This is a genomic window from Vulcaniibacterium gelatinicum, from assembly GCF_008033445.1.
In the GTDB taxonomy this organism is placed as follows: Bacteria; Pseudomonadota; Gammaproteobacteria; order Xanthomonadales; family Xanthomonadaceae; genus Vulcaniibacterium_B; species Vulcaniibacterium_B gelatinicum.
This window is the reverse complement of record NZ_VNKO01000010.1, coordinates 1-97967: the sequence shown is the minus strand read 5'-3', so window position 1 is coordinate 97967 and position 97967 is coordinate 1. Positions and strand designations below refer to the sequence as shown.

At 71.0% G+C, this 97967-nt stretch carries 83 protein-coding genes, 1 tRNA gene, 1 pseudogene and 1 CRISPR repeat array; of the genes and pseudogenes, 45 read left to right on the top strand and 40 right to left on the bottom strand.

Annotation, left to right across the window (positions count from 1 at the left end; genetic code table 11):
• Window positions 1-103: 103 nt before the first annotated feature.
• From FPV26_RS07780 to FPV26_RS07770, 3 genes are read right to left on the bottom strand one after another with little or no spacing between them, the layout of a single operon-like run.
• Window positions 104-718 (bottom strand): lysozyme family protein, encoded by a 615-nt coding sequence (locus FPV26_RS07780; RefSeq protein ID WP_181952591.1) that lies wholly within the window; start codon window positions 716-718, stop codon window positions 104-106.
• Window positions 719-754: 36 nt separating this feature from the next.
• Window positions 755-1576, bottom strand: a complete 822-nt coding sequence (locus tag FPV26_RS07775) for a hypothetical protein (RefSeq protein ID WP_147653313.1) — start codon at window positions 1574-1576, stop codon at window positions 755-757.
• Window positions 1577-1613: 37 nt separating this feature from the next.
• Entirely contained in the window at window positions 1614-2420 is an 807-nt protein-coding gene (locus FPV26_RS07770) for a lysozyme inhibitor LprI family protein (RefSeq protein ID WP_181952590.1), read from the bottom strand.
• 103 nt (window positions 2421-2523) lie between these two features.
• Between FPV26_RS07770 and FPV26_RS07765 the strand changes: the two genes are divergently transcribed.
• Window positions 2524-3570, top strand: a complete 1047-nt coding sequence (locus FPV26_RS07765; RefSeq protein WP_147653311.1) for a class 1 fructose-bisphosphatase — start codon at window positions 2524-2526, stop codon at window positions 3568-3570.
• 2 nt (window positions 3571-3572) lie between these two features.
• Window positions 3573-4274: a 2OG-Fe(II) oxygenase gene (locus tag FPV26_RS07760; protein WP_147653310.1), complete on the top strand. Its 702-nt coding sequence runs from the start codon at window positions 3573-3575 to the stop codon at window positions 4272-4274.
• A 199-nt stretch (window positions 4275-4473) separates the two neighbouring features.
• Here the strand turns inward: FPV26_RS07760 and FPV26_RS07755 are convergent, their stop codons facing one another.
• Entirely contained in the window at window positions 4474-4908 is a 435-nt protein-coding gene (locus FPV26_RS07755; protein ID WP_147653309.1) for a response regulator, read from the bottom strand.
• Window positions 4895-5692 (bottom strand): sensor histidine kinase, encoded by a 798-nt coding sequence (locus tag FPV26_RS07750; protein ID WP_181952589.1) that lies wholly within the window; start codon window positions 5690-5692, stop codon window positions 4895-4897. Before FPV26_RS07750 ends, FPV26_RS07755 begins: the two co-directional genes overlap by 14 nt.
• A gap of 97 nt (window positions 5693-5789) precedes the next feature.
• On the opposite strand from FPV26_RS07750, the gene FPV26_RS07745 reads away from it, so the two are divergent.
• Window positions 5790-7595, top strand: coding sequence for an SLC13 family permease (locus FPV26_RS07745; RefSeq protein ID WP_147653307.1), 1806 nt, complete (start codon window positions 5790-5792; stop codon window positions 7593-7595).
• A gap of 9 nt (window positions 7596-7604) precedes the next feature.
• Here the strand turns inward: FPV26_RS07745 and FPV26_RS07740 are convergent, their stop codons facing one another.
• Window positions 7605-8711: a PA0069 family radical SAM protein gene (locus tag FPV26_RS07740; RefSeq protein WP_246109240.1), complete on the bottom strand. Its 1107-nt coding sequence runs from the start codon at window positions 8709-8711 to the stop codon at window positions 7605-7607.
• Between the two features lie 52 nt (window positions 8712-8763).
• Between FPV26_RS07740 and cls the strand changes: the two genes are divergently transcribed.
• The 3 genes from cls (at window position 8764) to FPV26_RS07725 (ending at window position 11364) form a co-directional block, all read left to right on the top strand.
• Window positions 8764-10200, top strand: coding sequence for a cardiolipin synthase (gene cls, locus FPV26_RS07735; RefSeq protein WP_147653305.1), 1437 nt, complete (start codon window positions 8764-8766; stop codon window positions 10198-10200).
• Between the two features lie 102 nt (window positions 10201-10302).
• The gene (locus FPV26_RS07730; protein WP_147653304.1) at window positions 10303-10572 is read left to right on the top strand and encodes a hypothetical protein; all 270 of its coding nucleotides are present in this window, start codon (window positions 10303-10305) and stop codon (window positions 10570-10572) included.
• Between the two features lie 33 nt (window positions 10573-10605).
• The gene (locus tag FPV26_RS07725) at window positions 10606-11364 is read left to right on the top strand and encodes a pyridoxine 5'-phosphate synthase (RefSeq protein ID WP_147653303.1); all 759 of its coding nucleotides are present in this window, start codon (window positions 10606-10608) and stop codon (window positions 11362-11364) included.
• A 111-nt stretch (window positions 11365-11475) separates the two neighbouring features.
• On the opposite strand, the gene FPV26_RS07720 is transcribed toward FPV26_RS07725, so the two are convergent.
• The 10 genes from FPV26_RS07720 to dnaA all read right to left on the bottom strand — a co-directional run bounded on the left by FPV26_RS07720 (window position 11476) and on the right by dnaA (window position 23726).
• Entirely contained in the window at window positions 11476-11889 is a 414-nt protein-coding gene (locus FPV26_RS07720) for an ExbD/TolR family protein (protein WP_147653301.1), read from the bottom strand.
• A gap of 15 nt (window positions 11890-11904) precedes the next feature.
• Entirely contained in the window at window positions 11905-12333 is a 429-nt protein-coding gene (locus FPV26_RS07715) for an ExbD/TolR family protein (RefSeq protein WP_147653299.1), read from the bottom strand.
• A 30-nt stretch (window positions 12334-12363) separates the two neighbouring features.
• Window positions 12364-13134 (bottom strand): MotA/TolQ/ExbB proton channel family protein, encoded by a 771-nt coding sequence (locus tag FPV26_RS07710; RefSeq protein WP_147653297.1) that lies wholly within the window; start codon window positions 13132-13134, stop codon window positions 12364-12366.
• Window positions 13135-13198: 64 nt separating this feature from the next.
• Window positions 13199-13870: an energy transducer TonB gene (locus FPV26_RS07705; protein WP_147653295.1), complete on the bottom strand. Its 672-nt coding sequence runs from the start codon at window positions 13868-13870 to the stop codon at window positions 13199-13201.
• A 136-nt stretch (window positions 13871-14006) separates the two neighbouring features.
• Window positions 14007-15212 (bottom strand): tetratricopeptide repeat protein, encoded by a 1206-nt coding sequence (locus FPV26_RS07700; RefSeq protein WP_147653293.1) that lies wholly within the window; start codon window positions 15210-15212, stop codon window positions 14007-14009.
• Between the two features lie 122 nt (window positions 15213-15334).
• Window positions 15335-16138: a M48 family metallopeptidase gene (locus FPV26_RS07695; protein WP_425473076.1), complete on the bottom strand. Its 804-nt coding sequence runs from the start codon at window positions 16136-16138 to the stop codon at window positions 15335-15337.
• 109 nt (window positions 16139-16247) lie between these two features.
• Window positions 16248-18707 carry a DNA topoisomerase (ATP-hydrolyzing) subunit B gene (gene gyrB / locus FPV26_RS07690; protein WP_147653290.1) on the bottom strand — a complete coding sequence of 820 codons (2460 nt, stop codon included), beginning with the start codon at window positions 18705-18707 and terminating at the stop codon, window positions 16248-16250.
• Window positions 18708-19641: 934 nt separating this feature from the next.
• The gene (recF, locus tag FPV26_RS07685; protein WP_147653289.1) at window positions 19642-20748 is read right to left on the bottom strand and encodes a DNA replication/repair protein RecF; all 1107 of its coding nucleotides are present in this window, start codon (window positions 20746-20748) and stop codon (window positions 19642-19644) included.
• Between the two features lie 275 nt (window positions 20749-21023).
• Window positions 21024-22124 carry a DNA polymerase III subunit beta gene (gene dnaN, locus FPV26_RS07680; protein ID WP_147653288.1) on the bottom strand — a complete coding sequence of 367 codons (1101 nt, stop codon included), beginning with the start codon at window positions 22122-22124 and terminating at the stop codon, window positions 21024-21026.
• 270 nt (window positions 22125-22394) lie between these two features.
• Window positions 22395-23726 (bottom strand): chromosomal replication initiator protein DnaA, encoded by a 1332-nt coding sequence (gene dnaA, locus FPV26_RS07675; protein ID WP_147653287.1) that lies wholly within the window; start codon window positions 23724-23726, stop codon window positions 22395-22397.
• A gap of 200 nt (window positions 23727-23926) precedes the next feature.
• Here dnaA and rpmH point away from each other — a divergent pair, with 200 nt between their 5' ends.
• The 5 genes from rpmH to FPV26_RS07650 all read left to right on the top strand — a co-directional run bounded on the left by rpmH (window position 23927) and on the right by FPV26_RS07650 (window position 28745).
• Entirely contained in the window at window positions 23927-24067 is a 141-nt protein-coding gene (gene rpmH / locus FPV26_RS07670; RefSeq protein ID WP_147653286.1) for a 50S ribosomal protein L34, read from the top strand.
• Window positions 24068-24107: 40 nt separating this feature from the next.
• Window positions 24108-24512, top strand: coding sequence for a ribonuclease P protein component (rnpA, locus tag FPV26_RS07665; RefSeq protein ID WP_147653285.1), 405 nt, complete (start codon window positions 24108-24110; stop codon window positions 24510-24512).
• A gap of 37 nt (window positions 24513-24549) precedes the next feature.
• Window positions 24550-26217: a membrane protein insertase YidC gene (gene yidC, locus FPV26_RS07660; RefSeq protein WP_147653284.1), complete on the top strand. Its 1668-nt coding sequence runs from the start codon at window positions 24550-24552 to the stop codon at window positions 26215-26217.
• A 43-nt stretch (window positions 26218-26260) separates the two neighbouring features.
• On the top strand, window positions 26261-27604 hold the full coding sequence (mnmE, locus tag FPV26_RS07655) for a tRNA uridine-5-carboxymethylaminomethyl(34) synthesis GTPase MnmE (protein WP_147653283.1): 1344 nt from the start codon (window positions 26261-26263) through the stop codon (window positions 27602-27604).
• A gap of 109 nt (window positions 27605-27713) precedes the next feature.
• Window positions 27714-28745, top strand: a complete 1032-nt coding sequence (locus FPV26_RS07650) for an energy transducer TonB (RefSeq protein ID WP_147653282.1) — start codon at window positions 27714-27716, stop codon at window positions 28743-28745.
• A 75-nt stretch (window positions 28746-28820) separates the two neighbouring features.
• Here FPV26_RS07650 and FPV26_RS07645 read toward each other — a convergent pair whose 3' ends face one another.
• The 4 genes from FPV26_RS07645 to FPV26_RS07630 all read right to left on the bottom strand — a co-directional run bounded on the left by FPV26_RS07645 (window position 28821) and on the right by FPV26_RS07630 (window position 33096).
• Window positions 28821-30002 (bottom strand): ABC transporter permease, encoded by a 1182-nt coding sequence (locus FPV26_RS07645; RefSeq protein WP_147653281.1) that lies wholly within the window; start codon window positions 30000-30002, stop codon window positions 28821-28823.
• A complete protein-coding gene (locus tag FPV26_RS07640; RefSeq protein WP_147653280.1) occupies window positions 29999-30745 on the bottom strand; it encodes an ABC transporter ATP-binding protein in 747 nt (248 codons plus the stop codon). Before FPV26_RS07640 ends, FPV26_RS07645 begins: the two co-directional genes overlap by 4 nt.
• Window position 30746: 1 nt before the next feature.
• Window positions 30747-32231: an alpha/beta hydrolase gene (locus tag FPV26_RS07635; protein WP_147653279.1), complete on the bottom strand. Its 1485-nt coding sequence runs from the start codon at window positions 32229-32231 to the stop codon at window positions 30747-30749.
• 103 nt (window positions 32232-32334) lie between these two features.
• Window positions 32335-33096 (bottom strand): FAD-binding oxidoreductase, encoded by a 762-nt coding sequence (locus FPV26_RS07630; RefSeq protein WP_147653278.1) that lies wholly within the window; start codon window positions 33094-33096, stop codon window positions 32335-32337.
• Window positions 33097-33188: 92 nt separating this feature from the next.
• On the opposite strand from FPV26_RS07630, the gene FPV26_RS07625 reads away from it, so the two are divergent.
• Window positions 33189-34172 (top strand): ABC transporter ATP-binding protein, encoded by a 984-nt coding sequence (locus tag FPV26_RS07625; protein ID WP_147653277.1) that lies wholly within the window; start codon window positions 33189-33191, stop codon window positions 34170-34172.
• Window positions 34169-34966: an ABC transporter permease gene (locus FPV26_RS07620; RefSeq protein ID WP_147653275.1), complete on the top strand. Its 798-nt coding sequence runs from the start codon at window positions 34169-34171 to the stop codon at window positions 34964-34966. The genes FPV26_RS07625 and FPV26_RS07620 overlap by 4 nt, the downstream gene beginning before the upstream one ends.
• Before the next feature lie 15 nt (window positions 34967-34981).
• On the opposite strand, the gene FPV26_RS07615 is transcribed toward FPV26_RS07620, so the two are convergent.
• Window positions 34982-35788 (bottom strand): TatD family hydrolase, encoded by an 807-nt coding sequence (locus FPV26_RS07615; RefSeq protein ID WP_147653273.1) that lies wholly within the window; start codon window positions 35786-35788, stop codon window positions 34982-34984.
• Window positions 35789-36185: 397 nt separating this feature from the next.
• Here FPV26_RS07615 and hrpB point away from each other — a divergent pair, with 397 nt between their 5' ends.
• A complete protein-coding gene (hrpB, locus tag FPV26_RS07610; protein WP_147653272.1) occupies window positions 36186-38690 on the top strand; it encodes an ATP-dependent helicase HrpB in 2505 nt (834 codons plus the stop codon).
• A gap of 75 nt (window positions 38691-38765) precedes the next feature.
• Window positions 38766-39179: a hypothetical protein gene (locus FPV26_RS07605; RefSeq protein ID WP_147653270.1), complete on the top strand. Its 414-nt coding sequence runs from the start codon at window positions 38766-38768 to the stop codon at window positions 39177-39179.
• Window positions 39180-39188: 9 nt separating this feature from the next.
• Here FPV26_RS07605 and FPV26_RS07600 read toward each other — a convergent pair whose 3' ends face one another.
• From FPV26_RS07600 to FPV26_RS07590, 3 genes are all read right to left on the bottom strand, one after another.
• Entirely contained in the window at window positions 39189-40286 is a 1098-nt protein-coding gene (locus FPV26_RS07600) for a hybrid sensor histidine kinase/response regulator (RefSeq protein ID WP_147653269.1), read from the bottom strand.
• 86 nt (window positions 40287-40372) lie between these two features.
• Window positions 40373-40909, bottom strand: coding sequence for a pseudouridine synthase (locus FPV26_RS07595; RefSeq protein WP_147653267.1), 537 nt, complete (start codon window positions 40907-40909; stop codon window positions 40373-40375).
• 13 nt (window positions 40910-40922) lie between these two features.
• A complete protein-coding gene (locus FPV26_RS07590; protein ID WP_147653266.1) occupies window positions 40923-41783 on the bottom strand; it encodes a class I SAM-dependent methyltransferase in 861 nt (286 codons plus the stop codon).
• Window positions 41784-42003: 220 nt separating this feature from the next.
• Here FPV26_RS07590 and FPV26_RS07585 point away from each other — a divergent pair, with 220 nt between their 5' ends.
• Complete coding sequence (locus FPV26_RS07585) at window positions 42004-42216, top strand: hypothetical protein (RefSeq protein ID WP_147653264.1); 213 nt, start codon at window positions 42004-42006, stop codon at window positions 42214-42216.
• A gap of 48 nt (window positions 42217-42264) precedes the next feature.
• On the opposite strand, the gene FPV26_RS07580 is transcribed toward FPV26_RS07585, so the two are convergent.
• A complete protein-coding gene (locus tag FPV26_RS07580) occupies window positions 42265-44490 on the bottom strand; it encodes an NADP-dependent isocitrate dehydrogenase (RefSeq protein ID WP_147653262.1) in 2226 nt (741 codons plus the stop codon).
• Between the two features lie 87 nt (window positions 44491-44577).
• On the opposite strand from FPV26_RS07580, the gene FPV26_RS07575 reads away from it, so the two are divergent.
• The 7 genes from FPV26_RS07575 to csb2 all read left to right on the top strand — a co-directional run bounded on the left by FPV26_RS07575 (window position 44578) and on the right by csb2 (window position 55332).
• Complete coding sequence (locus FPV26_RS07575) at window positions 44578-45642, top strand: ERCC4 domain-containing protein (protein ID WP_147653261.1); 1065 nt, start codon at window positions 44578-44580, stop codon at window positions 45640-45642.
• 33 nt (window positions 45643-45675) lie between these two features.
• Window positions 45676-47121 carry an SEC-C metal-binding domain-containing protein gene (locus FPV26_RS07570; protein ID WP_147653260.1) on the top strand — a complete coding sequence of 482 codons (1446 nt, stop codon included), beginning with the start codon at window positions 45676-45678 and terminating at the stop codon, window positions 47119-47121.
• A gap of 165 nt (window positions 47122-47286) precedes the next feature.
• Entirely contained in the window at window positions 47287-49872 is a 2586-nt protein-coding gene (gene cas3g / locus FPV26_RS07565; RefSeq protein WP_147653258.1) for a type I-G CRISPR-associated helicase/endonuclease Cas3g, read from the top strand.
• A complete protein-coding gene (locus tag FPV26_RS07560; RefSeq protein ID WP_147653256.1) occupies window positions 49869-50378 on the top strand; it encodes a hypothetical protein in 510 nt (169 codons plus the stop codon). Before cas3g ends, FPV26_RS07560 begins: the two co-directional genes overlap by 4 nt.
• Window positions 50375-52759 carry a type I-G CRISPR-associated protein Cas8g1/Csx17 gene (gene cas8g1 / locus FPV26_RS07555; RefSeq protein WP_147653255.1) on the top strand — a complete coding sequence of 795 codons (2385 nt, stop codon included), beginning with the start codon at window positions 50375-50377 and terminating at the stop codon, window positions 52757-52759. Before FPV26_RS07560 ends, cas8g1 begins: the two co-directional genes overlap by 4 nt.
• Before the next feature lie 12 nt (window positions 52760-52771).
• Window positions 52772-53779, top strand: coding sequence for a type I-G CRISPR-associated RAMP protein Csb1/Cas7g (gene cas7g / locus FPV26_RS07550; RefSeq protein WP_147653254.1), 1008 nt, complete (start codon window positions 52772-52774; stop codon window positions 53777-53779).
• Window positions 53780-53784: 5 nt separating this feature from the next.
• The gene (gene csb2, locus FPV26_RS07545; protein WP_147653253.1) at window positions 53785-55332 is read left to right on the top strand and encodes a type I-G CRISPR-associated protein Csb2; all 1548 of its coding nucleotides are present in this window, start codon (window positions 53785-53787) and stop codon (window positions 55330-55332) included.
• 36 nt (window positions 55333-55368) lie between these two features.
• On the opposite strand, the gene FPV26_RS07540 is transcribed toward csb2, so the two are convergent.
• Window positions 55369-55737, bottom strand: a complete 369-nt coding sequence (locus FPV26_RS07540; RefSeq protein ID WP_147653251.1) for a PIN domain-containing protein — start codon at window positions 55735-55737, stop codon at window positions 55369-55371.
• Between the two features lie 6 nt (window positions 55738-55743).
• Complete coding sequence (locus tag FPV26_RS07535) at window positions 55744-55983, bottom strand: ribbon-helix-helix protein, CopG family (protein WP_147653250.1); 240 nt, start codon at window positions 55981-55983, stop codon at window positions 55744-55746.
• 120 nt (window positions 55984-56103) lie between these two features.
• Between FPV26_RS07535 and FPV26_RS07530 the strand changes: the two genes are divergently transcribed.
• From FPV26_RS07530 to FPV26_RS07510, 5 genes are all read left to right on the top strand, one after another.
• On the top strand, window positions 56104-56382 hold the full coding sequence (locus tag FPV26_RS07530) for a type II toxin-antitoxin system Phd/YefM family antitoxin (protein ID WP_147653249.1): 279 nt from the start codon (window positions 56104-56106) through the stop codon (window positions 56380-56382).
• Entirely contained in the window at window positions 56379-56765 is a 387-nt protein-coding gene (locus FPV26_RS07525; protein WP_147653248.1) for a type II toxin-antitoxin system VapC family toxin, read from the top strand. The genes FPV26_RS07530 and FPV26_RS07525 overlap by 4 nt, the downstream gene beginning before the upstream one ends.
• 77 nt (window positions 56766-56842) lie before the next feature.
• Window positions 56843-58564 carry a CRISPR-associated endonuclease Cas4g/Cas1g gene (cas4g/cas1g, locus tag FPV26_RS07520; protein WP_147653247.1) on the top strand — a complete coding sequence of 574 codons (1722 nt, stop codon included), beginning with the start codon at window positions 56843-56845 and terminating at the stop codon, window positions 58562-58564.
• Window positions 58565-58589: 25 nt separating this feature from the next.
• Window positions 58590-58880 (top strand): CRISPR-associated endonuclease Cas2, encoded by a 291-nt coding sequence (cas2, locus tag FPV26_RS07515; RefSeq protein ID WP_147653246.1) that lies wholly within the window; start codon window positions 58590-58592, stop codon window positions 58878-58880.
• Between the two features lie 235 nt (window positions 58881-59115).
• Window positions 59116-65538: a CRISPR direct-repeat array (repeat unit 36 nt; unit sequence GTGATCCGCGGCGTGATGCCGCGGCCTCATTGAAGC).
• 391 nt (window positions 65539-65929) lie between these two features.
• Window positions 65930-67720 (top strand): ADP-ribosyltransferase-containing protein, encoded by a 1791-nt coding sequence (locus FPV26_RS07510; protein WP_281282844.1) that lies wholly within the window; start codon window positions 65930-65932, stop codon window positions 67718-67720.
• A 673-nt stretch (window positions 67721-68393) separates the two neighbouring features.
• On the opposite strand, the gene FPV26_RS12920 is transcribed toward FPV26_RS07510, so the two are convergent.
• From FPV26_RS12920 to FPV26_RS07495, 4 genes are all read right to left on the bottom strand, one after another.
• Window positions 68394-68525: a hypothetical protein gene (locus tag FPV26_RS12920; protein ID WP_281282843.1), complete on the bottom strand. Its 132-nt coding sequence runs from the start codon at window positions 68523-68525 to the stop codon at window positions 68394-68396.
• A 21-nt stretch (window positions 68526-68546) separates the two neighbouring features.
• Window positions 68547-69038: a hypothetical protein gene (locus FPV26_RS07505; RefSeq protein ID WP_147653244.1), complete on the bottom strand. Its 492-nt coding sequence runs from the start codon at window positions 69036-69038 to the stop codon at window positions 68547-68549.
• A 101-nt stretch (window positions 69039-69139) separates the two neighbouring features.
• Window positions 69140-69949: an NADPH-dependent 7-cyano-7-deazaguanine reductase QueF gene (gene queF, locus FPV26_RS07500; protein WP_147653243.1), complete on the bottom strand. Its 810-nt coding sequence runs from the start codon at window positions 69947-69949 to the stop codon at window positions 69140-69142.
• Window positions 69950-69998: 49 nt separating this feature from the next.
• A complete protein-coding gene (locus tag FPV26_RS07495; RefSeq protein ID WP_147653242.1) occupies window positions 69999-71312 on the bottom strand; it encodes an amidohydrolase in 1314 nt (437 codons plus the stop codon).
• A 132-nt stretch (window positions 71313-71444) separates the two neighbouring features.
• Here FPV26_RS07495 and FPV26_RS07490 point away from each other — a divergent pair, with 132 nt between their 5' ends.
• Window positions 71445-72791 carry an APC family permease gene (locus tag FPV26_RS07490; protein ID WP_181952588.1) on the top strand — a complete coding sequence of 449 codons (1347 nt, stop codon included), beginning with the start codon at window positions 71445-71447 and terminating at the stop codon, window positions 72789-72791.
• Between the two features lie 15 nt (window positions 72792-72806).
• On the opposite strand, the gene zapE is transcribed toward FPV26_RS07490, so the two are convergent.
• Complete coding sequence (zapE, locus tag FPV26_RS07485; RefSeq protein WP_147653239.1) at window positions 72807-73904, bottom strand: cell division protein ZapE; 1098 nt, start codon at window positions 73902-73904, stop codon at window positions 72807-72809.
• A 204-nt stretch (window positions 73905-74108) separates the two neighbouring features.
• On the opposite strand from zapE, the gene FPV26_RS07480 reads away from it, so the two are divergent.
• From FPV26_RS07480 to FPV26_RS07455, 6 genes are read left to right on the top strand one after another with little or no spacing between them, the layout of a single operon-like run.
• Entirely contained in the window at window positions 74109-74711 is a 603-nt protein-coding gene (locus tag FPV26_RS07480) for a GspH/FimT family pseudopilin (RefSeq protein ID WP_147653237.1), read from the top strand.
• Window positions 74708-75166 carry a type IV pilus modification protein PilV gene (gene pilV / locus FPV26_RS07475; protein ID WP_147653234.1) on the top strand — a complete coding sequence of 153 codons (459 nt, stop codon included), beginning with the start codon at window positions 74708-74710 and terminating at the stop codon, window positions 75164-75166. The genes FPV26_RS07480 and pilV overlap by 4 nt, the downstream gene beginning before the upstream one ends.
• A complete protein-coding gene (locus tag FPV26_RS07470) occupies window positions 75163-76203 on the top strand; it encodes a prepilin-type N-terminal cleavage/methylation domain-containing protein (RefSeq protein ID WP_147653232.1) in 1041 nt (346 codons plus the stop codon). The genes pilV and FPV26_RS07470 overlap by 4 nt, the downstream gene beginning before the upstream one ends.
• Window positions 76204-76223: 20 nt before the next feature.
• Window positions 76224-76769, top strand: a complete 546-nt coding sequence (locus FPV26_RS07465) for a pilus assembly PilX family protein (RefSeq protein WP_246109239.1) — start codon at window positions 76224-76226, stop codon at window positions 76767-76769.
• Window positions 76770-76787: 18 nt separating this feature from the next.
• A complete protein-coding gene (locus FPV26_RS07460; protein ID WP_246109238.1) occupies window positions 76788-80099 on the top strand; it encodes a pilus assembly protein in 3312 nt (1103 codons plus the stop codon).
• 2 nt (window positions 80100-80101) lie between these two features.
• A complete protein-coding gene (locus FPV26_RS07455) occupies window positions 80102-80518 on the top strand; it encodes a type IV pilin protein (RefSeq protein WP_147653229.1) in 417 nt (138 codons plus the stop codon).
• Window positions 80519-80530: 12 nt separating this feature from the next.
• Here FPV26_RS07455 and FPV26_RS07450 read toward each other — a convergent pair whose 3' ends face one another.
• The 3 genes from FPV26_RS07450 to FPV26_RS07440 form a co-directional block, all read right to left on the bottom strand.
• A complete protein-coding gene (locus FPV26_RS07450; RefSeq protein ID WP_147653228.1) occupies window positions 80531-81214 on the bottom strand; it encodes an alpha/beta hydrolase in 684 nt (227 codons plus the stop codon).
• A 117-nt stretch (window positions 81215-81331) separates the two neighbouring features.
• Complete coding sequence (locus FPV26_RS07445) at window positions 81332-81847, bottom strand: c-type cytochrome (RefSeq protein WP_147653227.1); 516 nt, start codon at window positions 81845-81847, stop codon at window positions 81332-81334.
• Window positions 81848-81947: 100 nt separating this feature from the next.
• Window positions 81948-82024: transfer RNA gene (locus tag FPV26_RS07440), tRNA-Arg, on the bottom strand.
• A gap of 105 nt (window positions 82025-82129) precedes the next feature.
• On the opposite strand from FPV26_RS07440, the gene ubiA reads away from it, so the two are divergent.
• Window positions 82130-83044, top strand: coding sequence for a 4-hydroxybenzoate octaprenyltransferase (gene ubiA / locus FPV26_RS07435; RefSeq protein ID WP_147653226.1), 915 nt, complete (start codon window positions 82130-82132; stop codon window positions 83042-83044).
• 4 nt (window positions 83045-83048) lie between these two features.
• Entirely contained in the window at window positions 83049-84491 is a 1443-nt protein-coding gene (locus FPV26_RS07430) for a short-chain fatty acid transporter (RefSeq protein WP_147653225.1), read from the top strand.
• Here the strand turns inward: FPV26_RS07430 and FPV26_RS07425 are convergent.
• Window positions 84488-85243 carry a ComF family protein gene (locus FPV26_RS07425; protein WP_147653224.1) on the bottom strand — a complete coding sequence of 252 codons (756 nt, stop codon included), beginning with the start codon at window positions 85241-85243 and terminating at the stop codon, window positions 84488-84490. The two genes, FPV26_RS07430 and FPV26_RS07425, sit on opposite strands and share 4 nt — an antisense overlap.
• 49 nt (window positions 85244-85292) lie before the next feature.
• On the opposite strand from FPV26_RS07425, the gene bioB reads away from it, so the two are divergent.
• From bioB to bioC, 4 genes are read left to right on the top strand one after another with little or no spacing between them, the layout of a single operon-like run.
• Complete coding sequence (bioB, locus tag FPV26_RS07420) at window positions 85293-86321, top strand: biotin synthase BioB (protein WP_147653223.1); 1029 nt, start codon at window positions 85293-85295, stop codon at window positions 86319-86321.
• A complete protein-coding gene (gene bioF / locus FPV26_RS07415) occupies window positions 86318-87526 on the top strand; it encodes an 8-amino-7-oxononanoate synthase (protein ID WP_425473075.1) in 1209 nt (402 codons plus the stop codon). The genes bioB and bioF overlap by 4 nt, the downstream gene beginning before the upstream one ends.
• Window positions 87527-87531: 5 nt before the next feature.
• On the top strand, window positions 87532-88302 hold the full coding sequence (gene bioH / locus FPV26_RS07410) for a pimeloyl-ACP methyl ester esterase BioH (protein ID WP_147653315.1): 771 nt from the start codon (window positions 87532-87534) through the stop codon (window positions 88300-88302).
• Window positions 88299-89207 carry a malonyl-ACP O-methyltransferase BioC gene (gene bioC / locus FPV26_RS07405; protein ID WP_147653221.1) on the top strand — a complete coding sequence of 303 codons (909 nt, stop codon included), beginning with the start codon at window positions 88299-88301 and terminating at the stop codon, window positions 89205-89207. The genes bioH and bioC overlap by 4 nt, the downstream gene beginning before the upstream one ends.
• Here the strand turns inward: bioC and FPV26_RS07400 are convergent.
• From FPV26_RS07400 to FPV26_RS07385, 4 genes are all read right to left on the bottom strand, one after another.
• The gene (locus FPV26_RS07400; protein ID WP_147653220.1) at window positions 89161-90684 is read right to left on the bottom strand and encodes an ArnT family glycosyltransferase; all 1524 of its coding nucleotides are present in this window, start codon (window positions 90682-90684) and stop codon (window positions 89161-89163) included. The genes bioC and FPV26_RS07400 overlap by 47 nt on opposite strands.
• A gap of 75 nt (window positions 90685-90759) precedes the next feature.
• Window positions 90760-91185, bottom strand: coding sequence for a nuclear transport factor 2 family protein (locus tag FPV26_RS07395; RefSeq protein WP_147653219.1), 426 nt, complete (start codon window positions 91183-91185; stop codon window positions 90760-90762).
• Between the two features lie 3 nt (window positions 91186-91188).
• Window positions 91189-92172 carry a pyridoxal-phosphate dependent enzyme gene (locus tag FPV26_RS07390; protein WP_147653218.1) on the bottom strand — a complete coding sequence of 328 codons (984 nt, stop codon included), beginning with the start codon at window positions 92170-92172 and terminating at the stop codon, window positions 91189-91191.
• Window positions 92173-92182: 10 nt separating this feature from the next.
• The gene (locus FPV26_RS07385; RefSeq protein ID WP_147653217.1) at window positions 92183-93112 is read right to left on the bottom strand and encodes a DMT family transporter; all 930 of its coding nucleotides are present in this window, start codon (window positions 93110-93112) and stop codon (window positions 92183-92185) included.
• A gap of 145 nt (window positions 93113-93257) precedes the next feature.
• On the opposite strand from FPV26_RS07385, the gene FPV26_RS07380 reads away from it, so the two are divergent.
• The 4 genes and pseudogenes from FPV26_RS07380 to FPV26_RS12750 form a co-directional block, all read left to right on the top strand.
• Window positions 93258-93899, top strand: coding sequence for a hypothetical protein (locus tag FPV26_RS07380; protein ID WP_147653216.1), 642 nt, complete (start codon window positions 93258-93260; stop codon window positions 93897-93899).
• Between the two features lie 418 nt (window positions 93900-94317).
• Window positions 94318-96207, top strand: a complete 1890-nt coding sequence (mnmG, locus tag FPV26_RS07375) for a tRNA uridine-5-carboxymethylaminomethyl(34) synthesis enzyme MnmG (RefSeq protein ID WP_147653215.1) — start codon at window positions 94318-94320, stop codon at window positions 96205-96207.
• A 32-nt stretch (window positions 96208-96239) separates the two neighbouring features.
• Complete coding sequence (locus FPV26_RS07370; protein WP_147653214.1) at window positions 96240-97490, top strand: sialidase family protein; 1251 nt, start codon at window positions 96240-96242, stop codon at window positions 97488-97490.
• A gap of 281 nt (window positions 97491-97771) precedes the next feature.
• A pseudogene (locus FPV26_RS12750) lies at window positions 97772-97967 on the top strand (IS30 family transposase); the annotation flags it as partial.

Genomic DNA, 97967 nt, shown 5'->3' with positions numbered 1-97967 from the left:
GATCTCCCGCCGGGTACGCTTGCGCTTGCCCATGCCCTCGGCGTCACCGAACGTCAGCTGCATCGATCGTCACCCCAATCGCGGTGCGCTATTGTCGCCGAGATCATGGGAGTTGTTCAGACCTTCCATAGACATCCGCGACCGTCCGGGTGCCGTCTCCGTACAGCGCCGGGTTGTTGCGGATCACCACCGGCGACAGCACGGTCCCAACGCGAGATTCCGGAGCGTTGCGCAAGGCGAGCAACAATCGTGACGCGTCGCGGACTCCGAGGTTGTGGAACGCATAGGCGTCGGCGTCCGGATCGGAACCTCCGAGACGCGCGCCGCGCTCGACATTCTCCCGTGTGAACTCCGCCAGCATCAGCGCCTGCAGACGCAGGTTCTGCCGGAACTCGGGCGAGTTCGCATCCTCCCTCGTGAGCGAGGATGCGCCCGGAACTCCATGCTTCCGCCCATGGCGGCGAAGCATGTCGTGCCAGGTTCCGTCCAGGAACTGCCCCAACCCATGCGCCGAGGAAATCGCCATCGCGCCATCGAACTGGCGCACCGTATTGCGGCGACCATCCCGCGCGACTGGCCTTGCTTCGGGATCGAACCCCGATTCGAAACCGGCGATCTTGACCAGAATGCCGATATCGATACCTACCTCGACAGAGGCTTGAAGCAAAGCTTCTTGTGATTGTTCCCAATGTTGTCGTCGGGTAGCCTGCATTGTCACGGCGCTCTCCTTGCGCACACGCCCCTTCGTTCGGAATCACCAGCCTGCGGGGAGGAGGTACGTCGCCTTCTCGGGGTCGTATTGAATCCGCTTGCTCTCCGTGGCGCCTCCGTCCATTTTTTTTGTCACGAGCAGCGGGTACCACGCCTGTCCATGGGTGGCGATCGGCTGCCATTCGTAACGCGCGTCCTGCGCCTCCTCGGTGATCTCCGGAATGCCGCTGACATCCTGAAACTTCCCATCGAGGGGCGCTACGATGTGGTGCCAGCTCACGACGATGCCTTGCCAGACGCCACCCGTCGTGAACGTCCAGGCATGCCGCTCCTCACCGATTTTCACCAGCCGGGCCTGCTCGCATCCGCACGCGCCGAAGCTGCCGAACGGCAACGCCGGCGATTGCGCCACGTACCGCCACGGAGAGGCGCTCAGGTCCAGCAGAAAGGCCCCCATCAGGCCAGGCTCCGCCCTTCCGGCAGAAACCGAACCCTCACCGGTCCAGTCCATTTCGCTGACGGCCAGCACATGCAGCATCCGCTTGCCGCCCACCAGCACCGGCTCCACCGCGCGCAGCTTCATGCAGTAGGGGCCGCCGAGATCGGCCTCCGTCGCAGGGGTGTACTGCCAGCACTGATGGCGGGTGTCGAACCTTGCCCCGTAGTGCTCGCGCATCACCTGCTCGGCGACCGTGGCAGGCGCGACGGAAGTCGGAACCGGAACGGCACGCGCAGCCTCCCGCCGTCCGCCCGCATCTTCGCCGGTGGCTGCTTGGCAGCCCATGGCCAGCAAGATCGTGGCCAGCAAACCAATACTGCCTTGCCGTCGCGTGCCAGCACTTCCCAGATTACGGTTTGTCGTCATCGTCTTTGCCTCCTCCTTGACCATGGCGCAAAGCGCGTCATTCGCCGGCGAGCAATCGCCAGCATCCTTCCACGTGCCTGAAGCGATAGGTTCCGATCTCCCCCGATCTGCTCACGATCTGGTCGTCCGCATCAAATTTCGCGCGCTGGAAGCGCACCTGAAACTCGTCTCCCTGTGGCGGGAGGATGCGCAGGTCCAGCGTTTGGTAACCACTCTGGTCCTCAATGCCAGGTGTGAGGTAGACCCAACGGTTGTCAACGATGCCGACCCTGAATGCATCACCATCGCCATCGGTGCGAGAACGCCCCGATGCGCGCTGGCGCAACGTGTGGCTGCGCCGCAATGCGTCGTCCTCGGCGAAACGCTCAAAAAACGCCGCATAGGCCACCTTTTCGCACGGCACCTGCCCCTGTACCGGATCCACGAGATCCTTCAGTCCACGCTCGAGCTCGGCAGCCCTGGCCGCGATCATCTCCAGCGCACAATCGTTGGCGGCAAGACGCTGCGCCTGCCCCTCTTCCTCCGCATTCCAGCGACAGCGGGCTTCTTTTTCTGCCCGCCACGCGTCCTGCTCGGCGGCGAGCCGTGCGCGGGCTCGTTCCGACAACCGCGTCTCCAGCGCGCGGTACGCTGCGTCCAGCCGCTGCTGCTGATGGATGAATTCGGCCTCGATGCACGCCTGCATCGCCCAGGTCGCCCCGGCCGCTTCGTCCAGACAAACCGAGTATTCGGCCCGGAGCGGACTCCCGGCGGCAGCGCTCTGGGCTGGTTCTGCCGGATCGGCCTGCCGGCCCCCGGAGGCAAGCAACCCCCCGGTCACGAAAAACAACGGAAGAATCCGCATTGCCGCCACGCTCCCTGTGGATGGATGTCCGGCCGCCCCCGCCCCCCGCCGGGCCCGCCCGTGCGCGACAATAGCGCCTTCGTCCCAACCCGCGCCATCGGCCATGTCCCACCCTGCCGCGCCCCCCGTGTCCCTGACCCGCCATCTGCTCGAGGCGCAGCGCGCCGGGCAGGTGAGCGCCGACCTGCGCCTGCTGATCGAGGTGGTCGCGCGGGCCTGCAAGCAGATCTCGATCGCGGTGGGCAAGGGCGCGCTGGGCGGGGTGCTCGGCGACGCCGGCACCGGCAACGTGCAGGGCGAGGCACAGAAGAAGCTCGACGTGCTCAGCAACGAGATCCTGCTCGAGGCCAATGCCTGGGGCGGGCATCTGGCCGGGCTGGCCTCGGAGGAGATGGACCACAGCCAACCGATCCCGGACGTGTATCCGCGCGGCAACTACCTGCTGCTGTTCGATCCGCTCGACGGCAGCTCCAACATCGACGTCAACGTCTCGGTCGGCACCATCTTCTCGGTGCTGCGCTGCCCGGACGGGGTGACCGAACCGCGCGACGAGCATTTCCTGCAGCCGGGCACGGCGCAGGTGGCGGCGGGCTATTGCGTGTACGGGCCGAGCACGATGCTGGTGCTGACCATCGGCCACGGCACGCACGCCTTCACGCTCGACCGCGAGGTCGGCAGCTTCATGCTCACCCGGCGCGACATCCGCATTCCGGAGGAGACCAGGGAATTCGCGGTCAACATGTCCAACCAGCGTTTCTGGGAGCCGCCGATGCAGCGCTACGTCGCCGACCTGCTGGCCGGGGCGGAGGGACCGCGCGGCAAGGACTTCAACATGCGCTGGGTGGCCTCGATGGTGGCCGACGTGCACCGGATCCTGACCCGCGGCGGCATCTTCAGCTATCCGCTCGACGCCAAGTGCGCAGCCAAGGGCGGGCGGCTGCGACTGATGTACGAGGCCAACCCGATGGCGCTGCTGGTCGAGCAGGCCGGCGGCGCGGCCAGCACCGGCCGGCAGCGGCTGCTCGAGGTGCCACCGACGCAGCTGCACCAGCGGGTGCCGGTGTTCCTGGGGTCCCGGCGCGAGGTGGAGGCCGCGGTGCGCTACCACCTCGAGCACGACGCGGCGCAGCCGCAGCCGCAGGTGGCCTGAGCATGATCCCCGGCGCCGACGGCGATTTCATCGAGGTCTATCCGGCGGCGCTGGATGCCGACACCTGCGCGGCGATCGTGCAGCGGTTCGAGGCCAGCGGCCAGGCCCAGCCAGGGCTGGTCGGCGGCGGCTTGTTCCCGGAGCTGAAGAACAGCCGCGACATCAGCATCACCGGCCGGCCGGAGTGGCAGGACGTGGAGACGCGGCTGAACCAGGTGGTGTTCGGCGGGCTGCTGCGCTACCTGCGGCGCTATCCGTTCGCGCTGATCGCGCCGTTGATGCTGCAGCGGGGGGCGGAGAAGCCGAAGCGGATCACGCTCGACGATTTCGCCACGATGGACGACGGCGAGCTCGGGCAGCTGGCGATGACGGTGTTCCGTCCGGGGCGGATCAACCTGCAGCGTTACCGCGCCGGCGAGGGCGGCTATCCGTACTGGCACTGCGAGCTGTATCCGAAGGACGCCAGCGCGGAGACGCTGTACCGGCACCTGCTGTGGACGATCTACCTCAACGACGAGTTCACCGAGGGCGAGACCGAGTTCGCGCACCAGCGGCGCAAGATCGTGCCGCGCACCGGTTCGCTGCTGATCGCCCCGACCGCCTTCACCCACACCCACCGCGGCAACCGTCCGCAGGGCGGCGACAAGTACATCGCCACCAGCTGGGTGCTGTTCCAGCGCGCGGAAGTGCTGTTCCCGAAGTGACGCGCCGCTGAGCGTGCGTGTCTTTGTCGCTTCTGGCGGGGGCGCCGGTGCGCTCGGTGTGCGTTTCATCGCTCCGACACCTCGGGGGACTGGGTGTCAAAGCTACGTGCGCGCCATACGCCGTTGCCTTCCCCGCAAGCGCCCGAATGCCACGCGAGGGTTCGGTGCGCGGGACGACCATCCCGTCCGCTTGCTGAGCTCACGCACAACTGCGATTGAGCACCAGCCAGTACAGCCCGAGCTGCCGCACCGCCGCCGTGAACTGGGCGAAATCCACCGGCTTCTGGATGTAGCTGTTGATCCCGTGCGCATACCCGGCGGCGAGATCGCTCGGTTCCGCGCTGGTGGTCAGCGCCACCACCGGCAACGTGCGCGTGCGCGGATCGGCGCGCAACGCCTGCACCACCTCCAGCCCCCCGAGCTTGGGCAGATGCAGATCCAGCAGCACCAGCGCCGGCAACTGCGCCGGATCGCGCCCCGCATGCGCCCCGCGCGCGAACAGCCAGTCCAGCGCCTCGGCCCCGTCGCGCACCACCGCCAGCTGGTGATCGATGTTCGCCTCCGCGAACGCGAGCCGGGTCAGCTCGATGTCGTCGGGGTTGTCCTCGACCAGCAGGATCTCAGCCCGGGACATCGGCCTCGGCCTCCGCCGCAGGCAGATCGAACGCGATCTCCGTCCCGCCGCCCTCGCGCAGGCGCGCCCGGATCCGGCCCCCATGGCGCTCCACGATGCAGCGCGCGATCGCCAGCCCCAGCCCCGCCCCGCCCCCCTGCTCGGGCGTGTGCAGCCGCTGGAACGGCAGGAACAGGCGCTCGGCGTAGGTTGGATCGTAGCCAACACCACGGTCGCGCACCCACAACTGCCAGCGCGCGCCGTCGCGCATGCCACCGACCTCGATCTCCACCGCCTCACTCCCGCGCGAGAACTTCCACGCATTGCCGAGCAGGCGCTCGAGCAGCACCTTCAGCAGGCGCTCGTCGCCCTCGACGCGCAACCCGGGCATCACCCGGATGTTGCCGGCGCGCGCCGGCTCGGCGTCCTGCAGTTCCGCGCCCGCCCATTCGGCCAGCAGGCTGAAGTCCACCGGCGCCGGCCGCAGTTCGGCGCGCTGCGCGCGCGAGAACTCGAGCAGGCCGTCGATCAGCTGCGCCATGCGCGCGCCCGCGGCGCGGATCCGCGCCAGCTGCTCGCGCCCCTCCGCATCCAGCCGTTCGGCCTGGCGCTGCTCCAGCACCCGGGCGAAACCGTCGATCGCGCGCAACGGCGCGCGCAGGTCGTGCGAGACGCCGAAGGCGAACAGTTCGAGCTGGCGGTTGAGTTCGGCCAGCGCGGCCTCGCACTCCGCCAGCCGCCGCTCCAGGTCCTGGCGCAGGCGCACGTCGTCGGCGGCATCAGGCTGGGGCGAGAGCACGAGCACGGCGGTCCGGGTGATGCTGAAGGCTTGGCGAGTGTACGTGACGGTATTGTGTAGGCGCCGTGGACGGCGGCCGCCCGGCCCGCCGGAGAATGGACCGATGCACAGCGCGCAACTGCTGTTCCTGGCGATCCTGGCCGGTGGCCTGTACCTGTTCATCAGCGAACGCCTGCGGGTGGACGTCACGGCCATGCTGATCCTGCTGGCGCTGGTGCTCACCGGCGTGCTCACGCCGCAGCAGGCGCTGTCCGGCTTCGCCAGCGAGCCGGCGATCATCGTCGCGGCGGTGTTCGTGCTCTCCGGCGGCCTGGCCGCCACCGGGGTCACCGAGCGCCTCGGCCAGTGGGTGGGGCGCGCCGCGGGGCACAGTGAATGGCGCGCGATCGCGGTGCTGATGCCGGCGGTCGCGGCCATGGCCGCATTCACCCATCACGTGATGGTCACGGCGATGATGCTGCCGATCCTGCTGCGCCATGCGCGCGAGCGGAAGCTGCCGGCCTCGCGCCTGCTGATGCCGATGTCGCTGGCGGCCTCGCTCGGCACCACCCTGACCCTGGTCAGCGCCCCGGCGTTCCTGCTCGCCGACGACATGATCGAGCGCAGCTACGGCGCCGGCGGCCTGGACATCTTCTCGATCACCCCGATCGGGCTGGCCCTGGTCGTGGTCGGCACCGGGTACATGCTGCTCGCGCGCTGGTTGCTGCCGCGGCGCAGCGGCTTCCACGGCGAGGACGGCTACCTGCGCCTGGACCGCTACCGCACCGAGCTGCTGGTGGTGGAAGGCTCGCGCTGGGCGACGCGGCCGCTGGCCGAACTGCAGAAGGCCTATGCCGGCCGCCTGCGCGTGCACGGCTGGCTGCGCGACGGCCGCGCGCGCGAGGACCTCACCGACGCCAGCCCGCTGCTGACCGGCGACGTGCTGCTGGTCGAGGCCGCGGCCGACGAGCTGATGTCGCTGCACGACGACCCCGGCCTGGACCTCAACGCGATCGCGCGCTTCGCCGACCGCATCAGCGGCGAGGGCGAGGAGGCGCTGGTGCAGGCGGTGGTCGCGCCCGGCTCGGAGTTCATCGGCCGCAGCCTGCGCGAGCTGAACTTCGCGCGCGTGTTCCACACCGTGATCGCCGGGCTGTGGCGGCGCGACGGCAGCCTGCCGCCGCGCCTGGCCGACGCGCGCCTGCGCGAGGGCGACCTGCTGGTGCTGTGGGGCCGGCCCTCGCGCTTTGCCGAGCTGGCCGCGCACCACGGCTTCCTGATGCTGGTGCCGTTCGCCGGCGAGGCCAAGCGCCGCGCGCGCGCGCCGCTGGCGCTGACCATCCTCGCGCTCACCGTCCTGGTCGCAGCCGGCGAATGGCTGCCGGCGCCGCTGGCATTCCTGCTCGGCGCGGTGGCGATGGTGGTCACCCGCTGCGTGGACGTGGAGCAGGCCTACCGCAGCATCGACGTGCGCATCTTCGTGATGATCGCGGGCGTGATCCCGCTCGGCATCGCGATGGAACGCACCGGCACCGCCGACCTGCTGTCGAACGGCCTGCTGCACGTGGTCGCCGACTGGCCGGTGCTGGCGGTGCTGCTGGTGCTGTTCGGCGTGGCCGCGCTGCTCACCCAGGTGATGTCGGACGCGGCGACCACGGTGCTGCTCGGGCCGATCGCGCTGGCGCTGGCGCAGTCGCTGGGCCAGCCGGTGACGCCGTTCGTGGTGGTGACCGCGCTCGGCGCGGTGGTGGCGTTCCTGACCCCGATCGGCCACCACGGCAACCTGCTGATCCTGGGCCCGGGCCAGTACCGTTTCGCCGACTTCCTGCGCATCGGCCTGCCGCTCACGGTGCTGATCGCGCTCACCAGCGCGTGGATGGCGCAGTGGCTGTGGCTCGGCGGTCCGCTGTGGCCGGCGTGGCCGGGCTGACCTGCGGGCTCAGAACAGCTCGCCCTGCGGCGAGGGCGGGCGCGGCGGCACGAACCGGGTCCCGTCCAGCGGCGGCAGCGCGCCGTAGCCCAGGCGCGCGCGGGCCTTGCGGAAGCGCTGCTCGAGCAGGTCGGCGAACGGCCCCTGCCCGCGCATGCGCGTGCCGAACACGCTGTCGTAGTCCTGGCCGCCGCGCATCTGCCGGATCAGGCTCATCACGTGCGCGGCGCGCTCGGGGTAGTGCAGGCGCAGCCAGTCGCGCCACAGCGTCTTCAGCTCGTGCGGCAGGCGCAGCAGCACGTAGCCGGCCGCGCGCGCGCCGTGTTCGCGCGCGGCCTCCAGGATCGCCTCGAGCTCGCGGTCGTTGAGCATCGGGATCACCGGCGCCACCAGCACCCCGACCGGCACCCCGGCCTCGGCCAGCGCGCGCATCGCCCGCAGCCGCCCGTGCGGCGCGGTCGCGCGCGGTTCCATGCGCGCGGCCAGGCGGTTGTCGAGCGTGGTCACCGAGAAGTACACGTGCACCAGCGCCTCGCGCGCCATCGCCGCGAGCAGGTCGAGGTCGCGCTCGATCAACCCGCCCTTGGTGACGATGCCGACCGGATGCCGGCATTCGGCCAGCACCTCGAGCAGCGCGCGGGTGATGCGGTAGCGGCGCTCGATCGGCTGGTAGGCGTCGGTGTTGATGCCGAGCGCGATCGGCGTGGGCACGTGCCCGGGCCGGGCGAGTTCGGCGCGCAGGCGCTCGGCAGCGTTGGCCTTGGCGTAGAGCCGGGTCTCGAAGTCGAGCCCGGGCGAGAGGTCGAGATAGGCGTGCGAGGGCCGGGCGAAGCAGTACGCGCAGCCGTGCTCGCAGCCGCGGTAGGGGTTGACCGACTGCGAGAAACCGACGTCGGGCGAGTCGTTGCGGCTGAGGATCGAGCGCGCGCGTTCCTCGGTCACCTGCGTGTCCGGGTGCGACGGCGGCGCGGCCTCGCCGGGCACGGGCGCGGCGTCCCAGGCCGAACCCCAGCCGTCGTCCACGCCCGTGCGCACGGTCTTCTCGTAGCGGCCGCGGACATTGCCGGCGGCGCCCCGGCCCTTGATCGGCGCCTGCGGAGTACGGGGATCGTCCACGCCGCTTAGGGTACGCTCGCGTGGTCTCATCCGCCGCGACCGCATCCCGCACATGCTCGATCCGCTGCACGCCCTGTGGGACACGCTGCTGGCGCATCCGCAGCTGCGCCTGTTCCTGCTGCTGGGCTGGCTGCTGTACCTGGTCTGGCTCGGCGGCTGGATCGTGCTGCAGAAGCGCGAGCCGGTGGCGACGCTGAGCTGGCTGCTGAGCCTGGCCGCCCTGCCCTATGTCGGCTTCGTCATCTACTACTTCCTCGGCCCGCAGCGGATCCGCCGCCAGCGCCTGCGCCGCACCCGCGCACGCGCCGGCCTGCCGCCGCCGCCGGAGAATCTGGCGCCAAGCCCGGAGGCGATCGAGCTGGCGCGCCTGGCCCAGGCCACCACCGGGCTGCCGCCAACCACCGCGACCGGGGTGCGCCTGCTGGTGGACGGCGCGGCCAAGTACGAGGCCCTGCTCGCCGCGGTCGCGCAGGCGCGCGCCCACGTGCACCTGGAGTACTACATCTTCCAGCCCGACCGCACCGGCACCGCGCTGCGCGACGCGCTGATCGAGCGCGCCCGTGCCGGGGTGCAGGTGCGGCTGCTGCTGGATGCGGTCGGCTCCGGACAGACGCCCGCGCGCTTCCTGCGGCCGCTGCTCGAGGCGGGCGGCGAGGTGGCCTGGTTCCATCCGATGAAGCTGCGCCGGTTCTGGCGCCGGCCGTGGCTGAACCTGCGCACCCACCGCAAGATCGTGGTGATCGACGGCGAAGTCGCGTTCACCGGCGGCATCAACATCACCGACGAGGAGGACGAGCGGCTGCGGCCCGACGCCTACCGCGACCTGCACCTGCGCCTGACCGGCGATGTGGTGCATGCGCTGCAGCTGGTGTTCGTCGAGGACTGGGCCTACGCCACCGGCCGGCCGCCGCTGCTGCTGCCGCACCCGCCGCCGCGGCCGGGCCCGGTCGCGGCGCAGGTGCTGGTGTCGGGGCCGGACTCGCCCTGGGAGCCGATCCACCGCCTGCACGTCGGCGCGATCCACGCCGCACGCCGGCGGGTGTGGCTGGTCACGCCCTATTTCGTGCCCGGCGAAGCGGCGATGATGGCCCTGACCTCGGCCGCGCTGGGTGGCCTGGACGTGCGCCTGCTGGTGCCGCGGCGCTGCGACAGCCTGCTGGTCACCTACGCCGCGCGCTCGTATTTCGACGACCTGCTGGCCGCGGGGGTGAAGGTGTACGAGTACGGGCCGCGCCTGCTGCACACCAAGGCGCTGCTGTGCGACGACGACCTGGCGATCGTCGGCAGCGCCAACTTCGACCACCGCAGCTTCCGCCTCAACTTCGAGGTCTCGGTGCTGTTCCACGACCACGGCGTGGCCGGCGCGCTGGCGCGCCTGATCGAGGGCGAGTTCCGCCACGCCCCGCGCGTGCGCGAGGACCGGCCCCGGCCGCTGTGGACGGTGCGCCTGCCGGAGGCGCTGGCGCGGCTGGTCTCGCCGGTGCTGTGACCGCGCGTCGCGGCCGCGCGCGCAGGGCGCGCCCGGCTGCTGCGCGGGCCGGCTTTCGGCGTACACTCGCGCCCGAAACCGCCTTCTTGCGGGAGAGGCACGATGCATTGGCTGCTGCTGTTGCTGGGGATCGGCGCGCTCGCCGTCGCACTCAAGACCGCCTCGGTCGCCCTGATGGCCGTGTGCCTGCTCGCGGCGCTGGTGCTGTTCGTGCTGTGGGCGCTGGGCTGGTACTCGGCGCGGATGAGCGCGCGCAGCCGCGACGCCACCGCGATGATCGACCCGGCCGAGCTGCGCCGCCTGCGCGAGCAGGCCGAGGCGCGCAAGCTCGCCGCAGCGCAGACGCCTCCGGAAGGACCACCGCAGGGCTGAACGCCGGCGCGGCACGCGCCCTACAATCGGCGCATGACCGCGCTCAGCGTCAACCTCAACAAGGTCGCGGTGCTGCGCAACTCGCGCGGCGGCCGCGAGCCCGACGTGCTGCGCGCGGCGCGCACCTGCCTGGCCGCCGGCGCGCACGGCCTGACCGTGCACCCGCGCCCGGACGCGCGCCACATCCGCGCCGACGACGTCCTCGCCCTGGCCGCGCTGACCCGGCAGGCCGGGGTCGAGTTCAACCTCGAGGGCAACCCGTTCGCGCCGCCGCGGCCGGGCTACCCGGGCTTCCTCGCCCTGTGCGCGCAGGCGCGGCCGGCGCAGGCCACCCTGGTGCCCGACAGCGACGCCCAGCTCACCTCCGACCACGGCTTCGACTTCAGCGGCGAGCTCGGCCCGTTGCGCGAGCACATCGCCGCGCTCAAGGCGCTCGGCTGCCGGGTCAGCCTGTTCGTGGATGCCGGCGCGCCACAGCTGGAGCGCGCGGCCGCGCTCGGCGCCGACCGGATCGAGATCTACACCGGCCCCTATGCCGAGGCCTTCGCCGCCGGCACCCCGGCGGCGGAGCTGGCGCGCTGCGCGGAGACCGCGCGCCGGGCGCAGGCCGTGGGCCTGGGCGTCAATGCCGGCCACGACCTCAACCAGGCCAACCTCGGCCCGTTCCTGCATGCCGTGCCGGGCGTGCTCGAGGTCTCGATCGGCCACGCCCTGATCGGCGAGGCCCTGTACGCCGGCCTCGCCGCCACGGTGGCGGCCTACCGCCGGATCGTGGAGGCCGCGCCTGCCTGAATCGCACGCTGCGGGGCCAGGACCATCTCCCGGCCGCGGGTGAAGCACAAAAAAACGCCGCCCGGGCGGGCGGCGTCCACAAATCGGTAAGCGGTGTGCGTTGCGGCTCGGTTATTCCTGGACGAAGCCGATCTTGACCATGCCCGCGTTCTTGGCCGAGGCCAGCACCTTGGCCAGCACCCCGTAGTCGGCGTTCGGGTCGGTGTCGATCTCGAGCGTGGGCTGGTTGGTCGGGTCGCGCTGCACCTCCGCCTCCATCAGCCCGCGCAGCGCGGCGATCGGCTGCGCGGCCTCGTTCCAGTACACCTGGCCCGAGGCGTCGATGCGCAGCCGGATCGGCTCCGGCGGCTCCTTGGTCTGCGGCGGCGGGTTGAGCGACTTCTGCGGCAGGTCGATCTCGATCGGGTACGACAGGGTCGGCGCGGTCACCATGAAGATGATCAGCAGCACCAGCATCACGTCCACCAGGGGCGTGACGTTGATGTCGGCCATCGGGCCCGCGCTGGACTTGGAAGCGAATGCCATGCTCGTGTGCTCCGGTCAGTTGCCGCGTTCTTTCTCGGCCACGAAGCCGACCTTGCGCATGCCCTGCTGCTGGGCGATCTTCACCACGTCCTGCACGACCCGGTACTTCGTGGTGCGGTCGCCGCGGACGTTGACCTGCGGCTGCGGGGTCTTCTGCGCCTCGGTCGAGAGCCGGCTCTCGAGCACCTCGCGGGTGATCGGCTGGTCATTCCAGAACAGCTTGCCGTCCTCGGTGACCGCAATCGTGATCGGCGGCACCGTGATCTTCTTGTCCAGGTCGAGCTGGTCGAGATTGGCCTGCGGCAGTTCCACCTTGACCTTGTGCGACATCAAGGGCGCCGTGATCATGAAGATGATGAGCAGCACCAGCATCACGTCCACCAGGGGCGTGACGTTGATTTCGGCCATCGGGCCGCCGCTCTCGGTGCCAGTACTGAAGGCCATGGCGGAACTCCGTGGTGCGGTTCGGGCGGCTTAGCGCTTGGCCGGCATTTCGCCGACGCGCGAGCCGGTGGCGAAGAAGTCGTGCAGGTCGTGCGCGAAGGTGTCGAACTTGTTGTTGGTGACGCGGTTCAGGCGCACGAAGAAGTTGTACGCAAGCACCGCCGGGATGGCGACGAACAGACCGACCGCGGTCATGATCAACGCCTCGCCCACCGGGCCGGCGACGGCGTCGATCGAGGCCTGGCCGGTGGCGCCGATCTTGATCAGCGCGCCGTAGATGCCCCACACGGTGCCGAGCAGACCGACGAAGGGAGCGGTCGAACCGACGGTGGCGAGCACGGTCAAGCCGTTCTCCAGGCGCGAGCTCTCACGGGTCACGGCCTGGCGCAGGGCGCGGTCCACGAATTCGGAGCGGTTCAGCGACTCGACCAGGCGCGAGCCCTCGTGGCGCTGGTGGTGGGCGGCGGCCTGGGCGGCATCGAGCGCGATCTTGGAGAACGGCTCGGACTTGGGCTGCTCCTCCATGAAGCGGATCGCGTCCTGCGCGTTCGGGGTTTCCCAGAAGGTGTTGATCACGCGGTCGGCGCTCGAGCGCAGGCGCACGTTTTTGATGAAGTTGATGACGATCCAGTACCAGGACATCGCCGACATGATGATCAGGGTCGCGGCGACGGTCAGCTGGACGATGTATTCGCCGGGGTTGCCCAGCATTTCCTGGGCGAGGTGATCGACGCCCATCTGCTTCAGGGCATCGGCGCTGCCTCCGGTCGCAGCAGCAGCGGTGAGAAGTTCCTGCAACATGACGCTTACCTTTGGATGTCGTGGAAGGAGAGTGGTGTAACGGACTGCAAGGACCCCGGCGGCGTCAGCCGTTCGGGTTGAACTCGACGGGCACCCGGACGCGGCTGGCGACGGGCACCCCGTTGCGGATCTCGGGGTTGAACCGCCACTTGCGCGCGGCCTCGACCGCGGCGCGGTCGAGATTCCGGTTGCGGCTGGATCGCTCGACCTGGATGTCGAGCACGTTGCCCTGGGCGTCGATGCTGATCACCAGGATCACCGTACCCCCGATCCCGTTCCGCAGTTCCTGCGGCGGGTACTTCGGCGGGTTCATGCGCCGCGAGGACGGATCCACGCTGGAACCGATGTCGGCGATCGCGGCCGGGGGGGCCGGCGGGGCCGGCGGCGGGGCCGGCGTGTCCACCGGGGACGGCTCGTCGAACACCACCGGCGGCTCGTCCGGCGGCGGCGGCACCGGCGTCGGCCGCGGTGGAGAGAGCTGCTTGGGGGGCGTCAGCGGCTTGGGCGGCTCCGGCGGCGGCGGCGGCGGCGGCGGCGGCGGCGGCGGCGGCTTGATGAAGTTGACGAGGGTGACCTCTTCATCCTCGACCGCGGTGCTCGGCGGCGCCACCGGCATCAGCAGCAGCATCATCGCGGCGACGTGGAACGCGATCACGAAGGAGAAACCGGTGATGCGCGGCCAGCTCAGACCTTCGCGCTCGGTCGGGTTGTCGGTGCTAGGCACGTGTTGCGTCATGCGCTGCGGCTCAGGTGGGGGGCGGCGCGCCACGGCGCGCCGGAAATGCGGGGACCCGGCCGCGGGAAACGGCCACGGGAACCTCCAAGCTTATACCAGTCCGGCAGGCGTGTTCCAAGAACGCCTGCACGGTTTTTCACTTGCCACCCGGGAGGGCCAGGATCTTGCGGGCGTCCTCGGGCTTCTTCAGCCCTTTCGCCAGGGCCTGTTGCGCGGCCTGCTTGGCCTCCGGGATGCGGTCTTCTTGCCACAGTAGGCGAGCGAGGTTGAGCCAAGTCTCGCCGTCGTCGTCGAGCGGCGCAGCCTTGCGGTAGGCCTCGATCGCCGGCCCCGGCTGATCGGAGAAGTAGTACGCCTGGGCCAGCGCCAGGTAGACCTTGAACTCGGGCTTGAGGATGCCCTTGTCCAGGCCCTCGTTGATCACCGCGATCGCTTCGCGCTCCTTGCCGTCCATGTTGAGGTAGGTGGCATAGAGCTGCTCGTAGTCCCTGTGCTCGCTGAACTTGCCGGCGGCGCGCAGCCGCTCCAGCACCGCAGCGGCCTTGTCGAGCATGTCGCCCTGCAGGTAAGCCGCGGCGAGATTGAGCTGCGCTCGCTTGTCGTCCGGATTCCTGGCTGCGATCCGCTCCGCGATCTGCGCCGCTTCGGCCGGGCGCTCGAGCTCGAAGTAGCTCGCCATCAGCAGTTGCTGGACATCGTTGCGCTCGGGCAGCGCCGCCGCAGCCTGCTCCAGCAGCTTCACCGCATCCTGGTAGCGTTCGAGGCGGTACAGGAGGTTGCCCTTGAGCGCCAGGTGCTCCGGCTTCTGGGTGCGGGTCTCGCTGAGGAAGCGGTCGAGCGTGGCCAGGGACTCGGCGTAGGCGTCGTCCTCCATCTGCAGCTGCGCCAGCATCAACATGCTGTCGTAGTGCGTGTTGTTGTCGAGCGCATCGAGCTCGAGCGCCTGCTGCAGGAAGCGCTTGGCGCTGGCGTAATCGTCGGACTGATAGGCCGAGTGCGCGGCCAGCTGGGCGGCGACGGCGCGGTCGTAGGGCGTGGCGTCGGCCATCGCCAGCACTGCCTCGGCCTCGGCGCGGGCCTCGGCGAACTTGTCGTCCCGCTGCAGATCCAGCGCCTTTTGCAGCTTGGAAGCCGCCTTGCGCGACACCTTGGCACTGCGCTCGGAGCGCGTGGCGTCCGGGTATTTGATCTCTGCCGGCTTCTGCGCTGCCTGGCGCGCGGCGCGCGTTTTGCCGCCGGGTTCGCGGGGGATTTGCGCCTGGGCGCTGTGCACCCCGAGCCCCGCAAGCACGGCGGCAGCAAGGACGGAGGCGGCGAGGCGACGCAAAGCGGGGAGGGACATGATCCAGACCTCGAAACGCTGCCGGGCCAGCGCGTACGGAAACGAACCCGGGGGGCGGCCACGCTATCAGAAAACCCCCGCCGCTGGCATGTCCCCGCGGCCCGGATGCGGGGTTCGTTAAGTCAGTCGCACTGCGGCCGGCGGCCGCTGGCGCGGGCCTGCTCGAACACCGGCACCAGACCGGCCGCGCGCCGTTCCAGCTCGCCCAGGCGGGCGCGCGGGTCGGGGTGGGTGGAGAGCCATTCGGGCGGGCGGGCGCCGCCGGCGGCGAGCATGTTCTGCCACAGGGTCACCGCCTGGCGCGGGTCGAATCCGGCCCGGGCCATCAGCTCCTGGCCGACGATGTCGGCCTCGGTCTCCTGCACCCGCGAGTTGGGCAGCAGGAAGCCGGCCTGGGCGGCCAGGCTGCCGCCCTGCACCACCGCGTTCGCCGCACCTTGGCCGTAGCGCGAACCGGCGAGCAGGCCGAGGACCTGCAGCACGCCCTGGGCGCCGAGCTGGCGGGTGACGCGTTCGTCGTGATGGCGCGAGACGACATGGCCGATCTCGTGCGCGAGCACCGCGGCGAGCTGGTCCTGGGAGCGGGCGACGCGGAAGATCCCGGTGTTCACGCCGATCTTGCCGCCGGGCAGGGCGAAGGCGTTGGGGCTGGGGTCCTCGAACAGCGTGCTCTCCCACGGCCCGCGCCAGGCCGGCGGGAGCTCGCGCACCAGCGCGTCCACCACGCAGCGCATGCTCGCGGTGCGGCGGGCATCGGTGCTGTGCGGCTTCTGCGCCCGGAGCTGGGCATAGGCCTGGGCGCCGAGCTGGTCCAGCTGCTCCTGCGGCACCGCGCCGACCACCTGCCGGCGCCCGGTGGGCGAGGTGGTGGTGGCGCAGGCGGCCACCAGACCGGCCAGCAGGAACGCGAGCAGCAGCGACGGCAGCGCGGAACGGGGCATCGGCACCTCGGCGGGCGGAAGCGTTGCGTCGGGTTGTAGCCGCGCCGGGCTGAACCGGGCGTCAAACCCCGCGCAGGCCGGCGCGGACGCGGCCTCAGACGTCGAGGTTGGCCACCTTGAGCGCGTTCTCCTCGATGAACTCGCGCCGCGGCTCGACCACGTCGCCCATCAGGGTCGAGAAGATCTGGTCGGCGGCGACCGCGTCCTCGATCCGCACCTGCAGCAGGCGCCGGGTTTCCGGGTTCACCGTGGTTTCCCACAGCTGCTCCGGGTTCATCTCGCCCAGGCCCTTGAAGCGCTGGATCTGGCGGCCCCGCTTGGCCTCCTCCAGCAGCCAGGCCTGGGCCTCGGCGAAGCTCGCCACCGGCTGGCTGCGGTTGCCGCGCTCGACCCGGGCGCCCTCGCGAACCAGGCCGTGCAGCAGCGCCGCGGCCTCGCGCACCGCGCGCAGCTCGCCGCTCTCGAACGCGGCCAGCGGCAGCACCTGCACCGTCTCCTCGCCCATGTGGCGGCGGCGCACGATCAGCGCCGGCGGGCGGCCCTCGCCGCCGGCCTGGGCCTCGAGCGCGTAGCGCGGCTGGCCGAGGCCGCCGCGGTTCAGGCGCGCCTCGAGCGCGGCCAGCTCGTGGCGCTCGTCGGTGTTGCGCGCGAGCGAGGCGGCATCGAGCGGGGTGAAGTCGATCAGCGCCTCCAGCACCTGCGGGTCGTAGCGGTGCGCGGTGCGCTCGATGGTCTCCTTGGCCGCCGCCCAGGCCAGCAGCAGCTTCTCCAGCGCCGCGCCGGTGATCGGCGGTTCGTCCGCGGCCGGCACCAGGCTCGCGCCCTCGACCGCGTTGCCGGCCAGGTACGCATCCAGCGCCGCGTCGTCCTTGAGGTAGATCTCGTTCTTGCCCTGCTTGACCTTGTACAGCGGCGGCAGGCCGATGTAGACGTGGCCGCGCTCGATCAGCTCCGGCATCTGCCGGTAGAAGAAGGTCAGCAGCAGGGTGCGGATGTGGGAGCCGTCCACGTCCGCGTCGGTCATGATGATGATGCGGTGGTAGCGCAGCTTGTCCGGGTTGTACTCGTCCTTGCCGATGCCGGTGCCGAGCGCGGTGATCAGGGTGCCGACTTCCGCGGACGAGAGCATGCGGTCGAAGCGCGCGCGCTCGACGTTGAGGATCTTGCCGCGCAGCGGCAGCACCGCCTGGTTGCGGCGGTTGCGGCCCTGCTTGGCGCTGCCGCCGGCCGAGTCGCCCTCGACGATGAACAGTTCCGACAGCGCCGGGTCCTTCTCCTGGCAGTCGGCGAGCTTGCCGGGGAGCCCGGCGATGTCGAGCGCGCCCTTGCGCCGGGTCAGCTCGCGCGCCTTGCGCGCGGCCTCCCTCGCGCGCGCGGCCTCGACCACCTTCTCGGCGATCGCGCGCGCCTCCGCCGGATGCTCCTGCAGGAACTCCTCGAGCCTGGCGCCGAACACGCTCTCGACCACCGGCTTGACTTCCGAGCTGACCAGTTTCTCCTTGGTCTGCGAGGAGAAGCTCGGGTCGGGCACCTTGACCGAGAGCACCGCGATCAGGCCTTCGCGCATGTCGTCGCCGGACAGGGCGACCTTGGCGTTCTTGGCCAGCCCGTTCTGCTCGATGTAGTTCGACAGGGTGCGGGTGAGCGCGGCGCGGAACCCGGCGAGGTGGGTGCCGCCGTCCTTCTGCGGGATGTTGTTGGTGAAGCAGAACATCGTTTCCTGGTAGGCGTCGGTCCACTGCAGGGCGACGTCCACGGTGATGCCGTTCTGCTCGCCGCTGACCGCGATCACGTTCGGGTGCAGCGGGGTCTTCAGTTGCGCCAGGTGCTCGACGAAGGAGCGGATGCCGCCCTGGTACTGGAACACGTCGCTGCGGCCCTCTCCGCGCTCGTCGGTGAGGGTGATGCGCACGCCCGAGTTGAGGAACGACAGTTCGCGCAGGCGCTTGGCGAGGATGTCGTAGTGGAACTCGGTGTCGGTGAAGATCTGCGCCGAGGGCAGAAAGCGCAGGGTGGTGCCGCGGCGCGTGGAGGGTTCGCCCTGGCGCAGCGGGTACAGCGGTTCGCCGAGGGCGTATTCCTGCTGCCAGTGGTAGCCATCGCGCCAGATGTCGAGCCAGAGGTGTTCGGACAGGGCGTTGACCACCGACACGCCGACGCCGTGCAGGCCGCCGGAGACCTTGTAGGCGTTGTCGTCGAACTTGCCGCCGGCGTGGAGGACGGTGAGGATCACCTCGGCGGCGGAGCGGCCTTCCTCCTTGTGGATGTCCACCGGGATGCCGCGGCCGTTGTCGGAGACGGACACCGAGCCGTCGTCGTGGATGGTGACCTGGATGTCGTTGGCGAAGCCGGCGAGGGCTTCGTCGATCGAGTTGTCCACGACCTCGAACACCATGTGGTGCAGGCCGGTGCCGTCGTGCACGTCGCCGATGTACATGCCCGGCCGTTTGCGCACGGCCTCCAGGCCGCGCAGGACGGTGATCTTGCTGGAGTCGTAGGTCTGGGCCGGCGCCGGTTCGGCGGGGGTGGGCGAGGCGTGCTCGTGTTGCGACATGCGGGCTCCCGCGACGACACCGCCGGTGGGCGGTGCATCAGGACACATTAGCTATGGGTGCGGAGAGTATACCCGAGGGGGCGGGGGAAGGTCGGGGGGCAGGGGCACGTGGGCCGGGCGCGGGCGATGCCGCAGCGGGAGCGGAGTCCGCTGGGGTACTCTTGTAACTTATTGATTTTAAACGCTTATTTCGGCGACATGCAGGTTGGATCCCGCCTGCACGATTGGCAACGTGAGGCACGCGTGCAGGCGCGTGTGCCGCCGGCTTCGTGTCCGGTGAGAGGCCAGCGCGCACTTGTGCATCAGCGGCTTCGCGCGGGGGCGCCGGTCTGCCTGGGGTGGGGTTCGCCGCGTGGGCTCCGCGTCCGGCTCCGACACGCGGCCGCGCGCCATCCTTGGCGCGCTCGAACTCCACCCCAGGCAGACCGACGCCTCGGGGATCTGTGTGTCATAGCTTCGATGCCGTCGTCCCGGCGCAAGCCGGGACCCATGTGGATGTTGCTTTCGACTCAAGCGCCCAGAGGCCCCCCGAGGGTCTGGTGTGCGGGGGGGTCGCGTCAAGCCGCCATGGGTGAGCACAGGCTGCTCGTGCGGCACTGCCGCGCGGCTTGGGCGAACGCCCGGCGCGCTGCGCCGGGCCGGGAGAGCCGCGCAGCGGTGTCCCTGACCAAGCGCGAAGAACCCCCCCCCGCGCACCGGACCCGGGACGACCATACCTTCCGCGATCAACCCGGATCCGGGCCGACCAAACTTCCCGCAACTCGTACAGGAGCTGACCAAGCTTCTGCGATCGAGAACACGTGCCCCCGCCTTTGCCGCCTAACCCCCGGATGGGGATCCAGGCCTGGTTTTCTGCTGTTATGCGCGGGCTCAAGGACCTGTGGCGTCTTGGCCCCAGGGGCCGGAACGGGATAACCCGCCATCCGCCCTGCGCTCAGCCGGCGACCACCCGCCCCTGTTCCACGTGGAACCTGGCCGTGGGGGTGCCCAGGGCGGCCCAGCCGGGGGGGGGCTCGGTGCCGGTCACGATCACCTGGGCGCCGCTGGCGATGAGCCACGCCAGCACGCCCGCCTGGTGGCGGCGGTCGAGCTCGGAGGCGAGGTCGTCGAGCAGGATCACCGGCCAGTCGCCGCGCAGGCCGGCGTGGCATTCGGCCTGCGCCAGCAGCAGCGACAGGGCGGTGAGCTTGGCCTGGCCGCGGGACAGGCCTTCACGGCCAGGCAGGCCGGTGTAGCGGATCTGCCAGTCGGCCCGGTGCGGGCCGACACTGGTGTGGCCCAGGGCCAGGTCGCGCTCGCGCGCCAGCAGGAGCGCGTCGGCCAGCGGCAGCTCCTCGCGGCGCCAGCCGGGCTGGAACTCGAGCCGGGCCTCGCCCCCGGCCGGCAGCAGGAGCGCCGCCATCTGCGCCAGATGCGGGGCCAGCTGCTCCAGGTAGCGCTCTCGGGCCCGGGTCAGGGCCTCCCCAGTCGTGGCCAGTTCATGTTCCCACGCCTCCAGCTCGGCCGGCTCCGCCCGCCCTTTCAGCAACTGGTTGCGCTGCTTCAGGGCCCGCGCGCAACGCCGCCACAGGCCCAGGAAGTCCGGTTCCACGTGGAACAACCCCCAATCGAGCAGGCGGCGGCGTGGTTCGCTGCCGCCGTTGACCAGGGCGTGGCTGCCGGGTTCGAAGGTGACCACCGCCAAGGCGGCGCAGAGTTCGCCCAGGTGGCCCACGTCCCGGCCGTCGAGGCGCGCAGTCCAACTGCCGCCGGCATGGCGCAGACCGGCGCGGTGCGTCCGCGGGGGCAAGCTCGGCGCAGTCTGCGCGGCCCCGTCCTGCCATTCGACATAGAGCTCCAGCGCCGGGCTCCCGGCCCGGATCAACCCGTCCCGAACCCGCCCCCGGAAGCTGCGCCCGTAAGCCAGCAGATGCAGGGCCTCGAGCAGGCTGGTCTTGCCCGTGCCATTGTCGCCGGTGATCAGGTTCAAGCCCGGGTGCGGCGCCAGGCTGGCCGCCTCGAACCGGCGCAGGTGGTGAAGGTCGAGGCGGGTGACGTGCATGGGCGGGATTTAGCCACGAATCGCCGGGGAGCGGAACCGGGATCCTGTCCGAGAGGAGGGGTTGCCGGCATGATCCCTGCCATTGGCGCGCCGATCGGTACCAATCCTGCACTTTTCGCGCAATGAATGGTCGCCCCGGAGCGCGGCCCGCCCTGTCCCGCCTGCCGCCCGGCGCGGGGCAGGCCTTCCCTGTCTGGGCAGGAACCGCTGGGCTGCAAAACAGAACGCCCGGGGGAAACCCGGGCGTTCCACGTGGAACCTCACGGCGGGCCCGCTCAGAGCCGCAGCGGCATCACTACATGCCGGCAACGCTCGCTGCTCGCCTCGCGCACCAGCGCCGAGGAATTGGCGTCGCGCAACTGCAGGACCACCTGCTCCTCGCGCAGGGCGGTGAGCGCGTCGAGCAGGTAGTTGACGTTGAAGCCGATCGCCAGGCCGTCCACGCGGGTCTCGGCCTCGACTTCCTCCTGCGCCTCTTCCTGTTCGGGATTGTGGGCGCTGATCCGCAACTGGCCCGGGGAGACCTCGATCCGCACGCCGCGGTACTTCTCGTTGGACAGGATCGCCGCGCGCTGCAGCGCGGCGCGCAGCGTCTCGCGCCCGATCCGCACCTCGCGCTCGGCGCCGATCGGGATCACCGCTTCGTAGTCCGGGAAGCGGCCGTCGATCAACTTCGAGGTGAAGGTGACATCGTCGCGCTTGACCCGGATGTGGCTGCGCCCGACCTCGAGCTCCAAGATCCGGTCGCCGCCCTCGAGCAGGCGCTGCAGTTCCTGCACGCCCTTGCGCGGGACGATGATCTGGCGCTTGGTGCCGCGCCCGCCGTCCAGGCCGGATTCGCACAGGGCCAGCCGGTGGCCGTCGGTGGCCACGCAGCGCAGCGCCTGCTCACGCAGGTCGAACAGCAGGCCGTTGAGGTAGTAGCGCACGTCCTGCTGCGCCATCGCGAACGCGGTGCGCTCGATCAGTTCCTTCAGCGCCGCCTCCGGCACCTGCACCCGTTCGGTGGCCTCGACCTCGTCCACGGAAGGGAAATCGTGAGCCGGCAGCGTGGCCAGGGTGAAACGGCTGCGCCCGGCCTGCACGGTCACCTTGTCGCCGCTCTGGCTGACCGTGACCCGGCTGCCGTCGGGCAGGGCACGCACGATCTCGAACAGCTTGCGCGCCGGGATCGTGGTTTCGCCGTCCTGGGCCTCGTCCACCGCCTGGCGCGCGACCATCTCCACTTCGAGGTCGGTGCCGGTCAGCGACAGCTGCCCGCCCTGGACCTGGACCAGCAGGTTGGCCAGCACCGGCAGGGTCTGCCGCCGTTCGACCACGTTGACGACCTGCGCCAACGGCTTGAGGAAGACTTCGCGTTGCAGGGAAAAGCGCATGCGGACCCCGTGCCCTCGAATGTGTTGTCGGACCAGCGTGTAGCGGAGGAAAACTTCAAAAGCTGGTGGTGCTGGAGCGGCGGAAACCCGGGGACAAGCCAGGCAAGTGCCTGATCCGCTTCGGCTTTCCGCACGCCGTCAGGCCGTGGACAAGCCGCACCGCGGGGCGTGGGCAACCTGTGGACAATTCCGCGGCCTGGTTCCTGCCCCCCGGTTGTCCACAGCTTGTGCCCCGCCTGCGCGCCGAGGCCTGTGGATGCCGCCCCGCGCTCACTCGCTGAGCTTGCGGATCAGCTTGTCCCAGTCCTCGCGCAGCTTGCCGTCGGTTTCCAGCAACCCCCGGATCTGCCGGCACGCGTGCAGCACGGTCGTGTGGTCGCGGCCGGCGAAGGCATCGCCGATCTCCGGCAGGCTGTGCTCGGTGAGCTCCTTCGCCAACGCCATCGCCATCTGGCGCGGGCGGGCCAGCGAGCGCGTCCGCCGTTTCGACAACAAGTCCTTGAGCTGCAAGCCGTAGTAGTCTGCCACGGTCTTCTGGATGTTGGCGATGCCGATCGCCTGCTGCTGCGCGCGCAGCAGATCGCGCAGGGTTTCCTGGGCGAATTCGACCGTGATCGGCCGGCCGGTGAAGTTGGCGCGCGCGGCCAGGGTGTTGAGCGCGCCCTCCAGGTCGCGCACGTTGCTGCGCATCTTCTTGGCGATCAGGAACGCCACGTCCTCCGGGATCGCCGCGCCGCGCTCGCGTGCCTTGCTCAGCACGATCTGGGCCCGGGTCTCGAAGTCGGGCGGCTCGATCGCCACGCTCAGCCCCCAGGCCAGGCGCGACTTCAGCCGCGGCTCCAGCCCTTCCACCTCGCGCGGGTAGCGGTCGCAGGTCAGGATGATCTGCTGGCGGCCGTCGAACAGCGCGTTGAAGGTGTGGAAGAACTCCTCCTGGGTGCGGTCCTTGCCGGCGAAGAACTGGATGTCGTCGATCAGCAGCGCGTCCACCTGCTGGAACTGGCGCTTGAACGCGTCCATGGCCTTGTCCTGCAGCGCCTTCATCATCGCGCTGAAGAACTGTTCCGAACGCAGGTACAGCACGCGCATCGCCGGGTTCTGCCGGCGCATCTCGTTGCCGGCGGCGAACATCAGGTGGGTCTTGCCCAGGCCGGTGCCGCCGTACAGCAGCAGCGGGTTGTGGGCGCGGTCGCCGGGCTTGAGCGCCGCCTGCCAGGCCGCGGCGCGGCCGAGCTGGTTGCTGCGGCCCTCGACGAAGTTGTCGAAGGTGTAGTGCGCATCGAGGTTGCCGTGGAACGGCTCGGCGAGCGGCGCGCGCGCCGGGGCGGCCGATGCCGACGGCAGCGGCGCGCCGGCCGGCTCGGCCCGGCGCAGCGAGCCGATCTCGAGGCTGACCTCGGCGCTGCCGGCGTAGTGGGCGAGCAGCTCGCGGATCCGGGCCAGGTAGCGCGCGCGCACCGCCTCCATCACGAACGCGTTCGGGGCGTAGAGCACGATCCCGTGTTCGCGGCGGTCGGCCTGCAGCGGCTTGAGCCAGGTGTGCACATCCTCGGCGGGGAATTCGGCTTCGAGGCGTTCCAGGCAGCGCGGCCAGGCATCCATGGGGCTTGCGGTCTCGTCGAAACGGCAGCGGCACGATGGCGAGGCATCGTGCACGCTGTGGATAAGAGGGAGCGGCGCAGCCTACCACCGGCCCGGGGCCGGGGCCAACGCGGCGCGCCTGAACGCGGCGTTGACCCGCCCGCGGCCGGCCGGCTACACTTTCCGGTCTTACTTTCGCCGCTTCGACGCACGAGCCTGACATGGCCACCAAGCGCACCTACCAGCCCAGCAACCTCAAGCGCAAGCGCGACCACGGCTTCCGTGCCCGGATGAAGACCGCCGACGGCCGCAAGGTCCTCGCGCGCCGCCGCGCCAAGGGCCGCCGTCGCCTCGCCGTCTGACCCGCGTCGGCCGCCCCGCGCCGACGCCGCGCTTCCCGTCATGGACGCCCGCTTCCCGCGCAGCGCGCGGGTGCGCGCGCGCGCCGAGTTCGACCGCGTGTTCGAGCGCGGTCGCCGTTGCTCCGACCGACTGCTCGCGCTGCACTGGCTGGCCGCGGACACGCCCGCGCGCTTGGGCCTTGCGGTCTCGCGCAAGGTGGATCCGCGCGCGGTGGTGCGCAACCGGCTCAAGCGCGCGCTGCGCGAGGAATTCCGCCGCCTGCGCCCGCGGCTGGCCGGCGGCGATTACGTGATCGTCGCGCGCGCGGCCGCGGGCCAGGTGCCGGCCGCGGCGCTGCGCGCCGCGCTCGCGGCCGTGCTGCAGCGGGCCGGCGCGTTGCCGGCGCCGCCCCCCGCCGGCACAATGCCCGGCCTCCCCGAGTCGCCATCTTCCCCTTCCCTCTGATGCCGCGCGGACCGCGCGCGCCGAGCCTGCCTGCCCGATGAACCAGATCCGCGCCTTCCTGATCTTCGCCTGGCTGATGGTGGCGACCCTGCTGTGGCTGGAATGGAGCAAAGAGCAGGCTGCGCCGCCGGCCGCGGTGCCGGGGACGGCGCAGGCCCAGGCCGAGGCGGTGCCCGCCGGTTCCGGCGCCGGTGTGCCGGCCGCCCCGGGGGCGCAAGTGGTGCCAGCGGCGCCGGGCGCTGTGCCCGCGCCGGCGGCGGCCGCCCCGGCGCACAGCGTCACCGTCACCACCGACGTGCTGCGCCTGCGCCTGGACGGCGGCAGCATCACCAGCGCCGAGCTGCTGGACTACGCCCGGACCACCGAGCGCGGCAGCCCGCCGGTGCAGCTGCTGGATGCGCGGCCGGAGCATTACTTCGTCGCCCGCAGCGGCTGGACCGCGAGCGCCGGGCCGAGCCCGGGACATACCGGCTTCGTGCCCGAGGGCGGCGTGCGCGAGGTGACGCTCGCGCCGGGCGCGACGGCGGTCGAGGTGCCGTTCGTGTGGCAGGGCAACGGCGTGCACATCCGCCGGGTGTACACGATTCCGCGCGGCGGCTATGCGATCGGCGTGCGCGACGAGGTCCGCAACACCGGGACCGCGCCCTGGTCGGGTTACGTCTACCGCCAGCTGCTGCGCGATCCGCCGGCGGCCAAGAGCGGGCTGACCAATCCCGAGGCCTACAGCCTCAGCGGCGCGGCCTGGTACAGCCCCGAGGACAAGTACGAGAAGCGCCGCTACGAGGACTTCCTCGACGACGGCCCGCTGGACAAGACCGTGACCGGCGGCTGGGTGGCGCTGGTGCAGCACCATTTCCTGGCCGCGTGGGTGCCGCAGCCGGATCAGCCGGCACTGTACGCGCTGACGGTGCAGGGCCGGGTGCACGGGATCGAGGCGCGCGGGCCGCGCTTCGACGTCGCGCCCGGGCAGACCGTCACCAGCCAGGCGCGGCTGTGGGTCGGGCCCAAGCTCGCCGGGCCGATGGACCAGGTCGCGCCGGGACTCGGGCTGTCGCTGGACTACGGCGTCTTCACCTTCCTGGCCAAGCCGCTGCACTGGCTGCTGGCGCTGCTCGAGCGCCTGACCGGCAACTGGGGCTGGGCGATCGTGCTGCTGGTGGTGCTGATCAAGCTCGCCCTGTATCCGCTGTCGGCGGCGCAGTACAAGTCCATGGCCAAGATGCGCCGCTTCCAGCCGCGCATCGAGCAGCTCAAGGAGCGCTACGGCGACGACCGGCAGAAGTTCCAGATGGCGATGCTGGAGCTGTACAAGAAGGAGAAGATCAACCCGGTCGGCGGGTGCCTGCCGATCCTGCTGCAGATCCCGGTGTTCCTGGCGCTGTACTGGGTGCTGCTGGAATCGGTCGAGCTGCGCCACGCGGCGTGGATCCCGGGCTGGATCAACGACCTCACCGCGCGCGACCCGTACTTCGTGCTGCCGGTGCTGAACGTGGCGATCATGTGGGTCACGCAGAAGCTGACGCCGGCGCCGGGCATGGACCCGATGCAGAAGAAGATGATGCAGCTGATGCCGGTGGTGTTCGGCGCGCTGATGATCTTCTTCCCGGCCGGCCTGGTGCTGTACTGGGTGACCAACGGCGCGCTCGGCCTGCTGCAGCAGTGGTGGATGACCCGGCGCTACAGCGAGCCGGCGGCGAAGCCGTAACGCGCCGCGGCGGCGCCGGGCGGGGACGGAAGGCAGGCCCGCCATGCACGAGACCGACACCATCGTCGCCATCGCCACCCCGCCCGGCGCGGGCGGGGTCGGGATCGTGCGCCTGTCGGGGCCGCAGGCGCGGGCGATCGGCGCGGCGGTGTGCGGCGGGCGCCGGCTGCGGCCGCGGCATGCGCACCACGCGCGCTTCCTCGATGCCGACGGGGCGGTGCTCGATGACGGCATCGTGCTGTGGTTTGCCGCGCCGGCCAGCTACACCGGCGAGGACGTGGTCGAGTTGCAGGCGCACGGCAGCCCGGTGGTGCTGCGCGAACTGGTGGCGCGCTGCTGCGCGCTCGGCGCGCGGCCTGCGCGGCCGGGCGAGTTCAGCGAGCGCGCGTTCCTCAACGGCCGGCTCGACCTGACCCAGGCCGAGGCGGTGGCGGACCTGATCGCGGCCGGCGACGCGCGCGCGGCGCGCGCGGCGCGGCGCGCCCTGGACGGGGTGTTCTCGCAACGGGTGGAGGCGCTGGCGGCGGCGCTGCTGACGGCGCGGGTGCACGTGGAGGCGGCCATTGATTTCGCCGACGAGCCGCTGGACACGCTCGGCGGAGCGCAGCTGCGGCAGCGGCTGGACGCGGCCCAGGGCGCGCTGGCGACGCTGCTGGCCGAGGCCGAGCGCGGGCAGAAGCTGCGCGACGGGGTGCATGCAGTGATCGTCGGCCCGCCCAACGCCGGCAAGAGTTCACTGCTCAACGCCCTGGCCGGCAGCGAGCGCGCGATCGTCACCGACATCGCCGGCACCACCCGCGACCTGCTGCGCGAGACCGTGCACCTGGACGGCCTGGAGCTGACCCTGGTGGACACCGCCGGCCTGCGCGCCGGCGGGGATCCGATCGAGCAGGAGGGCATGCGCCGGGCCCGGGCCGAGCTGGCCCGCGCCGACCTGGCGCTGGTGGTGCTCGATGCCTGCGCGCCTGAAGCGGGGCGGGCCGCGGTGGCCGAGGCGGTCGCGGCGGTGCCGCGGCGGCTGTGGATCCACAACAAGGCCGACCTGCTGCCCGGCGCGCCGCCGCCGGAGACGGCCGAGGCGGTGTGGGTCTCGGCCCGGACCGGGGCCGGGCTGCCGGCCCTGCACGCACGCCTGCGCGCCCTGGCCCTGGGCGAGGCGGGCGAGGGGGCCGAAGGCGCGTTCACCGCCCGCGCGCGCCAGGTCGAGGCCCTGCGCCGGGCCGCCGAGGCCTTGGCCCAGGCCCGCGCCGAGCTGGCGCGGGAGGCGCCCGAACTCGCCGCCGAGGCCCTGCGCCAGGCCCACGACGCGCTCGGCGAGATCACCGGCCGGATCGCGCCGGATGAGCTACTCGGTCACATTTTCGGCACCTTCTGCATCGGCAAGTAACGCCGGCAGCGGGTTCATCCGACCGCGGGAGTTGACAAACGGCGCCCACTGGCGCGAGCTAGATGGACGTGCGGCGAAGCCGCACACCACAGGGGATATGGGGTTCCACATGTCACACACATCGCCACAGCTGTCCGCGCGCCTGCCGCGGCTGCCGCTGATACTCACCCTCGCGCTGGCGGTCGCGCTCGGCGCGTGCAAGAAAGAAGAAGCCGCGCCCGACCAGGCTGCGGGCCCGGCCACGGGCCAGGCCGCCGCGCCGCAACCGGCGGTGTCCGACAGCGTCGCGGCGATGAGCCCCGAGCAGTTGCGCGAGGCCGCCAGCGCCGCGCTGCGGGAGCAGCGCCTGTACGCGCCGGCCGGCAACAACGCGATGGAGTACTACCTGGCCCTGCGCGACAAGGCGCCGAACGACCCGGCGGTGGCCAGCGCGCTCACCGACCTGATGCCGTACGCGCTGATCGCCGCCGAGCAGAGCATCGCGCGCGAGGACATCGCCGAAGCCAAGCGCCTGTACGCGCTGATGCAGAAGGCCGATCCGAAGGCGCCGGCGCTGCCGCGGCTGCAGCAGACCATCGCCCAGCAGGAGCAGGCGCTGGCCCAGCGCGCGCAGCAGGAGGAGCAGCGCACCGAGGAGGAGCAGCGCCGCCAGGCCGAACTCGAACGCCAGCGCCAGGAACAGCAGCGGCAGGCGCAGGAAGAGGCCGCGCGCCAGCTCGCCGCGCAGCAGGCCGCGCAACGCGAGGCCGAGCAGCGTGCCGCCGCGCAACGCGAGGCCGAGCAGCGCACCGCCGCGCAGCCACAACCGGCACAGCCGCAGCCGGCGCAACCGCAGCCGGCCGCGCCGCAGCCGGCGGCCGCATCGGCGCCGCGCACGGCGGGCGCGACCACCTTACGCCCGATCAGCACGCCCGCGCCGACCTATCCACCCGAGGCGCTGCGCGCCGGCCGCAGCGGCCAGGTGCAGGTCGAGTTCACCGTCGGTGTGGACGGCACGGTGACCGACGCGCGGGTGATCAACGCCGATCCGCCGCGCGTGTTCGACCGTGCCGCGCTGGCCGCCGTGCGTCGCTGGCGCTTCCAGCCGGTGTCCGAGCCGGTCACCACCCGGCGCACGATCGCGTTCAACCCGGGCGGCTGAACCGCACCCGCCGCGACACGAAAAAGCCCGGCGCACGCCGGGCTTTTTCGTTGCGGGCGTGGCCGCGCCGGGCGCTCAGGCCGAGATCGCCAGCTTTTCGCGGTGGTACAGCCGCGCCGCGGCCAGCCACAGCAGCAGGCCCAGGCCGAACGCGCTGGCCAGGTACACCCCCCATTCCTGCGCGCCCACCGGTTCGCTGCGCACCAGCTTCAGGATCAGCTGGTTCTGGGCCAGGAACGGCACCGCGAACTGCCACAGCTGCTGCTTGACCGGGTTCACCAGCAGCACCAGCGTCGGCACGATCGGCAGCAGCATCAGCACGCTCATGTAGCTCTGCGCCTCCTTCACCGACTTCACGCTGGCCGCGATCAGGGTCAGCAGGGTGGTGCCGATCAGCACCATCGGCAGCAGCACCAGCAGCAGCTGCGCCAGCACCCGCGGCGAGACGTTGACATGCCGGAACGGGCCCGGGGCGAAGGCGAAGCTGGCCTTGAACGAGAGCAGGATCAGCAGCAGCGAGAGCATGCCGAACGCGCACGCGGCCACGATCTTGCCGCTCATGATCGCGCCGCGCGCCGCGGGCGTGGCCAGCAGCGGTTCCAGCGACTGCCGCTCGCGTTCGCCGGCGGTGACGTCGATCACCAGGTAGGCGCCGCCGAGGAACGCGCTCAGGATCAGCAGGTAGGGCAGGAACGCGAGCAGCATGCCGCGCTTGGCCTCGGGCGTGGCCACGTCGCGCTGCCCGACCAGCAGCGGCGAGGCCACCTGCGGGCTGAGGCCGCGGGTGACGATGCGCAGCGCGCCGAGCTGCTGCGCGTAGCCCTGCAGCGCCGCGCGCACGCGCTCGACCGGGATCTGCGAATCCTGGCGCGAGCTGTCGTAGATCAGCTCGACCTGGGCCGGGCGGCTGGCGCGCCAGTCGGCGGCGAACTCCGGCGGGATGCGCAGCACCACATCGAACTCCTGCGCCCGCACCTGGGCCACCGCGTCACGCGGCGGCGGCTTGGGCTCGATGTTCTCGCTGCGCAGGTGGCGCAGCAGGTTGGGCGCGTGCGCGGCGCCGATCACCGGCAGCGCCAGGGTGGACTCGAGCTGGGTGCGGGCGCGCTTCTCGGCCATGCCGCCCATGCCCAGGATCAGCGCCGGGAACAGCAGCGGGCCCATCAGCAGGCCGATCATCACCGTGCGCCGGTCGCGGAACAGGTCCACCAGCTCCTTGCGCGCGACGGTCAGCAGCGAATGCAGGTATTCCCTCATGCGTGCAGGCCCTCCTCCGAGCCGATCAGGCGGACGAAGGCGTCCTCCAGGTTGTCCTCGCCGGTGCGCGCGCGCAGCTCGCCGGGCGTGCCTTCGGCCTTCACCTCGCCGTGCGCGATCACCACGATGCGGTCGCACAGCATCGCCACCTCCTGCATGATGTGGCTGGAGAAGATCACGCAGCGCCCCTCGGCGCGCAGCTGGCGCAGGAATTCGCGCAGGCCGCGGGTGGTCATCACGTCCAGGCCGTTGGTCGGCTCGTCCAGGATCACGTTCCTCGGGTCGTGCACCAGCGCGCGCGCGATCGCGGTCTTGGTGCGCTGGCCCTGGGAGAAACCCTCGGTGCGGCGGTCGAGGAAATCCTCCATCTGCAGCGCCCGGGCGATGCGCGCGGTGCGCTCGGCGACGACCGCATCGTCCAGGCCGTGCAGGCGGCCGAAGTAGGCGATGTTCTCGCGCGCGGTCAGGCGCTTGTACACGCCGCGCGCGTCGGGCAGCACGCCCAGGCGGCGGCGCACCTCGGCGGCGTCGCGTGCCACGTCCAGGCCGTCCACGCGCACGCTGCCGCGGTCGGGCGCCATCAGGGTGTAGAGCATGCGCAGGGTGGTGGTCTTGCCGGCGCCGTTGGGGCCGAGCAGGCCGGTGATCTCGCCGTCGCGCGCGGTGAAGCCGACCCCGCGCACCGCGTGCACGGGGCCGGTCCTGGTGCGGAAGGTCTTGTGCAGGTCGTGGACTTCGATCATCTCAGGGCTCCCAGCCGTAGGCGCCGGCGAACGGCGGCACGGGTTGCAGGCGCTGCAGGCAGCCCGCGTCGAGCGAGCGGGCGTCGGCCCGCTCGAGGAACTGCGCGAACAGCTTCGGCATGCAGCCGACCGCGAGCACGCTGTGGCCCTGTCCGGGCAGCACCAGGTGGCGGCCGTTGCGCAGATGCCGGACCACGTCGTGGCCGTAGCGCGGCGGAGTGACCGGGTCGTGTTCGCCGCTGATCGCCAGCACCGGCAGGTCGCCGCGCAGCGGGGCGCGGAAGTCGGCCGGGCGCGTGCCCTTCGGCCACTGCGCGCACTGGGCGAGGGTGAAGGCGACGAACTCGGGGCCGAGCACGCGGCCGGCGTCGGCCGGGTCCGCGCGCAGCTCGGGCGCGTCCTCGGTGCACAGCACCGACAGCTGCATGCCGAGCGCGATCGCGTCGCCGAGGTCGGCGTACAGCAGGCGCGACTGCGCCAGCAGGCTCTCGTAACGGCCCTGCGCGGCCTCGTGCAGCAGCCACGGCAGCACCGCGGCGGCCTGCGGCTGGTAGGCATACAGGCGCAGCAGCGCGGCGAGGTGGCCGTAGCGCGGCACCTCCTCGCGCCACTGTCCGTCCACCGGATCGCGGTAGCGCACCGGCGCCAGGCCGCCCTGCTGCAGGCGGGTGCGCAGCGCAGCCAGGTGCGCGGCCGGATCGCCGAGGTTCCTGCGGCAGCCGGCGTCGGCGCGGCAGCGGGCGAACTGCGCCTGCAGTGCCGCGTCGAGGTTGCGCGCGTGTTCCTGGCCGAGCACCAGCGAGTTGGGCACCACCGAATCCAGGGTCACGGTGCGCACGTGCTGCGGATGGCGCTTGGCGTACTGCTGGGCGACGCGGGTGCCGTAGGACACGCCGAGCAGGTTCAGCCGCGGCGCGCCGACCGCCTCGCGCACGCGTTCGAGGTCGCGGACGTGGTCGGTGGTGGTGTACCGGCGCAGGTCCGCTTTCGCCGCCAGCGCCTTGCGGCAGTCGGCGGCGAAGCGGGCATTGGCTTCGGCCGAGGACTCGAGCAGCGCCTCGAGCCCTTCGTCCGGGTCGCACTGCAGCCGGTGCGACCCGCCGGTGCCGCGCGCGTCCACCAGCAGCACGTGGCGGGTGCGGCGGGCGTCGGCGAGCGCGTCGTGCAGCAGCGGATAGGCCTCGCGCGCGGACTGGCCGGGGCCGCCGGCGATGAACACGATCGGGTCTTCGGCCGGCTCGCCGCGGGCGGGGATCCAGGCCACCGCCAGCCCGATCCTGCGGCCGTCGGGGCGGTCGTGGTCTTCCGGCACCTGCAGCGTGGCGCACTGCGCCTCGACCGACTGCCGCATCGCGGTCAGGGCGCACGGAGTGAAGGCGAGGCGGCCGTAACGCAGGCCATTGGCCTCGGGTGTCGGAGTGGGCGGCGCGCCGCCGCAGGCGGCGAGTGCCAGCGCGGCGAGTCCGATCAGGCAACGACGATCCATGTGTCCTCCTAGCGAAAGCGCAACACCGTACACGACCCGGGCGGCGCGGAAAATGTGACCGTGGTCGTGTTCGGCGGCCGGACGCACGCGCCGGGCGCGGCGGCTACTTGCCGCTGACGTACTTCTCGCGCCGGATGTGCGGCACCGGCAGGCCGTGGCCCTTCAGCGCCTCGAAGCAGGCGTCCACCATGTTCGGGTTGCCGCACAGGTAGGCGATGTCGTGCGTGGGGTCGGGCGCGAACTCGGCCAGGTGCTGCTGCACGTAGCCGCGGCGCACGTCGGCGTGCGCGTGTGGCGAGCCCGCGGCCGGCAGCTCGCGCGAGAAGCAGGGCACGAAGCGGAACCCGGGATGCGCCGCGGCGAAGGCGCGGAACTCCTCGCCGTAGAGCAGCTCGGCAGGCGTGCGCACGCCGAACAGCAGCACCACCTCCACCCCGCGCTCGCGCATCAGCTGCGCCAGCTGCGGCAGCATCGAACGGTAGGGCGTGACCCCGGTGCCGGTGCCGATCAGCAGGTAGCGCCGGTTGGCGTCGTTCGGCAGCAGGCAGAAGCGGCCATAGGGCCCGCTGGCCTCGATCCGCTCGCCCTCGCCCAGGGCCTCGAACAGCGCGGTGGCCGCCCCGCCCGGCACGTAGCTGACCGCGATGTCCACCGCCTCGCCCGGACCCAGGGCGTGGTCGTGGATCGTGGCCAGGGAGTAGCTGCGCTTGGCCGGGGTGCCGTCGGCATAGCGGAAGTGGACCTGGATGAACTGGCCGGGGATGAAGTCCAGCGGCTGGCCGTCGTCGCGGACGAAGCTGAGGTGGGCCACCGTCGGCGCCAGCATGCGGCGGCCGACGAGCTTGAGCGGGAAATGGACGGGCACGGATCGGGAAACTGTGTTGCCGGAGCGGGCCCCGGAGGCTGCCTATACTACCGGCATCGCCGCGCCGACCGCGGCCCGGATCCCCCGCTCCGATGTCCGACCAGCCCCCTGCCGCGATGGCGCCCGCCCTCGCCGTCACCGACCTGCGCAAGACCTACGGCAACGGCGTCGAGGCGCTCAAGGGCGTCTCGCTCGAGGTCCGCCCGGGCGACTTCTACGCCCTGCTCGGCCCCAACGGCGCCGGCAAGTCCACCCTGATCGGCATCGTCAGCTCGCTGGTCAACAAGAGCTCGGGCCGCGTGCGCATCTTCGGCACGGACCTGGACGCCGAGCGCAGCGCCGCGATGCGCCTGATCGGCCTGGTGCCGCAGGAACTCAACTTCAACATGTTCGAAAAGCCGTTCGACATCTGCGTGAACTACGCCGGCTTCTACGGCATCCCGCGCCGCGAGGCGCAGCGCCGCGCCGAGCAGGTGCTGAAGGAGGCGCAGCTGTGGGACAAGGCCCAGGTCATGTCGCGCACGCTCTCGGGCGGGATGAAGCGCCGGCTGATGATCGCGCGGGCGATGATGACCCGGCCGAAGCTGCTGATCCTGGACGAGCCCACCGCCGGCGTGGACATCGAGATCCGCCGCGGCATGTGGAAGACGCTGCGCGAGATCAACGCCGCCGGCACCACCATCATCCTGACCACGCACTACCTCGAGGAAGCCGAGAGCCTGTGCCGGAACCTGGCGATCATCGACCGCGGCCGGATCGTCGAGCAGGGGCCGATGAAGGCGCTGCTGGCCAAGCTCGACGTGGAGGGCTTCCTGCTCGACGTCGAGGGCACGCTGCCGGAGACCCTGCCGCAGATCGCCGGCGCCACCCTGCACGCGCCCGACCACCACACCCTCGACCTGGAGATGCCGCGCGCGATGGACCTCAACCGCGTGTTCGCCGCGCTCAACGACGCCGGCATCCGGGTGCGCTCGATGCGCACCAAGAGCAACCGCCTGGAGGAGCTGTTCCTGCGCCTGACCGGCGAGAACGCGCAGGACGGCACCGCGCAGGTGCCGCCGGAGCAGGCCGCATGAACGCCACCGCCGCCGAACCCACCATCGCCCGCCGCAACCTGGTCGCGCTGGCGACCATCGTCCGCCGCGAGGTCGCCCGCATCCTGCGCATCTGGGGCCAGACCCTGGTGCCGCCGGCGATCACCATGACCCTGTACTTCCTGATCTTCGGCGGCCTGATCGGGCGCCAGATCGGCGCCATGGACGGGATCCGCTACATGGACTTCATCGTCCCCGGGCTGGTGATGATGAGCGTGATCCAGAACAGCTACGGCAACATCAGCTCCTCGTTCTTCGGCGCCAAGTTCGGCCGCCACGTCGAGGAGCTGCTGGTCAGCCCGATGCCGCACTGGGTGATCCTGACCGGCTACGTCGCCGGCGCGGTGCTGCGCGGGCTGATGGTGGGCGCGATCGTGCTCGCGATCGCGATGCTGTTCACCCGCGTGCGGGTGCCGCATCCGCTGGTCACCCTCTCGACCGTGCTGCTCGGCGCGACGATCTTCTCCCTGGCCGGCTTCGTCAACGCGGTGTACGCGAAGAAGTTCGACGACATCGCGATCGTGCCGACCTTCATCCTCACCCCGCTGACCTACCTCGGCGGCGTGTTCTACTCGGTGCGGCTGCTGCCGGACTGGGCGCAGACCGCGACCCACCTCAACCCGATCTTCTACATGGTCAACGCGTTCCGTTACGGCTTGCTCGGCGTGAGCGACGTGCCGCTGTGGATGGCCTACGCGCTGATGCTCGGCTTCGTGGTGGTGCTGGCCGCGCTCGGGCTGTGGCTGCTCGAGCGCGGGGTGGGTTTGCGCAGCTGAGCGGCACGGCCGCGCTCAGTCCGCGCCCGGCGCGGGCGGCAGGCGGAAGAACGCGCGTGCGGTGGCGGTGGTGCGGGCGGCGGTGACGGCGACGTCCTCGCCGCGGTCGCGGGCCAGTTCCTCGACGATGTGGGCGAGGTACATCGGTTCGTTGCGGCGGTGGGACGGCGGCGGCCGCACCGTGCGCGGCAGCAGGTAGGGGGCGTCGGTCTCGATCATCAGTCGTTCGGCGGGGATGTGCCGGACCAGTTCGCGCAGGTGGGTGCCGCGGCGTTCGTCGCACAGCCAGCCGGTGATGCCGATGTACCAGTCGCGGTCGAGGTAGTCGAACAGTTCCTCGCGGGTGCCGGTGAAGCAGTGCACGACGGCGGGGCCGAGGCGGCCGTCGAAGTTGCGCATCATCGCCATGAAGTCGGCGTGGGCGTCGCGCTGGTGCAGGAACAGGGGCTTGCCGGTGTCGGCGCCGATCTGCAGCTGGAGTTCGAAGGCGCGGCGCTGGGCCGGGCGCGGGGAGAAGTCGCGGAAGTAGTCCAGGCCGCATTCGCCGACGGCGACGACCTCGGGGTGGGCGTGCAGGGCGCGCAGTTCGGCGTCGCATTCGGCGCTGTATTCGCTGGCGTGGTGCGGATGCACGCCGGCGGTGGCGAACAGTTCGCCGGGGTGGGCGCGGGCGAGGGCGAGCGCCTTGGGCGAGTGTTCGCGGCTGGCGCCGGTGACGACCATCTGCACCACGCCGGCGGCGCGGGCGCGGGCCAGCACGGCGTCGCGGTCGTGGTCGAAGCTGTCGTGGGTGAGGTTGGCGCCGATGTCGATCAGTTGCATGGGCGCGGATTTTACGGGGTTGGCGGGAGTGGGCTGGCGCTGCCCGTGCATGTTCTCGCCGCTTCGTGTGGGGGCGCCGGTCTGCCTGGGGTGGGGTTCGCCGCGTGGGCTCCGCGTCCGGCTCCGACACGCGGCCGCGCGCCATCCCCATCCATGGCGCGCTCGACGCGACACCCCCCGCGCACCGGACCCGGGCCGACCAAGCCTCCCGCAATCACACCAGGACCCGGGCCGCCCAAACTTCCCGCAGCTCGAACAGGAGCCGGTCCGACCATCTCATCCGCGCCTGTTTCAAGGCGCGTTCGTCGCTTCCGCACCCCTGCATCCCACGCGCGGATTCCACTGCACACAGGTCACGCCCTCGGTCCTCCCCGACCCCGCACCGTATCCTGTTGCCGTGAATCGCCCCGCGTTCCCGATCGATGAACTGCTGCCGCAGCTGCGCGAGCGCCTCGCCGCGCATCCGCGGCTGGTGCTGGAAGCGCCGCCCGGCGCCGGCAAGACCACCCAGGTGCCGCTCGCGCTGCTCGATGCCCCCTGGCTGCAAGGGCGCAAGCTGGTGATGCTCGAACCGCGCCGCGTCGCCGCGCGTGCGGCCGCGGGCTTCATGGCGCAACAACTCGGCGAAGCGGTGGGCGAGACCGTCGGCTACCGCATCCGCTTCGAACAGAAAATCTCGGCCCGCACCCGCATCGAGGTCGTCACCGAAGGCATCCTGACCCGGATGCTGCAGGACGACCCGCTCCTGGACGGCGTCGGCGCGCTGCTGTTCGACGAATTCCACGAACGCCACCTCGCCAGCGACCTGGGCCTCGCCCTCGCCCTCGACGTCCAGGCCTCGGTCCGCCCCGACCTGCGCCTGGTGGTGATGTCGGCCACCCTCGACGGCGAACGGCTCGCCGCGTTCCTCGACGCCCCGCGGCTGGCGAGCGCCGGCCGCAGCCACCCGGTCCGCATCGCCCACTTTCCCGCGCGGCGCGAGGAACCCCTCGAACACCAGGTGCGGCGCGCGGTCGAACACGCCCTCGCCGAGCATCCCGGCGACGTGCTGGTGTTCCTGCCCGGACAGCGCGAGATCGCGCGCGTGCAGACGCTGCTGCAGGCGCAGGATGCCCCGGCCGTGCCCGCCGAAGTGCTGGCCCTGCACGGCGACCTGCCGGTGGAACAGCAGGTGCGCGTGCTGCAGCCGGCGCCCGACGGCGTGCGCCGCGTGGTGCTGGCGACCAACGTCGCCGAATCGAGCGTGACCCTGCCCGGCGTGCGCGTGGTGGTGGACACCGGCCTGGCGCGCGAACCGCGCTTCGATCCGAACTCGGGCTTCTCGCGGCTGGAGCGGGTGACCGTCTCGCAGGCCTCCGCCGACCAGCGCGCCGGCCGCGCCGGGCGCGTGGCGGAAGGCTGGGCCTACCGCCTGTGGCCGCAGTCGCAGCGGCTGGAACCGCAGCGGCGCCCCGAGATCGCGCAGGTGGACCTGGCCGGGCTCGCGCTCGAACTGGCCGCCTGGGGCCAGGCCGCGCTGTGCTTCCCCGATCCGCCGCCGCCGGGCGCGCTGGCCGCCGCACGCGACCTGCTGCAGCGGCTCGGTGCGCTCGAAGGCACGGCGCCCACCCCGCTCGGCCGGCGCATGCTCGCGCTCGGCACCCATCCGCGCCTGGCCGCGATGCTGCTCGCCGCGCGCGCGGACGAACGCGCCCTGGCCTGCGACCTGGCCGCGCTGCTGGAAGCGCGCGATCCGCTGCGCACGCGTTCGGACGCCCTGCACGCGCGCTGGCAGGCACTGGCCGCGTTCCGTGCCGGGCGCGTCCCGGCCGAGGCCAGCCGCAGCGCCCTGGCCGCGCTCGATGCCGCCGCCGCGCAATGGCGCCGGCGCCTGCGCGTGGACGCCGCGCCGCCGCGCGAGGCGCCCGCGCACCGGCTCGGCGACCTGCTGCTGCACGCCTTCCCCGACCGCATCGCCCGCCAGCATCCGCAGGACCCGCGCCGCTACCAGCTCGCCAACGGCCGCATCGCGCGCCTGGCCGAGGACAGCGCGCTGTACGGCGAGCCGTGGCTGGTGGCGAGCGAGGTGCGGTTCGAAGCCCGGGACGCGCTGCTGCTGCGCGCCGCGCCGCTGGACGAGGCGCGGCTGCAGCAGGAATTCCCCGAACGCTTCGTCGAGGAGGATGCGGTGCGCTGGGACGCGGCCCGGCGCGCGCTGGTCGCGCAGCGCGAGCGCCGCTTCGATGGCATCGTGCTGGAGACGCGCCCGGCCGGACGGGTGGATCCGGCGCGCGCCGCGCAGGCGCTCACCGACGCGGTGCGCACGCTCGGCCTGGCGGTGCTGCCCTGGAACGAGGCGACCACGCAGTGGCGCGCGCGGGTGCGTTGCCTGCGCGCGTGGATGCCGGAGCTGGACTGGCCCGACCTGTCCGACGCCGCGCTGCTCGCGCGCCTGGACGAGTGGCTGCGGCCGGCCTTCGCCGGCAAGACCCGGCTCGATGCGCTGGACGCAGCCGAATTCGCCCAGGCCCTGCACACGCTGCTCGACTGGCCGCAGCGCACGCGGCTGGAGGCGCTGGCGCCCACGCGCATCGCGGTGCCGTCCGGGCTGGAGCGGCGCATCGAGTACGCCTACGACGAGGCCGGCGATGCCCCGCGCGCGCCGGTGCTGGCGGTGAAGCTGCAGGAACTGTTCGGCCTGGCCGACACCCCGCGCATCGCCGACGGCCGCGTGCCGCTGACCCTGCACCTGCTCTCGCCCGGCGGCAAGCCGCTGCAGGTGACCCAGGACCTGCGCGGCTTCTGGGACCGCACCTACCCGGAAGTGAAGAAGGAAATGAAGGGCCGCTACCCCAAACACCCGTGGCCCGACGATCCCTGGAGCGCGACCCCGACCCACCGCGCCAAGCCGCGCGGGAGCTGAGCGCGGCGCGCATCACGCCTCGTGAACGCCGCGGTGCGGACACTGCGCCGGCATCCCGTCCCGGAGGAGCCCACGATGAAGCACGACGCGCCGATGAACGAGGACCTGGCCCGACCGCCGCTGTCGGAACGCGCGCTGCACCTGCTCGACCAGCTCGGCGAGACCCTGCGCCGCGAGATCCCGCGCCATCCCGGACGCTGGCTGCAGGCCGGCGCCGCACTCGGCGCGGTGCGCGCCGGCACCCGCACCGCCGGCCGGGTCGCGCGCCGGCACCCGCTGCTGCTGGCGGCGGCCGTGGTCGGCGCGGGCGTGGCCACCTGGTACCTGCTGCGGCAACGCGCGCGCCGCGCCGAACAGGCGCCGCTCGAAGGCCAGGCGCGGCGGGTCGAGGCGGTGCGCCGCGACGCCGCTGCGGCCCCCCGCGCCGCGCCCGTCGGCCCACCGCGCCGCCGCACGCGCGGTTCCGCCACCGACCGCACCGCGCACTGAGCGCCGCGCTCAGGCGGAGGCCGGCGCCTCGGGCAGCTCGATCACGAACTGCGCGCCGCCGCCCTCGCGGTCCTCGTACCAGAGCTGGCCGCCGGCGTTGGCGATGATCTGCCGCGCCAGCGCCAGGCCCAGGCCGCTGGAGGTGCCGTCGTCGTGCTCGGCCAGGCGCACGAACGGCCGGAACAGCTCGCGCTGGCGCTGCGGCGGGATGCCGGGGCCGCGGTCGAGCACGCGCAGCTGGCGCCAGCCCGGCGCGCTGGCGCGCACCTCGAGGGTGAGCTCGCCGCCGCCGGCGGCGTACTTGAGCGCGTTGGTCACCAGGTTCTCGGCCACCTGGCGCAGCACCAGGCCGTCGATCGCCACCCGCCCCGCGGGTTCGGGCAGCAGCGACTGCAGGCGCATGCCGCGGCTCTCCAATTGCGGCTCGTAGCGCCGCACCAGCCAGTCGTGCAGCTCGCGCAGGCACACCGAGGCCTGCGCCGGCGCCTGCGCGGCCGCGGCCTTCTGCGTCTCCAGGTAGCGGCGGATGTAGCCGAGCGCGTCCTGCGCGCTCTCGTGGATCACCTGCAGGTAGCGCGGCACGCGCTCGGGCCGGCACTGGCCCTGCAGCAGCAGCTCGCTGGCGAACAGCACGCTGGTGAGCGGATTCTTCAGGTCGTGCGCGACCAGGTTGACCAGCGCCTCGCGTTCGCGCGCGACGCGTTCGAGCCGGTCGCGCGCCAGCTTCAGGCCCAGGTGCGAGTTGACCCGTGCCAGCAGTTCCTCGGGCGTGAACGGCTTGGTCACGTAGTCCACCGCGCCGGCGTCGAACGCGCGCAGCACCACGTCGCGGTCGTGCGCGGCGGTCAGGAACACCACCGGCACGTCGTGCAGCGGCGGATGCCGGCGCAGCTCGGCGAGCAGGGCGAAGCCGTCCATGCCCGGCATCAGCATGTCCAGCAGCAGCAGGTCGGGGGTGTGCTCCAGCGCCAGGCGCAGCGCCTCCGCGCCGGTGGCGGCGCCGAGCACCTCGTGGCCCTGGCGCGACAGCAGCGCGCTCACCACCCGCAGGTTCGCGGGCTGGTCGTCCACCACCAGGATCCGTCCGGTCAGTCCGGGCTGGGTCATGCCGAGCCTCCCCGCGCACGCGTCCCCATGCGCATCGCCGCGACCTTAGCAGAACCGCGTGCCTGCGACCGGCGCCGCACGGGCGCTCAGGCGCACGCCCGCCACTGCCCCGGCGCGAGGTCCGCGAGCCGCCACGGCCCGATCGCCACCCGCACCAGGCGCAGCGTCGGCAGGCCCACCGCCGCGGTCATGCGCCGCACCTGGCGGTTGCGGCCCTCGCGCAGGGTCAGCTCCAGCCAGGCGTCGGGCACGGTCTTGCGGAAGCGCACCGGCGGATCGCGCGGCCACAGCGGCGGCGGCGCGATCGTGCGCACCTGCGCCGGCCGGGTCGGCCCGTCGCCCAGCACCACGCCGTGGCGCAGCGCCGCGAGCTGTTCCGCGCGCGGCGTGCCTTCCACCTGCACCCAGTAGGTCTTGGGCTGCTTGTGGCGCGGATCGGTGAGCCGGTGCGCGAGCGCGCCGTCGTCGGTGAGCAGCAGCAGCCCTTCGGAATCGAAATCCAGGCGTCCGGCCGGATACACGCCCGCCGGCAGGCCGAACGCCGCCAGCGTGCGCCGCGGCGGCGTGCTGCGGTCGGTGAACTGGCACAGCACGCCGTAGGGCTTGTTGAGGGCGATCAGCAAGGCCGCTCGCTCGTCAATCGCGGCGCGGCTTGCGGAAGCGCAGCGTCATCCGGTCGCTCTCGCCGATCGCCTCGTACCTGGCCGCGTCCGCCGGATCGTGGCGGCGCGTGGGCGGCAGCGTCCACACGCCGTTGGGATGGTCGGTGGTGTCCTTCGGGTTGGCGTTGATCTCGCTCCGGGCCTCGAGTACGAAGCCGGCCTGCTGCGCCAGCCCGATCACCAGCGCCTCGGTGAGGTAGCCCGACTTCTTCATCGTCGCCAGGTCGGTGCCGGGCCGGGCGCGATGGTCCACCACGCCGAGCGTGCCGCCTTCCTTGAGCACGTCGAAGAAGGCGCGGAAGTAGGCCTCGGCGTTGCCGTCGGACACCCAGTTGTGCACGTTGCGGAAGGTCAGCACCACGTCGGCCGAGGCCGGCGGGCCGAACACCGGCGCCTTCGGGTCGAACACGCGCACCTCCGGCGTGCCGTACACCGCCGGGGCGGCGGCGAACCTGGCGCGCAGGCGCGCGTTGAGGTCGTAGCGGTACTGCGGCTGGCCCGGGATCGCGTCGTCCCACACCGCGGCCACGTAGCGCCCGCGCTCGCGCAGATACGGGGCCAGGATCTCGGCGTACCAGCCGCCACCGGGGGTGATCTCGATCACCGTGTCGTCGGCGTCGACGCCGAAGAAGCGCAGCGTCTCCTTCGGATGGCGGTGCACGTCGCGGGCGACGTTGCGCGGATCGCGCCAGGGGCCGGCGATCGCCGCATCCAGCGCGGCGCCGGTGGCGTTGCTGATCGGGGCATCGCCGCGGCCGCGCTCGTCGGCGGACGGCGTGGCGGCGCAGGCGGCGAGCACGGCGCAGGCGAGCAGGGCGGGCAGCAGGCGGGACATGGGCGGACTCCGGCAGCAGCAGGGATGCCAGCCTACCGCCGGCAGCGCGGCGGTGCGCATCTGCGGTTCGCCTGGCTTGAAGCCCGTGCGCGGCGTCCCCACTTGGCGGTGCCCGCCATGCATGGCGGGCCAGCGACACGCCGGTGCAACCGCACGGGCATCTTCCAGTCACGTGCGGCCACCAGACTGCGCCGGCCCCTTCCCCCCAAGGAGCCCGAGCATGTCGATGCCCCTGTTCCAGACCCCGTGGCTGCGCGAGACGCGTGTGCAGCCGACCTATCCCGGGCCGTCGCGCTACGGCCCGCGTTACGCGCGCCGGCGGCGCCCGCCGGCCGAGGCGCCGGGGCCGTTCGAACTGGCGTCGTTGCAGATGGTGCAGGTCGCGCGCGAGCTGCTCGCGCGCGGCGCGCCGGAGTTCGGCCGCGCCGCCTGAGGCCAACCCGGGAACGTCCGCCCCCGGGTGCGGGGGCGGACAGCGGGCTCAGCCCGCGCCGAGCCCCGCCAGCGCGGCGTTGAACGTCGCGCTCGGCCGCATCGCCGCGGCCACCTTGGCCAGGTCCGGGTGGTAGTAGCCGCCGATCTCGACCGGCCGGCCCTGCACCGCGATCAGTTCCTCGACGATCTGCGCCTCGTGCGCGGCCAGCGCCTGCGCCAGCGGCGCGAACGCCGCCTGCAGCGCCGGATCGGCGTCCTGCGCGGCCAGCGCCTGCGCCCAGTACAGCGCCAGGTAGAAGTGGCTGCCGCGGTTGTCGATCGTGCCCAGCTTGCGTCCCGGCGAGCGGTCGTGCTCGAGGAACATCGCGTTGGCCGCATCCAGCGCCTCGGCCAGCACCCTGGCCCGCGCGCTGCCGGTGCGCTCGGCCAGATGCTCGAACGAGGCGGCCAGGGCCAGGAACTCGCCCAGTGAATCCCAGCGCAGGTAGTTCTCGGCCAGGAACTGCTGCACGTGCTTGGGCGCGCTGCCGCCGGCGCCGGTCTCGAACAGGCCGCCGCCGGCCATCAGCGGCACGATCGAGAGCATCTTCGCGCTGGTGCCGAGCTCCAGGATCGGGAACAGGTCGGTCAGGTAGTCGCGCAGCACGTTGCCGGTGACCGAGATCGTGTCCAGGCCCTGGCGGATGCGCGCCAGCGAGTGCCGCATCGCGTCCACCGGCGCCAGGATGCGCAGGTCGAGGCCGCCAAGGTCGTGCTCCTGCAGATAGCGCTCCACCTTGGCGATCAGCTGCGCGTCGTGGGCGCGGCCGGCATCGAGCCAGAACACCGCCGGCGTGGCCGACAGCCGCGCGCGCGTCACCGCGAGCTTGACCCAGTCGCGGATCGCCGCGTCCTTGGTCTGGCACATGCGCCAGATGTCGCCGGCCTCCACCGCGTGCTGCAGCAGCACCTGGCCGGCCTCGTCGAGCACGCGCACGGTGCCGGCGGCGGGGATCTGGAAGGTCTTGTCGTGCGAACCGTATTCCTCGGCCTTCTGCGCCATCAGGCCCACGTTCGGCACGCTGCCCATCGTCGCCGGGTCGAACGCGCCATGCGCCTTGCAGTCGTCGATCACCGCCTGGTAGATGCCGGCGTAGCAGCGGTCCGGGATCACCGCCTTGGCGTCCTGCAGCGCGCCGGCCGCGTTCCACATCCTGCCGCCGTCGCGGATCATCGCCGGCATCGAGGCGTCCACGATCACGTCCGAGGGCACGTGCAGGTTGGTGATGCCCTTGTCGGAGTTGACCATCGCCAGCCCCGGGCGCTCGGCGTACAGCGCAGCGATGTCGGCCTCGATCGCCGCGCGCGCGTCGGCCGGCAGCGCCGGCAGCTTCGCGTACAGGTCGCCGATGCCGTTGTTGGGGTCGAAGCCGATCGCCTCCAGCGCCTGCGCGTGCTTGTCCAGCACCGGCGCGTAGAAGCGGCGGACCACCGCGCCGAACAGGATCGGGTCCGACACCTTCATCATCGTCGCCTTCAGGTGCAGCGAGAACAGCACGCCCTGCGCGCGCGCATCGGCGATCTGCGCGTCCACGAAGCGCTCCAGCGCGGCCAGGCGCATCACCGCCGCGTCCACCACCTCGCCGGCCTCGACCCTGATCCCGGTCTTGAGCATCTGCCTGCGCCCGTCGGCGCCTTCCAGCTCGATCCGCAGCGAGGTCGCCTGCGCCACCGTCACCGACTGCTCGCTGCCGTAGAAATCGCCCGCGTCCATGTGCGCCACGTGCGCCTTCGACGCCGCGGTCCACTGCCCCATCCTGTGCGGGTGCTTGCGCGCGTAGGCCTTGACCGAGGCCGGCGCGCGCCGGTCGGAGTTGCCTTCGCGCAGCACCGGATTGACCGCGCTGCCCTTGACCTTGTCGTAGCGCGCCTTGATCTCGCGCTCCTCCTCGCTGCGCGGCTCCTCCGGATAGTCCGGCAGCGGATAGCCCTGCGCCTGCAGCTCGCCGATCGCCGCCTTCAACTGCGGCACCGAGGCGCTGATGTTGGGCAGCTTGATGATGTTGGCGTCCGGCGTCTTGGCCAGCTCGCCGAGCTCGGCCAGGTCGTCGTTGACCCGCTGCGCCGCCGACAGCCGCTCCGGGAACTGCGCCAGGATCCGCCCCGCCAGCGAGATGTCGCGCGTCTCCACCGCGACCCCGGCCGTGCGCGCGTACGCCTGCACGATCGGCAGCAAGCTGGCGGTGGCGAGGAAGGGGGCTTCGTCGGTGAGGGTCCAGAGGATCTTGGGCATGGCGGCGGGCGGGGGCGTGGGCGGGCCGGCTATTATCGGCGCTCCGGGCTGCGCCGGACAGGACGTTTCCTTCGAGCCTCATTCCCCATGCCGGCCTGGTGGATCGTCGAACGCACCGCGGACGCGCGCTTTCCCTGGCGCATCCGGATCGAGCAGGATGGCCGCGTCCTGCTCGTCGTGCGCGCGCAGAGCGCCTGGCCCGGTGCCGGCGCCCAGGTGTTCTGCCTGCGCGAGCGCGAGGCCGACCCCGCCGAGGCGCTGACGCCGCACGAGCGCGTGCCCGTCGCGCACCTGGCGCGCCTGGGCCGCAAGCTCTCGGTCACGCTCGACCGCCCGCAGCGCAAGCGCTGCGAGTTCCTCACGCTCGACAAGCCGCGCAAGGACGGCGGCACCTACGAACAGATCTTCTTCCGCACCGAGGCCGCGGTGCGCGGACACCGTTCGTCAAAGCGCACCGAACTCGTCGCCAACCTGCCGCTCGAAGTGGCGGTGGACAGCGCCGAGCGCTACCCGTGGCGGTTCCCCGGCGCGCATGCGACACGGCGCAAGCTGCCGGTGGGCGACTACGCCCTGCTGCACGAACAGCGCCCGGTGGCGGTGGTCGAACGCAAGACGCGCGAGAACTTCCTCACCGACCTGGCCGAGCTCAAGGGCCTGCAGCAACAGCTCGCCGAACTGGCCGCCTATCCGCACGCCGCGCTGGTGCTGGAAGCCCCCTACCGCGATTTCGGCGACCCGGCCAGGCTCGGCCGCTGGCCCGCGGCGCACGTGCAGCGCGTGCTGGCGGAACTGCCGGCGCTGTTCCCGCACGTGCAGTTCGTGTTCGCCGGCAACCGCAAGCTCGCCAACCTGTGGACCCAGCGCTGGTTCGCCGCCGTCGCCGCCAGCCTGGCGCAGCCCGCGCCCGACAGCGTGCGCGAACCCCTCGCCCACTACCGCCCCGCCCCCGCCGACGGCGGCCTGGACACCCGCATCCGCCTGGCGATCCTCCACGAACTGCCCGACGGCTTCGCGATCGCGAGCCTGCGCCAACGCTTCCCCGACACCCCGCCCGCACGGCTCAAGCGCATCCTCGACCAACTGCGCGCGGAGGGCCGGCTGCGCCGCGAGGGGCATGGGCGCGGGGCGCGGTGGCGGCGGGCCACGGGCTAGACTGGACGCCCCTCGCGACGCCCCCGCCTGCCCATGCCGACCGCCAGCCGCAACGCGCCCTGCCCCTGCGGCAGCGGCAGGAAGTACAAGCACTGCTGCCTCGCGGCCGAGGCCGCGAAGGTCAGCTCGCGCGAACAACTCCTCTGGCGCCGTCTGCGCGCCGAGCTCGAGGGATTGCCGGCACGGATGTTCCGCTTCTTCCTCGATACCTACGGCGAGGCGGCGCTGGACGCCGCCTGGGGCGAGTTCATGCTGGCCGATGGGGAACGAGAACCGTTCGACCCCGAGACGCCGCATCTTCCGGTCTTCATGCCGTGGCTGTTCCATGCGTGGGCGCCGGCAGCCGGCGATTCCTGCGTGCCGGATCCGGACCTGCACGGCGTGCGGCCCACCGCATGCTGGCTCGATCGGTACGGCAGGCGGCTGTCGCCCTTGCTGCGCGAGTATCTCGCCGCTTGCCTGGAGGCCCCGTTCGGGTTCCATGAAGTCGAGCGCTGCGAGCCGGGCCGCAGCATCACCCTGTGTGATGTCTTCACCGGCGAAATCCGTGAAGTGGCCGAGGGCACGGCATCGCGCAGCGTGAAACCCGGCGAACTGCTGTACGCCCAGCTCGTCACCGTGCAGGGCCTGACCGTCCTCGAGGCAACCGGCCCGATCCCGCTGTCGCCGGCCGAGAAGATCGATCTCATCGAACTGCGCCGGCTGATTCGCGAAGATGTCGGACGCATCGACCGCGACGTCCTGCGCGACGCGGACGACATGCTGCGCGAGCACTATCTCCGCTGTGCCGAGCAGGCGCTGTACCCGGCACCGCCGCAACTCCACAACACCGACGGCGAGGACGTCGAATTCCACAAGCTCGTCTTCGACATCGACTCCGCCCAGTCCGCCTTCGACGCGCTCAAGTCGCTCGACATCCTGGCCGACGAGGCCGAGCTGCTCGAGCGCGCCGAGCGGAATGCCGACGGCGGCTTGCATCGCGTCGAACTGACCTGGGCCAAGGCCGGCAACCAGGCGCATGCGCACTGGAACAACACCGTGCTCGGCGAGGTGCTCATCCACGGCCAGCGTCTGACCGTCGAGGTCAATTCGCGCGAACGCGCCGAACGCTTCAAGCAGATCGTCGCCGAGCGCCTCGGCGAGCGCGCCCGGTTGCGCCTGGACGAGCTGCAATCGGTGGAGCGCATGCTCGCGCAGGACGCAGTGGCTGCACATGCACCGGTCTCCGATGCCCCGGACGCCGAAATCGAGGCACTGCTGGCCGAGCAGATCGAACGGCACTATGCAACCTGGCCCGACACCGCCCTCCCCGCGCTCGACAACCGCACCCCGCGCGAAGCCGTCGCCGACCCCGACGGCCGCGAACAGGTCGAGGCCCTGCTGCGCGACATGGAACTGCGTGGCTCGGCGGTGCCGGGTGCAAGTACCGACCAGTTCCAACGCCTTCGCCAACGGCTGGGGCTGCCAGCCCGCGCCTGAGCCGTGCACGGGCGCGGCCGTCGCAGGATCTGAGACGGCCGCCGGCTATCCATGCCGCATCGCCGTTGCCTCCGCCGCGTGGCCGGCATCACGCCGCCACCGCGTAGAGCTCTTTTGCCTGGAGGACACCGGGACGATGCACGCGCAAGCCTTCATCGGATGAACATGAACTACGACACCTTTTTCCGCATCGCGATGGGTTGGGTCGAGATGCCGGGCGCCAACCCCTTCCCATATCAGCGCCGGCTGGCCGAAGGCGGTTTCGGAGAAAACGTCGGACAAAGCTGGCCCGACCTGCTCGAAGTGCCGACCGGCCTGGGCAAGACCGCGGCGGTCACGCTGGCTTGGCTGTGGAAGCGCGGCTGGCGCCAGGGCGGGCGCGCGGAACCACCGGATCCGGACACCCCGCGCCGCCTGGTCTGGTGCCTGCCGATGCGCGTCCTGGTCGAGCAGACCCAGCGCAACGTCAGGGACTGGCTCGAGAACCTGAAGATCCTTGGCGAACCGGGGCAGGGCCAGGTCTCGGTGCATCTGCTGATGGGCGGCTCGGAGGACGCGCGCCGCGCCGATTGGGCCGAGTACCCCGAGGAAGACGCGATCCTGATCGGCACCCAGGACATGCTGCTGTCGCGCGCGCTGATGCGCGGCTACGGCATGAGCCGCTATCAGTGGCCGATGCATTTTGCGTTGCTGCACAACGATGCATTCTGGGTCTTCGACGAAGTCCAGCTCATGGGCCCGGGGCTGCCGACCAGCGCCCAGCTCGAGGCCTTTCGGCAGCGTCTGCCGCTGGCGAAAGGCTGCCGCAGCCTGTGGGTCTCCGCCACCCTGAACCGGCAATGGCTCGAGACTGTGGATTTTTCCACCAAAGCGCTGGTGTCACTGCCACTGGCACAGGACGACGTGAGCCGCCGTGACGTCCAGGAGCGGCGGAGCGCCGTCAAGCGATTGAAGCGCGCCGACTTCCGCCTCGAAGGGGTGACGAAGCACGATCTGGAAAGTTACCTCGATGCATTGGCCGATGCTGTCGTTCGTGCGCATCAGCCAGGGGCGACCACCCTGGTCATCCTCAATACCGTCGAGCGTGCGCAGATGCTCTATGAGCGGCTGGGGCCGGCACCCGCCAAACGCGGCCGGAAAGCCTCGAGGGAATCTGAAGCATCCTCGAGCCCCGAGCGCCTGCTGATCCATTCCCGCTTCCGCGGTCCGGATCGGCGCGCGATCGAATCCCGCCTGCAACAGCCTCTGCCGGAACAAGGTCGCATCATCGTCGCCACACAAGCCGTCGAGGCTGGTGTGGACATGTCCTGCCGCACCCTGTTCACGGAGTTGGCTCCCTGGGCCTCGCTCGTGCAGCGTTTCGGCCGCTGCAACCGCTACGGAGAACACAACGAGGAGGGTGCGGACATCGTCTGGATCGACTTTTCCGGCGACAAGGAAACCGCACAGCCCACCAAGGAAACTGCGCAGCCATATTCTCCGGAGCAGCTCGCTGCGGCCCGTGCAAAGCTAGCAGGCCTCGACAGCGCCAGCCCGGCCGACCTGCCGGCGACCGACGAGCCGGCGCCGCTGTATGCGGTACTGCGCCGGAAGGACTTCCTCGACCTCTTCAACACCGACCCCGACCTTTCCGGCTTCGATGTGGATATCGCGCCCTATGTGCGCGATGCCGATGACGCCGACGTGCTGTTGTTCTGGCGAGACTTCGGCGACGACCCGAACGAACCGATGCAACGACCGCCCACCCGGGACGAACTTTGCCGGGCCAGCCTTGGCAAGGCCGCGGCTCCGGCCTTGCTCGGCCGGTTGGGGCACGGCCAGGCCTGGCGCTGGGATCCGCTCGCGCGCCGCTGGCAACGGCATGGCGGGAACGACCGGTTGCGGCCCGGTCTGGTACTGATGCTGTCGTCCGCGGCGGGCGGATACCGTGCCGATCTCGGCTTTGCAGCGGACGAGAGAGCCGAGGTTGCGCCGTTGGTTACCGAAGCGGCGGCCGAGGTGGAGCCAGAAGCCTACGATGGGGACCCGCGCAGCCTGCTCAGCAAGCCCGTCCCGCTGCCTGTGCATCTGGCCGACGCCGAAAGCGAGGCTGGGCAGCTCTGCGCCGCTCTCGACATCCACGATCCTGAACGCGAGATCATCGTCACCGCCGACCGCTGGCACGACATCGGCAAGCTGCACGAAGCCTTCGACTGCATGCTGCGTCAGGCACACCGCAAGGGTACCGACGAAGAGCTTGGCGAGGGTTACTGGGCCAAGGCCGGCCGCAAGCCGGGCCGCAGGCCGCCGCGCGCCAAATATCTGGTGCGTGACGGCGAGAGCGAGATCGAGCGCAGGCATTTCCGTCACGAACTGGCCTCCGCGCTGGCCTGGCTACACGCAAACGGCCATGCCGACGACGAGCGCACCAATCTCGTCGCCTATCTGATCGCCGCCCATCACGGCAAGGTGCGGCTGTCGCTGCGTGCCTTGCCCGGCGAGGCCGAGCCGGAAGATGGGCGCTTGTTCGCACGCGGCGTCTGGGACGGCGATGTGCTTCCGGCCTTCAGCTTCGCCGACGGGCAATCGCTTCCGGAAACTCCGTTGCATCTGGAGTTGATGCAGCTTGGCGAGGGAGCGCAAGGCCCCTCGTGGACCACGCGAACACACCGCTTGCTCGCCAGCCCAAGCCTCGGGCCGTTCCGGCTCGCGTGGTGCGAGGCATTGGTGCGCATCGCCGACTGGCGTGCCTCGCGCAAGGAGCAGGCATGAAGCTCGACGCATTCGAGGCGGTCGCCAGGGCCCTCAACGATGCAGGCGTGCGCTACCTCGTGGCGGGCGGACTGGCGGTCAATGCTCACGGTTACCTACGCTTCACCGCCGATATCGATCTCGTCATCGCGCTCGACGCGAACAACATCGTCGCTGCCTTCGCGGCCCTCGCCAAGATCGGTTACCAACCGGCCGTCCCTATTAGCGCGCAGCAGTTCGCCAGCGCAGAGCAACGCCGGCACTGGTACGAGGACAAGGGCATGCGCGTGCTCAATTTCTTCAGCAACTTCCACCCCGAGACCTCCGTGGACGTGTTCGTTTACGAGCCCTTCGACTTCCGGCAGGAGTACGAGGCTTCGATGCAGGGCGAGATCGCCCCTGGACTGCCCGCACGCTTCGTTTCCATTCCCACCCTGATCCGCATGAAGGAAGTGGCGGGCAGGCCACGTGATTTGGACGATATCCAGCATCTGCGCTGGATGCTCGAAAGCGAGGGCTGGCCATGAGCGAACAGAACCACATCGACTGGTCGAAGACGACTTTCGATGGCAGCCGCCGGGAACAATTGCGGCGCTGGCGCGCGCTGACGTTGCGCGAGCGCCTCGAAGCGCTCGACCGCCTGACCGCACACGCCGAGCGCACCCGCGCCATGGCGGCGGGGCCCCAGGCCGGCGGCGTCCGCGAACCGACCCCGGGGTATCGGAACAACCGCGGCACGAACGAGATCGTCCTGCACGGCTGCACGCCGACACCGTTGGCCTCCTACCTCAAGGCACTTGCGGTGCTGCGCCTGGTCGCCGAGCAGGCGGACGACCCGGACGCCACCGGCTGCTGGCGCAACGACGTTTTCGTGCTGAGCACCCGATTGAAGAGTGAGGAGCTACTGGAATTCTTCCTGGAGCGCTATCAGCCGACGCCGCTGGTCGCGCCGTGGGGCGCGCGGTCCGGATTCTTTTCCGGCTCGTCAGAGCGAACTGCCAGAGAGGCGCTTTCGCGCATTGCGAACTCGAGTATTCCGCGCCTAGAAAGATACCGTGAAGCAATCCGGCTTGTTCAGAATCTTCTGAAGAAGCATGGCTTCGATGTGAAGGCTTCTGATGAGAGGAAGCTTGATCTCCTAAGCATTTGTCGATCAGAGCTTCCTGACCACATCTTGCCGTGGCTTGATGCGTGTTATGTATTGACCGCAGAAGGCCGAAAGTTTCCTCCATTGCTCGGAACAGGTGGAAACGAAGGTAGTGGAAGCTATGTATCTGGCTTCGCGCAACAGGTTGTCGCTTGCATAGTTGATCGCGGCTATGACTACGCAATAGAAACATCATTGTTTGCCTCTAACCTGCCGCTGGTCAGGACAGATCAAACGCCCGGGCACTTTTCCCCACCAGATGCTGGCGGCGCGAATGCTTCGACTGGTTTCGATGATGACACTTGGACCAATCCATGGGATTACTTGCTGGCACTTGAGGGAACTCTGCTTTTTGCAAGTAGTGCAACCCGCCGCGGCGAGTTCTCTGCCCCGTCTTTCAACTTCCCGTTTGTCGTGTCACCGCTAGCAGGAGGCACGGCCGGTTATGTTCCAGACGAGGAGCGCCCTAAAAAGGCCAAAAGGCAGGTCATGGAGCTATGGCTCCCACTTTGGCAACGGATGTGCCCGCTCGATGAGATCAGGTCCCTGTTCTCAGAAGGTAGAGCGACTCTCAAAGGCAGAGTAGTTTCTAAGGGGCTCGACTTTGCGCGCGCAATCGCACAACTTGGTATCGATCGTGGTATCTCTCAGTTTCAGCGATTCAGCTTTCTAATGCGAAACGGGCAAAGCTTTTTCGCAACGCCTATTGAAAGATACGAGGTGTGCCGCAATCCACAGGCGGACTTGATCGACGACCTCGATCGCAACGATTGGCTTTCGCGGGTACAGCGTCTCGGACGCGATGACAAGGCGCCAAACGCATTCCGCGGCCTGGCCAATCAACTGGACGCCGCCCTGTTCGCAATGGCCCGGCGTGTGGATCGGCAGGCTGTGGAACAGACGCTGAGGCTGCTCGGACGCATCGAAATCGTGGCGGCGCGCAGTTCCCGGGTGCGGGAGCAAGTGCCTCCCCCGCTTCCCATGCTTACGCCGGGCTGGGCGCGTCGCGCCGACGACGGCAGCGCCGAATTCCGGATTGCAACCGCCTTGGCCAGGCTCTCTTTTCGTTCGGGTGTGGATGGAAAGCGCGTCGTGCTCGGACTGCGCCCGCATCTGGTCCCGGTGCGTCTGGATGGCCGCAGTTGGGACGAGAACGGCGGCCTCGTCTGTTGGAACGCGGGCACGCTGGAGCGCAATCTCGCGCAGTTGCTGCATCGCCGCCGTCTCGAGGCGATCCGGCTCGGTGCCGAAGACGAGCTGTTGGCAAGCCGCACCGGCGCCACCCTCGAGGACGTGCACCACTTCTTCGAAGGCGGCACTGACGATCGACGCATCGCCGAGCTTGCCCATGGCCTCGCCTGCGTCGAATGCCTCGAACTCGATCCACCGAAGAGCGATATCCCCATCGCCTTGCCCTCGGCCTATGGGTTGCTCAAGCCGTTCTTCACCGCCGAGTCAATGCTGCGCGCGCTCGACTGGCTGCCCAGGGATCGCAGCCTGCGCCTGCCGGCCGAGATACCGGCTCGACTGGTTGCCGACGATGTCGAGGCAGCCCTGCGACTTGCTTGGCAACGTCTGCGCGCGCTCGGCATCAAGCTGCCGGGCCGGCAGCCGCCCTGTTACCCGCGTCGCGGCGACGGCCCCCGCCTGCTCGCCGCGCTTGTGATTCCGCTGACCTTCGGCGAGACCCGCCGCCTGTTGAATCGGCTCGATCTGGCGCCCGAAACCGAACTCGAACCAACCATCGAAACCGCCGACTGAAGGAGACCCGTCATGCCCCTCGACCTGAGCGCCCTTGACCATACCCCCCGCTTGCTGCTTGAGGCACGGCTGAAGCCGCTCCAAGGCACGCGCTTCCAGCCAACAGGTTTCCCCAATCTCGGTCCCGCTACCTACGACGGCCCCGATGGCAAGCGCATGCTGCTCGTGGAATCGGCGCAGAGCATGGCCAACCGGCTCGAGACCGTGTGTTGGGACAGGGTCGCAGACGACTGGGTCGCGCCACTGAAGGGATTGCCCGTCATCAAGGTTGTGAACAAGACCGGCGAGCCGCTCACCAACACAGTGCTCGAAGCGCATCGGACGAATTCACCCTACATCCTGGAAGGCAAGGACACGACAGTCCTGAGCCTGCTCAAGCAGGAGCTCGCCGGCATGGAAGAGGGGCCGGTTGACATCCGCAAACTGGCGGCTGTGCTACTGCGCATGGATACCAACGCCCTGCTGCATGGGGTCTTTCTTGCCAAGTCCGATCTCGCAGGGGGTCGCCTGCGGCTTCCGCGAGCGTTGTCGGCCTTCATCGAGGCTGAGGACGTGCGCGAGGCGCAAAGCGGGGGCGTCAAGAACGACCAAGTCAATCCTTCCGGTGACACAGCACGCGGATTTGGCAATGTTCCATTTGCGCGTTCGGAGTTCACGGCGCCCAAGATCACGGCTTACTTCAACCTTGATCTCGCCCAGATCCGAGGCTACGGCCTCGGCGAAAACGTCACACGGCTGCTGATCACGCTTGCCTTGTTCAAGATTCGAGCCTTCCTCGACGAAGGCCTGCGTCTTCGCACTGCCTGCGATCTCGAATGCGAATCGCTCACCGTGACTCGGCCGGAAGGCTTCACGGTGCCGACGCGAGAGACGATTGAAGCCGAGCTTCCAACTCTCATCGCCAAGGTCGCCGAAGAGAATGGTTGGCCGCAAAAACGCGTCACCGCCGTCACCTGGGAAGGCGCCGGCAAAGCCAAAGACAAGAAACAGGACGAGCAGACCGAGGCTGCCAACGGATAAGTGCCATGCTGGCGATCCAGTTCACCTTCCCCGGCGGCCGCTACCACGCCACGCCTTGGCGACGGCACGTCAACGAGGCGGATGTCGCCTGGCCGCCAGACACTTGGCGTCTGGCACGAGCCCTGATCGCCACTTGGCACCGCAAGCTCGACCAAGGGCGCTATCCGCGGGAACATCTCGCCGGGCTGCTGGCGCGGCTGGCGGAAGCCAGGCCACCCCGGATCCGGTTGCCCGAGGACGTCGTCCATGCGCACACGCGCCACTACATGCCTGCCAAGGGCGACAAGCCCACACTCGTCTTCGACGCCTTCGTGCGTGTGAACCCGGACGATCCAATCGTGCTGGCCTGGCCGGATCTCGTGCTGGAGCCCGAGTCTCTGACCTTGCTCGATGAGCTGCTGGACGCGATGGCCTACTTCGGGCGTGCCGAATCCTGGGTGCAGGCGCACCGCGCCGAGTGGTGCGACGGATTCAATTGCCTGCCCGATGCACCGGACGTGGATACCGAGACCGGCGAGGTTCTGGGTGAAATCGTGCGTGTGCTGGCGCCGGTGTCTCCCGCGCGCTACACCGCATTGAGGGCCGACCGCTTGGGTGGCAAGAAGAGCCCCCCTGCCAAGCTGCGCCGTTCGCTTCCCGAGGACTGGCTGGACGCGCTGAGCTTGGACACGGATGACTGGAAATCCGCCGGCTGGGATCGCCCCCCGGCTGCGGAGATCGTCAGTTACCGGCGTCCGCTCGAAGCGCTGCCCGCCGTGGCACGCAAGCCAGCGCCGAAGCGCGTCTCATCCCGTCCGGTCACCGCCCGCACCACCGCCCGCTTCGCCCTCTACGGCAAGCCCCTGCCGCGCATCGAGGATGCGGTCCGCGTGGGCGAGGCCCTGCGCGCGGCCGTCATGGGCAAGGCCAAGCGCCTGCTCGGTGAACAGGCGATTCCGTGCGAGCTGTCGGGCCACGAACTCGGAGACGGCAATCGCCACGGGCATGCCTTCTGGCTTCCGGATCCGGATCGGCGCGGTGAGATCGCACACGTCCTGATCCACGTGCCCGCTGGTTTGAGCGACGATTCCGTGCGCGTGCTTGCCGCCCTGAAGACCGTCCGTTATGGCGAGGGCGAATCGTTGCGTGTGATGCTCGAGGCCCTCGGCGTCGCCGCCTTGTTTCGCCAGCACACGCCGCTGGCCGGCGAATCCGCGGTCTGGCGCAGTGTCACACCCTATCTGCACCCCTGGCACCTCAAGAAGCCGGCGTTGCGCTCGCCCGAGGCCCTGCATCAGGCGCTGCTTGCGCAACTGCGCAAGGAATGGCATGCCCGTGGCGAAGGGCTTCCCGAGATCCTCGATTTCCGGGAACTGCCCGACTGCGATTTCGACGGCCGTCGCCTCAAACCCCTGCACTACCACCGCTTCCGCGGCAAGCGCGGCCTGACTCAACCCGACACGCTGGGCCGCCTGATCGAACTACGCTTCGCGGCGCCCGTGCGCGGGCCGCTCGCCTTGGGCTTCGGCTGCCACTTCGGCTTGGGCCTGTTCGCACCCGCCGGAGTCGAATAGGACGACGTTCGGAGGCGCTCGATGCCAGGCTACGCATCACACCCGATACGGCACCACCACTTCCAGCTCCCCACCCGGCTGGAAGTCACGGGTATTGCGCGTCACCAGGGCCAACCCATGATGTTGCGCGACGGCCGCCTGCAGCGCATCCGGAAGCTTCCAGCGTTGGGTGCGACGCAGTGCGGCGGCGCGGTCGGCGATCTCGGTGGTGATCGGCAGGCTGGGGAAGTGGTCCAGCAGTTCACGCGCCAGCGGCGCGGCAGCTTCATCGAATCCGGCCAGCACCTCGGCCCGGGTGATGGCGGAGATGGCGGCCTCGGCGCCGGTTTCAGCGAGAAAGTCGGTCGCGGCGGCGATGCCGTTGAAGTGGTCGATCAGGATCACCGAATCCAGCAGGAACCTCATGCGCCGTTACCGCTCCCACTCCGAACGCAGCCGCTGCTGCCAGGCCAGACCGTCGCCTTGTCGCCACAGGCCTGCAGTGCGCTGCAGGGTGTCCCGCAACCGGGGAGGGCGCCGCCGCTCCTGCGCCAGGCGGTAACCGCGGATGGCTTGCCGGACCACTTCGGTCATGGGCACGTGCCGCGCCTTCGCCTCGCGGTCCAGCCAGGCCTTGTCGTCAGGGTCGAGATTGATGATGGTCCTGGGCATGGCGGAACGATATCACATCCAAGCGCAGGCGATATCGCCCTGACTTCCCGACCGGGCCGATCCTTGACAAGCACATTCCGGGCGAGGTTAGCTAAGCGCATTAGCTAATCCGGCGGCCCCATGACCCAAGCCACCATCCACGAAGCCAAGACCCACCTGTCCAGGCTGATCCAGAAGGCGCTGGCCGGGGAGGACGTGGTCATCGCCAAGGGCGGCAAGCCGGTGGTCCGGCTGGTGCCGATCGAGCCGCCGGCCGCGCCCGTTCGCAAACTCGGCGGCTGGAAGGGCAAGTTCTGGATGGCCGACGACTTCGACGCCGAGCTCGAGGACTTCAGGGACTACATGCCGGACGAAGCGAAGCTCGCGAAGCGCCCATCTGGAGCGAAGCGGAAGAAATGAGGCTGCTGCTCGACACGCATGTCGTGCTGTGGTCGCTCGCGCAGCCCGAGCGCATCAGCCAGCGCGCACGCGAGTGCATGATCGCTGCCGAATCGGCCTTGTTCGCCAGTGTGGTCGTGGCCTGGGAGACGGCGATCAAGCAGTCGCTCGGCAGGATCGAACTCGCGCCGGACTGGTTGGCCCAGATCGAGGCACGGTATGCCGACTGGCGCATCGAGCTGCTCGGGATTGCGCACGCACATTGCGTCCGGGTCGGCATGTTGCCGTTCCATCACCGCGACCCCTTCGACCGCATGCTGATCGCGCAGGCGCAGGAAGAGCACCTGAGCATCGTCAGCGCCGATCCGGCGTTCGATGCCTACGGAATCGAACGCATCTGGTGATTCCGCCGCGGCGGCACGGCGCCGCCCGCGGTGAACGCTCCGGATGGCGGCGTGGCGGCCGCCAGGGAGGGATGCGCATGGAGCCCAGGCAAGGCGAACTCGAGCTGCCGTTCCCCGAGCTGTCCGGCGACCAGCCGCCGATCCCGGTGCGCATGCTCAACGAGCATGTGTATTGCCCGCGGCTGGCGTACCTGATGTGGGTGCAGGGCGAATGGATGGACTCGGCCGACACGATCGAGGGCCGGCACCGGCACAAGCGGGTGGACAAGCCGGCCGGGGATCTGCCGGATGCGGACACCGCGCAGGCCGAGCGGATCGAGATCCACGCCCGCTCGGTCACGCTGTCCTCCAACAAGCTGGGGCTCATCGCCCGGCTCGACCTGATCGAGGGCGAGGGCAACGTGGTGATCCCGGTGGACTACAAGCGCGGCAAACGCCCGCACACCGCGCGCGGCGTGTACGACCCCGAACGTGTGCAGCTGTGTGCGCAGGGGCTGCTGCTGCGCGAGCATGGCTACGTGTGCGAGGAGGGCGCGATCTACTACGTCGAGAGCCGCGAGCGCGTGCGCGTGCCCTTCGACGAGGAACTGCTCGCGCTGACCCGGCGCGCGATCGCCGAGCTGCGCGCGATGGCGGCCGGCGGCCGCATCCCGCCGCCGCTGGAGGACAGCCCGAAATGCCCGCGCTGCTCGCTGGTGACGATCTGCCTGCCGGACGAGGTGCGCTGGCTGCAGCAGCAGCCGGACCTGGCCCCGCGGCCGCTGGCCGTCACCCGGCACGAGGCCCTGCCGCTGTATGTCCAGCAGCACAACGCCAAGCTGAGCAAAAAGGGCGAGGTGCTGGAGGTGAGCAAGGACGACAACGTGCTCGCCACCGCGCGCATCGGCGAGGTCTCGCAGGTGGTGCTGATGGGCAACGTGTACGTCACCGCCCCATGTCTGGCCGAACTCATGCAGCGCGACATCCCGGTCACCTGGCACAGCTACGGCGGCTGGTTCCACGGACACACCGTGGGCAACGGCCACAAGAACGTGGAACTGCGCACCGCCCAGTACCGCGCCAGTTTCGACGAGCGTGCCTGCCTGCGTCTGGCGCGTGGCTTCGTCGCCGCCAAGATCGCCAACCAGCGCACCCTGCTGCGTCGCAACTGGAAGCCGGAGGACAGGCCGGAACGCGCGATCGCCGATCTCAAGCGCATCCAGCGCCAGGCCGAGCGCGCCGAATCGCTGGACGCCCTGCTCGGCATCGAGGGCAACGCCGCGGCGATCTACTTCGCCCACTTCCGCGGCATGCTGCGGGCCGCGGCGGACGATGAACCCATGGTGCAACGCTTCGACTTCACCCAGCGCAACCGCCGGCCGCCGACCGATCCGGTCAACGCCATGCTCTCGTTCGCCTACACCCTGCTGGTGCGCACCCTGACCGTGACCCTGCAGGCGGTGGGTTTCGACCCGTTCCGCGGCTTCTACCACCAGCCGCGCTACGGCCGCCCCGCGCTGGCGCTGGACCTGATGGAACCGTTCCGCCCGCTGCTGGCGGATTCGGTGGTGGTGCAGGTGATCAACAACGGCGAGATCCATCCCACCGATTTCGTCAGCGCCGCAGGCAGCGTCAACCTGACCCAGGACGGCCGCAAGCGCTTCATCGCCGCCTTCGAACGGCGCCTGGGCCACGAAATCACCCACCCCCTGTTCGGCTACCGCCTCGACTACCGCAGGTTGATCGAGCTGCAAGCCAGGCTGCTCGGGCGTCACCTGCTCGGCGAGCTGCCCGACTATCCGAACTTCACCACCCGCTGACCGCGTCGCAACCGGTGAGACCGCAATGGACGATCATCTGTACCTGGTGACTTACGACATCCGCGACCCCAAGCGCTGGCGCAAGGTGTTCCGGCTCATGAACGGCTACGGCGAATGGTTGCAACTGTCCGTGTTCCAGTGCCGCCTGAGCAGGCGCCGGCACGCGGAGATGCTGCAACTGCTGGACGGTGCCATCGCCCGCCAGACCGACGCCCTGCTGGTCATTGACCTGGGCCCCGCCGACAAGGTCAAGCCCCGCGTGACCACCCTCGGCGGCAAGTTCGAACCGGTCGCCCGCGAACCCGTGATCGTCTGACATGCCCCCCGCCGCCCGCCCGGTTATGCTCCTAGGCGCCGCTGCCCCGCGAGCGCTCCGGGACGAAGCGCACCCCCGGCCACCGCTCGCGGGCGCGAGCTCTTTGAAAATCCGGATGTTGGCGCGTAATCTTCGGCTGCTGTCTCGCGAAGCCGGCAACCGACCCCCGCCGCATCGCACACCGCTCGTCAACAAGGCGCAAATGCCTTGTTCGGCAAGCGGATGCGGCGGGGCTGTGATCCGCGGCGTGATGCCGCGGCCTCATTGAAGCATAGCGCGTCTGATATCTGTTCGGCCGACCTCGCATCGTGATCCGCGGCGTGATGCCGCGGCCTCATTGAAGCCTTGACTCGATGCATGACCTGGCCGGCCGCGTGAGCGTGATCCGCGGCGTGATGCCGCGGCCTCATTGAAGCTGGTGCGGAGCTGAACTGACGTGGAGCACCGCTGTTGGTGATCCGCGGCGTGATGCCGCGGCCTCATTGAAGCGCCGCCAGGGCGACGACGCGAGAGTACGATTCCGGCGTGATCCGCGGCGTGATGCCGCGGCCTCATTGAAGCGGCTTACGCGCGGCGAGAGCAGGCTATTCGTGACCTGTGATCCGCGGCGTGATGCCGCGGCCTCATTGAAGCTTGCTGCGGGAGATCGAGCAATCCAATCCCGATCTTGTGATCCGCGGCGTGATGCCGCGGCCTCATTGAAGCGGCGCGCAAGGCAGCGCGTAGTGCCGCGCTAGCGTGTGATCCGCGGCGTGATGCCGCGGCCTCATTGAAGCATCGAACTTGAGTACACCCGCCCACCCGACCAGGGGTGATCCGCGGCGTGATGCCGCGGCCTCATTGAAGCGCCGTTCGTGTCTGGGTCGGTCTGGCGATTGAATGAGTGATCCGCGGCGTGATGCCGCGGCCTCATTGAAGCTCGCTTGGCGAGTTCGACCTCAAGCTCGCGCAAGGGTGATCCGCGGCGTGATGCCGCGGCCTCATTGAAGCATAGAACTTGTTGAACCGGGAGAACACATCCCCCAGGTGATCCGCGGCGTGATGCCGCGGCCTCATTGAAGCTGTCGGCATCAAGATTCGTCAATCCGATTACGGTCGTGATCCGCGGCGTGATGCCGCGGCCTCATTGAAGCCGAGACGGAAGCCTGTCGGCTTCTGTCGCTTTATCGAAGTGATCCGCGGCGTGATGCCGCGGCCTCATTGAAGCTGACGCTGTCACGGTCTCTTGGATAGGCCGCGCGCGGTGTGATCCGCGGCGTGATGCCGCGGCCTCATTGAAGCGTCAACAAAGAAGCCATTAAACTAAAGCCTTCGTGGCGGTGATCCGCGGCGTGATGCCGCGGCCTCATTGAAGCTGTCTGCAGAAACAAATACGTCATCATCAGAAAGAGTGATCCGCGGCGTGATGCCGCGGCCTCATTGAAGCTGCGGCAGTCTGTATAGCTCAAACAACCTAGCGCGGAAGTGATCCGCGGCGTGATGCCGCGGCCTCATTGAAGCTGCTAACATGACCGTGCGAAAAAGCGACTGCGCGGCGTGATCCGCGGCGTGATGCCGCGGCCTCATTGAAGCATGCGGCCAGCACTGGAGAGCAATGCGCAGAAGGTGACGTGATCCGCGGCGTGATGCCGCGGCCTCATTGAAGCGTGCAGGGCTTGCGGACGCCACGCTGAGACTCGTGCGGTGATCCGCGGCGTGATGCCGCGGCCTCATTGAAGCAGAATCGTCGAAACCGCACTGATTCGCAGCCGCGCCGTGATCCGCGGCGTGATGCCGCGGCCTCATTGAAGCCTTGCCCAACAGCTGGGCCAGCAGCTGCACCTCCGGCTGTGATCCGCGGCGTGATGCCGCGGCCTCATTGAAGCATCCCGTACAATGAATTTGCTAGCACTTCGACTGCCAGTGATCCGCGGCGTGATGCCGCGGCCTCATTGAAGCTAGGCCCCCGCTGACGCCGGGAAAGACCGGCGCGTGGTGATCCGCGGCGTGATGCCGCGGCCTCATTGAAGCGCCGGGCGCACATCCACGTCCGGATCCCGGGCGTACGTGATCCGCGGCGTGATGCCGCGGCCTCATTGAAGCGTCGGATGCGTTGTTGCGCTGCAGCACGTTGTGCAGGTGATCCGCGGCGTGATGCCGCGGCCTCATTGAAGCATGCGGCGGAGCGAGGAAAAGAGCTTCGACAAGTTGTGATCCGCGGCGTGATGCCGCGGCCTCATTGAAGCACCATGGGGCCGACTGGGACCAAGGGACAAACCGGGGTGATCCGCGGCGTGATGCCGCGGCCTCATTGAAGCCGATACCGCGGACGCGGACTGATTCAGATCACGGGGCGTGATCCGCGGCGTGATGCCGCGGCCTCATTGAAGCTGACCCTGACAGTCTGGACGTGACCTGCAACGACGAGTGATCCGCGGCGTGATGCCGCGGCCTCATTGAAGCTCAATAACTTCACTGGCAATGGCACGAATGCCGGCGGTGATCCGCGGCGTGATGCCGCGGCCTCATTGAAGCGCAAGCCCGCACTCGGACTGCTGGCGCTGGAAATTGGCACGTGATCCGCGGCGTGATGCCGCGGCCTCATTGAAGCGGCGAGCTGCAGGAGCGAGACGTAGGGCATCGGTCAGTGATCCGCGGCGTGATGCCGCGGCCTCATTGAAGCCGCAACTCCAGCGCGAACGGGATGCGGCGCTTGAGCCCGTGATCCGCGGCGTGATGCCGCGGCCTCATTGAAGCTACTCCTCGCGAGCGCCAGCGTCAGCACGATCCAGGTGATCCGCGGCGTGATGCCGCGGCCTCATTGAAGCGACGCGCAGGAACAGGTGTTTCGCCTGCGGCTGCGGGTGATCCGCGGCGTGATGCCGCGGCCTCATTGAAGCGACGCGGTGCTCATGGTCAGCACCCAGCGGCCGTCTGGTGATCCGCGGCGTGATGCCGCGGCCTCATTGAAGCTACGACCGGAGCCGGATCGTGGCTGCACTGGAACGGGTGATCCGCGGCGTGATGCCGCGGCCTCATTGAAGCAATTCGCGCCCGTTCAAGAGCACTTTTCGCCGCCCGTGATCCGCGGCGTGATGCCGCGGCCTCATTGAAGCTCGGACGTGTCCATCGCCACCCACCCCGAGACACGGGACGTGATCCGCGGCGTGATGCCGCGGCCTCATTGAAGCGCTAATCTACCGCGCCGACATGGGGATGTCTGCCGAGGTGATCCGCGGCGTGATGCCGCGGCCTCATTGAAGCACCGTGCCGGTGAAACTGGCCCCGCTCAGGTTGGCCGTGATCCGCGGCGTGATGCCGCGGCCTCATTGAAGCTGATGACGGCGCTCATGTCTGTTCTCCACGCTGTTCCGTGATCCGCGGCGTGATGCCGCGGCCTCATTGAAGCTGCGTCAGGCCGGTGACGGCGTTCGCGACCGCGTTGTAGTGATCCGCGGCGTGATGCCGCGGCCTCATTGAAGCGCCGATGCATCGCACGTGCACGTAGGTCCGGGCCGGGTGATCCGCGGCGTGATGCCGCGGCCTCATTGAAGCTTGCGCGATCAGTCCTTCCTCTTCGTGCCGATCGAGGGTGATCCGCGGCGTGATGCCGCGGCCTCATTGAAGCTGCGGTTTGATGGCGTCCAGTGGGCAAGGCGGGTCGTGATCCGCGGCGTGATGCCGCGGCCTCATTGAAGCAATGCGCTCACTCTCAAACGCATCCCCATCGCGCTCGGTGATCCGCGGCGTGATGCCGCGGCCTCATTGAAGCCAGACCCGCGTGCGCGACGCCATCGTGCGCCGGCAGGTGATCCGCGGCGTGATGCCGCGGCCTCATTGAAGCATTTGCCAAAGTGGATGGCGTGCAGCGCCCAGGTGAAGTGATCCGCGGCGTGATGCCGCGGCCTCATTGAAGCGTAGCAAAGAGGCCGACAGCGAACGCGAGTGTGTAGCGTGATCCGCGGCGTGATGCCGCGGCCTCATTGAAGCGCCATGCTCCGGGCAGGGGGGCTTCAGAGGTGGCGTGTGATCCGCGGCGTGATGCCGCGGCCTCATTGAAGCAGTAGGGGTGGGAGGGGTCAGTCCTCGTTGGCGATCCTGTGATCCGCGGCGTGATGCCGCGGCCTCATTGAAGCCGTCGATGGCATGGAGCTGCGGCCCGCGGCGCGGCCGTGATCCGCGGCGTGATGCCGCGGCCTCATTGAAGCAGAACTTTGGAATTCGACGAGCGACGATGAAAGTCCGTGATCCGCGGCGTGATGCCGCGGCCTCATTGAAGCTGCCGCGCCGCCGCCTCCACCTCGCGCAGCGTGGCGGTGATCCGCGGCGTGATGCCGCGGCCTCATTGAAGCTTTACAACCTACAACTTCAATTTTGGCGCCCTAGGCAGTGATCCGCGGCGTGATGCCGCGGCCTCATTGAAGCCAGCGCATTGATGCGCTCGACCACGGCGCGATACAGCGGTGATCCGCGGCGTGATGCCGCGGCCTCATTGAAGCCAGAACGTATTTCTTGATGTTTTTTTGAGGTTGACTAGTGATCCGCGGCGTGATGCCGCGGCCTCATTGAAGCATTCTTGCCGGCGGGGTGAAGGTAACTTGACCGAGGGGGTGATCCGCGGCGTGATGCCGCGGCCTCATTGAAGCACCGCCAGGTCCACCATGCACCCGCAGCGCAGCCGGGGTGATCCGCGGCGTGATGCCGCGGCCTCATTGAAGCATTTACAGGCCCAGATGTCAGAACTTGAGGAAGAAGGTGATCCGCGGCGTGATGCCGCGGCCTCATTGAAGCCCTTTGCTTCCTGTCTGCTCGTAGGCTCGCCCGCCTGTGATCCGCGGCGTGATGCCGCGGCCTCATTGAAGCATTCCTGATCGCGGCCAAAATCAGTCCTCCCAGCTGGTGATCCGCGGCGTGATGCCGCGGCCTCATTGAAGCAGATGCTGCAGCGCCAGTGCAGCGAAGTCGGAACTGTGATCCGCGGCGTGATGCCGCGGCCTCATTGAAGCCGTTCATTTTCGATGCGCAGTTGCGCATGACGATCCATGTGATCCGCGGCGTGATGCCGCGGCCTCATTGAAGCGACTTGTTCCCGAATCTCTGGATCAGCTCCTCGGAACTGTGATCCGCGGCGTGATGCCGCGGCCTCATTGAAGCCAGGCGCACCGGATCTCCGTCCGTGTCCAGCGTGAGTGGTGATCCGCGGCGTGATGCCGCGGCCTCATTGAAGCACGAAAGCCTTATCACTCGCGCGCGGGCCTACGCAGCGTGATCCGCGGCGTGATGCCGCGGCCTCATTGAAGCCGCCGCATCGTCTCGCTGTCGGCCTCTTCTCGGCCAGGTGATCCGCGGCGTGATGCCGCGGCCTCATTGAAGCCCGAGCGGCCCCTCCCAGCCGCTGCGGTGCGCGGAGGCCGTGATCCGCGGCGTGATGCCGCGGCCTCATTGAAGCTAGCCGAGGCTGACGGCCGCGCCGGCGGCCTCGGCCCGTGATCCGCGGCGTGATGCCGCGGCCTCATTGAAGCTGCCGGCTACTCACCGCCGGCGGGTGCCGGCCGGGCTGTGATCCGCGGCGTGATGCCGCGGCCTCATTGAAGCACGAAAGCCTTATCACTCGCGCGCGGGCCTACGCAGCGTGATCCGCGGCGTGATGCCGCGGCCTCATTGAAGCCTACGGGCCAAGGTCGCGGTCGCGCCGTCGTACGGGTGATCCGCGGCGTGATGCCGCGGCCTCATTGAAGCGAGCACTCGCAGCTCCAGCGCGGAGCGCGTGACGCAGTGATCCGCGGCGTGATGCCGCGGCCTCATTGAAGCCATTGCCACCGGGCATTCGTGGTGATGGCGCTCGCGCGTGATCCGCGGCGTGATGCCGCGGCCTCATTGAAGCCACGCCGGGCGCGGAGGGGGCGGCGCTGCACCCGGAGTGATCCGCGGCGTGATGCCGCGGCCTCATTGAAGCCTTCTCACTCAGCTCATGGACCGCTTACTGTCCGCAGTGATCCGCGGCGTGATGCCGCGGCCTCATTGAAGCCACTTCGGCGGCAGACTGGCTCGCTCCGGCGCATCCTTCGTGATCCGCGGCGTGATGCCGCGGCCTCATTGAAGCACAGGACTCGTAGGTGCCCATCCACTGGCCGGGGAGTGATCCGCGGCGTGATGCCGCGGCCTCATTGAAGCGCCATGATGGGGCACAACCAACCAGTGATGCGCAGTGATCCGCGGCGTGATGCCGCGGCCTCATTGAAGCGACTCGCCGAACAGCGCGGCCTTGAGCGCCACGACCGGTGATCCGCGGCGTGATGCCGCGGCCTCATTGAAGCGCGGCCGGCATCACCATCCCCGGTGTCCCCGTGCGGTGATCCGCGGCGTGATGCCGCGGCCTCATTGAAGCCTCCTGCGGGGACTCCCCGCTGCCAGCGGGCGAAGGCAGTGATCCGCGGCGTGATGCCGCGGCCTCATTGAAGCTCCCGTGCTCTGGTTGTGGCACTGGCTGCGGCGTAACCGGTGATCCGCGGCGTGATGCCGCGGCCTCATTGAAGCGACTTCGCCGGCGCTCTTGCGCCCGCGGGCCTTCATGTGATCCGCGGCGTGATGCCGCGGCCTCATTGAAGCGGTCGGTCGGTGGCGAGCAGCGCGCGGCGCGCGAGTGATCCGCGGCGTGATGCCGCGGCCTCATTGAAGCATCCTTGGCTGCGCCGTGTTGGCGCTGTAAGCCGGGGTTGGGCTGCAAAAAGACTATCGGTAGGCGCATGAGTTAGTCTTCCTCTGCCGTGCTGAACCCCGGAAGGCCAACGAGTTCGCTGGATCGCGCCCCCGGTTCATGGCAGCACGGCAAGTCTCCGATGGAGCACGCGATGCGCCAGTGACATCTCGAGCTGAGAAGTCGGAGACTCTTTATGCCATGCCAGACCACAGCAAGTAGCTTCCAGTTACACCCCGGCGTCCTTGTGTTGCGGCCCAACTGTTCATTCAAGCCACGCCGCTTCGCGGCGCGGCTTAACTCAGGTGTTATCCGCGGCGTGATCCCGAGGACTCATTGAAGCGGCTCGGTCAAGGCCAAACGTGCATGCGCGTTGGCACGAAGCCGCGCCTTTGCCTGGCTCGAACGCATGCGGCAGCGCGGCACCCGCCTGACGAATGCCCGCACCGGGCTGGTCTTCGCTTTTTCCAGTCGCGGCAACCGCGAGCTGAAGGCGTGGAGCGCGCGCCCCGAGGCGATCGAGTTGCTGGCGGCCCTGCCGGCGATCACCAAGCAGGGGGTTGTGGCCAGGATCGAAACCTCGGAAATCGCACGTGACCGGCGGCAACGCTGGGCAACGCTCTATGCCCCGGTGCGCATTGGGGGCGACTTGCGGATCGCGCGGGTGGTCGCCCATGACGCGGGCGGCGGGCTGTTCCTGTACGACCTCCAGAACTCGGAGATCCTGGAAAGCACAAGCCCCGCCGGGGCGGGGCTTGATTCGGGGGGCATTCCTGCTGCCAAAGCAGGCGCAACCCCGACGCACCTGACCCTAGCGCAACTGCGCGAGGCCGTCAAGCACGATCCGCGGCCTGAATGGAGGATGCGCGCGGCGCCGGACGCGGCGCCGGACACGCCGGACTTCGACGTGGATGCCGTGGTCGAAACGATCTCGGCGCGGTGGGTGAATGCACCGCCGATCCGCACGGTGGAGCGTGCCGAAGACCTACCCGAGCCGATCGTGCGGATCTTCCGCCGCATGGGATCGGATGGCTCCGATGTGCGCGGGGTGTACTCCCTGCTCGACAACACGGTCTACCTGGTCAGGGCCAACCTGCGTGATCGGCTGGACGTCGAGACCACGCTGTTCCACGAGGTGCTCGGCCACCACGGCCTGCGCTTGGTGTTCGGTGACGACACGCCACGCCAGGTGCGCCGGCTGGTCAATGCCATTGGCGGCTGGGGCGGCATCCTGCGCTATGCCCGGGCCCATGACATCGATCTGTCGGCGTACCAAGCCCTGCGCCGTGACGACCGCCTCAGCGAGGCACAGCAGGCCGCCGTCCTATTCGACGAGCTGCTGGCGCACATGGCCGAGCGGCAGAACCGGCTGCCGCCGACCCTGCGCCAGCGCCTGGTCGAGTTCTTCGGTGCGATCCGGGCCTGGCTGCGGCGCCACGGCTTCACCACGCTGGCCGGCCAGGTCACCGACGCCGAGCTGGCGCACCTGCTGCGGCGTGCCCGCCGGGCCGTGGAGGGCGATGCGCGCGCGCTGGCACCGTCGCTGCGCGCGGCAGGCGGGGCCCGGTTCAAGGTCGCCCCCGCCTTCGACGCGGAGCCCTTCCGCCGCTGGTTCGGCCGGTCCCAGGTGGTCAACCCGGACGGCTCGCCGAAGGTGGTCTATCACGGCACCGCGGAGGCGTTTTGGGCGTTCGACAAGGGCCGCCTGGCCGCCAGCACCGGGCACATGACCGCCCCCCTCGGGTTCTTCTTCGCCGAGGACCGCGCCAAGGCGCAGCGCTATGCCGAGAAAGCGGCCGACGGCGTCCCGGCCGACGAGCGGGTGATCGATGCGGTGCTCGCGATCCGGAACCCGAAGGCCATGACCCTCGATGCGCTGATGGCGATCGAGTCGCAGGACGAGGCGCGCGCCCTGCGGGCACGGCTGCAACGGCAGGGCTTCGACGGCATCCACCTGCCCGAGATCGGCCAGTGGATCGCGTTCGAGCCCACGCAGGTCAAGAGCGCGAGCGAGAACCGGGGGACGTTCGATCCCGGGAATGCCGACATCCGGTTCAGCCGCCGCGGCAGGCCCAGCAGGTCAGCCGCGGCGGCAGCGGCGGCTTCCACCGGCTGGCGAACCCACCCCGGTTCGAAGGCCCGGTCGAGCCGGGGGACTACCTGATCCTCGACGACACCCTGACCCAAGGCGGGACGCTGGCCCAGCTCAAGACCCACCTCGAGGATCATGGCGGGCGGGTGCTGCTGGCCTCGGCGTTGACCGGCAAGGGCTACAGTGCCAAGCTCGCCTTGTCCAATGCGCAACTCGCCCGCCTCCGTGAACGATACGGTGCCCTCGAGCCTTGGTGGCGCGAGCAGTTCGGCCACGGCTTCGACGGCCTCACCGAGTCCGAAGCCCGCTTCCTCCTCACCCTCAAGGATCGTCCGGGACCTGACGCCCTCCGAGCTCGAGTCGATGCGGCGCGAGTTCGCGGCCTCGGCGGCGTGGGCGCAGGAAATGATCCGCAGCGGGAAGATCAAGACCCTGTAGCCGACGGGGCCGGCGACGACGTCCGGTTCAGCTTCCGCGGTCGGTTCGGCCGCACCTTGAACGAGCCCGGTCATGCAGCGGGCGCATTGAGGCTCGTGCCAAGGTTCATACGCCGGCGCGGAGAACAGGATTGCCTTCGGCATGCACGCAGTACATCCTGCCCACGGCAGGCGCGGTAGTTTCCAAGGGAACGGTTGGGGAAGCGCCAGCTTCGCCATGATCCGGGTTCGAGTCCCGGCGCCGCGCCTGTCTCAAAAGCTTGCCATTGGCCGGGGCCTGTCCGGCACCAGGCGGAATCCGAGCGGGGTCAACCGCGGTCGCGTCGTCCGGCGCACCGCAGCGCGCGCAACGCGGCGGCGATGAGCGCGTGCCAGAGCATCAACGCGCCGACCGCGCCGAGGACGAGCAGGGCCAGGAGCAACAGCGGCAGGGCGGTCATGTCGGCAAGGCGTGCTGCGAGTCACTGCACCTGGAACATCCGGCTGTACACGGGGTGTCCGTCGAGCCGCACCTCGAGTCGGTACTTGCCGGGAGGCCAGCCTTCGGCGCGGGCGATGTGGAAGGCGTGGGTGGTCTCGCCGGCGATCTGGAGCGTGCGGGTGTCCTCGTGCACGGTCTGGCCGCTGTCCGCGTGGATCCACTGCACGCCGAGGGTGGCGGTGGCGGGCGTGGCGGGGTCGGCGGCGCGAGCGGTGACGGTGGCGTGGAAGGCGTCGGTGGGGGCGAAGATCGCGGTCGGGGTCGCGATCCGGCCCTGGGCGTCGAGGGCCTTGCCGAGTTCGACCGCGGTGACGATGACGGAGGTCGGAGCCGCGGCAGGCGCCGGCGTCGGGGCGGTGGCCGGAGCGGCGGGCGCAGGCGCGGCCGGTTCGGCCGGGCGCTGGCAGGCGGCGAGGGCGAGCAGTGCGGGCAGCAGCGCGCACGACGGGTGCGCAAGGCGAAGACGGAACATGCGCAGGACGCTCCGGAACGAGGCGGCGGTGGGCGAAGGGGCGGTCACGGTCGCATGCCGGTGGTGAAGGCGGGATCGCGGCGGCTTTCCCACGGTGGGGATCACTGCCGCGGGCTGCGCGTCGGCGGTGGCGGCGGCAGGCCGGGGGTGGCGCGCCAGGGGTTGATGTCCAGGCCGCCGCGGCGGGTGTAGCGCGCCTCCACCGACAGCGCGCGGGCGCGGCCGTGGCGCAGCAGGTCGGTGAAGATGCGTTCGACGCACTGCTCGTGGAACTCGGCGTGGTCGCGGAAGCTGACCAGGTAGCGCAGCACGCCGGCGTGGTCCAGGCGCGGGCCGTGCCAGACGATGCGCAGGTCGGCCCAGTCGGGTTGGCCGGTGACCGGGCAGTTGGACTTGAGCAGCTGCGAGCGCAGCACTTCCTCGACCGGCGTTTCGTCCACGATCCGCAGCAGCGACGGATCGGGCGGGCCGTAGGCGTCCACCGCGACCTCGAGCGCATCCAGCAGCATGCCGTCGGCGTGTTCGACCACCGGCGGCAGGCCGAACGCGACCGCGACCTCCGCGCCCGCGGCGGCGGACAGGTCGGCGGCGATGCGCGCGCGCACCGTGTCCGCGGTGTCGAAGCGTTCGGCGTTGAACGAGTTGAGGTAGAGCTTGAGCGACTTCGACTCGATCAGGGACGGCGAGTCCGCGGGCACGGTGAAGGTGGCGGTCGCCGTCACCGGCTTGCCGCGCGCGTCCAGCCACGACAGTTCGTAGGCGTGCCAGCGGTCGAGGCCCGTGAACGGCAGCGCGCCGTCGAGCGCGAGCGCGCTGCGGCCGACGCTGCGCGCGATCGGGTACAGCAGGCCGGGGTCGTAGTGCCGCGGATAGGCGACGGCGCGGCCGAGGGGCAGGTCGGCATGGGTCATCCGCGCATTATCCCCGGTCGGCTGCCGGCGCGCCGCCGCCATGCCGCGCTCAGCCGCCGGCGGGGGCGCCGTGCAGGTAGTCCAGCGTCACCTGCAGCAGCGCGCGCAGGCCGACGTCGAGCGCGGATTCGTCGAGGAAGAAGTCCGGCGAATGGTTCGACGGCGCGGTCAGCGGATCCTGCCCGCGCGGGGTGGCGCCGACGAAGAAGTACAGCGCCGGCACTTCGCGCGCGAAGTAGGCGAAGTCCTCCGCGCCCATGTTGAGGTCGGTCTGCACCACGTTGTCGGCGCCGACCGCGCGCTGCAGGCTCGGCAGCATGCGCGCGGTGAGCGCCGGGTCGTTGACCAGCACCGGGTTGCCGCGGGTGTCGGGCACCTTCGCGATCGCGGTGGCGCCGTGCGCGGCGGCGATCTTCTCGGCGACGTTGCGCAGGTCGGCGAACACCGCCTCGCGCATGCCTTCGTCGAAGGTGCGGATGGTGCCGATCAGCTCGACCTCGTCGGGGATGATGTTGTAGCGGATGCCGCCCTTGATCGCGCCGAAGCTGACCACCACCGGCAGCCTGGAGATGTTCTGGCGGCGGCTGACGATGGTCTGCGCGGTGTCGATCAGGTCGGCGGCGGCGACGATCGGGTCGATTCCGCCCCACGGCCGCGAGCCGTGCGTCTGCCGGCCCTTGACCACGATGTTGAAGCGGTCCGAGGCGGCCATCGCCGGGCCGCTGCGGTAGCCGACGGTGCCGGCGTGGAGGGTGCTGAACACGTGCAGGCCGAAGATCGCCTCCGGCTTGAAGTCGCGGAACAGGCCTTCGGCCAGCATCTGCGGCGCGCCGCCCTCCTCGCCGTCCGGCGGGCCTTCCTCGGCCGGCTGGAAGATGAACATCACCTCGCCCGGCAGCGATGCGCGCATGCCGGCCAGGGCTTCGGCCACGCCCATCAGGATCGCGGTGTGCGCGTCGTGGCCGCAGGCGTGCATCACGCCCACGGTCTCGCCGCGGAAGGTGGCGGTGGCCTTGGAGGCGAACGGCAGGTTGGTGCGTTCGGTGACCGGCAGCGCGTCCATGTCGGCGCGCAGGGCGATGCGCGGCCCGGGCTTGCCGCCGCGCAGCACCGCGGCCACGCCGGTGGTGGCGATGCCGGTGCGCACCTCCAGGCCCAGCTTGCGCAGGTGCGCGGCGACCAGCGCGGCGGTGCGCACTTCGCGGTTGCCGAGTTCGGGATGCTGGTGGATGTCGCGGCGCCAGGCCAGCACTTTCGGTTGCAGCGCTTGCGCGGCGGCGGCGACGTCGGGACCGGACGGCTCGGCCGCGGACAGCGGCGCGGCGGCGAGGGCGAGCAGGAGCGGCAGGGAGGACAGGCGCATGGCGGCGGCGGCGAGATGGGGTCCGGCCGATGGTACGGCAGTGCGTGGCGGCGGTCCGTGCGCCGGTCCGCGGCTCGCCAGCGGCCGCGCGCCGTGCCACCCTGCGCCGCCGGAGCCACCCCGGGGGATGTCATGCACGATGCCAGCCGCCACACGCCTGCCGGCGCGCCCTTGGGCGAGGCCGCGCTGATCCGCGCGATCGGCGCGCTCGCGCTCACCGCGGCGGTGGTCAACGTGATCGTCGGCGGCGGCATCTTCCGCATGCCGGCGGCGCTGGCGGCGCAGATGGGGGCGGCCGCGCCGCTGGCGCTGCTGGCCGGCGCGGTGGCGATCGTGCCGGTGGCGCTGTGCTTCGCCGCGGTCGGCAGCCGGGTGCAGGTGACCGGCGGTGCGTACAGCTACCTGGCCGCGGCCTTCGGCCCGTTCCCCGGCTTCGTCGGCGGCGCGCTGATGTGGATCGGCAACCTCACCGCCAGCGCCGGCGTGGCCGCGGCGCTGTCGCTGCAGGCGGCCGCGCTGCTGCCGGCGCTGGCGCCGCCGGGGCCGCGCGCGCTGCTGCTGCTCGGCGTGTACGGCGCGCTGTTCGCGCTCAACGCCTTCGGCGTGCGGCTGGGATCGCGCGCGATCATGGCCCTGGCCGCGCTCAAGCTCGCGCCGCTGTTCGCGCTGGTGGCGCTGGGGCTGTGGTGGGTGGACTGGGCGCAGGTGAGCCTCGCGCCCGCCGACGTGCCGTCCTGGCGCGCGCTCGGCGCGGCGATGGTGCTGGTGATGTTCGCCTACGCCGGCATGGAGATCGCGCTGGTGCCCTCGGGCGAAGTGCGCGATCCGGCGCGCAACGTGCCGCGCGCCACGCTCGCCGCGATCGTGCTGGTGGTGCTGCTGTACCTGGGCCTGCAGATCGTCGGCCAGGGCCTGCTCGGCGCCGGCCTCGCCGCCAGCGGCGTGCCGGTCGCCGACGCCGCCGGCGCGCTGTGGGGCGCGGCCGGGCGCAGCCTGCTGCTGGTCACCGCCTGCATCTCGATGGCCGGCTTCCTGATGGGCAACCTGCTCGGCAGCTCGCGCCTGGTGTACGCGCTCGGCCGCGACGGCTACCTGCCGCGCGCGTTCGGCGCGGTCGGCGCGCGCCACCGCGTGCCGCTGCTGGCGCTGGCGTTGCATGCGACGCTGGCCTGCGCGCTCGCGATCGGCGGCAGCTTCGAGGCCCTGGCGCTGGTCGCCGGCGGCGCGATCTGCCTGGTGTACCTGCTGGTGAGCCTGGCCGCATGGCGCGCGCAGCGGCGCGACCTGCGCGAACGCGGCACGCCGTTCGTGCTGCCGGGCGGGGCCGCGATCCCGCTGCTGTCGGCGAGCGCGATGCTCGCGATCCTGGCCACGCTCAGCGCGCAGGAATGGCGCGCGATCGGCATCGCGCTGGCGCTGCTGGTGGCGGTGTACGCGGGACTGGTGCGCTGGCGCGCGCGGCGGCCGGCGGCGTCGTGATCCGCGCCGGCCGGCTCAGGGCCGGTGCTCGCGCGCCAGGTACTCCGCCGACTGCATCTCGATCAGGCGCGAGGCGGTGCGCTCGAACGCGCCGGCCAGGCGCTCGCCGGCGTACAGCGCGTGCGGCGGCGCATCGGCGGTGCACACCAGGTTGACGTGGCGGTCGTAGAGCTCGTCCACCAGGTGCACGAAGCGGCGCGCGGCGTCGTCCTGCAGGGCGGTGAAACAGGGGATGCCGCCGAGCAGCACGGTGTGGAACTCGCGCGCGATCTCGATGTAGTCGGCGCTGGCGCGCGGGCCTTCGCACAGTGCGGCGAAGTCGAACCAGACCTCGCCTTCGGCCAGGCCGCGCACCGGGATCGCGCGGCCGTCGAGTACCAGCGGGCCGGCCTCGTGCGGGCTGCCGGCGGAGAGCTCGGCCCAGCGCGCGGCGAGCCAGGCCTCGCTGTCGGCATCCAGCGGCGCGCGGTACACCGGCGTGCGGGTCAGCGCGCGCAGCCGGTAGTCGTGCGCGCTGTCCAGGTGCACTACCTCGCAGTGCCGTTCCAGCAGCGCGATCGCGGGCAGGAAGCGCGCGCGCTGCAGGCCGCCCTTGTACAGGTCCTGCGGCGCGGCGTTGGAGCTGGTCACCAGCACCACGCCCTCGGCGAACAGGCGCTCGAGCAGGCGCCCGAGCAGCATCGCATCGCCGATGTCGGCGACGAAGAACTCGTCCAGCACCAGCACCCGCAGCGACTGCCGCCATTGTCGCGCGATCGCCGCCAGCGGGTCGCGCTCGCCGGCGTGCGCGCGCAGCGCCGCGTGCACCTCGCGCATGAAGCGGTGGAAGTGGGTGCGGCGTTTTTCGGCGAAAGGCAGGCCGTCGAAGAACAGGTCGATCAGGAAGGTCTTGCCGCGCCCGACTCCGCCCCACAGGTACAGCCCGCGTGGCGGCGGCGCGGCGGCGCGGCCGCGCAGGCGCGACCACAGGCCGGGGCGTTCCGGCGCCTGCAGCAGGGCGGCGTGGATGCGGTCGAGCGCCTGCAGCGCCGGCTGCTGCGCCGGGTCGTGCTGCCAGTCGCCGCGCGCGACGCCGGCGGCGTAGGCAGCCGAGACGGGCCGGGTGCCGCTCACGGACGACGAGACGCCAGGAGCGTGTTGCACGACGGGAAAGACCGGGAGGCGGGAGCTGGACCGAGGGCGGAACCCTGCCGCCAGGATGTGACACTGCTCACATTTCCGGCAGAACGAACGGTCGGAATGGTTGCATGAACAGCAAATGCTGTGCGAGACATCACGGTCCGGCCTTGGGGGGCTGAAAAGGAATTCCACTTCGTCATGCGCACTCCGTTCCGACACGAACGGGGCTTCACGCTGGTCGAGCTGATGATCACGCTGGCCGTGGCCGCGATCATCCTCGCACTGGCTGTGCCCGGTTTCCAGGCGGTGATCAACGGCAACCGCCTCACGGCTGCGGCCAACGAGCTGCTGGCCGCGCTGCAGACCGCGCGCATCGAGGCGGTGCGCTACCACCAGCGCACGGTGCTGTGCCTGAGTGCCAACGCGCACACCGCCACCCCCGGCTGCGCGCCGGCCGGCGCGACCGGCCTGGACGGCTGGATCGCATTCGTGGACCGCGACCGCGACCGCAACTACAGCGCCGGCACCGACACCCTGTTGCGCGTCACGCGTGCACCGGGCGGGATCCGCCTGCTGGCCAGTCCGGCGGTGCCGGCTCCGGGGCGGGTCACGTTCCGCCCGGACGGTTTCGCCCCGGACGCGGCCGGCACCGGCCTGCTGACGGCGGCGATCAGCGTCTGCCTGCCCACCACCCGCCCGGCGCAGAACGTGCGCCGGGTGGTGATCGGCGCCGGAAGCCGCATGAGCATCGAGTCGCAGGATGGGGGGGGCGCCTGCATCGCGCCGGCGAATCCGACATGAGCCTGCCCCGGACATTCCACGCTCCCGCCCGCCGGCAGGCCCGTGGCGCCGGCCTGATCGAAGTGCTGATCGCGATCCTGGTGCTCGCGGTCGGCGTACTCGGCATCGCCGCCACCCAGCTGACCGCGCTGCGCACCAGCCAGAGCGCGTACGAACGCAGCCAGGCGGTGGCGCAGGCCTACGCCATCCTCGACGCCATGCGCGCCAACCGCGACCAGGCGCTGATCGGTCGTTACGACATTCCGCTGACCTGTGCGCCGCCGGAGCCCGGCGATCTGGTCGCCAACGACCTGCGCCACTGGATCATGAGCATGCAGAGCGACCGCGTCCTGGGCGCCACCGCCTGCGGCGCGATCGACTGCGAGGGCGAGGACTGCACCGTCACCGTGCAGTGGAACGACGAGCGCGCCGGCGGCGTGCGGGAACAGCAGGTGTTGACCGAGACCAGGCTATGAGCAGGCGCCTTGCGGAACGCGGCGGGGTTGCGGGCGCGCGCGGCGCGCGCGGCATGACCCTGGTCGAACTGATGATCGCGCTGGTGCTGGGCCTGATCGTGACCGGCGCGGCGCTGGCGGTGTTCTCGGCCAACAAGCGCATCTACGAGGCCACCGAGAGCCTCGGGCGGGTGCAGGAGACCGCGCGCACCGCCTTCGAGCTGATGGCGCGCGACCTGCGCGAGGCGGCCGGCAACCCCTGCGAGGCCGGGCTGCCGGTGGTCAATGTAGTCAACGGCGCCGAAACCCGCTGGTGGACCGATTTCCGCGGCGGCGTTCGCGGTTACGCCGGCAGCGCCGCATTCCCGGACGCAGGATTCGGCAGCAGCGCCGGCGCGCGCGTGTCCGGCACCGCCGCGCTCGAGCTCAAGTCGGCGGTCAGCCGCGGCGTGACCGTGGTCAGCCACAACGCGCCGGCAGCGTCCTTCCAGGTGAACACCGTGAATCACGGCCTGGCGGACGGCGACATCGTGATGGTGTGCGATTTCGACCACGCCGCGATCTTCCAGGTGACGAACGCCTCGCCCGGGATCAATGCCACCATCGTCCACAACACCGGCACCGGCTCCCCCGGCAACTGCACGAAGGGCCTTGGGTTCAGCAATCCGGTCAACTGCAGCGCGCTCGGCGTGGGCTACGCCTACGGTCCCAACTCGGTCATCGCCCCGCTGCGCATGAGCCGCTGGTATGTGGGCCACAACGGTCGCGGCGGACGCTCGCTCTACCGTGCGCAACTGGTCAACGTCGGCGGCACGCCGCAGGTGCGGGTGCAGGAAATCGTGGATGGCGTGCGCGACCTGCAGCTGCAGTACCTGCGTGCCGGCGAAGCTGCCTATGCGGATGCCGCCGCCATCCCGGCCGCCGACTGGCTCGGCGAGCGGATCGTGGCGGTGCGGATCGTGCTGACCGTGGAAGGCCCGGGCCGCATCGGTGGCGACGGCAGCCGCCTGGAGCGCCGGCTCGAACATACCGTCACCCTCCGGAATCGCGCCGCATGATCTCCGCTCCATTCCCCCGCGTGTCCCGCGTGCGGCCCGCGCCCCACCCCCCGCGCGGCGCGGTCCTGGCCGTGGTCCTGATCCTGCTGGTGGTGATGTCGCTGCTGGCGATCCTGAGCCTGCGCGGCACCCTGCTGCAGGAACGCATGGCCGGCAACATGCTCGATCGCAGCCTGGGCTTCCAGGCGGCAGAGGCGGCCTTGCGCGCGGGCGAGGCGCTGGCTCGCAGCGCCCGCACCGGTGCGGTCACGATACCGACGAGCGGCTGCAGCGGCGGCCTGTGCGCACGCCCCGACCCCAGCGCTCCTCCGCGCTGGGAGGACGAGACGGTCTGGGCCGACGCGCGCGAGATCGCGGTGGAGGTGAACGGCACCACCCTGCGCCCGCGCTACATCGTCGAGCTGCTGGCGGACGACGTGCCGCCGCGCGGATCGTGCGTCACCGCCGAGGACGTCTCGCCCGACGCCGCCTGCGGCGGACGCGAGCACCGCTACCGCATCACCGCGCGCAGCCAGGCCGCCGGCCGCGCCGAGGTGATCCTGCAATCGCACTACGCCGTGCCCTGAGCGAAGGGAGGACGGATCATGAAGACCCTGCGAACTGCTGCCCCGCGTCCGTCGCGCGCCCTCGGCTCCCGCTGGCTGCCGGCGCTGGCCGCCTGCCTGGCCACCCTGCTGGCGCTGCCGTTGCATGCGGTCACGATCCCGAACATCCCGTTGCAGTCCGGCACCGAGTCCCCGCCGCCGAACGTGATGTTCATCCTCGACGACTCCGGCTCGATGACCTGGATCGGGATGCCGGCCTCGCTCGCGGATCCGGACTACCGCCTGGGCGTGAGCGGAGAACGCAACCTCGACGACAGCCGGATCACCGATGCGTCGTACGTCCACAACACCATCTATTACAACCCGGCGATCACTTACCGGCCGTGGATGCAGGCGAACGGCACGCGCTACCCGGATGCGTCCTACCGCGCTGCCTCGCGTCATCCCGCGTTGCTGACCGACCCGGAGGATCTGGCCGCCTCGGTGCAGACCTTCTACGTGCCCAAGACCGCGGGCACCACCAGCACCCACAATGCCGACTACTACCGTTACCAGATCCGCAACGTGGGCGGCACGCTGCGGGTGGTGCGCAGCGAGTGGCTCGAGGTCACCAGCGGCAACCGCGGCCAGAACAACGCCGGCTGCAACACATCCGAAAAATACTTCTGGCGCAACTGCACCTTCGCCACGCCCACCGGCCGCAGCGATGCGGAGGAAATGGCCAACTACGCCAACTGGTACGCCTACCACCGCTCGCGCATGAAGGTGGCCAAGGCCGGCGCCAGCGAGGCGTTCTCGCAACTGGCGGGCAGCATGCGGGTGGGCCTGGACACGATCAACCGCAACATCGGCGGCCTCCCGTTCGAGATTCCGGTCGGCACCGACAACGGCCTGTTCAGCGGCAGCAACCGCAGCACCTGGTTCCAGCGGCTGCACGACGCCAGGGCCAGCGGCGGCACGCCGCTGCACCGCGCCCTGCAGCGCGCGGGCGAATACTACTCGCGCAGCGATGCCGCCGGCCCGTACGGCCCCGAATCCGGCAGCGCGCAGGTCAGCTGCCGGCAGAACTTCGCGATCCTGACCACGGACGGCTACTGGAACAGCACCAGCGGCTACACCCCGGTGGGCGATGCCGACGGCACCGCGGGCCCCACCATCACCGGCCCGAATGGCCAGACGTACACCTACACGCCGGCGCGTCCGTACATGGACAACTTCGCCACCACTCCCAACACCCGGCCCGACACGCTGGCCGACGTGGCGATGCATTACTGGAAGCGCGACCTCCGGCCAGGCAGCGGTGGCCTGGAAAACAACGTCGCCACCTCCAGCGCCGACCCCGCTTTCTGGCAGCACATGGTCACCTTCGGCGTCTCCATCGGCCTGCGCGGCCGACTGGATCCGAAAAGTGATCTGACCTCGATCACCAACGGCAGCAAGCGCTGGGGCGATCCGACCGATGTCGAGGACGCCGACCGCATCGACGACCTGTGGCACGCCAGCGTCAACGGCCGCGGCAACTTCGTCGCGGCGCAGGATCCCTCCGAATTCGCCCGGGGACTGGCCGACGCCCTGCTGACCGTGACCACGCGCGAGGGCTCCGCGTCGAACGTGGCGGTCAACAGCACGGCCTTCATCAACAACAACTACGTGTACCAGGCCAGCTACAAGCCGGGCCGCTGGGCCGGCGAGCTGGCCGCCTACGTCGCCACCAATGCCGGCGTGGCGACCAAGCCGGTGTGGCGCGCGAGCCACCAGATCCGGGTGACCGGCCGCAGGGTCTTCACCTGGGACGGCCGCAACGGCGACACCTTCCCGACCAGCGCCCAGACCAGCGCGCTCGCCCGCACCACCGGACTGGCGCCGGTGAGCGGCAGCGACAACGCGGCCTACCTCCTCGGCGACACATCCAAGGAGCGCCGCAAGGGCGGCACGCTGCGCGACCGGCATGGCGTGTTCGGCGACGACGGCGTGTTCCCGCCCGACGGCCTGCTGGGCGACATCGTGAACTCCTCGCCGTTCTACGTGAAGGAGACGGAAACCATTTTCGTGGGCGCCAACGACGGCATGCTGCACGCCTTTGACGCCACGACCGGGGCCGAGCGCTTCGCCTACGTGCCTGGCGGCATCGATCTGGCCGCGCTGGCCACGCTGAGCGACCCGCAGTATTCGCACCGCTATTTCGTGGATGGCCCGGTCACGGTCTCCACCCGGCAGCAGACGCCGGGCAGGAACTACCTGGTCGGTGCCCTGGGCCGGGGCGGCAAAGGCCTGTTCGGGCTCGACGTGACCAACCCGGCCGGTTTCGGCCGCAACGATGTGCTGTGGGAGCTCGGCGGCAGCAACGCCAACATGGGCATGGTGCTGGGCGAACCGCTGATCGTGACCCTCAACAACGGGGCCAAGGCCGCGGTCGTCGGCAACGGCATCAACAGCACCAATGGCCGAGCGGTGTTGTTCCTGATCAACCTCACCACCGGGGCGGTGATCCGCGAGCTCGACACCGGCATCGGCGGCGACAACGGGCTGATGGCGCCGCGCGGCCGCGACGTCAACGCCGACGGCGTCGTGGACTACGTCTATGCCGGCGACCTCAAGGGCAACCTGTGGAAGTTCGACCTCAGCGGAGCGACCGCCTCCGAGTGGAAGATCGCCCTCGGCGGCCGGCCGCTGTTCACCACCCGCAGCGGGCAGCCGATCACCGGCGGCGTGGCGATCGCGCGCAATCCGCTCGACGGCCGCGCCTGGGTGTTCTTCGGCACCGGCCGCTTCCTGAGCACCTCCGACCTCACCGACACCACCGTGCAGTCCCTGTACGGGCTCATCGACGATGGCAGCGCGCCGGTGGCGGCGACCGACCTGGTCAAGCGCGACATCGTGCTGGTGAGCGGTGGCGCGCGCGCGTTCGAGAAGCATGCGGCGCTGCCGTCCGGCAAGAAGGGCTGGTACATCGACTTCGACAATCCCTCGCCGGGCGAGCGGTTCACCACCCGCCCCATCCTGCGCGGCAGCGTGCTGGTGATCGCCAGCATCATTCCGCCGAGGGCGGCGACATGCGAGCCGGGCGGCGACGGCTACATCAACGCGGTGGATGCCTTCAGCGGATCCAGCACCGCAAGCAGCTACTTCGACGTGAACCGTGACAACAAGGTGGACAAGGGGGACGACCTCGACAGCAATGGCACGGTGGCCGGCTCGATCAAGCTCGGCATCGGCATGCCCACCCAGCCGACGATGATCGACGAGCTGCTGGTGGTCGGCGGTTCCGACGCCAAGGTGGGCTCGGTGCTGACCGGCCGGGTCACCGGCGCGCCGCGACGCATCATGTGGCGCGAGATCATCCGGGATTGAACATGTGCGCGTACGGCGGACAGCGCAACGGCGGGCCGCGCAGGATGCGCGGCTTCACCCTGATCGAGCTGATGATCGCGGTGGCGATCGTCGGCATCCTCGCCGCGCTGGCGGTGGCCGGTTACGAGTTCGCCATCCTCAAGAGCCGCCGCAGCGAGGCCCAGGCCTGCCTGACCGAGGCCGCGCAGGCGATGGAGCGCCACTACACACTCAACATGCGCTACACCGGCGCGGCCCTGCCGGGTTGTGCCGCGCGCCTGGCCGAGCACTACACGATCGAATTTGCCGCCGGCGAGCCCACCGCCACCAGTTTCGCCATCACCGCCGCCCCGCAGGGGCGGCAGCAGCGCGAAACCTCGTGCGGCACGATGGGCATCAACCACCTCGGCCGCAAGACGCCGGAGGAAGGCTGCTGGTAGCCGCCCGGTGCCTCACGTGTCCGGCTCGGGCAGGTACGGCCGCACCCCGCTCTTGATCGCCCCGCGCAGGTCCATCAGCTTGCGGTGGAAGAAGTGGCCGGTCTCGGGCATCAGCACCAGCTCCGGTGGCGGCTGCCGGGTCTCGGCCCAGGCGCGCACCGCCTGCGCGTCCACGATCTCGTCGTCCTCGCCCTGGATCACCAGCCACGGGCAGTTCGGCGGTTCGATCGCGGCGAAGTCCCAGTGGCGCCCCACCGGCGGGGCGATGGACAGCAGCAGTTGCGGCTGCAGCTGCGCCGCCATCCGCAGCGAGACGTAGGCGCCGAAGCTGAAGCCGGCCAGCCACAGCTGCGCCTGCGGCCGCTGCGCGCGCACCCAGGCCACCACCGCGCGCAGGTCCTCGCCCTCGCCCTGGCCATGGTCGAAGGTGCCGGCGGAATGGCCGGCGCCGCGGAAGTTGAAGCGCACGGTGGCCGCGCCGCATTCGCGCAGGGCGCGCGCGGTCATCGTCACCACCTTGTTGTGCAGGGTCCCGCCCTCGGTCGGCAGCGGGTGGCAGACCACCGCCACCAGCGGCCGCGGCGGGGCCTCCGGCTCGGGCAGATCCACGACCAGCTCGAGGGGGCCGGCGGGGCCCGGGAGCATCAGGGGATGGCCGGTGGCGGTCGGGATGGTGGGGAAGGCGGGCGTGTTCATCCCGGAAATCATGCCCGAGGGCGTGTTGGCAGTGCGCAAGCGCGGCCGGACGCGGGGGCCGGAAACGCCGACGCCGCCCGCAGGCGGCGTCGGAAAGACCGGGCGGGGCCGGACGGCTTACTTCACGTTCGCCAGCATCCAGTCCACGGTGGCCTTGACCTGCTCGTCGGTCAGGGCCGGGTTGCCGCCCTTGGCCGGCATCACCCCGGCGCTGCCCTGGAAGCCCTCGATCGCGTTCTTGTACAGGGTCTCCACGCCCTTGGCGGCGCGGGCGCCCATGCCTGCGGCGGTCAGGGTCGGCGCGCCGCCGGCGCCCGAGGTGTGGCAGCCGGTGCACAGGTTGTTGTAGATCACCGCGCCGTCGAGGGTGCCGCCGTAGGCGACCTGCGAGGCCGCCGCGGCCGCGGCCGCCGCCTGCGCCGCGGCCTGCTCGGCCGCGCCGGTGGCGCCCGCGTACACCGCCCCGGCCGGCGCGATCCGCGCCTCGGTGGCCTTGACCACCGCCGGGTCCGGCTCCTGCGGCAGCACGCCGTGCAGGTGGCGGGCGAACAGGATCAGGCCGAGGGTGAGCAGCGCCAGGAAGCCGATCACCATCGAGAATTTCTTGAGGAAGTCGAGGTCGTAGTTGCGCACGGTGCCGTCCTGTCGCGCGGCGCGCGCCGCGCAGGGCTGGGGCCAAAGACCGCGAATTATTCCAGAAGCGCCGCAGCGGTGCGAGCGCCGGGAGGGAAGGTGGCGCGCCCGGAGGGATTCGAACCCCCGACCAACGGCTTCGGAAGCCGCTACTCTATCCGGCTGAGCTACGGGCGCGCGGGAAAACAGCCGCGCCTTGAGAGCGCGGGGCGCAATTCTCGCACAGCTGCACCGGCGCCGGCCACGGCGGCCGCGGCGCGTGCGGCTGCTAGGCTGTCGGCGATGAGCTACGAACGCGACTATCCCCCGCTCCCGGAACCGGTGCCGCGCTGGCGCGAACGGCTGGGGCAGTACTGGAGGCTGGTGCGCGGCGACCGCCCGATCGGCTGGCTGCTGCTGCTGTGGCCGACCTGGTGGGGCCTGTGGCTGGCCGCCGGGGGCGTGCCGCCGGCCTGGCCGCTGCTGGTGTTCACCCTCGGCGTGTGGCTGACGCGTTCGGCCGGCTGCGTGATCAACGACTACGCCGACCGCTGGCTCGACCCGCACGTGGAGCGCACCCGGACGCGGCCGCTGGCCACCGGCGCGGTGTCCGGGCGCGAAGCGCTGGCGCTGTTCGCGGTGCTGATGCTGGTGGCCTTCGCGCTGGTGCTGACCCTGAACCGGCTCACCGTGCTGCTGAGCGTGGTCGGGGTGGTGCTGGCGGCCACCTATCCGTACCTGAAGCGCTACACGTACTTCCCGCAGGTCTATCTGGGGCTGGCCTTCGGCTGGGGCATCCCGATGGCGTTCGCGGCCTTGCAGGGCGAGGTGCCGCCGCTCGCCTGGCTGCTGTACGTGGCCAACATCTTCTGGGCCACCGCCTACGACACCTGGTACGCGATGGTGGACCGCGACGACGACCTGCGCATGGGCGCGAAGTCCACCGCGATCCTGTTCGGCGAACTCGACCTGGTCGCGCAGGGAGTGCTGTACGCGCTGTTCTTCATCGCGCTGATCCTGGTCGGGCGGCAGGCGCAGCTCGGTATGTACTGGTGGGCCGGGCTGGGCGTGGCGGCGCTGCTGGTGCTGTACCAGTTCGCGCTTGCGCGCCGGCGCGAGCGTGCGGCCTGCTTCCGTGCCTTCCTCCACAACCACTGGGTGGGAATGGCGGTGTTCGCCGGGCTGGCGCTGGAGTACGCGGTGGGGCAGGGGGGCTGAGCCGATGCAGGACCCGCGGGCGCCGCAAGTGGGCTGGACGGTGCGCGCCGCGCTGCGCAGCGCGGCCTTCGCCGAACGCTGGTTTCCCGATGCCTGGGTGTTCGCCGCGCTCGCGGTGCTGATCGTGGCCGCGGCGGCGCTGGCCACCGGCGCCACGCCGCAGGCCACCGCGCAGGGCTTCGGCAAGGGCTTCTGGAGCCTGATCCCGTTCACCATGCAGATGGTGTTCGTGGTGATCGGCGGCTACGTGGTCGCGACCGCGCCGGTGGTCGCGCGCCTGATCGAACGCCTGGCGCGGGTGCCGCGCAGCGGGCGCGGCGCGGTGGCGTTCGTGGCCACCCTCTCGATGCTGACCTCGCTGCTGTCGTGGGGCTTCTCGCTGGTGTTCGCCGGGCTCCTGGTGCGCGCGCTGGCGCGGCGTGCGGAACTCGACATGGACTACCGTGCGGCCGGCGCCGCGGCCTATCTGGGCCTGGGCGCGGTGTGGGCGATGGGGATCAGTTCCTCGGCCGCGCAATTGCAGGCCAACCCGGCCAGCATGCCGCCGGGGCTGGTCGAGATCACCGGCGTGCTGCCGTTCACCCAGACCATCTTCCTGTGGCAGTCGCTGCTGCTGACCGCGATCCTGGTCGCGGCCTCGGTGTGGGTGGCGTGGTTGACCGCGCCGACCGGCGCGGCCGCGCGCACGGCGCAAGCGTTCGAGCTCGCGCCGGAGCCGACGCGGCAGGCGCTGCCGCCGCGCACCCGCCCGGGCGAATGGCTCGAGTACAGCCCGCTGCTCACGGTGCTGCTGTCGCTGCTCGCGTTCGGCTGGCTGCTCGGCGAGTTCGTGTCGAAACCGGCGGTGGTGGCGATCGCCGACCTCAACACCTACAACCTGCTGTTCCTCGCCCTCGGCCTGCTGCTGCACTGGCGGCCGCGCAGCTTCCTGGATGCGGTCGGCCATGCGGTGCCGGCCACCACCGGGGTGCTGGTGCAGTTCCCGCTGTACGGCGGGATCGCGATGCTGCTGACCCAGGTGCCCGGCGCCGACGGCGCCACCCTGGCGCAGCGGCTGTCCGAGGTGTTCGTGCGGATCACCACCCACGACACCTTCGCCGTGGTGATGGGCACGTATTCGGCGGTGCTCGGTTTCTTCGTCCCCTCCGGCGGCGGCAAGTGGATCATCGAGGCGCCGTACGTGATGCAGGCGGCGAACGCGCTGCAGTACCACCTCGGCTGGGCGGTGCAGATCTACAACGCCGCCGAGGCGCTGCCGAACCTGATCAACCCGTTCTGGATGCTGCCGCTGCTGGGCGTGCTGGGGCTGAAGGCGCGCGACATCGTCGGCTTCACCTTCGTGCAGCTGCTGGTGCACATCCCGCTGGTGCTGGGCCTGTTGTGGCTGCTGGGGACCACCCTGACCTACGTCCCGCCAGTCATGCCCCCGGCCACAGGGGCTGGCTAGGGCGCCCGCGCGCACACCCACGCCTCCACCCGCGCCACGCCCGCGCGCGTGAGCGCGTCCGCCGCCGCGTGCAGGGTCGCGCCGGTGGTCATCACGTCGTCCACCAGGGCCACGTGCGCGGGCAGCGCTGCGCCGGGCCGCACGACGAAGGCCCCGGCGAGGTTGCGGTGGCGTTCGGCCGCATCCCGCTCGGACTGGGCGCCGGTGGCGCGCACCCGCACCAGCGCGCGGTCGAGCAGCGGCAGGCCGAGCGCGCGCGCCAGCGGCGCGGCCAGTTCCCGCGCCTGGTCGTAGCCGCGCCGGCGCAGGCGCGCGGCGTGCAGCGGCACCGGCAGCAGCGCCTGCGGGCGCGGCCAGCCGGCGCCGGAACCGGCCATCAGCTGCGCCAGCAATGCGCCGGCGGCGAGGTCGCCGTGGAACTTGAACCGGCGCAGCAGCCCGTCCACCGGCGCGGCATAGACGAAAGCGGCGTGCACCGCCGCCAGCGGCACGGCGGCCGACCGGCACGCCCCGCAGCGGGGTGCGGCCGGGGCCGGCAGCGGCTGGGCGCAGCCGGGGCAGGCGATCCGGTTCCAGGGCAGGGCGGCCTCGCAGGCGGGGCACAGGTCCAGGGCCTCGCCGCCGGGCGCGCCGCAGACCAGGCAGCGGGTCGGCAGCAGCAGGCGGCTGGCGTCGTTGCGCAGCCAGAAGCCGAGCCGCGCGGTCAGGCCGTCAACCGGGGCGGGGGCGGGTTGGTTGACAGGGACGGACATGGTTTCCAGACTGCCCGCCCCGCCTTCCTGCCGCCGTCGGACAACGCCCATGCCTGCCGTCAGTGCCCTCCGCCACGACTGGACCCGCGAGGAAGTGCTCGCGCTGTTCGACCTGCCGTTCCCGGAACTGCTGCACCGCGCCGCGAGCGTGCACCGCGCGCACTTCGACCCGAGCGAGGTCCAGGTCAGCACCCTGCTCTCGGTCAAGACCGGCGGCTGCCCGGAGGATTGCGCCTACTGCCCGCAGGCCGCGCGCTACCACACCGGGGTGCAGGCGACCAAGCTGATGGAGGTCGCGCAGGTGGTGGAGAAGGCGCGCCAGGCCAAGGCCGCCGGCGCCACCCGCTTCTGCATGGGCGCGGCCTGGCGCTCGCCCAAGGACCGCGACATCCCCAAGGTCGCGGCGATGATCGCGGAGGTGAAGGCGCTGGGGCTGGAGACCTGCGCCACCCTCGGCATGCTCAGCGACACCCAGGCGCGCGCGCTGAAGGACGCCGGCCTGGACTACTACAACCACAACCTCGACACCGCGCCCGAGTTCTACGGCGAGATCATCCACACCCGCGAGTACCAGGACCGGCTGCAGACCCTGGCCCACGTGCGCGAGGCCGGGCTGAAGACCTGCTGCGGCGGCATCGTCGGCATGGGCGAGTCGCGCGAACAGCGCGCCGGGCTGCTGCAGGCGCTGGCCAACCTGCCGGCGCATCCGGACTCGGTGCCGATCAACCGTCTGGTCCAGGTCGAGGGCACCCCGCTGCACGGCACCCGTGAACTGGATCCCTTCGAATTCGTGCGCACCATCGCAGTTACGCGCCTGCTCATGCCCCAGTCTATGGTCCGCCTGTCGGCCGGGCGCGAGACCATGAGCGACGAACTGCAGGCGCTGTGCTTCCTCGCCGGCGCCAATTCGATCTTCTACGGCGAGAAGCTGCTGACCACCGGCAACCCGGACGCCGCCCGTGACCAGGCCCTGTTCGCGCGCCTGGGCCTGAAGCCGATGCCGGTGGCGGCCGCCGAGGCCGAGGCCGACCCCTGCCGCGGCACCGTCCACGCCGCGATCACCGGCGAGGCCGCCTGATGCGGCCGTCGCTGCGCGAGCGGGTCGAGCAGCAGCGCGTGCAGCGCGCCGCGCTCGGCCGCACGCGCGCGCGCCGCACCGTCACCCGCCGCGACGGCGTGCGCCTGGAAGTGGACGGGCACTGGCTGACCGGATTCTGCGGCAACGACTACCTCGGCCTCGGCCAGCATTTCGCGGTCACCAACGCGCTGCAGGACGCGGCCTCGCGTGAGGGCGCGGGCGGGCTGGCCTCGCACCTGGTCTGCGGGCACCACGTCCTGCACCAGCAGCTCGAACGCGAACTCGCCGACTGGCTGGGCTATCCGCGCGCGCTGCTGTTCGGCAGCGGCTTCCTGGCCAACCTGGCGGTGGTGCAGGCGCTGCTCGGCGACGAGGACCTGTGCGTGCAGGACCGGCTCAACCACGCCAGCCTGATCGACGCCGCGCGCCTGGCCGGCTGCCGCCTGCGCCGCTATCCGCACGCCGACGCCGAAGGCGCGCTGCGCCAGCTGCGCAGCGTGCCCGACGGCGCGGCCCTGCTCGCCACCGACGGCGTGTTCAGCATGGACGGCGACATCGCCCCGCTGCGCGAACTGGCGCTGGTGGCGCGCGTGCAGCACGCGCTGCTGTACGTGGACGATGCGCACGGCGTCGGCGTGGTCGGGCCGGACGGGCGCGGCAGCGTGGCCGCGGCCCGGCTCGGAGTCGAGGCGGTGCCGTTGCAGCTGGCCACGCTCGGCAAGGCGCTCGGCGGCTACGGCGCGGTCGTGCTCGGCGAGGCCGCGCTGATCGAACACCTGGCGCAGAGCGCGCGCCCGTACCTCTACACCACCGCGCTGCCGCCGGCGCAGGCGGCAGCGACGCTGGCCGCGGTCAAGCTCGCGCGCAAGGACCAGTGGCGGCGCGACCGGCTGGCCGAACTCATCGCACGCCTGCGCGCGGGCGCGGCCCGGCATGGCTTCGAGCTGCTGCCCTCCGACACGCCGATCCAGCCGCTGCTGTGCGGCGAGGACGCGCGCGCGGTGGCGATGGCGCAGGCGCTCGAGGCGCAGGGGTTCTGGGCCGCGCCGATCCGCCCGCCGACCGTGCCCGAGGGCGGCGCGCGCCTGCGCATCACCCTCTCGGCCCTGCACACCGCGTCCGACGTGGATGCGCTGCTCGACGCGCTGGCCTGGGCGCGCGAGGCGGTCGAACGCGGCTACCGCGCGGACGCGGCGCAGGCATGAGCGACCTGCACGTCGAGCGCGCGGGCGCCGGCCCGCCGCTGGTGCTGCTGCACGGCTGGGCGATGCATGGCGGCGTGTTCGCGCCGCTGGTGGCGCGCCTGCGCGCGCACTGGACCCTGCACGTGGTGGACCTGCCCGGGCACGGCCGCAGCCGCGGCTGCGGCGTGCCGCTCGCGCTCGAGCCCTGCGTGGACGCGCTCTTCGACATCCTGCCGCCGGCGCCGTGGCTGGGCTGGTCGCTCGGCGGCCTGCTCGCGCTGCATGCCGCCGCGCGCGCGCCGGCGCGGGTGCCGGCGCTGGCGATGCTGTGCGCGACTCCACGCTTCGTGCGCGGCGAGGACTGGCGCTACGGTGTCTCGGCCGAGATCTTCCACGACTTCGCCCACGGCCTGCGCCACGACTATGCCGGCACGCTCGAGCGCTTCATCGCCCTGGAGGCGTTCGGCTCCGACCATGCCCGGGACGAGATCCGGATGCTGCGCCACGACCTGCTCGCGCGCGGCGAACCCGATCCGCACGTGCTCGCCGATGGCCTGGGGCTGCTGGAGACCACGGACCTGCGCGCGGCGCTGCCGACGCTGGCGGTGCCGAGCCTGTGGCTGGCCGGCCGCCGCGACCGCCTGGTGGATCCGCGCGCGATGCGCGAGGCGGCCGCGCGCGCGCCCGGCAGCGACATGCACGTGGTCGAACACGCCGGCCATGCCCCGTTCCTGACCCATGCCGACGCGGTGGCCGCGCACCTCGCCCCGTTCCTCGCCCGCGTGCCCGCGCCGTGACCGCCCTGTTCGACACCCGCCACGTGCGCCGCGCCTTCTCCCGCGCCGCGCCGGAGTACGCCGCCGCCGCGCGGCTGCAGCACGAGATCGAGTCGCGCCTGCTCGAATCGCTCGACTATCTCGCCGACCCCGCGCTCGCGCGCCCCGTGCCGGAGGTGGTGCTCGACCTCGGCTGCGGCCCCGGCCGCGCCGCCGCCGCGATGCAGCGGCACTGGCCGAAGGCGCGGGTGCTGGCGCTCGACCTGGCGCTGCCGATGCTGCGCCAGGTGCGCCGCCACGCCGGCTCGTGGCGGCCGTTCGCGCGCCGTCCCGCACCGGTGTGCGCCGACCTGCGCGCGCTGCCGCTGCGCGAGGCCAGCGTGGACGTGCTGTTCTCGAACCTGTGCCTGCAATGGATCGAGGACCTGCCGGCCGCGTTCGCCGAACTGCGCCGGGTGCTGCGCCCCGGCGGGCTGCTGCTGGTTTCGACCTTCGGCCCCGACACCCTGCACGAGCTGCGCGCGGCCTTCGCCAGCGCCGACGCGGTGCCGCACGTGAGCCCGTTCGCCTCGATCGCGCAGTTCGGCGACGCGCTGGTGCAGGCCGGGTTCCGCGATCCGGTGCTCGACCGCGACCTGCTGCGCACGCACTACCCCGACCTGCCGGCGCTGATGCGCGAACTGCGCGCGATCGGCGCCACCAACGCGCTCGCCGCGCGCCGGCACACGCTCACCGGCAAGGCCCGCTTCGCCGCCGCCGCCGCCGCCTACGAGGGCTTCCGCGACGCCGCGGGGCAGCTGCCCGCGAGCTGGGAAGTGATCACCGCGATGGCCTGGGCGCCCGAGGCCGGCACCCCGATCCGGCTCGGCGGCATGGAGGTCACCGCGGTGCCGGTGGCGCAGATCCCGATTCGCCGTCGCCGGTGAGCGCGGGGACCGGCACCACCCGGAACAGCACCCGCTCCCGGTAGGGCGTGCCGAGCGGAATGGCACGGTAGCCGTTGCGTGCGATCTGGGCCCGGACCTGCGGCCACAGCGCCTGCTTGGTGATCCAGACCACGTGCGGTTCGCGTTCGGCCAGTTCCACCGCCAGCGGCTCGTCGTACACGGGGTCGTAGGCCGGTTGCGGCGACGGCGTCAGAGTGATGCGCTCGACGGTGGCGCCCAGGTGCAGGTGCAGGCCATAGCGCGCCATGTCGTCCACGAACACGATCTCCCGGACCGGCGTGCCGGCGCGGGCGGTGATCGCCTCGGCCCACCCGGCGGCGTTCTTGTGCGTGGGCCAGAACACCGCGCCCAGCTTGATCGCCAGCAGTCCGGCCGCCCAGGCGAGCACGAAGCGCCAGCGCGGCGCCGGGCGCGCGTCGGCTGCGTACTGGCGGGCCACGACCACCGCCAGCGGCAGCAGCAGCGGCAGCACGTAGAGCGGCATCCGCGACCGCGCCACCAGCAGCATGGCCAGCGGCAGCAGCACCGTCACCGCCAGCAGCAGCTCGACCCGGTCGGCTGCCCGCGCCGATCCCGCACGCCAGCGCCGCAACCGCGCCGGCAGCGCCCGGCACCAGCGCCACAGCGCCGGTGTCCACGGCAGCGTGCCGAGGGTGAGCGTGGGCCCGTACACCACCAGCCAGCCGTACCACTCGCCGTGGCGGTTGAACTCATTGGTCGCGATCCGGTGCAGCACTTCGTCGCCGAGCCAGTGTTGCAGCAGGCCCGGATGCCCGCGGATTACCGCGACATACCAGGGCAGGGCGAGCAGGCCGAACAGCAGCAACCCGCTGGCGGTGAACAGGCGGTGCGCGCGCCGTTCCGGCAGCAGCAGGTCGTACACGGCCAGGGCCAGCAGCAGCAACAGCGCCGGCGGGCCCTTGGTCAGGAAGGCGAGCGCGAACCCCGCCCACATCAGCGCCAGCCACGCGCCGATGTGTCGGCCCGGGCCGAAGCGCGCCTCGACGTAGGCCCACAGCGCCAGGCCGGTCCAGAGCGCGAGCGGCGCGTCCGCGGTGATGACCTGGGAGGCGCCGAAGGTCAGCGGCATCAGCGCGTAGGCCAGCGCCGCCAGCCGTTCCTGCCCCGGCGCGAGCCGGCGCGCCAGGCGCCAGGCGAAGAACACGCAGGCCAGGTAGGCCAGCGCGCCGGGCAGCCGCGCCGCCCACGGCGAGTATCCGAACGTGCCGATGCTGGCGGCGATCGCCCAGTAGGTCAGTGGCGGCTTGGTCCAGTGCCCGACGTCGTCGCTGCGGCGCGGATTGAGCCAGTCGCCGCTCTCGAGCATGTGCAGGGCGACGTTGGTGTAACGACCCTCGTCCGGATCCCAGATGCCGCGGCTGCCGAGCCAGGCGAAGGCGAGCAGGAGGACGAGCGCGGCGCTCCAGGCGGCGGGCGAACGCAGGAGGCGGAGCATGCGGCAGGCGGCGACGAGGAGCGGCGCATCATGCCCGCCGCCTGCGTAAGAAACCGTTAGCCCGGGTGTCCGGCGTCAGGCCACCTGCGCCAGCCACTCCTGCAGGTTGTAGTAGTTGGTCACCCGCGCGATGCGGCCGTCGCGCAGGGTGAAGAACGCGCCGCCGGGCAGCACGTATTTCTGCCCGCGCGCCTTCGGCAGGCCGGCGTCGTCGGCGAGGTACTCGCCGTGCACCACGTACTCGGCCGCCGCACGCGAGCCGTCGGGCGCGGTCATCGCCACGATGTCGCGCAGCTGCTCGCGGTAGCAGCGCGCCATGCGTTCGAGGAAGGCGCGGAAGGCGGCCTTGCCGACCTCGCGCGGGCCCTGGTTGAGGTCGTGCACGACATCGTCGGTGAGCAGGGCAAGCATGCCGTCCCAGTCGCCGCGGTTGAAGGCCGCGTAGTAGGCGAGCACCAGTTCGATGGCACGGTCGTGCTGACGGGAGCCGTCGATCTTCATGGGTCACTCCTCCGCTGCGAGTGCGAACAGGGCCGGCAACGCGTCGAGGTCCACGTTGCCGCCGGACAGGATCACGCCCACGCGCTGGCCGGCGAAGCGTTCGCGGTGCTTGTGCAGGGCCGCCAGCACCACCGCCGAGGACGGCTCCACCACCAGTTTCAGCCGGGTCCACAGCAATCGCATCGCGGCCACGGTCTCGGCGTCGGTCACGGTCAGCGCCTCGACCCCGTGTGCACGCAGGATCACGAAGTCCTGCTCGCCGAGGGTGCCGCGCAAGCCGTCGCAGAGGGTGTCGGGAACGAAGTCGGTGACGCGTTCTCCGCGCGCCAGCGAGCGCGCGGTGTCGTCGGCGCCGGCCGGCTCGGCCACGAACACGCGACAGGCCGGCGCCAGCGCGGCCGCGGCCAGGGTGGTGCCGCTGGCCAGGCCGCCGCCACCGACCGGCACGACCAGCGCGTCGAGCGCACCGGCATGGCTGAGCAGCTCCAGCGCGGCGGTGCCCTGGCCAGCGATCACCTGCGGGTCGGCGTAGGGGTGGACCAGGCTCGCGCCGGTCTGCGCCTGCAGCTGCGCGCAGGCTGCCTCGCGCGCGGCGATGTTCGGCGCGCAGAAGTGCAGCGCGGCGCCGTAGCCCTCGATCGCGGCGAGCTTGCTGCGCACCGCGCCTTCCGGCACCACCACGTGGCAGGCGATCCCGCGCGTGCGCGCCGCCAGCGCCAGCGCCGCGCCATGGTTGCCCGAGGAATGGGTGACCACGCCGCGCCGGGCGACGTCCTCCGGCAGCGCCCAGACCGCGTTGCAGGCGCCGCGGAACTTGAACGCGCCGACACGCTGCAGGTTCTCGCATTTGAAGTGCAGCTCCGCGCCGACCAGCGCATCGAGCGCGCGCGAACGCAGCACGGGCGTGACGTGCGCGTGCGGCGCGATCCGCGCCGCGGCGGCGAGCACGTCGTCGAAGGTCGGCAAGGACATGGCGGCGGCGTTCATGCCGCGCATGCTAGCGCGCCCCGCGCCGGCCGAGCAGGCTGACCGCGGCCGAGCCGGCCACCACCAGCACCGCGCCGAGCCAGCCTGCCGGCGCGATCCGCTCCGGCGCCAGCAGCTGCGGCCACAGGGCGTGGGTGGCGGCGACCGCGGCGATGCACAGCAGCGGCGTGGTCGCCAGCACCGCCGACACGCGCGAGGCCTCCCAGTGCGCCAGCGCCTCGGCGAAGGCGCCGTAGGCGGCGATGGTGTTGAACGCGCAGTAGCCGAGCAGGGCCCAGTGCAGCGCGTCCAGCCGCAGCAGCGCCGAGGGCTGCGCGAACGGCCACAGCGCGAGCGTGGCCACCACGTAGATCGCGAGCAGGATCTGCATCGAGCCCAGGTGCAGCAGCAGCTGCTTCTGCAGCAGCGCGTACACCGCCCACACCAGCGCGCCGAGCACGACGAAGGCCGAGCCGAGCACGTAGCCGGGCGCCTGCGCGGCCGCGCGCAACTGGTCGCCGAAGAACAGCAGCATGCCTCCGGCGAGCAGCAGCAGGCCGAGCCACTGCGCGGCGCGGAAGCGCTCGCCGAACACCCAGATCCCGCCCAGCGCCATCAGCAGCGGCGCGAGCTGGATCAGCAGCTGCGCGTTCGCCGGCGTGGTGTGCTGCACGCCGAGCAGGTAGAACACGTAGTTGCCCACCAGCATCAGCGCCGCCACCAGCAGCATCGCCCAGCGCCGGCGGGTGAGCAGGCCGAAGCCGCGCAGCCGGCCGCGCCAGCCGAGCCACGCCGCGGTGACCGCGGCCGCGACCAGGAACCGGAACCAGGTCAGGGTGATCGGGTCGAGCAGCTCGAGGGTGAGCTTGAGCGCGATCGGCAGCGTCGCCCAGAACAGGGCCGTGGCCAGGCTCAGGGTGAGGCCGAGGCGCCAGTGGCCGGAGGCCTGGTGCAGGGTCATCGGGGCGATCCGGGAGGGGGCGCGTCATGCTGCCAGCGCCGGGGATGCGGCGCGAGCCCGGGGCGCGGGCTCCGTCCGGACGGATTAAGCACGGATTCAAAGCCGGGGTTCGATGCTGCCGACATCACGGAACGGGGGCCGCGCCATGATCCGCACACTGATTCCACCCGTCGCGGTTGCGGCGTTGCTGGCCGGCTGCGTCACCACCGCCGACTACCGCTACTACCAGGGCCGCGGCGACTACTACTACGGCCAACCCGCCGTCGAATACCGCGAGCACTACTACGGCCATCCGTGGAGCTTCTACGGTCATTACGGCTACCCGCGCGCGGGCTGGCAGCTCGGGTTCCGTTACGGCTATCCGTACTACCCCTACTACGGCTGGTTTCCGTATTACGGTTATCCCTACTACTGGCACCCGTATCCCTACGTGCACCGGCGGCCAGTGAAGCCGGGCGAATCGACCGTGGATCCCACGCCCGATCGTCCGCGTTCGCCGTGGCGCGATCTCGAGCACCTGCGCCGGCGTAGCGAGATGCGCGAGGACGCGCAGCACGGGATGCCGGGAGAGCCGCCGTTGCGTTCCGGCGATCCGCGCCTGGGCGATCCCGGGGGCGGGGAAGGGCCGCGTCGCCCGCGGGAGTGGACGGGCGAGGTGCGACCGCGGCTGGCCGAACCCGGTCCGCCGCCTGCCCGCAGCGCGCCACGCTGGCACGAAAGCGAGCGTCCCGCACCGCAGCCGGCGATGCGGCGTGTGCAAGAACGTGACGAAGAGCACACCCCGTAAGGCTTGCGCGCACGCACTGCGCGGCGCAAGCTAGGCCGCGAGTGACCTGCTGCGTCGCATTCCGACCAGGGTCACGGCAGTTTCGATGCCGGCGCCCGGCGGGGCCTTACGGATCCCCCCTGTTCCGCACACCCTGTCGGGCGCCGGCGCCCCATCCCCCCGGCACCGCCGGCCGCGCGCGGCATCCGCCAGTCCGGGCGGCGCCGCGCCAGAGGCAAAAAAATGGGGCCGGATGTCCCCCGACATCCGGCCCCCGCGCTCCCCCGACGTGCGCTGGCCGGCCCCTGTTCCAGTCCGGCCGACGCGTGGCGTCTGCCACGTCGGGTGCGGAGGAAATGACGCAGGAAGCATGCCAACTTTCCGGCCGCGGCCGCCCGCGGCGCCCTAGAATGTGCGGGTTTTCGCAGTTCCGGCCCTGATGCGCAGCAGCTTCTACCGCTACGACGTGATCGTGATCGGCGGCGGCCACGCCGGCACCGAGGCCGCGCTCGCCGCCGCGCGCGCGGGCTGTCGCACCCTGCTGCTGACCCACAGCATCGAGACCGTCGGCGCGATGAGCTGCAACCCGGCCATCGGCGGCATCGGCAAGGGCCATCTGGTCAAGGAGATAGATGCCCTCGGCGGGATCATGGCCCGCGCCGCGGACGCCGCCGGCATCCAGTGGCGCACGCTCAACGCCAGCAAGGGCCCGGCGGTGCGCGCGACCCGCTGCCAGGCCGACCGCGCGCTGTACCGCGCCTTCATCCGCCGCGCGATCGAGCGCCAGCCGAACCTGACCGTGTTCCAGGCCGCGGTGGACGACCTGGTGATCGAGGGCGATGCGGTGCGCGGCGCGGTCACCAACACCGGGCTCCGCTTCGAGGCGCCCGCGGTGGTGCTCACCGCCGGCACCTTCCTCGCCGGCCGGATCCACATCGGGCCGACCCAGTACAGCGCCGGGCGCATGGGCGACCCGCCCGCGACCACGCTCGCCGCGCGCCTGCGCGAGCGCCCGTTCGTGGTGGACCGGCTCAAGACCGGCACCCCGCCGCGCATCGACGGCCGCACCCTCGACTACGCGGTGATGGAGGAGCAGCCGGGCGACGAACCGCGCCCGGTGTTCTCGTTCCTCGGCACCCACGCCGACCATCCGCGCCAGGTCAGCTGCTGGATCACCCACACCTGCGAGCGCACCCACGACATCATCCGCGGCGCGCTCGACCGCAGCCCGCTGTACACCGGCCAGATCGAGGGCATCGGCCCGCGCTACTGCCCCTCGATCGAGGACAAGGTGGTGCGCTTCGCCGAGAAGCCCGCGCACCAGATCTTCGTCGAGCCGGAAGGGCTCGACGTGGTCGAGATCTATCCCAACGGCATCTCCACCTCGCTGCCGTTCGACGTGCAGCTCGAGCTGGTGCGCTCGATCCGCGGCTTCGAACGCGCGCACATCACCCGCCCGGGCTATGCGATCGAGTACGACTTCTTCGACCCGCGCGGGCTCAAGGCCTCGCTGGAGACCAAGGCCGTCGCCGGGCTGTTCTTCGCCGGCCAGATCAACGGCACCACCGGCTACGAGGAGGCCGCGGCGCAGGGCCTGCTCGCCGGCATCAACGCCGCACGCCACGTGCAGGCGCGCGCGCCGTGGTCGCCGCGCCGCGACGAGGCCTACCTCGGCGTGCTGGTGGACGACCTGATCACCCATGGCACCAACGAGCCCTACCGCATGTTCACCTCGCGCGCCGAATACCGGCTGCAACTGCGCGAGGACAACGCCGACCTGCGCCTGACGCCGGTCGGCCGCGAGCTCGGGGTGGTGAGTGATGCGCGCTGGGCCGCGTTCGAACGCAAGCGCGAGGCGGTCGCGCGCGAAGAGGCGCGCCTGCGCGCGACCTGGGCCGCCCCCGGCAACGCGCTCGGACGCGCCATCGCCGACACGCTCGGCGTCGAGGTCGGCCGCGAGACCACCGCCTACGACCTGCTCAAGCGGCCCGAGCTCGACTACGCCGCCCTGATGCGCGTGCCCGCGCTGGGCCCCGGCGTGGAGGATGCGAAGGTCGCCGAGCAGGTCGAGATCGGCGCGAAGTACTCGGGCTATCTCGACCGTCAGCGCGAGGAGATCGCGCGCCGCCAGCGCCACGAGCACACGCCGATCCCGGCCGATTTCGACTACGCCCAGGTGTCCGGTCTGTCGGCCGAGGTGCGGCAGAAACTGTCGCGCGTGCGCCCGCAGACCATCGGCCAGGCACAGCGCATCCCCGGCATGACCCCGGCGGCGATCTCGCTGCTGCTGGTGCACCTCACCCGCGCCCGGCGCAGCCAGGTCGCGTGAGCGCGCGGCGCGCTTGCGCTAGGCTGCAGCGCATGACCACCCTGCGCCCGCTGCCCGTCCTCGCCCTCCTGTTGCTCGCCGCCTGCGGACGCGAGCAGCCCGCCCCGGCGCCCGCCGCGCCGGAACCGCGTCTGGTGCGCCAGGACTGGACGCTGCCCGCACCGGCGCCGGCCGCGCAACCCGACCTGGTCGCCGCCGACGACGGCAGCCTGCTGCTGTCGTGGATCGCGCCGCAGGCGCCGGGTCACGCGCTGCAGTTCGCGCGTTTTGCCGGCGGGCGCTGGAGCGCGCCGCGCACGATCGCGCGCGGCGAGGACTGGTTCGTGAACTGGGCCGACACGCCGCACCTGCAGGCCACGGCCGACGGCGCGCTGTGGGCGCACTGGCTGCGCAAGTCGGCCGCCGCGCCCTACGCCTACGACGTGGTGCTGGCGCGTTCAGCCGACGGTGGGGCGACCTGGTCGGCGGGCGTGCGCGTCAACGACGACGGCACGCCCACCGAGCACGGCTTCGTCGCCCTGTGGCCGGCCGCGCACGACCGCCTCGGCATCGCCTGGCTCGACGGCCGCCATACCGGCGGCGGCGCGGGCGCCCACGAGGGCCACGGCGGCGGGATGATGACGCTGCGCGCGGCGGATTTTGACGCCGCGCTCGCGCGCCACGATGACACCGAGCTCGACGCCTCCACCTGCGACTGCTGCCAGACCGACGCCGCGCGCACGCCGCAGGGCACCGTGCTCGTCTACCGCGACCGCACCGCGGGCGAGATCCGCGACATCTACACCCTGCTGCATACGCCGCAAGGCTGGAGCGCGCCGCGCCGCGTGCACGCCGACGAGTGGAAGATGCCGGCCTGCCCGGTCAACGGCCCGGCGATCGCCGCGCATGGCGCCACCGTCGTGGTCGCCTGGTACACCGCCGCCGATGGCGTGCCCACGCTCAAGCTCGCCCGCAGCGACGACGCCGGCGCACGCTTCGCCGCGCCGGTCGTGCTCGACCGCGGCACCGCGGTGCAGGGGCGGGTGGACCTGGCCCACGACGGCCAGGCGGTGTGGGCGCTGTGGCTGCGCGAGGACGCGCAGGGCCAGTCGCTGCAGCTCGCCCGGCTCGCGCCGGACCTGTCGCGCACCTTGCAGCAGCTCGAACTCGCGCGCCTGTCCGGCCGCGGCCGCGGCACCGGCTTCCCGCAACTGGCGCTGCACGCCGGCCGCGCGCACGTGGTCTGGACCGATGTCCATGCCGGCGCGCCACGCCTGCACGGCGCGGTGGTCGGACTCGATTGAGCCCCGCACCGCCGGATCCGGTTTCCTGCGCCAGCTGGGGCGTGTCCTCGAGCGGCGTACTAGGGAAGGTCTGATCAACGCACTCTGATACTCGGATTTCAGCATCAGCGCGCCGGACCAGCCTCGATTTGATCGCTTTCCCACCATTTCCGGCGATTTTCGACGGGTTTCCCCGGTGGATTCAATTGGTCATCGCAACGGTAGCCTAACTGCCCCCTTGGGGGGAGGTACCGATGGCACGACGTGGACGACCGGGGCTGCCCGATGGGATGAGGCAGCAAGTGTGGCTGCTTTGGAAGCAGGGCCGGCCCGCCAGTGAGATTGGGCGGGCGCTGGGCTGCAAGGCGGCGGCGGTGCGTGGCGTATTGGCGGCGCACGGCGGGATCGCCCCTGCGGTGCGCATACGCCATGCCGCAGGCTTGACGCTGGCCGAGCGGGAAGAGGTTTCGCGTGGGCTGGCGGCCGGGTGGTCGTATC

What these genes read in the sequence shown, in the direction of transcription:
- FPV26_RS07635 (WP_147653279.1), bottom strand. Translation starts at nt 32,231, where the DNA reads ATGGATCGTCGTTGCCTGATCGGACTCGCCGCGCTGGCACTCGCCGCC.
- FPV26_RS07730 (WP_147653304.1), top strand. Translation starts at nt 10,303, where the DNA reads ATGCATTGGCTGCTGCTGTTGCTGGGGATCGGCGCGCTCGCCGTCGCA.
- FPV26_RS07775 (WP_147653313.1), bottom strand. Translation starts at nt 1,576, where the DNA reads ATGACGACAAACCGTAATCTGGGAAGTGCTGGCACGCGACGGCAAGGC.
- bioB (WP_147653223.1), top strand. Translation starts at nt 85,293, where the DNA reads ATGCCTGCCGTCAGTGCCCTCCGCCACGACTGGACCCGCGAGGAAGTG.
- FPV26_RS07470 (WP_147653232.1), top strand. Translation starts at nt 75,163, where the DNA reads ATGAGCAGGCGCCTTGCGGAACGCGGCGGGGTTGCGGGCGCGCGCGGC.
- FPV26_RS07425 (WP_147653224.1), bottom strand. Translation starts at nt 85,243, where the DNA reads ATGTCCGTCCCTGTCAACCAACCCGCCCCCGCCCCGGTTGACGGCCTG.
- cls (WP_147653305.1), top strand. Translation starts at nt 8,764, where the DNA reads ATGCTCGATCCGCTGCACGCCCTGTGGGACACGCTGCTGGCGCATCCG.
- csb2 (WP_147653253.1), top strand. Translation starts at nt 53,785, where the DNA reads ATGCTGGCGATCCAGTTCACCTTCCCCGGCGGCCGCTACCACGCCACG.
- FPV26_RS07570 (WP_147653260.1), top strand. Translation starts at nt 45,676, where the DNA reads ATGCCGACCGCCAGCCGCAACGCGCCCTGCCCCTGCGGCAGCGGCAGG.
- FPV26_RS07585 (WP_147653264.1), top strand. Translation starts at nt 42,004, where the DNA reads ATGTCGATGCCCCTGTTCCAGACCCCGTGGCTGCGCGAGACGCGTGTG.
- FPV26_RS07505 (WP_147653244.1), bottom strand. Translation starts at nt 69,038, where the DNA reads ATGTTCCGTCTTCGCCTTGCGCACCCGTCGTGCGCGCTGCTGCCCGCA.
- FPV26_RS07590 (WP_147653266.1), bottom strand. Translation starts at nt 41,783, where the DNA reads ATGTCCCGCCTGCTGCCCGCCCTGCTCGCCTGCGCCGTGCTCGCCGCC.
- FPV26_RS07605 (WP_147653270.1), top strand. Translation starts at nt 38,766, where the DNA reads ATGAAGCACGACGCGCCGATGAACGAGGACCTGGCCCGACCGCCGCTG.
- ubiA (WP_147653226.1), top strand. Translation starts at nt 82,130, where the DNA reads ATGAGCTACGAACGCGACTATCCCCCGCTCCCGGAACCGGTGCCGCGC.
- gyrB (WP_147653290.1), bottom strand. Translation starts at nt 18,707, where the DNA reads ATGTCGCAACACGAGCACGCCTCGCCCACCCCCGCCGAACCGGCGCCG.
- FPV26_RS07705 (WP_147653295.1), bottom strand. Translation starts at nt 13,870, where the DNA reads ATGACGCAACACGTGCCTAGCACCGACAACCCGACCGAGCGCGAAGGT.
- cas7g (WP_147653254.1), top strand. Translation starts at nt 52,772, where the DNA reads ATGCCCCTCGACCTGAGCGCCCTTGACCATACCCCCCGCTTGCTGCTT.
- FPV26_RS07615 (WP_147653273.1), bottom strand. Translation starts at nt 35,788, where the DNA reads ATGCAACTGATCGACATCGGCGCCAACCTCACCCACGACAGCTTCGAC.
- dnaA (WP_147653287.1), bottom strand. Translation starts at nt 23,726, where the DNA reads ATGGATGCCTGGCCGCGCTGCCTGGAACGCCTCGAAGCCGAATTCCCC.
- FPV26_RS07765 (WP_147653311.1), top strand. Translation starts at nt 2,524, where the DNA reads ATGTCCCACCCTGCCGCGCCCCCCGTGTCCCTGACCCGCCATCTGCTC.
- FPV26_RS07625 (WP_147653277.1), top strand. Translation starts at nt 33,189, where the DNA reads ATGTCCGACCAGCCCCCTGCCGCGATGGCGCCCGCCCTCGCCGTCACC.
- FPV26_RS07700 (WP_147653293.1), bottom strand. Translation starts at nt 15,212, where the DNA reads ATGTCCCTCCCCGCTTTGCGTCGCCTCGCCGCCTCCGTCCTTGCTGCC.
- cas8g1 (WP_147653255.1), top strand. Translation starts at nt 50,375, where the DNA reads ATGAGCGAACAGAACCACATCGACTGGTCGAAGACGACTTTCGATGGC.
- FPV26_RS07760 (WP_147653310.1), top strand. Translation starts at nt 3,573, where the DNA reads ATGATCCCCGGCGCCGACGGCGATTTCATCGAGGTCTATCCGGCGGCG.
- FPV26_RS07430 (WP_147653225.1), top strand. Translation starts at nt 83,049, where the DNA reads ATGCAGGACCCGCGGGCGCCGCAAGTGGGCTGGACGGTGCGCGCCGCG.
- FPV26_RS07650 (WP_147653282.1), top strand. Translation starts at nt 27,714, where the DNA reads ATGTCACACACATCGCCACAGCTGTCCGCGCGCCTGCCGCGGCTGCCG.
- FPV26_RS07600 (WP_147653269.1), bottom strand. Translation starts at nt 40,286, where the DNA reads ATGACCCAGCCCGGACTGACCGGACGGATCCTGGTGGTGGACGACCAG.
- FPV26_RS07720 (WP_147653301.1), bottom strand. Translation starts at nt 11,889, where the DNA reads ATGGCATTCGCTTCCAAGTCCAGCGCGGGCCCGATGGCCGACATCAAC.
- FPV26_RS07745 (WP_147653307.1), top strand. Translation starts at nt 5,790, where the DNA reads ATGCACAGCGCGCAACTGCTGTTCCTGGCGATCCTGGCCGGTGGCCTG.
- FPV26_RS07480 (WP_147653237.1), top strand. Translation starts at nt 74,109, where the DNA reads ATGCGCACTCCGTTCCGACACGAACGGGGCTTCACGCTGGTCGAGCTG.
- FPV26_RS07495 (WP_147653242.1), bottom strand. Translation starts at nt 71,312, where the DNA reads ATGCGCCTGTCCTCCCTGCCGCTCCTGCTCGCCCTCGCCGCCGCGCCG.
- FPV26_RS07580 (WP_147653262.1), bottom strand. Translation starts at nt 44,490, where the DNA reads ATGCCCAAGATCCTCTGGACCCTCACCGACGAAGCCCCCTTCCTCGCC.
- mnmE (WP_147653283.1), top strand. Translation starts at nt 26,261, where the DNA reads ATGCACGAGACCGACACCATCGTCGCCATCGCCACCCCGCCCGGCGCG.
- FPV26_RS07450 (WP_147653228.1), bottom strand. Translation starts at nt 81,214, where the DNA reads ATGAACACGCCCGCCTTCCCCACCATCCCGACCGCCACCGGCCATCCC.
- FPV26_RS07755 (WP_147653309.1), bottom strand. Translation starts at nt 4,908, where the DNA reads ATGTCCCGGGCTGAGATCCTGCTGGTCGAGGACAACCCCGACGACATC.
- FPV26_RS07560 (WP_147653256.1), top strand. Translation starts at nt 49,869, where the DNA reads ATGAAGCTCGACGCATTCGAGGCGGTCGCCAGGGCCCTCAACGATGCA.
- FPV26_RS07715 (WP_147653299.1), bottom strand. Translation starts at nt 12,333, where the DNA reads ATGGCCTTCAGTACTGGCACCGAGAGCGGCGGCCCGATGGCCGAAATC.
- FPV26_RS07770 (WP_181952590.1), bottom strand. Translation starts at nt 2,420, where the DNA reads ATGCGGATTCTTCCGTTGTTTTTCGTGACCGGGGGGTTGCTTGCCTCC.
- cas2 (WP_147653246.1), top strand. Translation starts at nt 58,590, where the DNA reads ATGGACGATCATCTGTACCTGGTGACTTACGACATCCGCGACCCCAAG.
- FPV26_RS07620 (WP_147653275.1), top strand. Translation starts at nt 34,169, where the DNA reads ATGAACGCCACCGCCGCCGAACCCACCATCGCCCGCCGCAACCTGGTC.
- FPV26_RS07530 (WP_147653249.1), top strand. Translation starts at nt 56,104, where the DNA reads ATGACCCAAGCCACCATCCACGAAGCCAAGACCCACCTGTCCAGGCTG.
- yidC (WP_147653284.1), top strand. Translation starts at nt 24,550, where the DNA reads ATGAACCAGATCCGCGCCTTCCTGATCTTCGCCTGGCTGATGGTGGCG.
- FPV26_RS07400 (WP_147653220.1), bottom strand. Translation starts at nt 90,684, where the DNA reads ATGCTCCGCCTCCTGCGTTCGCCCGCCGCCTGGAGCGCCGCGCTCGTC.
- dnaN (WP_147653288.1), bottom strand. Translation starts at nt 22,124, where the DNA reads ATGCGCTTTTCCCTGCAACGCGAAGTCTTCCTCAAGCCGTTGGCGCAG.
- FPV26_RS07385 (WP_147653217.1), bottom strand. Translation starts at nt 93,112, where the DNA reads ATGACCCTGCACCAGGCCTCCGGCCACTGGCGCCTCGGCCTCACCCTG.
- recF (WP_147653289.1), bottom strand. Translation starts at nt 20,748, where the DNA reads ATGCACGTCACCCGCCTCGACCTTCACCACCTGCGCCGGTTCGAGGCG.
- cas3g (WP_147653258.1), top strand. Translation starts at nt 47,287, where the DNA reads ATGAACTACGACACCTTTTTCCGCATCGCGATGGGTTGGGTCGAGATG.
- FPV26_RS07575 (WP_147653261.1), top strand. Translation starts at nt 44,578, where the DNA reads ATGCCGGCCTGGTGGATCGTCGAACGCACCGCGGACGCGCGCTTTCCC.
- rnpA (WP_147653285.1), top strand. Translation starts at nt 24,108, where the DNA reads ATGGACGCCCGCTTCCCGCGCAGCGCGCGGGTGCGCGCGCGCGCCGAG.
- FPV26_RS07645 (WP_147653281.1), bottom strand. Translation starts at nt 30,002, where the DNA reads ATGAGGGAATACCTGCATTCGCTGCTGACCGTCGCGCGCAAGGAGCTG.
- rpmH (WP_147653286.1), top strand. Translation starts at nt 23,927, where the DNA reads ATGGCCACCAAGCGCACCTACCAGCCCAGCAACCTCAAGCGCAAGCGC.
- FPV26_RS07395 (WP_147653219.1), bottom strand. Translation starts at nt 91,185, where the DNA reads ATGAAGATCGACGGCTCCCGTCAGCACGACCGTGCCATCGAACTGGTG.
- FPV26_RS07525 (WP_147653248.1), top strand. Translation starts at nt 56,379, where the DNA reads ATGAGGCTGCTGCTCGACACGCATGTCGTGCTGTGGTCGCTCGCGCAG.
- FPV26_RS07455 (WP_147653229.1), top strand. Translation starts at nt 80,102, where the DNA reads ATGTGCGCGTACGGCGGACAGCGCAACGGCGGGCCGCGCAGGATGCGC.
- FPV26_RS07535 (WP_147653250.1), bottom strand. Translation starts at nt 55,983, where the DNA reads ATGCCCAGGACCATCATCAATCTCGACCCTGACGACAAGGCCTGGCTG.
- FPV26_RS07725 (WP_147653303.1), top strand. Translation starts at nt 10,606, where the DNA reads ATGACCGCGCTCAGCGTCAACCTCAACAAGGTCGCGGTGCTGCGCAAC.
- FPV26_RS07710 (WP_147653297.1), bottom strand. Translation starts at nt 13,134, where the DNA reads ATGTTGCAGGAACTTCTCACCGCTGCTGCTGCGACCGGAGGCAGCGCC.
- FPV26_RS12920 (WP_281282843.1), bottom strand. Translation starts at nt 68,525, where the DNA reads ATGACCGCCCTGCCGCTGTTGCTCCTGGCCCTGCTCGTCCTCGGCGCG.
- FPV26_RS07380 (WP_147653216.1), top strand. Translation starts at nt 93,258, where the DNA reads ATGATCCGCACACTGATTCCACCCGTCGCGGTTGCGGCGTTGCTGGCC.
- FPV26_RS07390 (WP_147653218.1), bottom strand. Translation starts at nt 92,172, where the DNA reads ATGAACGCCGCCGCCATGTCCTTGCCGACCTTCGACGACGTGCTCGCC.
- cas4g/cas1g (WP_147653247.1), top strand. Translation starts at nt 56,843, where the DNA reads ATGGAGCCCAGGCAAGGCGAACTCGAGCTGCCGTTCCCCGAGCTGTCC.
- pilV (WP_147653234.1), top strand. Translation starts at nt 74,708, where the DNA reads ATGAGCCTGCCCCGGACATTCCACGCTCCCGCCCGCCGGCAGGCCCGT.
- FPV26_RS07490 (WP_181952588.1), top strand. Translation starts at nt 71,445, where the DNA reads ATGCACGATGCCAGCCGCCACACGCCTGCCGGCGCGCCCTTGGGCGAG.
- FPV26_RS07540 (WP_147653251.1), bottom strand. Translation starts at nt 55,737, where the DNA reads ATGAGGTTCCTGCTGGATTCGGTGATCCTGATCGACCACTTCAACGGC.
- FPV26_RS07640 (WP_147653280.1), bottom strand. Translation starts at nt 30,745, where the DNA reads ATGATCGAAGTCCACGACCTGCACAAGACCTTCCGCACCAGGACCGGC.
- FPV26_RS07460 (WP_246109238.1), top strand. Translation starts at nt 76,788, where the DNA reads ATGAAGACCCTGCGAACTGCTGCCCCGCGTCCGTCGCGCGCCCTCGGC.
- FPV26_RS07370 (WP_147653214.1), top strand. Translation starts at nt 96,240, where the DNA reads ATGACCACCCTGCGCCCGCTGCCCGTCCTCGCCCTCCTGTTGCTCGCC.
- queF (WP_147653243.1), bottom strand. Translation starts at nt 69,949, where the DNA reads ATGACCCATGCCGACCTGCCCCTCGGCCGCGCCGTCGCCTATCCGCGG.
- mnmG (WP_147653215.1), top strand. Translation starts at nt 94,318, where the DNA reads ATGCGCAGCAGCTTCTACCGCTACGACGTGATCGTGATCGGCGGCGGC.